The sequence below is a fragment of the Streptomyces poonensis genome (assembly GCF_014650915.1).
In the GTDB taxonomy this organism is placed as follows: domain Bacteria; phylum Actinomycetota; class Actinomycetes; order Streptomycetales; family Streptomycetaceae; genus Streptomyces; species Streptomyces poonensis.
In genome coordinates, this window is the sequence record NZ_BMVW01000018.1 from 24814 (window position 1) to 140156 (window position 115343).

At 71.6% G+C, this 115343-nt stretch carries 90 protein-coding genes and 3 pseudogenes (1 of these 93 running past the window's edge); 46 read left to right on the plus strand and 47 right to left on the minus strand.

The window, feature by feature from the left end:
- Together IE242_RS31565 and IE242_RS31570 are read right to left on the minus strand one after the other, a co-directional pair.
- A partial coding sequence (locus tag IE242_RS31565) for an acyl-CoA thioesterase (RefSeq protein ID WP_229859697.1) occupies positions 1–693 on the minus strand: 693 nt, incomplete at its 3' end.
- Positions 694–712: 19 nt separating this feature from the next.
- On the minus strand, positions 713–3226 hold the full coding sequence (locus IE242_RS31570; protein ID WP_189865462.1) for a DEAD/DEAH box helicase: 2514 nt from the start codon (positions 3224–3226) through the stop codon (positions 713–715).
- A 145-nt stretch (positions 3227–3371) separates the two neighbouring features.
- On the opposite strand from IE242_RS31570, the gene IE242_RS31575 reads away from it, so the two are divergent.
- Positions 3372–4166, plus strand: coding sequence for a metal-dependent hydrolase (locus IE242_RS31575; RefSeq protein WP_189865464.1), 795 nt, complete (start codon positions 3372–3374; stop codon positions 4164–4166).
- A gap of 47 nt (positions 4167–4213) precedes the next feature.
- On the opposite strand, the gene IE242_RS31580 is transcribed toward IE242_RS31575, so the two are convergent.
- The 4 genes from IE242_RS31580 to IE242_RS31595 all read right to left on the minus strand — a co-directional run bounded on the left by IE242_RS31580 (position 4214) and on the right by IE242_RS31595 (position 8775).
- Entirely contained in the window at positions 4214–4483 is a 270-nt protein-coding gene (locus IE242_RS31580; RefSeq protein ID WP_189865466.1) for a type B 50S ribosomal protein L31, read from the minus strand.
- Between the two features lie 28 nt (positions 4484–4511).
- The gene (locus IE242_RS31585) at positions 4512–4988 is read right to left on the minus strand and encodes a DUF5709 domain-containing protein (RefSeq protein WP_189865468.1); all 477 of its coding nucleotides are present in this window, start codon (positions 4986–4988) and stop codon (positions 4512–4514) included.
- 137 nt (positions 4989–5125) lie between these two features.
- Positions 5126–6907 (minus strand): ABC transporter ATP-binding protein, encoded by a 1782-nt coding sequence (locus tag IE242_RS31590; RefSeq protein ID WP_189865471.1) that lies wholly within the window; start codon positions 6905–6907, stop codon positions 5126–5128.
- On the minus strand, positions 6904–8775 hold the full coding sequence (locus tag IE242_RS31595; RefSeq protein WP_189865473.1) for an ABC transporter transmembrane domain-containing protein: 1872 nt from the start codon (positions 8773–8775) through the stop codon (positions 6904–6906). The genes IE242_RS31590 and IE242_RS31595 overlap by 4 nt, the downstream gene beginning before the upstream one ends.
- 375 nt (positions 8776–9150) lie before the next feature.
- On the opposite strand from IE242_RS31595, the gene IE242_RS31600 reads away from it, so the two are divergent.
- Positions 9151–9903: a hypothetical protein gene (locus tag IE242_RS31600; RefSeq protein ID WP_189865475.1), complete on the plus strand. Its 753-nt coding sequence runs from the start codon at positions 9151–9153 to the stop codon at positions 9901–9903.
- 93 nt (positions 9904–9996) lie between these two features.
- On the opposite strand, the gene IE242_RS31605 is transcribed toward IE242_RS31600, so the two are convergent.
- Positions 9997–10503 carry a MarR family winged helix-turn-helix transcriptional regulator gene (locus IE242_RS31605; RefSeq protein WP_189865477.1) on the minus strand — a complete coding sequence of 169 codons (507 nt, stop codon included), beginning with the start codon at positions 10501–10503 and terminating at the stop codon, positions 9997–9999.
- A gap of 160 nt (positions 10504–10663) precedes the next feature.
- Between IE242_RS31605 and IE242_RS31610 the strand changes: the two genes are divergently transcribed.
- Both IE242_RS31610 and mltG read left to right on the plus strand, forming a co-directional pair.
- Complete coding sequence (locus IE242_RS31610) at positions 10664–12466, plus strand: ABC transporter ATP-binding protein (RefSeq protein WP_189865479.1); 1803 nt, start codon at positions 10664–10666, stop codon at positions 12464–12466.
- A gap of 43 nt (positions 12467–12509) precedes the next feature.
- Positions 12510–13391: an endolytic transglycosylase MltG gene (mltG, locus tag IE242_RS31615; protein ID WP_189865481.1), complete on the plus strand. Its 882-nt coding sequence runs from the start codon at positions 12510–12512 to the stop codon at positions 13389–13391.
- 1 nt (position 13392) lies between these two features.
- Here the strand turns inward: mltG and IE242_RS31620 are convergent, their stop codons facing one another.
- Positions 13393–14490 carry an NAD(P)-binding domain-containing protein gene (locus IE242_RS31620; protein ID WP_229859699.1) on the minus strand — a complete coding sequence of 366 codons (1098 nt, stop codon included), beginning with the start codon at positions 14488–14490 and terminating at the stop codon, positions 13393–13395.
- 128 nt (positions 14491–14618) lie between these two features.
- Between IE242_RS31620 and IE242_RS31625 the strand changes: the two genes are divergently transcribed.
- The 3 genes from IE242_RS31625 to IE242_RS31635 all read left to right on the plus strand — a co-directional run bounded on the left by IE242_RS31625 (position 14619) and on the right by IE242_RS31635 (position 17596).
- Positions 14619–15041: a YjbQ family protein gene (locus IE242_RS31625; RefSeq protein WP_189865483.1), complete on the plus strand. Its 423-nt coding sequence runs from the start codon at positions 14619–14621 to the stop codon at positions 15039–15041.
- Between the two features lie 468 nt (positions 15042–15509).
- Positions 15510–16277, plus strand: coding sequence for a hypothetical protein (locus IE242_RS31630; protein ID WP_189865485.1), 768 nt, complete (start codon positions 15510–15512; stop codon positions 16275–16277).
- Positions 16274–17596, plus strand: a complete 1323-nt coding sequence (locus IE242_RS31635; protein WP_189865488.1) for a 7-cyano-7-deazaguanine synthase — start codon at positions 16274–16276, stop codon at positions 17594–17596. The genes IE242_RS31630 and IE242_RS31635 overlap by 4 nt, the downstream gene beginning before the upstream one ends.
- Before the next feature lie 129 nt (positions 17597–17725).
- On the opposite strand, the gene IE242_RS38180 is transcribed toward IE242_RS31635, so the two are convergent.
- Genes IE242_RS38180 through IE242_RS38710 form a run of 4 tightly spaced genes read right to left on the minus strand, consistent with a single transcriptional unit; the run spans position 17726 to position 23975 of the window.
- Positions 17726–20848 (minus strand): TIGR02680 family protein, encoded by a 3123-nt coding sequence (locus IE242_RS38180; protein WP_308436797.1) that lies wholly within the window; start codon positions 20846–20848, stop codon positions 17726–17728.
- Positions 20849–20887: 39 nt separating this feature from the next.
- The gene (locus IE242_RS38185; RefSeq protein ID WP_229859701.1) at positions 20888–22522 is read right to left on the minus strand and encodes a TIGR02680 family protein; all 1635 of its coding nucleotides are present in this window, start codon (positions 22520–22522) and stop codon (positions 20888–20890) included.
- On the minus strand, positions 22519–23844 hold the full coding sequence (locus IE242_RS31650) for a TIGR02678 family protein (protein ID WP_189865492.1): 1326 nt from the start codon (positions 23842–23844) through the stop codon (positions 22519–22521). The genes IE242_RS38185 and IE242_RS31650 overlap by 4 nt, the downstream gene beginning before the upstream one ends.
- Positions 23841–23975: a hypothetical protein gene (locus IE242_RS38710; protein WP_268249515.1), complete on the minus strand. Its 135-nt coding sequence runs from the start codon at positions 23973–23975 to the stop codon at positions 23841–23843. Before IE242_RS38710 ends, IE242_RS31650 begins: the two co-directional genes overlap by 4 nt.
- Before the next feature lie 25 nt (positions 23976–24000).
- Between IE242_RS38710 and IE242_RS31655 the strand changes: the two are divergent.
- Both IE242_RS31655 and IE242_RS31660 read left to right on the plus strand, forming a co-directional pair.
- Positions 24001–24591 (plus strand): annotated as a pseudogene (locus tag IE242_RS31655) (IS256 family transposase); the annotation flags it as partial.
- Positions 24592–24877: 286 nt separating this feature from the next.
- Positions 24878–26140: pseudogene (locus tag IE242_RS31660) on the plus strand (IS701 family transposase).
- Positions 26141–26684: 544 nt separating this feature from the next.
- Here IE242_RS31660 and IE242_RS31665 read toward each other — a convergent pair.
- The 11 genes and pseudogenes from IE242_RS31665 to IE242_RS31715 all read right to left on the minus strand — a co-directional run.
- Positions 26685–27127, minus strand: a pseudogene (locus tag IE242_RS31665) (transposase); the annotation flags it as partial.
- 120 nt (positions 27128–27247) lie between these two features.
- Positions 27248–27856, minus strand: a complete 609-nt coding sequence (locus IE242_RS31670) for a GNAT family N-acetyltransferase (RefSeq protein WP_189865495.1) — start codon at positions 27854–27856, stop codon at positions 27248–27250.
- A gap of 13 nt (positions 27857–27869) precedes the next feature.
- The gene (locus IE242_RS31675) at positions 27870–33554 is read right to left on the minus strand and encodes a WD40 repeat domain-containing protein (RefSeq protein WP_189865497.1); all 5685 of its coding nucleotides are present in this window, start codon (positions 33552–33554) and stop codon (positions 27870–27872) included.
- The gene (locus IE242_RS31680) at positions 33538–34944 is read right to left on the minus strand and encodes a lipase/acyltransferase domain-containing protein (RefSeq protein ID WP_189865499.1); all 1407 of its coding nucleotides are present in this window, start codon (positions 34942–34944) and stop codon (positions 33538–33540) included. Before IE242_RS31680 ends, IE242_RS31675 begins: the two co-directional genes overlap by 17 nt.
- Before the next feature lie 139 nt (positions 34945–35083).
- A protein-coding gene (locus IE242_RS31685) for an IS5 family transposase (RefSeq protein WP_373299632.1) occupies positions 35084–35901 on the minus strand; the annotation gives its coding sequence in 2 pieces (ribosomal slippage) (positions 35084–35569 and positions 35572–35901; 816 coding nt in all).
- 314 nt (positions 35902–36215) lie between these two features.
- A complete protein-coding gene (locus IE242_RS31690) occupies positions 36216–37187 on the minus strand; it encodes a cyclase family protein (RefSeq protein ID WP_229859703.1) in 972 nt (323 codons plus the stop codon).
- Positions 37188–37202: 15 nt separating this feature from the next.
- Positions 37203–37955: an IclR family transcriptional regulator gene (locus IE242_RS31695; protein ID WP_189865500.1), complete on the minus strand. Its 753-nt coding sequence runs from the start codon at positions 37953–37955 to the stop codon at positions 37203–37205.
- 108 nt (positions 37956–38063) lie between these two features.
- Positions 38064–38351, minus strand: coding sequence for a hypothetical protein (locus tag IE242_RS31700; RefSeq protein WP_030575499.1), 288 nt, complete (start codon positions 38349–38351; stop codon positions 38064–38066).
- A 16-nt stretch (positions 38352–38367) separates the two neighbouring features.
- Positions 38368–39705 carry a TRAP transporter large permease subunit gene (locus IE242_RS31705; RefSeq protein ID WP_189865502.1) on the minus strand — a complete coding sequence of 446 codons (1338 nt, stop codon included), beginning with the start codon at positions 39703–39705 and terminating at the stop codon, positions 38368–38370.
- Positions 39702–41093, minus strand: a complete 1392-nt coding sequence (locus IE242_RS31710; RefSeq protein WP_189865504.1) for an RraA family protein — start codon at positions 41091–41093, stop codon at positions 39702–39704. Before IE242_RS31710 ends, IE242_RS31705 begins: the two co-directional genes overlap by 4 nt.
- Positions 41094–42383: 1290 nt before the next feature.
- Positions 42384–45020 (minus strand): heavy metal translocating P-type ATPase, encoded by a 2637-nt coding sequence (locus IE242_RS31715; RefSeq protein WP_189865505.1) that lies wholly within the window; start codon positions 45018–45020, stop codon positions 42384–42386.
- 180 nt (positions 45021–45200) lie between these two features.
- Between IE242_RS31715 and IE242_RS31720 the strand changes: the two genes are divergently transcribed.
- The 12 genes from IE242_RS31720 to IE242_RS31775 all read left to right on the plus strand — a co-directional run bounded on the left by IE242_RS31720 (position 45201) and on the right by IE242_RS31775 (position 54870).
- Positions 45201–45536: an SHOCT domain-containing protein gene (locus IE242_RS31720; RefSeq protein WP_373299633.1), complete on the plus strand. Its 336-nt coding sequence runs from the start codon at positions 45201–45203 to the stop codon at positions 45534–45536.
- 41 nt (positions 45537–45577) lie between these two features.
- The gene (locus tag IE242_RS31725; protein WP_189865507.1) at positions 45578–45844 is read left to right on the plus strand and encodes a DUF2933 domain-containing protein; all 267 of its coding nucleotides are present in this window, start codon (positions 45578–45580) and stop codon (positions 45842–45844) included.
- Positions 45845–45867: 23 nt separating this feature from the next.
- Positions 45868–46173 carry a hypothetical protein gene (locus tag IE242_RS31730; RefSeq protein ID WP_189865509.1) on the plus strand — a complete coding sequence of 102 codons (306 nt, stop codon included), beginning with the start codon at positions 45868–45870 and terminating at the stop codon, positions 46171–46173.
- Entirely contained in the window at positions 46166–46834 is a 669-nt protein-coding gene (locus IE242_RS31735; protein WP_189865511.1) for a methyltransferase family protein, read from the plus strand. Before IE242_RS31730 ends, IE242_RS31735 begins: the two co-directional genes overlap by 8 nt.
- Positions 46835–46840: 6 nt before the next feature.
- A complete protein-coding gene (locus IE242_RS31740; protein ID WP_189865513.1) occupies positions 46841–47491 on the plus strand; it encodes an ATP-binding cassette domain-containing protein in 651 nt (216 codons plus the stop codon).
- Positions 47488–49029 (plus strand): ABC transporter permease, encoded by a 1542-nt coding sequence (locus IE242_RS31745; RefSeq protein ID WP_189865515.1) that lies wholly within the window; start codon positions 47488–47490, stop codon positions 49027–49029. The genes IE242_RS31740 and IE242_RS31745 overlap by 4 nt, the downstream gene beginning before the upstream one ends.
- Positions 49026–49379 (plus strand): hypothetical protein, encoded by a 354-nt coding sequence (locus IE242_RS31750; RefSeq protein ID WP_189865517.1) that lies wholly within the window; start codon positions 49026–49028, stop codon positions 49377–49379. The genes IE242_RS31745 and IE242_RS31750 overlap by 4 nt, the downstream gene beginning before the upstream one ends.
- Before the next feature lie 860 nt (positions 49380–50239).
- Positions 50240–50506, plus strand: coding sequence for a hypothetical protein (locus IE242_RS31755; RefSeq protein ID WP_229859704.1), 267 nt, complete (start codon positions 50240–50242; stop codon positions 50504–50506).
- A 50-nt stretch (positions 50507–50556) separates the two neighbouring features.
- Positions 50557–51678, plus strand: a complete 1122-nt coding sequence (locus IE242_RS31760) for an ABC transporter substrate-binding protein (protein WP_189865519.1) — start codon at positions 50557–50559, stop codon at positions 51676–51678.
- Between the two features lie 65 nt (positions 51679–51743).
- Entirely contained in the window at positions 51744–52526 is a 783-nt protein-coding gene (locus IE242_RS31765) for an ABC transporter ATP-binding protein (RefSeq protein WP_189865693.1), read from the plus strand.
- A gap of 44 nt (positions 52527–52570) precedes the next feature.
- Positions 52571–53365 (plus strand): ABC transporter permease, encoded by a 795-nt coding sequence (locus IE242_RS31770; protein ID WP_229859706.1) that lies wholly within the window; start codon positions 52571–52573, stop codon positions 53363–53365.
- A gap of 26 nt (positions 53366–53391) precedes the next feature.
- Positions 53392–54870, plus strand: a complete 1479-nt coding sequence (locus tag IE242_RS31775) for a dihydroorotase (RefSeq protein ID WP_189865523.1) — start codon at positions 53392–53394, stop codon at positions 54868–54870.
- A 205-nt stretch (positions 54871–55075) separates the two neighbouring features.
- Here IE242_RS31775 and IE242_RS31780 read toward each other — a convergent pair whose 3' ends face one another.
- Positions 55076–57034, minus strand: a complete 1959-nt coding sequence (locus tag IE242_RS31780) for a YncE family protein (RefSeq protein ID WP_189865525.1) — start codon at positions 57032–57034, stop codon at positions 55076–55078.
- Positions 57035–57500: 466 nt separating this feature from the next.
- Between IE242_RS31780 and IE242_RS31785 the strand changes: the two genes are divergently transcribed.
- Positions 57501–58709: an oxygenase MpaB family protein gene (locus IE242_RS31785; protein ID WP_189865527.1), complete on the plus strand. Its 1209-nt coding sequence runs from the start codon at positions 57501–57503 to the stop codon at positions 58707–58709.
- Between the two features lie 133 nt (positions 58710–58842).
- On the opposite strand, the gene IE242_RS31790 is transcribed toward IE242_RS31785, so the two are convergent.
- The gene (locus IE242_RS31790) at positions 58843–60006 is read right to left on the minus strand and encodes a TetR/AcrR family transcriptional regulator (RefSeq protein WP_189865529.1); all 1164 of its coding nucleotides are present in this window, start codon (positions 60004–60006) and stop codon (positions 58843–58845) included.
- Positions 60007–60325: 319 nt separating this feature from the next.
- Here IE242_RS31790 and IE242_RS31795 point away from each other — a divergent pair, with 319 nt between their 5' ends.
- The 4 genes from IE242_RS31795 to IE242_RS31810 are packed head-to-tail and all read left to right on the plus strand — an operon-like array spanning position 60326 to position 69588.
- Positions 60326–61267, plus strand: a complete 942-nt coding sequence (locus IE242_RS31795) for a lipase family protein (RefSeq protein WP_189865531.1) — start codon at positions 60326–60328, stop codon at positions 61265–61267.
- Positions 61264–63369, plus strand: a complete 2106-nt coding sequence (locus tag IE242_RS31800) for a vWA-MoxR associated conflict system protein (protein ID WP_189865532.1) — start codon at positions 61264–61266, stop codon at positions 63367–63369. Before IE242_RS31795 ends, IE242_RS31800 begins: the two co-directional genes overlap by 4 nt.
- Positions 63366–64343, plus strand: coding sequence for an AAA family ATPase (locus IE242_RS31805; RefSeq protein ID WP_189865534.1), 978 nt, complete (start codon positions 63366–63368; stop codon positions 64341–64343). Before IE242_RS31800 ends, IE242_RS31805 begins: the two co-directional genes overlap by 4 nt.
- Positions 64336–69588, plus strand: coding sequence for a WD40 repeat domain-containing protein (locus IE242_RS31810; RefSeq protein ID WP_189865536.1), 5253 nt, complete (start codon positions 64336–64338; stop codon positions 69586–69588). Before IE242_RS31805 ends, IE242_RS31810 begins: the two co-directional genes overlap by 8 nt.
- Before the next feature lie 78 nt (positions 69589–69666).
- On the opposite strand, the gene IE242_RS31815 is transcribed toward IE242_RS31810, so the two are convergent.
- From IE242_RS31815 to IE242_RS31835, 5 genes are all read right to left on the minus strand, one after another.
- A complete protein-coding gene (locus tag IE242_RS31815; RefSeq protein WP_189865538.1) occupies positions 69667–70575 on the minus strand; it encodes a geranyl diphosphate 2-C-methyltransferase in 909 nt (302 codons plus the stop codon).
- 107 nt (positions 70576–70682) lie between these two features.
- Positions 70683–71768 (minus strand): family 2 encapsulin nanocompartment cargo protein terpene cyclase, encoded by a 1086-nt coding sequence (locus IE242_RS31820; protein WP_373299639.1) that lies wholly within the window; start codon positions 71766–71768, stop codon positions 70683–70685.
- A gap of 293 nt (positions 71769–72061) precedes the next feature.
- Positions 72062–73513 (minus strand): family 2B encapsulin nanocompartment shell protein, encoded by a 1452-nt coding sequence (locus IE242_RS31825; protein WP_229859707.1) that lies wholly within the window; start codon positions 73511–73513, stop codon positions 72062–72064.
- Positions 73514–74189: 676 nt separating this feature from the next.
- Entirely contained in the window at positions 74190–74897 is a 708-nt protein-coding gene (locus IE242_RS31830; RefSeq protein ID WP_189865542.1) for an HAD family hydrolase, read from the minus strand.
- A 37-nt stretch (positions 74898–74934) separates the two neighbouring features.
- Entirely contained in the window at positions 74935–75411 is a 477-nt protein-coding gene (locus IE242_RS31835; protein WP_189865544.1) for an Lrp/AsnC family transcriptional regulator, read from the minus strand.
- 295 nt (positions 75412–75706) lie between these two features.
- Here IE242_RS31835 and IE242_RS31840 point away from each other — a divergent pair, with 295 nt between their 5' ends.
- Together IE242_RS31840 and IE242_RS31845 are read left to right on the plus strand one after the other, a co-directional pair.
- Positions 75707–77194, plus strand: a complete 1488-nt coding sequence (locus tag IE242_RS31840) for an FUSC family protein (RefSeq protein WP_189865697.1) — start codon at positions 75707–75709, stop codon at positions 77192–77194.
- 160 nt (positions 77195–77354) lie between these two features.
- A complete protein-coding gene (locus IE242_RS31845) occupies positions 77355–78452 on the plus strand; it encodes a lactonase family protein (RefSeq protein WP_189865546.1) in 1098 nt (365 codons plus the stop codon).
- Between the two features lie 119 nt (positions 78453–78571).
- Here IE242_RS31845 and IE242_RS31850 read toward each other — a convergent pair whose 3' ends face one another.
- The 5 genes from IE242_RS31850 to IE242_RS31870 all read right to left on the minus strand — a co-directional run bounded on the left by IE242_RS31850 (position 78572) and on the right by IE242_RS31870 (position 84192).
- Positions 78572–79495 (minus strand): sirohydrochlorin chelatase, encoded by a 924-nt coding sequence (locus IE242_RS31850; RefSeq protein ID WP_189865548.1) that lies wholly within the window; start codon positions 79493–79495, stop codon positions 78572–78574.
- Between the two features lie 234 nt (positions 79496–79729).
- Positions 79730–80683, minus strand: coding sequence for an N-acetylglucosamine kinase (locus tag IE242_RS31855; protein WP_189865699.1), 954 nt, complete (start codon positions 80681–80683; stop codon positions 79730–79732).
- A 350-nt stretch (positions 80684–81033) separates the two neighbouring features.
- Complete coding sequence (locus IE242_RS31860; RefSeq protein ID WP_189865550.1) at positions 81034–81711, minus strand: uracil-DNA glycosylase; 678 nt, start codon at positions 81709–81711, stop codon at positions 81034–81036.
- 310 nt (positions 81712–82021) lie between these two features.
- The gene (locus IE242_RS31865) at positions 82022–83107 is read right to left on the minus strand and encodes a WD40/YVTN/BNR-like repeat-containing protein (RefSeq protein ID WP_189865552.1); all 1086 of its coding nucleotides are present in this window, start codon (positions 83105–83107) and stop codon (positions 82022–82024) included.
- A 245-nt stretch (positions 83108–83352) separates the two neighbouring features.
- Positions 83353–84192: a pectate lyase gene (locus IE242_RS31870; RefSeq protein WP_189865554.1), complete on the minus strand. Its 840-nt coding sequence runs from the start codon at positions 84190–84192 to the stop codon at positions 83353–83355.
- 625 nt (positions 84193–84817) lie between these two features.
- On the opposite strand from IE242_RS31870, the gene IE242_RS31875 reads away from it, so the two are divergent.
- From IE242_RS31875 to IE242_RS31885, 3 genes are all read left to right on the plus strand, one after another.
- On the plus strand, positions 84818–86215 hold the full coding sequence (locus tag IE242_RS31875; protein ID WP_229859715.1) for an extracellular catalytic domain type 1 short-chain-length polyhydroxyalkanoate depolymerase: 1398 nt from the start codon (positions 84818–84820) through the stop codon (positions 86213–86215).
- Positions 86216–86356: 141 nt separating this feature from the next.
- Complete coding sequence (locus tag IE242_RS31880; RefSeq protein WP_373299641.1) at positions 86357–87715, plus strand: SGNH/GDSL hydrolase family protein; 1359 nt, start codon at positions 86357–86359, stop codon at positions 87713–87715.
- Positions 87716–87803: 88 nt separating this feature from the next.
- Positions 87804–90185: a SpoIIE family protein phosphatase gene (locus tag IE242_RS31885; RefSeq protein ID WP_189865558.1), complete on the plus strand. Its 2382-nt coding sequence runs from the start codon at positions 87804–87806 to the stop codon at positions 90183–90185.
- Positions 90186–90245: 60 nt separating this feature from the next.
- On the opposite strand, the gene IE242_RS31890 is transcribed toward IE242_RS31885, so the two are convergent.
- Complete coding sequence (locus tag IE242_RS31890) at positions 90246–91325, minus strand: NADH:flavin oxidoreductase/NADH oxidase (RefSeq protein WP_189865560.1); 1080 nt, start codon at positions 91323–91325, stop codon at positions 90246–90248.
- Positions 91326–91475: 150 nt separating this feature from the next.
- Between IE242_RS31890 and IE242_RS31895 the strand changes: the two genes are divergently transcribed.
- A complete protein-coding gene (locus IE242_RS31895) occupies positions 91476–91835 on the plus strand; it encodes an ArsR/SmtB family transcription factor (protein ID WP_189865562.1) in 360 nt (119 codons plus the stop codon).
- A gap of 191 nt (positions 91836–92026) precedes the next feature.
- On the opposite strand, the gene IE242_RS31900 is transcribed toward IE242_RS31895, so the two are convergent.
- Positions 92027–93385 (minus strand): FAD-dependent oxidoreductase, encoded by a 1359-nt coding sequence (locus IE242_RS31900; protein ID WP_189865565.1) that lies wholly within the window; start codon positions 93383–93385, stop codon positions 92027–92029.
- A 349-nt stretch (positions 93386–93734) separates the two neighbouring features.
- On the opposite strand from IE242_RS31900, the gene IE242_RS31905 reads away from it, so the two are divergent.
- On the plus strand, positions 93735–94277 hold the full coding sequence (locus IE242_RS31905) for a DUF6214 family protein (protein ID WP_189865567.1): 543 nt from the start codon (positions 93735–93737) through the stop codon (positions 94275–94277).
- 63 nt (positions 94278–94340) lie between these two features.
- Here the strand turns inward: IE242_RS31905 and IE242_RS31910 are convergent, their stop codons facing one another.
- Positions 94341–95015, minus strand: a complete 675-nt coding sequence (locus IE242_RS31910; RefSeq protein ID WP_229859716.1) for a DUF305 domain-containing protein — start codon at positions 95013–95015, stop codon at positions 94341–94343.
- Positions 95016–95209: 194 nt separating this feature from the next.
- On the opposite strand from IE242_RS31910, the gene IE242_RS31915 reads away from it, so the two are divergent.
- Positions 95210–96712 carry an LVIVD repeat-containing protein gene (locus IE242_RS31915; RefSeq protein ID WP_189865569.1) on the plus strand — a complete coding sequence of 501 codons (1503 nt, stop codon included), beginning with the start codon at positions 95210–95212 and terminating at the stop codon, positions 96710–96712.
- Positions 96713–96735: 23 nt separating this feature from the next.
- On the opposite strand, the gene IE242_RS31920 is transcribed toward IE242_RS31915, so the two are convergent.
- The 5 genes from IE242_RS31920 to IE242_RS31940 all read right to left on the minus strand — a co-directional run bounded on the left by IE242_RS31920 (position 96736) and on the right by IE242_RS31940 (position 100914).
- Positions 96736–97491, minus strand: coding sequence for a TetR/AcrR family transcriptional regulator (locus tag IE242_RS31920; protein ID WP_189865571.1), 756 nt, complete (start codon positions 97489–97491; stop codon positions 96736–96738).
- A 133-nt stretch (positions 97492–97624) separates the two neighbouring features.
- Positions 97625–98332 carry an HAD family hydrolase gene (locus IE242_RS31925; protein WP_189865573.1) on the minus strand — a complete coding sequence of 236 codons (708 nt, stop codon included), beginning with the start codon at positions 98330–98332 and terminating at the stop codon, positions 97625–97627.
- Positions 98333–98364: 32 nt separating this feature from the next.
- Entirely contained in the window at positions 98365–99048 is a 684-nt protein-coding gene (locus IE242_RS31930; RefSeq protein ID WP_189865575.1) for a phosphatase PAP2 family protein, read from the minus strand.
- Positions 99049–99244: 196 nt separating this feature from the next.
- On the minus strand, positions 99245–100180 hold the full coding sequence (locus tag IE242_RS31935; protein WP_189865577.1) for a M56 family metallopeptidase: 936 nt from the start codon (positions 100178–100180) through the stop codon (positions 99245–99247).
- A 149-nt stretch (positions 100181–100329) separates the two neighbouring features.
- Positions 100330–100914: a DUF5134 domain-containing protein gene (locus IE242_RS31940; RefSeq protein ID WP_189865579.1), complete on the minus strand. Its 585-nt coding sequence runs from the start codon at positions 100912–100914 to the stop codon at positions 100330–100332.
- A 189-nt stretch (positions 100915–101103) separates the two neighbouring features.
- Between IE242_RS31940 and IE242_RS31945 the strand changes: the two genes are divergently transcribed.
- Both IE242_RS31945 and IE242_RS31950 read left to right on the plus strand, forming a co-directional pair.
- Positions 101104–102741 carry an FUSC family protein gene (locus IE242_RS31945; protein ID WP_189865581.1) on the plus strand — a complete coding sequence of 546 codons (1638 nt, stop codon included), beginning with the start codon at positions 101104–101106 and terminating at the stop codon, positions 102739–102741.
- Entirely contained in the window at positions 102738–103409 is a 672-nt protein-coding gene (locus IE242_RS31950) for a MarR family winged helix-turn-helix transcriptional regulator (protein WP_189865583.1), read from the plus strand. The genes IE242_RS31945 and IE242_RS31950 overlap by 4 nt, the downstream gene beginning before the upstream one ends.
- Before the next feature lie 78 nt (positions 103410–103487).
- Here the strand turns inward: IE242_RS31950 and IE242_RS31955 are convergent, their stop codons facing one another.
- Entirely contained in the window at positions 103488–103880 is a 393-nt protein-coding gene (locus IE242_RS31955) for a VOC family protein (RefSeq protein WP_189865585.1), read from the minus strand.
- A 72-nt stretch (positions 103881–103952) separates the two neighbouring features.
- Between IE242_RS31955 and IE242_RS31960 the strand changes: the two genes are divergently transcribed.
- Positions 103953–104492, plus strand: a complete 540-nt coding sequence (locus tag IE242_RS31960; protein WP_189865587.1) for a GNAT family N-acetyltransferase — start codon at positions 103953–103955, stop codon at positions 104490–104492.
- Positions 104493–104540: 48 nt separating this feature from the next.
- On the opposite strand, the gene IE242_RS31965 is transcribed toward IE242_RS31960, so the two are convergent.
- Positions 104541–105224: a glycerophosphodiester phosphodiesterase gene (locus tag IE242_RS31965; protein WP_189865589.1), complete on the minus strand. Its 684-nt coding sequence runs from the start codon at positions 105222–105224 to the stop codon at positions 104541–104543.
- A 450-nt stretch (positions 105225–105674) separates the two neighbouring features.
- On the opposite strand from IE242_RS31965, the gene IE242_RS31970 reads away from it, so the two are divergent.
- The 4 genes from IE242_RS31970 to IE242_RS31985 all read left to right on the plus strand — a co-directional run bounded on the left by IE242_RS31970 (position 105675) and on the right by IE242_RS31985 (position 109640).
- Positions 105675–107072, plus strand: coding sequence for a DUF6421 family protein (locus IE242_RS31970; RefSeq protein WP_189865590.1), 1398 nt, complete (start codon positions 105675–105677; stop codon positions 107070–107072).
- Between the two features lie 44 nt (positions 107073–107116).
- Positions 107117–107881, plus strand: a complete 765-nt coding sequence (locus IE242_RS31975) for an SDR family NAD(P)-dependent oxidoreductase (RefSeq protein ID WP_229859722.1) — start codon at positions 107117–107119, stop codon at positions 107879–107881.
- On the plus strand, positions 107878–108948 hold the full coding sequence (locus IE242_RS31980; RefSeq protein ID WP_189865594.1) for a threonine aldolase family protein: 1071 nt from the start codon (positions 107878–107880) through the stop codon (positions 108946–108948). The genes IE242_RS31975 and IE242_RS31980 overlap by 4 nt, the downstream gene beginning before the upstream one ends.
- A gap of 98 nt (positions 108949–109046) precedes the next feature.
- Positions 109047–109640: a transglutaminase domain-containing protein gene (locus IE242_RS31985; protein ID WP_189865595.1), complete on the plus strand. Its 594-nt coding sequence runs from the start codon at positions 109047–109049 to the stop codon at positions 109638–109640.
- Positions 109641–109655: 15 nt separating this feature from the next.
- Here the strand turns inward: IE242_RS31985 and IE242_RS31990 are convergent, their stop codons facing one another.
- Positions 109656–110384 carry a lysophospholipid acyltransferase family protein gene (locus IE242_RS31990; RefSeq protein ID WP_189865597.1) on the minus strand — a complete coding sequence of 243 codons (729 nt, stop codon included), beginning with the start codon at positions 110382–110384 and terminating at the stop codon, positions 109656–109658.
- A 338-nt stretch (positions 110385–110722) separates the two neighbouring features.
- On the opposite strand from IE242_RS31990, the gene IE242_RS31995 reads away from it, so the two are divergent.
- The 4 genes from IE242_RS31995 to IE242_RS32010 all read left to right on the plus strand — a co-directional run bounded on the left by IE242_RS31995 (position 110723) and on the right by IE242_RS32010 (position 113975).
- Entirely contained in the window at positions 110723–111058 is a 336-nt protein-coding gene (locus tag IE242_RS31995; RefSeq protein WP_373299635.1) for a TlpA family protein disulfide reductase, read from the plus strand.
- A 334-nt stretch (positions 111059–111392) separates the two neighbouring features.
- On the plus strand, positions 111393–111929 hold the full coding sequence (locus IE242_RS32000) for a flavin reductase family protein (protein ID WP_189865599.1): 537 nt from the start codon (positions 111393–111395) through the stop codon (positions 111927–111929).
- 241 nt (positions 111930–112170) lie between these two features.
- Complete coding sequence (locus IE242_RS32005) at positions 112171–112956, plus strand: electron transfer flavoprotein subunit beta/FixA family protein (RefSeq protein WP_189865601.1); 786 nt, start codon at positions 112171–112173, stop codon at positions 112954–112956.
- Positions 112957–113012: 56 nt separating this feature from the next.
- A complete protein-coding gene (locus IE242_RS32010; RefSeq protein WP_189865603.1) occupies positions 113013–113975 on the plus strand; it encodes an electron transfer flavoprotein subunit alpha/FixB family protein in 963 nt (320 codons plus the stop codon).
- Between the two features lie 75 nt (positions 113976–114050).
- On the opposite strand, the gene IE242_RS32015 is transcribed toward IE242_RS32010, so the two are convergent.
- Positions 114051–114965 carry an endonuclease/exonuclease/phosphatase family protein gene (locus IE242_RS32015; protein ID WP_189865605.1) on the minus strand — a complete coding sequence of 305 codons (915 nt, stop codon included), beginning with the start codon at positions 114963–114965 and terminating at the stop codon, positions 114051–114053.
- Positions 114966–115195: 230 nt separating this feature from the next.
- Here IE242_RS32015 and IE242_RS32020 point away from each other — a divergent pair, with 230 nt between their 5' ends.
- Positions 115196–115343, plus strand: the beginning of a protein-coding gene (locus IE242_RS32020) for a DUF6986 family protein (RefSeq protein WP_189865607.1). It continues 1163 nt past the right edge of the window; only the first 148 of its 1311 coding nucleotides appear in the window; its start codon is at positions 115196–115198; the stop codon falls past the right edge of the window.

Genomic DNA, 115343 nt, shown 5'->3' on the forward strand with positions numbered 1-115343 from the left:
CGCCAGGTCGAAACCACGGGGACCCCACAGAGGCTCCACCGGGATGCGGACCGCGTCCAGCAGGGTCATGTCGCTCGCGTACGTCAGCGCGCAGGTGTGCACGAGCGGGTCGTCGCCCAGCGGTCCGACCGCGCGCATCCACACCGCGCTGCGCGGCTCGGCGTTCTCGATCTCCTCCGGGATCCAGCGCAGCCGGTCCACGTAACGGATGTCGAACGGCTGGCGCCGCGCCATGCGCTCCAGCTGCTCGGGGAGCGCGCCCAGATGCTCCTTGATCTCCTGCGCGACCGTCGGCAGCGACTCGGGGTCCGGCACCTCGCGGGCCGGCGGCAGCTGGTGCTCGAAACTGCCCAGTTCAGGCTTGTGGAAGGAGGCGGTCAGATTGAAGATCGTGCGGCCCTGCTGCACGGCGGTGACGCGCCGGGTGGTGAACGACCGCCCGTCCCGTACCCGCTCGACCTGGTACACGATCGGCACGCCGGGACGGCCCGGCCGCAGGAAGTACGCGTGCAGCGAGTGCACCGGCCGGTCGCCCTCCGTGGTGCGCCCGGCGGCGACCAGGGCCTGGCCCGCCACCTGGCCGCCGAAGACCCGTTGGAGGGACTCCTGCGGGCTGCGGCCGCGGAAGATGTTCACCTCGATCTGCTCCAGGTCGAGCAGGTCGACGAGTCTCTCGGCCGGATTGGTCGTCATGTGCGTGTCTCTCCCGTGCTCACAGCTGGCCGACGTCGGTGACCTTGACGACGGCGCGTCCCTCGGCGTCGGAGGCCGTGAGGTCGACCTCCGCGCTGATGCCCCAGTCATGATCGCCGTTCGGGTCGGCGAAGGTCTGGCGGACGCGCCACAGTCCGTTCTGCGGCTCCTCCTCGATCATCAGCAGCCGCGGGCCGCGGGCGTCCGGACCGGTGCCCAGTTCCTCGTACTCGTCCCAGTACCGGTCCATCGCCTCGCCCCACCGCTCGGCGTCCCAGCCGGACTCGGCGTCCATCTCGCCGAGCTCGTCGACCTGGTCCAGCGCCGCGAGCTCCACCCGGCGGAACATGGCGTTGCGGACGAGGACCCGGAAGGCGCGCGCGTTGGCGGTGACCGGCTTGACCTGGTCGGCCTTCTCCTGGGCCTCCTCGGCGGTCATCTCCTCCGGGTTGGCGAGCTGCTCCCATTCGTCCAGCAGGCTGGAGTCGACCTGGCGCACCATCTCGCCGAGCCAGGCGATCAGGTCCTCCAGGTCGTCCGACTTCAGGTCGTCGGGAACGGTGTGCTCCAGGGCCTTGTAGGCGCTGGCCAGGTAGCGCAGCACGATGCCCTCGGTGCGGGCGAGCTCGTAGAAGGAGACGAACTCGGTGAAGGACAGTGCCCGTTCGTACATGTCCCGGATGACGGACTTCGGCGACAGCGGGTGGTCGCCGACCCAGGGGTGGCTCTTGCGGTACGTGTTGTACGCGTGGAAGAGCAGCTCCTCCAGCGGCTTGGGGTAGCTGATGTCCTGGAGCCGCTCCATGCGCTCCTCGTACTCGACGCCGTCAGCCTTCATCGCGGCCACGGCCTCGCCGCGCGCCTTGTTCTGCTGGGCGGCGAGGATCTGCCGGGGATCGTCCAGCGTCGACTCCACCACGGACACCATGTCCAGGGCGTACGAGGGCGACTCCGGGTCCAGCAGCTCGAACGCGGCCAGGGCGAACGTCGACAGGGGCTGGTTCAGCGCGAAGTCCTGCTGGAGATCGACCGTCAGACGCACGATGCGGCCCTCGGCGTCCGGCTCGTCGAGCTTCTCCACGATGCCGCCGTCGAGGAGCGAACGGTAGATGGCGATCGCCCGGCGGATGTGCCGCAGCTGCTGCTTGCGCGGCTCGTGGTTGTCCTCCAGCAGCCGCCGCATGGCCTCGAAGGCGTTGCCGGGGCGGGCGATCACCGACAGCAGCATCGTGTGCGTCACCCGGAACCGGGAGGTCAGCGGCTCGGGCTCGGAGGCGATCAGCTTCTCGAAGGTGTTCTCCGTCCACCCGACGAAGCCCTCCGGCGCCTTCTTGCGGACCACCTTGCGGCGCTTCTTCGGGTCGTCGCCGGCCTTCGCAAGGGCCTTCTCGTTCTCGACGACGTGTTCCGGAGCCTGTGCCACCACGAAGCCGGCCGTGTCGAAGCCGGCGCGTCCGGCACGCCCCGCGATCTGGTGGAACTCACGGGCGCGGAGGGTGCGCACCCGGTTGCCGTCGTACTTCGTCAGCGCCGTGAACAGCACGGTGCGGATGGGCACGTTCACGCCGACGCCGAGGGTGTCCGTGCCGCAGATGACCTTCAGCAGGCCGGCCTGGGCCAGCTTCTCCACCAGCCGCCGGTACTTGGGCAGCATGCCGGCGTGGTGGACACCGATTCCGTGCCGTACGTAGCGCGACAGATTGCGGCCGAACTTGGTGGTGAAGCGGAAGTTGCCGATCAGCTCGGCGATCTTGTCCTTCTCCTCGCGCGTGCACATGTTGATGCTCATCAGCGCCTGTGCCCGCTCCACCGCCTGGGCCTGGGTGAAGTGCACGATGTAGACGGGAGCCTGCTTGGTCTCCAGCAGCTCGGTGAGCGTCTCCGTGAGCGGCGTGACCCGGTACTCGTAGGAGAGGGGGACGGGCCGGGTCGCCGAGCGGACGACGGCGGTGGGGCGGCCCGTGCGCCGGGTGAGGTCCTTCTCGAACATCGAGACGTCGCCGAGTGTCGCCGACATCAGCACGAACTGCGCCTGCGGCAGCTCCAGGATCGGGATCTGCCACGCCCAGCCGCGGTCCGCCTCCGCGTAGAAGTGGAACTCGTCCATCACGACCTGGCCGACGTCCGCGTCCTTGCCGTCCCGCAGCGCGATGGACGCCAGCACCTCGGCGGTGCAGCAGATGACGGGTGCGTCGGCGTTCACGGAGGCGTCGCCGGTGAGCATGCCGACGTTCTCGGTGCCGAACAGCTTGCACAGCTCGAAGAACTTCTCCGAGACGAGCGCCTTGATCGGCGCCGTGTAGAAGGTGACCTCGTCCCGGGCGAGCGCCGCGAAGTGCGCACCGGCGGCGATCATGCTCTTGCCGGAGCCGGTGGGCGTCGAGACGATCACGTTCGACCCGGAGACCACCTCGATCAGCGCCTCCTCCTGGTGCGGATAGAGCGTGAGGCCGCGATCCCCTGCCCACGCCTCGAAGGCTTCGTAGAGGGCGTCCGGGTCGGCGGTCTGCGGCAACTGATCGATGAGGGTCACGCCCCCATCTTGCCTGCCGTCCCACCCGATGCGGGAATCGGCTGCCGAGGTGAAGATCACGAACGTTACGCTGAGGCGGCGACGCAGTGTCACCGCGCACGGTCAACCGGACAGCGGCACAAGAGAAATGGGGCGGGAAGCGGCCATGATGGGACCAGCACACTCACTGTCCGGGGCCGCGGCCTGGCTCGGCGTCGGAGCGGCCGCCGCCGCGGCCGGTCACCCGATGCCCTGGCCGGTCCTCCTGGTCGGCGCGCTGATCTGCGCGGGTGCCGCGCTGGCCCCGGACCTGGACCACAAGGCGGCGACCATCTCGCGGTCTTTCGGGCCCGTGTCGCGCTGGCTGTGCGAGATCGTCGACAAGCTGTCGTACGCCGTCTACAAGGCGACCAAGAAGCCGGGCGACCCCAGACGCTCCGGCGGCCACCGCACCCTGACGCACACCTGGCTGTGGGCGGTGCTGATCGGCGCGGGCTGCTCCGTGACGGCGATCGCGGTGGACAGATGGGGGGTGCTCGCCATCCTCTTCGTACACATGGTGCTCGCCATCGAAGGGCTGCTGTGGCGGGCGGCCCGCGGCTCCAGCAGCGACGTCCTGGTGTGGCTGCTCGCCGCCACCAGCGCCTGGATCCTCGCGGACATCCTGGACCAGCCGGGCCAGGGCTCCGACTGGCTGTTCACGGCGCCCGGCCAGGAGTACCTGTGGCTGGGACTGCCGGTCGTCCTCGGCGCGCTGGTGCACGACCTGGGCGACGCGCTGACGGTCTCCGGCTGCCCGGTCCTGTGGCCGATACCCGTCGGCCGCAAGCGCTGGTACCCCGTCGGCCCGCCGAAGGCCATGCGGTTCCGCGCGGGCAGCTGGGTCGAGCTGAAGGTGCTGATGCCCGTGTTCATGGTGCTCGGCGGAGTGGGCGGGGCGGTGGCGCTCAACGTGATCTGAGGCGCGGGGCACGCCTTCGCCGACACCCCGGCATCCCCGGCGTGGCCTCAGCCCGTACCTCCGCCGTCGCCGCCCTGACCGCCGTAGCGTCGCTCGAACTGGGCGATCCGTCCTTCCATGTCCACAGTCCGTGCCTTGCCGGTGTAGAAGGGATGGCTCTCCGAGGAGATCTCGACGTCCACGACGGGGTACGTCTCACCGTCGTCCCACTCGATGGTCGCGTCGCTGGTGGCGGTCGAGCGAGTGAGGAAGGCGTATCCGGCGGCACGGTCGCGGAAGACGACCGGGTGGTAGTCGGGCTGCTTCTCCTGCTGCATGGGTGCTCCTTCGCTGGAGGGACGGGCGTCAGACGGGCGGGGGCAGGGCGTCCTCGTCGACGATGTGCACCGCGGCCTCCTCGGCCGAGGAGGCCGCGCCGTCGATGCCCACGTCGGTCGCGACCAGATCCTTCTCCGCGTCCTCGTGCGCGCCTTCGTCGGGGGCGACGAGACGGCCGGCGCGGACGGCTCCCACCTCGTTGTCCAGGGGTTCGCCGTCCGTGTCCGCACAGTCGCCGATGCCGTCTCCGTCGGATGGTGAGACGTCCGGGACCTCTTCGGCGAGCCGCTGGTCCAGGGTCTCGCCGTGCCGACGCTCCGCGGCCGTCACCCCGGTGTGCTCCACGGCCAGCGGCCGCTCCGGCGGGGAGTAGCCCCGCTCCAGCGGATTGTCCACCCCGTCGTCCTCCAGGGTGTCCTCGGCGTCCAGCAGTCCCGAGTCGTCCTGGATCTCGGACGCGTCGGGCTGGTAGACGTCGTCGCCCCATCCTGCGGCGCTGTTCACGGCCTGCCTCCCGTCGGTGGAGTGGAACCGGTGCACCCTCCAGCGTTCCACCGGATTTCGGGCTCATGCAACGGCAGTGCCCGGGGGCGGGCCGGTGGGCACGCCCCCGGTGGCTGTGTCCGGCAGGATCTCCCCGGTCAGCCGTGCCAGGACCGCCACAGCGCCGCGTACGCGCCGTCGGCGGCCACCAGCTCGTCATGGCTGCCCAGCTCGCTGATGCGGCCGTTCTCCACGACGGCGATGACGTCGGCGTCGTGGGCGGTGTGCAGCCGGTGGGCGATGGCGACGACGGTGCGACCGTCGAGGACCCGGGCGAGGGAGCGCTCCAGGTTGCGGGCCGCCCGCGGGTCGAGAAGCGAGGTCGCCTCGTCCAGGACCAGCGTGTGCGGGTCGGCCAGCACCAGCCGGGCCAGCGCGATCTGCTGGGCCTGCGCCGGCGTGAGCGCCAGCCCGCCCGAGCCGACCTCGGTGTCCAGCCCGTCGTCCAGCGCCCTGGCCCAGCCGTCCGCGTCGACCGCACCGAGGGCCGCCCACAGCTCGGCGTCGGCCGCGTCCGTGCTGGCCAGCAGAAGATTGTCCCGCAGGGAGCCCACGAAGACATGGTGCTCCTGGTTGACGAGGGCCACGTGGGAACGGACGTCCTCGGCGGGCATCCGGGACAGCTCGGCACCGCCCAGGGTGACCCGGCCGCTCCGGGGGCCGTAGATGCCCGCGAGCAGCCGGCCCAGCGTGGACTTGCCCGCACCGGACGGGCCGACGAGGGCGAGCCGGGTGCCGGGTGCGACACCCAGGGTCACCTCGCGCAGTACGTCGACGTCGGGCCGGTAGCCGAAGCGCACCTCGTCCGCGCGCACGTCACGCCCGTCGGGGGCCACGGCGGGGTCCCCCGCATGCGGTTCGATGTCCCGTACACCCACCAGCCGGGCCAGCGACACCTGGGCGACCTGCAGCTCGTCGTACCAGCGCAGGATCAGGCCCACCGGGTCGACCAGCATCTGCGCGATGAGGGCGGCCGTGGTCAGCTGGCCGACGCCGATCCACCCCTGCAGCACGAACACCCCGCCGACCATCAGGACCGAGCCCAGGACCGTCACGTGCGTGATGTTGATGACCGGGAACAGCACCGAGCGCAGCCACAGCGTGTACCGCTCCCACGCGGTCCACTCCTCGACCCGCCGGTCCGACAGCTCGATCCGGCGCTCGCCCAGCCGGTGCGCCTCGACGGTGCGGCCGGCGTCCACGGTCTCGGCGAGGACGGCGGCGACGGCCGCGTACCCGGCGGCCTCCGACCGGTAGGCGGCGGGCGCGCGCCGGAAGTACCAGCGGCAGCCCAGCACCAGCAGCGGCAGGGCCACCAGTACGGCCGGCGCGAGCGGCGGCGCGGTCACGGCGAGCCCGCCGAGCAGCAGCGCCACCCACACCACGCCGATCGCGAGCTGCGGCACGGCCTCGCGCATCGCGTTGGCGAGCCGGTCGATGTCCGTGGTGATCCGGGACAGCAGGTCCCCCGTCCCGGCCCGCTCCAGCACGCCCGGCGGCAGTCCCACCGACCGCACGAGGAAGTCCTCGCGCAGATCGGCCAGCATCCGCTCGCCGAGCACGGCCCCGCGCAGCCGCACCTGCCGTACGAACACGGCCTGCACGGCGAGGGCGGCGACGAACAGCCCGGCGGTGAGCTCCAGACGCAGGTCGCGGGCGCCGTCGGAGACGCGCTCGACGAGCCCGCCGAGCAGGTAGGGGCCGGCCATGGAGGCGATGACGGCGACGGTGTTGACGGTGATGAGCAGGACGAAGGCCCGTCTGTGCCGCCGTATCAGCTCGGCCACGTAGGCCCGTACGGTGCCGGGCGCGCCGACGGGCAGGGTGCTCGCCGTGGCCGGGGCGGCCGGGTCGTGGGCCGGTGGCGCCACGCCGATCATGCTGTCTCCTCGATCTCGTGCATCTTCTCGATGTCTGTGAGCCCGGCCAGCTCGATCGGCTTCTCCGGCTCTCCGAGCTCCGTGAGCGCACCGGGTACGGCGGCCCCGTCGCCGCGGGCGCCCCGCGCGGCGGTCTCCTCGTCGGTCTCGCGGGTGACGACCGCCCGGTACCGGGGTTCGGCGCGCACCAGCTCGCGGTGCAGACCGACCGCCGCGATCTCGCCCTCGTGGACCAGGACGACCCGTTCCGCCCGGTCCAGGAGCAGGGGCGAAGAGGTGAGGACGACCGTCGTACGGCCCGCCCGGAGCGAGCGGATCCCCTCGGCGATACGGGCCTCGGTGTGCGAGTCGACGGCGGACGTCGGCTCGTCCAGCACGAGCACCTCCGGATCCGTGAGCAGTGACCGGGCGAGCGCGAGACGCTGCCGCTGGCCGCCGGACAGGGAGCGGCCGCGTTCGGTGATCCGCGCGTCCATCGGATCGCCGGCGTCGAGCGAACCCTGGACGAGCGAGTCCAGGACGTCCCCGCACTGTGCGGCGGCCAGTGCGCTCTCGGCACTGACGGCACCCGAGGCGGGCACGTCGAGCAGCTCGCGCAGCGACCCCGAGAGCAGCACCGGGTCCTTGTCCTGCACCAGGACGGCCGTGCGGGCGCAGCCGATCGGCAGTTCGTCGAGCGGGACGCCGCCGAGCAGTACCGAGGTGCCCTCCTCGGCCGGGTGTCCGCCCAGCCGCTCCGCCAGCCGCCCCGCCTCGTCCGGATCGCCGCACACCACGGCGGTGAGACGGCCGGCGGGCGCGAGCAGCCCGGTCGCCGGGTCGTACAGATCCCCGGCGGGTACGACGGCCTCGCGTGTTCCTTCGGTGTCCGTGGCCCGCTCCAGCGACAGCACCCGGGCGGCCCGCCTGGCCGACGGCCGCGAGAAGGAGTACGCCATGGCTATCTCCTCGAAGTGCCGCAGCGGATAGGTCAGCAGCATCACGGAGCTGTACACGGTGACCAGTTCACCGACCGCGATGCGGCCTTCGCGGGCGAGCTGCACGCCGTACCAGACGACCGAGATCATGAGCAGTCCCGGCAGCAGGACCTGGATCGCCGCGATGAGCGCCCACATCCGGGCACTGCGCACGGCCGCGTGGCGCACCTCCTGCGAGGCCCGGCGGTAACGCCTCAGGAACAGCTCCTCACCGCCGATGCCGCGCAGGACGCGCAGCCCGGCGACGGTGTCGGCGGCGAGTTCGGTGGCCCGGCCCGCCTTCTCGCGCTGGACGTCGGCGCGCCGGGTCGCCCTGGGCAGCAGTGGCAGGACGGCGAGGGCCAGAGCCGGTACGCCGACGGCGACGACGGTCCCGAGGGTCGGCTGGTAGACGAGCAGGCCGACGCAGACCACCACGACGGTGAGCGCGGCCGCGGTGAACCGTGACACCGCCTCCACGAACCAGCCGATCTTCTCCACGTCACCGGTGGAGACCGCGACGACCTCGCCGGCGGCCACGCGCCGGGTCAGCGCCGAGCCCAACCGGGCGGTCTTGCGGGCCAGTAGCTGCTGGACGCGCGCGGCGGCGGTGATCCAGTTGGTGACCGCGGCACGGTGCAGGAAGGTGTCGCCCAGCGCGATCCCGGCGCCGCACACCGCCATCAGGCCACCCGCGAGGGCGAGTCCGGCTCCGGAGCGCTCGACGACGGCCTGCACGGCGAGGCCGACACAGAACGGCAGCCCGCACACGGCCACGAAGTGCAGCAGTCCCCAGGCGAGCGACCTCAGCTGCCCGCCGAGCTGGTTCCGGAAGAGCCACCACAGGAAGCGGGGCCCCGAGCGTGCGTCCGGCACACCCGGGTCGGGATACGGAAGGTCTTGGATCTGCATGACGTCCCAGTGACTCGTATCGAGGGGCGGAAAGTGGGTGGAAGGAGGGGCGGAGGAGGATGAAGGAGGGCGGAAGGACGGAGGAAGGACCATGAGGTGCGAGCCGGTACAGCCGCGGACCGGCTCCTGGGAGCCACCCGCGCCTGACCGGACCGTCGTCGGCCCCGGGGGCCGGGAGCAGCCCGACCCGCGAGGGCCGGGAGCAGCCCGACCCGCGGAAGTCGGCAGCAAACCGTGCAAGGTTCCGTCAGCGTGTCGCCGGAGGCAAACGGTTTTCCGTGATGAGGCAAAGATTCGGCCCGGATCGACCGTGCACGGGCCGGGGCGCCCGGGGCACGGGGCACCGCGCCGGTGTGTGGTGCGACGATGGAGCGCATGCGAATAGGCGGTGCGAGCGGTGCGATGCGCGCACGGGTCGCGGCAGTGGCCTGCGGCGTCCTGGTGATGTCCCTGGCCGGATGCGGCGGTTCGGACGGCGGAAGCGGAACGAAGGTTCAGACGGGCGCCGGCGGGACGGCCGGCCGGGCCAAGGCCGGCTCGGCCGGCACCGAGCGCATCCCCGGTGTCGGCGACCGCCTCCGTAAGCGCATCCCCGGCAACTCCCGCCAGGTCGTGGCCGTCTACGGCGAGGGCAGGGACGACGCGGACTCAACCATCGTCCTCTACACCAAGAAGGGCTCCTCCTGGAACCGGACCCGCAGCTGGCAGGGGCACAACGGCAAGAAGGGCTGGACGACGGACCACCGCGAGGGCGACAACCGCAGCCCCGTCGGTGTGTTCACACTCAGTGACGCGGGCGGCGTCCTGGCCGACCCCGGCTCGGAGCTCCCGTACACCCGATCCGCCTCCTTCCAGGCCCCCCGCTACTGGGCGAAGTCCCACTGGCACGACTTCGACTACGTCATCGCCATCGACTACAACCGTGTGAAGGGCACCTCGCCGAACGACCCGACCCGTCCGCAGGGCCAGTCCAAGGGCGGCAGCATCTGGCTGCACATGGACCACGGCAGCGGGACGTCCGCGTGCGTGAGCCTGTCCAAGTCCGGCATGGAGTACCTGCTGCGCACGCTCGACCCCGAGCTGCATCCAGTGATCGTGATGGGGGACAGGGCGGACCTGAAGGCATGAAGGGAAGGCCTGAAGGCATGAAGGCCGCAGGCCCGAAATGCCTGAAAGCCTGGAACTGTCACCGTCCATGAAGGCCTGACGGCCCGCTCCGCTTCAGCCGTCGCCGTGCGGTGCGCGATGCGTCGCATGATGGGCCGCGCTCACGTCCGCGCCCATCGCCTCCGGCGGTATCCCGTCGATCAGCGTGTCCAGCAATCCGCCCAGTACCGTGCGCTGCTCGTCCGTCAGCGGGGCGAGGATCTCCTCGGCCGCCGTCCGACGCGCCCGGCGCAGTTCCCGCAGGGCCGCGCGTCCTTCGTCCGTGACCTCGATACGGATGACGCGACGGTTGGTGGGATCGGGCACCCGGCGCACCCGCCCGCTCGCCTCCAGCCCGTCGACCAGGGTCGTCACGGCCCGGGGCACCACCTCCAGCCGCTCGGCGAGGTCGGCCATGCGGGGCGGCGAACCGTAGTGCGCGAGGGTGCGCAACAGTCGGGACTGCGCCGGCGTGATGCCCAGTCCGCACCGCTCCAGATGGCGTTTCTGAATACGGTGCACGCGCCGGGTCAGCCGCAGCAGCTGCTCCGCGAGCAGGCCGTCGGCGTCGGGAGAGGTCATGCGGGAACAATATCAGGACGCCGTTCATTGTGAGTATAGGTAACAATGAGCTATGCTCCAGCAGTCGTCCTGTTTGTATATACGCCTATGTGCCTACATGCGTTCTGACGTCCTGTCCGCGCGGGCAGGAGCTGTTGACCTCCGACTCCCGTAGGAGCCCATGCATCCCGACCGACCCCCCGCCTGGACACCGCCGCCCGCCGAGCCCGGCCGGCCCCGGCAGGTGCGCCGCATCCTGAGGCTGTTCCGCCCCTACCGCGGCCGTCTCGCCGTCGTCGGCCTGCTCGTCGGAGCCGCGTCGCTGGTCTCGGTCGCCACGCCCTTCCTGCTCAAGGAGATCCTCGACACCGCGATCCCGCAGGGCCGCACCGGCCTGCTGAGCCTGCTCGCGCTGGGCATGATCCTCGGCGCGGTCCTCAACAGTGTCTTCGGCGTGCTGCAGACACTGATCTCCACGACGGTCGGCCAGCGCGTCATGCACGACCTGCGCACCGCCGTGTACGCCCGGCTGCAGCGCATGTCGCTCGCCTTCTTCACCCGGACCCGCACCGGTGAGGTCCAGTCGCGCATCGCCAACGACATCGGCGGCATGCAGGCGACCGTCACCTCGACCGCCACCTCCCTGGTCTCCAACCTGACCAGCGTCGTCGCCACGATCGTCGCGATGATCGCCCTGGACTGGCGGCTGACGGTGGTCACGCTGCTCCTGCTGCCGCTGTTCGTGTGGATCAGCCGCCGCGTCGGCGACGAACGCAAGAAGATCACCACCGAGCGCCAGAAGCAGATGGCCGCCATGGCCGCCACCGTCACCGAGTCGCTCTCCGTCAGCGGCATCCTCCTCGGCCGCACGATGGGCCGCGCCGACTCGCTGACGAAGTCCTTCGCCGACGAGTCCGAAGGGCTGGTCGACCTCGAGGTGCGGTCCAACATGGCGGGCCGCTGGCGCATGGCCGTCATCACGGTCGTCATGGCCGCCATGCCCGCGGTCATCTACTGGACCGCGGGGGTGACGCTCCGGTTCGGCGGCCCCTCCGTCTCGATCGGCACCCTCGTCGCGTTCGTCTCGCTCCAGCAGGGCCTGTTCCGCCCCACCGTCAGCCTGCTGTCCACCGGCGTCCAGATACAGACCTCGCTCGCCCTCTTCCAGCGCATCTTCGAGTACCTCGACCTGCCCGTCGACATCACCGAGCCCGAGCGCCCGGTCCGGCTCGGCCAGGTCAAGGGCGAGGTCCGCTTCGAGAAGGTCGCCTTCCGGTACGACGGGAAGGGCGGCCCGGTGCTCGACGGCATCGACATCACCGTCCCCGCGGGCGGCAGCCTCGCCGTCGTCGGGCCCACCGGCGCGGGCAAGTCCACGCTCGGCTACCTGGTGCCGCGGCTGTACGACGTCACGGGCGGCCGCGTCACGCTCGACGGCGTGGACGTGCGCGACCTGGACTTCGACACGCTCGCGCGCGCGATCGGCGTCGTCTCCCAGGAGACGTACCTCTTCCACGCGACCGTCGCCGACAACCTGCGCTTCGCCAAGCCGGACGCCACCGACGAGGAGCTGCACGCGGCGGCGCGGGCGGCCCAGATCCACGACCACATCATGTCCCTGCCCGACGGCTACGACACGGTCGTCGGCGAGCGTGGCCACCGTTTCTCCGGCGGGGAGAAGCAGCGGCTCGCCATCGCCCGCACCATCCTGCGCGACCCGCCCGTGCTCATCCTCGACGAGGCCACCAGCGCCCTGGACACCCGTACCGAGCACGCCGTGCAGGAGGCCATCGACGCGCTCTCGGCCGACCGCACCACGATCACCATCGCCCATCGGCTGTCCACCATTCGGGGTGCCGACCAGATCGTGGTCCTCGACTCCGGCCGCGCGCTCGAACGAGGAACGCACGACGAGTTGTTGGCGCGGAACGGGCGCTATGCCTCGCTCGTACGGAGGGACGCCCGACTGGAGCCGACAAGATGAAGATATGCAGAGTTTGCTGTGGTTTGCGGGTTACCGTGCCCGCATGGAGATGAACACTCCGCCACGGAGCACGATTCGACTGACGCGCCGGGGCCGGGCCGCCCTCATCGCGGCCGGGGCCGTCGCGGCGGCCACCGCCGTGGCGGTGCCCCTGCTGATCATCGGCACCGACGGCGCGGCGGACAGGCGCCCGACCTCATTGGTCGTCCCGGAGGGCTGGCGGTCGGGCCAGGTCTACGAAGCCGTCGACAAGGCCCTCGCCCTGCCCCCGGGCACCACGAAGAAGTCGCTGGGCAAGGCACGTCTGAAACTGCCGGCCGACGCCGAGGGCAACCCCGAGGGCTATCTCTTCCCGGCGACGTATCCCCTCGACGAGGGGACGACCCCCGAATCCCTGCTGTCATCCATGGTCGACACCGCGAACCGGAGGTTCGGCGGCGGCCACGTCACGGCCGGGGCCCAGCGCAGCGCCCTGAACGTCTACCAGGCGGTGACCATCGCGAGCATCGTCCAGGCCGAGGCCGCGACCAGGGCCGACATGGGAAAGGTGGCCCGGGTCGTCCACAACCGCCTCGAGCGCGGTATGCCCCTGCAGATGGACTCCACTCTCAACTACGCGCTGAACCGCTTCACACTGGACACCCGCGAGAGCGACACACGGATTCAGAGCCCCTACAACTCCTACCAGCGCATGGGGCTGCCGCCCACACCGATCGCCAATCCCGGCGAGCAGGCGATGCGGGCCGCGCTCCAGCCGACGCCGGGCGACTGGCTGTACTTCGTCACGGTGAAGCAGGGCGACACCCGCTTCACGGCCGACTACGCGGAACATCAGCGGAACGTGGCCGAGTTCAACAAGCACCAGGAGAGCCGGCGGGACCGTGATCGGGAGCGCCGGCAGGAGAGCCCCGAGCCGGCGAAGTGAGTCACGCCGCGAGCGGTTCACCGGCCAGCAGGCACCTGATGTCCCGTACCGCCGCCCGGCCCGCCCGGTTGGCGCCGATCGTGCTGGCGGAGGGGCCGTATCCCACCAGATGCACCCGGGGATCCGCGACCGCGCGGGTGCCCTCGACGCGGATGCCGCCGCCCGGTTCGCGCAGCCGCAGGGGCGCCAGGTGGTCGACGGCCGCCCGGAAGCCGGTCGCCCACAGGATGACGTCGGCGTCGACGTGCCGTCGCGGGGCGTCCCACTCCACCCCGTCCGGCGTGATCCGGTCGAACATCGGCTGCCGGTCCAGCACGCCCTCCGCCAGCCCCCGGCGGATCGCGTCGTTCAGCGGCAGCCCCGTCACCGACACCACACTCCTCGGCGGCAGTCCCCGCCGTACCCGCTCCTCCACGAGCGCCACGGCCGCCCGCCCCGCCTCCGCGTCGAAGGGCCCCTCCCGGAAGACAGGCGGACGCCTGGTCACCCAGGTGGTCGCGGCGGCGTACGGGGCGATCTCCAGCAGATGCTGCGTACCGGACGCGCCTCCACCCACGACCACCACCCGCTGCCCCGCGAACTCCTCCGGCCCGGCGTACCCGGCCGTGTGCAGCTGCCGTCCGCGGAAGGTCTCCTGGCCCGGGTAGCGCGGCCAGAACGGGTGGTCCCAGGTGCCGGTCGCGTTGATCAGAGACCGCGTCGACCACGTCCCGGCGGACGTCTCCACCAGCAGCCGCCCCGCCTCACCCTCGCCCACCGCCCGTACATGGACCGGCCGCCGCACCCGCAGACCGAAGGCCCGCTCGTACCGGTCGAAGTACTCCGTGATCACCTCGGCGGACGGGCGTGCCGGGTCCGCGTCCGTCAGCTCCATGCCCGGGAGCGCGTGCATCCCGTGCACCTTGCCGTACGTCAGCGACGGCCAGCGGAACTGCCAGGCGCCGCCCGGCCCGGGCGCGTGGTCGAGCACCACGAAGTCACGCTCCGGCTCGAAGCCGGTGCGCCGCAGGTGATGGGCGGCCGACAGCCCGGCCTGGCCGGCGCCCACCACCACGACCTCGACGTCACGTGGCGCGGTACGTATCGCGGTGCTGTTCACGCTTGCACCAACCAGCGGGGGAGCGCGGATCTTCCCGGGGCTCCACGTGAGTACGAGTACCGGCACCGTACGCCGTCGCCGGGTGGTCGCTGCCGCCCGGAACCCTCGTGGTGAGCGAGGATGGGGCCATGTCCGATGCCTTCACCACTCGAGTCCTGAACGTCGCCTCCGGTTCTCAGGAGACGGTCGTCGATCTCACCCGCGACTGTGAGGCGTTCCTGCGGGAGGTGGCCGCCGGCCGGGACGGCCTCCTCAACGTCTTCGTCCCCCATGCGACCGCCGGCGTGGCCCTCATCGAGACCGGCGCCGGCAGCGACGACGACCTGCTGACCGCCCTCCACTCGCTGCTCCCCGCCGATGACCGCTGGCAGCACCGCCACGGCAGCCCCGGGCACGGCCGCGACCACGTCCTCCCGGCGATCGTCCCGCCCCACGCGACCCTGCCGGTCATCGGCGGCAGGCTGGAGCTCGGCACCTGGCAGTCGGTGTGCCTCGTGGATACCAATCAGGACAATGTCAACCGGCAGGTGAGGCTGAGCTTCCTCGGTTGATGCGTGTGATGGAACTGTAGCGTCGAAACCCGGCCGTACCGAATACCTCGCGGTCCGCGGGTAGGGGGAGTGGGCTGGCTCCCAGCGGGACTCAGTCAGCGGCTGCCGAGTCCGCCCCTTGCGCCGTGTTCGCGCAGGCCAACCGTGGCGAGCGGTCCGACCCTTTGCTGAGCCATGCGACGCCGGCCTGGTGATCCGTAGCAGGCACGAACCGAGAGCCGAACGGCGCAAGGACCAATTTCGCCAGCCTCTGAGTTGGCCTGCACCGGGACCTGCACGATCGTCGTGACCCAGTGCTACGTCTGCTCACAGTCCCAGGCGTGTGTGTCACAGAAGGTTATATTCCTGGCTGGCTGGCCGCCGGGCCCGTGCGCGCCGCCCTGGCCGAGTCCTGCCCTACCTGGGGAACGTCCGGTCTGATGCCATGGCTGAAAGACCGGGTTGCGACACAACCGGGATGGGGGCGCTGTGGGGACATCCACGCGATGGAAGGGACCGAACGGCGACCGGTGGAGCTCCGTCGCGAGGCGACTGGCGCGCTGGCGAGACGGCTCGCGGAACGCGGATCAGCGGCTGGAAGAAATCGCCGCGGACTATCTGCGTGCGTTGCACGAGACTCTCCGTGTCGATCGATCGGCCTTCGGGCTGTACGACACAGCTTGTGCGGCCGGTGAACGGCTCGCCGATGCCTTGGGCTCGCTGGCCGCCGAAGGCGCGGAGTCAGCAGACGCGCTCGTCGCACGTCTCGTCTCGGAGGTCGGTGGAGACGGTGGCACACTCGCCGACGCCGCGGTGCGTAGGGGGTTGGCCGCCGCGGTCCGCGATATCCGGAACATGCATCCCGAGCTGGACGACGCCATGGACGGGGGTGCCGCGGGTGGCGGCTTCGCCTGGGACATACTGTGCGATCTTTACCAGCTGTTCTTCGCCGACACGGTGGGGGAGTTCCTCCGGTCCGTTGTTGCTGAGCACGTCAAAGTGGCCGTGCCGGTGCTTATCGCGACTGATCCGGAAGACAGGATCGCCGACTGGGTCGCGGAGACCGTCGTAGGCCTGGTGCCGAATCCCTGCGAGGAGTCCGCCGAAGCGACGGATCTCGCGCAGGCCGCGGACACCGCGCAGGATCCGTTGGCCGCTCTGCCCAGGATCGCCGAGTCACTGGTACCGAAGGCGGTCGGCAAGGCACTCGGCCTGATCACCGATGAAGTCACCGGAGAGAGTGAGGTCGCGGCATGACCGGTCATGACTATTCCCTGTGGTGGCGCGGCCACCGCGGAGACCGGCCGCGCGGTGGCCGCTGGACGGAGATAGGCGAGGAAGCCTTCCAAGAGAAGGAGCGCCGTGTCATCGGCCGGCATCATCTGCCCGGTCCGGTTCCCGACTGGGCCGAGGACCTGTTCCGCGTCGCCAGAGCCGCGTTCATCGCCGACAAGTACGTACGCCGGACCGGCGTCCGGGACCGCTGGACCCGCCGTATCAGCCTCGACGTGCCCGTCACGGAACACGAGCGGTGGCAGAGCGCAACCGTCCGTACCCACCTCACCGCGCTACTCCAGACCCTCACCGGGGACCTCTGGACTGTGGACTTCCGCCCCCTCACCGGTTCTCAGGTCGAGGAAGCGATGCTTTTCCCCGACGACCCGCGGGCCTCGGAAGTCGCGCTGTTCTCCGGTGGACTGGACTCCCTCAGCTGGGCCGCCACACGCTCGCGCGCCGACGATCCCCGGCCGTTGCTGCTCGTGATGTTCCGCGAGATCGGCCTGCTGCGTCTCCAACAGCGGGTGTACAAGGCCGTCGAGCGACTGGACGGACCACGGCCGGTCATGCTGCTCCCGATGAGTCAGACCCCGGCGGGCGACGGCTCCGGTCTGCGGCTGGAGACCTCCTCCCGCACCCGCGGTCTGCTGTACTCGGCCGGTGCGATCCGCGCCGCAGCCGCGCACGGAGTGGACACCGTCCACATCCCTGAGAATGGCCAGCTCGCCATCAACCCGCCGCTGACGCCTGCACGTTCGGCCGCCTGCTCCACCCGTTCCGTGCACCCTTGGACGCTGAACCGTCTGAACGCCCTGATAGCCGCCGTGGGTGACGCCGGCAGCGCGGTACAGGTGGTCAACCCACTAGCGCAGCTGACCAAAGGCGAGGTGTGCAAGGCCGGCCGTGACGTGGGCCTTACCCCGTCCGACCTGGAATCCACCCTGAGCTGCGGCAAGCCGCCCGCCCGCCGCAGTGGCGGCCCTCCCATCGCGAACTGCGGAGTTTGCTTCCCGTGCCTGGTGCGCCGCTCCGGGCTACTTCACGCAAACGGCACCGACGACACCCGGTACGAGGCACTGCCATGGGCGGGCGACCTGCACCCCGACCGGGGCACCGACTGGCGCGCACTACAGCGGTGGCTGCTCGGCCGGTACACCCTTACGGACGTCCTCACCGACACCCCGCTGCCACCGGACTCGGACCCAGCCATGGTGTTCGATCTGATCGGACGCGGGCGGAAGGAACTGGCCCGGCTGCTTCGATTCTCGGATCCGGCAGGAGCCGCTGACGCGGCGTAGGCGACAATGATTTCGCACCAGTCCACCTTGGTGGTCATGGGCCGGTACCCGTGACTCCGTCGGTGACGGCTGCGGCGGGGCAGCCTGCTGGGGCCTTCCTGCGTGCGGTTGACATGCCTCGAGGCGTTCCTACGTCCGACCCGACAGGTCGTCCACCAGAAGGTCGAGGGTGACCTCCTCATGGAGCGCGACGCCGAGGGCGGTCATGGCAGGGGCGAGATGCTGGTCCCAGGCCGCGCTGACGGGCTGGCCATCGAGCGGCAGTTGTGGGATGCCCTCGCGCTGGCTGCGAGCAGCCAGGTGCTCGTAGTCCTCGGCGCCCATGCGCCATGGCAGGGCTCCGTAACGGAGGATGATCCGGTTCGCCAGAGCGATGCCCGGCCAGTCGAAGTCGCCGTGGTACGCGAAGCGGCAGCCGGTGGTGGCGAGAGCGTCGAGAAGTGTGAGTACCACGGTGGCGGCGCTGCCGGAGGTGCATACCAAGGGCCGGACGCAGGCAGCGTCCGCCGCAGCTTCCACTACGCGCGGGTTCTCGCAGATGTGGATCACTGTTCCGGCAGGCAGCCGCAGCTGCTGGTCGTGCAGGTCCCGCAGTGTGAGATGTGCTTCGGCATGGTGGATGGACCGCTCTCGCAGGGCCTGCTCCCGCCATCCCCCACCGACGGGCCGCAGTCCATAGGTCAGCACTGTGCTGGAGACCTCGTCCGGTGTGACGGACACCAGCCGCCACAGTGCGCGTCGGCTGGCCGCGTCGCCGGGGAACTCGGTGCCGTGGGCGAGGGCGATGCCGCGTTGGACGAGGCGTGCGAGCCAGGTGCCGTCGTCCAGGCCGTGTGCGGACCCGGTCGCCATGGCGGCGAGTTCTCCTCGGCCTCGGGTGCCACCCTGCTCCGGACCGAGCAGCACGGTGAGCACCTTGACTGCCTGTTGGAGCGTTCGTACCGCTGCTTCGGGTGGTACACCTCTTGGAACGCCAGTATGGCGCAGCAGGTCGTACCACTGTCGGGTCCAGTCCTGGCCGGCGAGCGGAGAGGCGTCCAGCGCCGAGCCGAGTGACGACCAGATGTGCTCGCGCCGTGCCGTGACGCCCGCACGGACGGCACGGCGGTCGGTGAGGGGAGGGCCGAGTTCCTCCAAAGCGTCCCTGAGACCGAGTCCGGCCGCCGAAGCACGCAGCCGGGCGTCGAGCGCATCGAGCCGCACGGTTACGGCAGCACCCGTGACAGGTTTGCCCAGCAGGAGAGAAAGGGCGTTGCGTTCCAGGGGGCTCACCGAGGTCAACCGGAGGGACCCGGTGGCCTGCACGCCGTTGCTCTCCAGGCGCTTGCGTACCGCCTCCCAGAGCCGGGCGAGCCCGGGACCGGCGAGCCACTCCCGTGTCGCCGCGGGCAACTTGCTCATACGGACACCAGACGCCGGTGCCGACCGTTCCACGTGTAGTGCAGGGTGGCCCCCCCCGCGCACATGGGGATCACGGAGGCACTCGTAGATGTGCAGGGACGGCACCTCCGGCCAGTTGCCCATGAGCCGTTCACTGGTGAGGACGAAGTCGAGATCGAGATCGACGAGGATGCGTCCCAGCCGTCCGTGGGTGGGCTCGTCGACCTTGGCGAAGGCGTCGTCGAGCAGGATCAGCCGTGGCGCGTGGGGTGCCGACTCGGCGAGGCTGGTGAAGTGGGCGGCGGCCGCGGCGAAGAGCACGAGGTAGGAGAGCACCCGCTGCTCGCCCTGGCTGAGCCCGGTGCGGCCGGTCAGTTTCCGCCTGCGTCCCGGGGCGGCGTCCTCGACCACGAAGGTGTGGAAGCGGAACCAGTCGCGGTAGTCAAGCGCGGTCCGCAGGTGGGCGGCGTATCCGGCTGAGGCGTCGGCCCGTCGGGCATCCTCGATCCGGCGTTGCAGCACCTCGCGGAGCTGCTCGGTCTGCTCACGCGTGCGCAGGCTCGACGGGCTGCGCAGCAGCTCCACGGCCGCCCGCACGTCCGCGTCCGCGTCCTCGTCCAGCTTCCACAGCAGCTCCACGCCGAGCCCGTGGGAGGTGCGCACGGTCCGCAGGGTGTCGTTGAGAGCCGCGACCAGGTTCGCCGCGGTGATGACCTGCGCCGAGAGATGGTCGCCCAGCTCGCCGGTCAGGAACCGCTGGAACACCTCACGTTCGCGTTCGGTGAGCCGCCCCCGGGCCTCTGCCGCCTGGACGGCGATCCGCTCGCCCACGGCCGCGACATCGTGGGAGCCGTGGTCGTCGATCAGGCGGCACACCTTGATGCCGTTGCGCTCCTCCAGCTGAGCGTCGTAGCCGCCGGCCAGCTGGTCGCGCAGGTCGGTGTGCCGGTTGAGCAGGGTGCTGTCCGACACCTCGCCCTTCGGTCGGCCGAGAGCCCGTTCCACGGCGTCGGCCAGCGCCCGCAGTGCCCGCAGACGGCTGCGGACGTCCGAGCCGGGGTCGTCCGCCACCTCCTCAGGCAACGAGGACCGGTCCAGCCCGGCACCGCGCACCACCTCCGGCCGGCCGAGTGCGCCGCGAAGGCTGCTGCCGGTCGCGATGACCGCCGTCTCCTGGCCGGCCAGATCTTCCCGCAGGCGTTTCTCCTCCTCTTCCGCGCGCACGCGCAGGTCGTGGAGGTCGTTCCGGGTCCGTTGTGCCGCCGGGACGGCCTGGGCGGCGTGCGCGATGCGTTGCCTGGCTTCCTGCTCGCGGGTGAGGATCTCTTCTTCGGTCGACCCGATGGCCTCCTCACGGGTGCGCAGATCCTGTTGCGCGGTACGCAGCCCGGTGAGGCGGAGCCGGTAGTTCTCCTCCGCTGCCAGGCGGTCCTTCCGGGCGCGTTCGTACCGTTCGGCATCGGCGTGATGGGCGCCGAGTCGCTCGCCCGTGCTGCCGATCGCCCTGCGAAGACGCCCGATGCCGGCGAGAAGGGCAGCTAGCGCGGTGCGTACGCGTTCCAGCTCGACGGGGTTACCGGGTAGGTCATGGGCGGTGGCGGTGGCGTCCGCCTCGGCGCGTGCGGCTACGGCGAGAGCGCGGGCCTCCTCGGCCGACCGGGCCGCACGGGTCGCCTTGGCGGTCAGGTCACGCAGTGTCCTCTCGTTGGACTCGACCCTGCTCCAGGCGTCGGCGAGACCTCGTGCCCGGGGGAAGTCCTGCTCCGCGAGCCTGAGGGCCCGGCGCCGGGCATCGGCCTCGGTGAGTTCCTGACGGGCGTCGGCCAACCGCTGTTCCGTCTGTGTGAACCGCTCCTCCAGCTCGGCGAGGATGCGCCGCCGGGTCTCGGCGCGTACGGCGGCTCCTACGTACTAGGCGTCGGCTTTGTGGTGTCGGCCGCTGAGGATGCCCAGACGCCAGCTTCCGTCGTGGTACACCGCGTCATGAGCAGCCGTTTCCGCGGCAGGTGCGAGGGCGATGGTCGTCAGCAGGCGTTCCACCTGCTCGGCCGTGACTCCGCACCCCGGTTGCGGCGCAGGGCGCAAGGCCGAGGCGAGGGTGGGCCCGTCCGGCAGCGCGTGGCCGGGACGTAGCTGCCAGGATCCCAGTCCGTCCTGCACCGTGGCCGTGTCCACGCGGACGACCGACCGCTGCTGCACGGTGTGCGTCTCCCCGTCCGGAGCGGTCAGCTGTGTCTCGACGGTCTGAGAGCGGACCGTGCGGGGCAGGGCGACTGCCTCGCCGAGATGGCCGGTGGGAAGCCCGGCCATCTCCGCCTGTGTCAGCAGTTCCCGGTGTTCGGTGCCCAGTTCGGCGAGTCGGCTGCCGAGGTGTTCGACACCGTCGGCCAGCCGCTCGGCCGCGCCCTCCTCCGCGCCATGTGCGTTGCTGAGGGCGGTGAAGGCGGCCCCGGCGGCGGTGTGCACTGCCTCCACCGTGCTGCGGTGTTCCGACAGTTCGTGCAGGCTGCGGTAGGCGTGGCTGTCATGCAGGGCGGCGAGGTCGGTCCGGGCGGCTTCTTCCTCCTCACGCAGGGTTTCCAGCCGGGCTTCCGACTCCTCCTCCTGCGTCCTCAGCTCGCTGGTCCGCTGTGCGGCGTCTCCGGCCGCCCGGCGTCGCTGCGCGAGAACCTCCAGCTCCCGGCTCACTGCCTGCGCCGAGGTGCGCAGAACTCCGGACAGGTAACCGCGGTAACTGGTGAGGAAGGTGCGCAGCGCCGTGTCGGTGCGCTCCAGGCGGCCGAGTTCGTCGCGTACGGCATCGAGGTCATGGAGGTTGCGCGCGACCTTCTCGACCACGTCCTCGTCGAGTCCCGGCAAGGTCTCGCTCAGCAGGGAGGCCAGGCCACCATGCTCGATGCGGTCCCCGACCGTGGGCCGCCGCAGCCGGTGGAGGAGCTGGGTGAGGTTGCGGTAGCGGGTCGCGTCGGTGATGCCGAACAGTTCCGGGGCCACCCGCGAGCGGTGCATGACCGCACGGTCGGTGATGTTGTCGGAGCCGACGATCTCCTTGAGCCGGTCGACCGGCAAGGGCTTCCCGCCTTCGACCAGATGCAGGTCCTCACCGACGCGCAGCGGGGTGACGAAGAACGTCGGCAGCGCCTTCTGCGTCGACCTCGAGGCGCGGATGGCGGCGCCGAGTGTGAGGTGGCGGTGGTCACCGCCGTCGGTCGTGCCCCGGAACTCCACCCACAGGTAGCCGAGACGGTTGGTCTGCTCGAACCCGTCCAGCATCAGCCAGGCGAGGGTGGTCCGGCCGGTGCCCGTCGCGTCCAGCGCCCGTGAGTCGCCGTCCAGCAGATACGGGAGCAGCATCTCCAGGGCCTTCGACTTGCCCGCGCCGTTCTTGCCGCGCAGCAGCAGCCGTCCGTCGCCGAAGGCGAACTCCTGCTCGTCGTACTGCCAGACGTTCTGGATGCCCGCGCGGTGCAGCCGGAAGCGGGTGCCGGCAGCCGTCGCGGGGCCGGAACGCGGCAGTGGGACGAGGGCACGCGCATCAGTGGTCACAGCGGCAGCTCCTCCTGGACGTCGACGGCCTTGCCGGCTGCGGTGGCCGGGCGCATGGTCACGTGGGTGGCGTAGCGTGCCGCCGCGGCCAGCAGCACCCAGCCGTCGCCGCCGGGACGTGCCCCGTGGACATCGGTCACGGTGCGCCCTTCCGGTGCCTCGTCGGCGTACCCCTCCGGCAGGCCGTCTCCTTCGGCGCGCAGCCGGCCGGCGCGGGCCATCAGCCGCATGCGGGTCAGCAGGTCCAGCACGGCCTCCCGCAGGGCGGGGATGTCCTCCAGATAACCTCGCTGCCAGTTGCTGCGCTGTCCATACTCGGCGACCAGCTCGGCCAGCAGCTCGTCGACCAGGCCGTCCGGGACAGCCACTCCGATGACGAGTGTTCCTCCGGTCGCCGGATGTCCGGGCTCCTGCGGCCGAAGCCGTTCCACGAGCTGTTCCACCAGCAGCAGCGCGGCCTGCGCGACCGTCCCGGTGCCCGGCAGGTGCAGATCCGTCAGCTCGTCCTCGGGGTCCACCAGCGCCACTCCCTCGGCGCGGATCTCCATCTCCAGGCCCAGAAGCTCGGAGAAGGCCTGCGCTTCCCGGCGCTGCCGGGTGCGCAACCAGTCGCGTTCGGCGTCGGTTAGTTCGTCGAGGTGGACGACGGGTGTCTCGACGAGCATCCGGCGCACATAGGTGCGCGGTCCGCCGAATCCGGGGTCCGCTGCCCGCCGGACCAGGTCGGCGCCGTCATGGGCCTGGGCGAGCGGGCCGGCGACGACGACGCGGGCCAGCTCGCGGTCCACTGTGATCAGGGCCTCCCCGCCCGCGTCCTGCGCGAGCGCGGCCACATGGCCCTCGGTCTCGATGAGGACGCCCCACTCGACCAACAGGCGCAGAGCCGCTACCAAGGTCCGTTTCCCGGCCGCCCTGCCCGTTTCCTCCAGCTCGATGCCCGCGTCGGCCGCGGCGGCCCTGATGTCGGCCACCAGCTGTGACAGCAGCAGTTGTTCGGGGGCGGTCACCAGCACGGACAGGGTCAGGGCGAGGCAGGCGTATGTGTGCGGGGTGAAGGGGGTGCCGGTGGAGCGCTCCAGCCGGTGTCCCGCGCCTGCCCCCAGCCCCGCCTTGAACAGCCGGGCGTAGGAGCTGTCGACCAGCAGGCGGTAGCCGAGCACCTGCTGGAACCGCTTGCCCAGCCAGTCGGCATGCCTGCGGATCAGCGGAAAGAGGTCGGAGTGCGGGCCGTCCGAGGTGACCAGCGGATGGGCGAGCAGCAGCCGGGCGGCGCTGCGGCGCTCGGCGGCAAGGGCAACGTCGTCTGCCGAGGGGAGGGTCATGACGCGCTCACCTCCGCATTGCCGTCGGCGGTGTCGGACGAGGTACGGCCGACGTTCAGTTCCAGGTCGTCCAGCAGCAGATCGCCGTCGGCCGAGTGCAGGACGCACCGCGCACCTGCGATGCGTCGCACGGCGAGCCGGATGCCCAGGAGCGAGTTCCTGCGCTCCCTGCGCGAACGGGGCCTGACCGGGGTCCGCCTGGTCATCGCCGACCACCACAGCGGCCTGGTCAAGGCCGTCCGCAAAATCATGCTCGGCGCCGGCTATCAACGCTGCCGCGTCCACTTCCTGCGCAACGTCTTCGCCGTGATCCCCAAGGACTCCGCGGAGATGGTGGCAGCGACCATCCGCACGATCTTCGCTCAGTCCACCGCCGAGGCCGTCCGCACCCAGCTGGACACCGTCGCCGACATGCTCGGACGGCAGTTCCCCAAGGTCAGGGCGATGCTCCTGGAAGCAAAGGAGGACCTGACCGCCTTCGCGGACTTCCCGGACCGGCACTGGAGAAAGATCCAGTCGACCAATCCCCTGGAGCGGATCAACCGGGAGATCAAACGCCGCGTCGACGTCGTCCAGATCTTCCCCAACCCCGCCGCCCTCGAACGGCTCACCACGGCCGTCCTCATCGAGATGCACGACGAATGGATCGCCTTCCCCCGCAGCTACCTGCCCAAAGGCGGCATGGACTCGATCTACCCCACGACCGAAGATCACCCCGACACCGCTACACCACCACAGGGGGCATGACCGGTTCTCGGGACCGTGGAGGTTCGGGACGGAGCACTCCGGCCGGGTCGGCATACCTGCCCTGCGGCCCTGCGGGAACTGTTCGCGCCGCTGCTCTCGCTCGCCGAACAGGACGTGGTGCCCCTCGATGAGTTGGACCAGGCCGGTCAGGCCGCTCTGGGCGTCCCGTTCGCGGTCGAACAGGACTGGCTGACGCGGGTGCTGACGGCCACTGACACTAGTAGGGCTTGGTCAGGTTCATTCGTGAGTGGCGTGTCTGTCTGCTGGCAGGTGTCGTTGGGGTGGTGTGACACCTGAGGAGATGGGTGGGGTCCGGGAGGACCTGGAGGCGTTCGCGGCGGAGTTGTTCGATGGGTTCTTCCGTGCGGATCAGCGGCGATGGGGGCAGGCGTATGTGCGGGGGCTGCTGGACGGCAGACGTAAGTCGGTGGAGCCGATGGCGGCTCGTCTCGGTGCGGACGGCAACCGCCAGGCACTGGCGCATTTCATCACCTCCAGCCCGTGGGACGCGGCCCATGTGCGGGCCCGGCTGGCCTGGAGGATGCACGAGGCGATCGGCCCGGAGGCGTTGATCGTCGACGACACCGGCTTCCTCAAGGACGGGGACGCCTCGGCGTGTGTGGCCCGGCAGTACACCGGCACCGCGGGCAAGGTCACCAACTGCCAGGTGGGGGTGTCGCTGCACCTGGCCACCGACCGTGCCTCGGCCGCGATCGACTGGCGGCTGTTCGTGCCGGCCGGCTGGGATCCGGCCTCGCCCGGAGCCGATCCGGTCAAGGTCGCCCGCCGCACCCGCTGCGGTGTCCCCGGCCAGGTGGGCCATGTGGAGAAGTGGCAGCTGGCCCTGGACATGATCGACGAGGCCCGGTCGTGGGGTATCGACGTCCCCCTGGTCGTCGCGGACGCCGGCTACGGCGATGCCGCCGCCTTCCGCCACGGGCTGGAGGAACGTGGTCTGCCCTACGCGGTGGGCATCTCCTCCCGTCACACCGCCCATCCGGCCGAGGCCCGGCCCGTTCAGCCCGCCTACGCGGGCACCGGCCGGCCACCGACAACGCGGTATCCCGATGCGCCGCAGACCGTGAAGGACCTGGTGATCGCGGCTGGCCGGACGGCGGTCAAGCCGGTGTCCTGGCGGGAGGGATCCCGGCCGGGCAAGGGCCGAAGTGGCTTCAAGCGTATGTACTCCCGGTTCGTCGCCCTCCGGGTCCGCCCCGCCGGACGCGGCGTCCGCCGGGCCGCCGGCGGTCCGGAGCTGCCCGAACGCTGGCTGCTGGCCGAGTGGCCGGCCGGCGAGAGCGAGCCGGTGCAGTTCTGGCTGTCCAGCCTGCCCTCCGGGATGCCCCGGGCGACGTTGGTGCGGCTGGCCAAGCTCCGCTGGCGCATCGAGCACGACTACCGGGAGATGAAACAGGGCCTGGGACTGGCCCACTTCGAGGGCCGCACCTGAACCGGCTGGCATCACCACGTCACCCTCGTATCCGCCGCCCACGCCTTCTGCACCCTGCAACGACTGACACGAGACCCAAAAGACGCGACGCAGGACTGAGTCTCTACCAGGTCGTCCGCGAACTGCAGACACTCCTCGTCACCTGGACCGGCGCCTGCCCCACCTGTCACCGCGACATACCCACACCCATACGAACCTGACCAAGCCCTACTAGGGGCAGACATACGCCTCAGGACTGGGAGGCAGCCGACCGTACCCGCAGGGGCCGCCTTCCGCATCCTCGGCCGGGCGATCGCCTTGCACGGTCGGGAAGGGCAGGGGTACCAGGAGACGTTGCGCTCGACCGTCGCCTTCGGAGAGGACATGACCACCGATCCGGTCCTGGCCGCCAATCCGGAGACGACGGGCTGGCGGGGACTGCTGCTGCGTCACTACTCCGTGGGCGCCTGGCGCAGATTGTGGGCCGCTCTCGTGTCCAGCATCGGCTCCAAGGAGGGGGAGGCCGATCGGACGGATCAAGCTCGTCGCCCGCAACGCCTTCGGCTTCCGCAACGCAGAGGACCAACGCCTACGCACACGCTGCGTCACCACCCGCCGAGCCCGCGGACACCTCCGCACCGCTCAACTTTGAAGACCCGTTTTCGTCCGCCCACAGCGTGGTCACGGTGACCACCGCGTTGTCTGTCTTGCCGTAGCGGCCCAGCCACTGCCGGCCCACGTGGGCGGTCGCCGTCCCCTCCTTGGGATCGCCGGAATCGTCGATGACCAGCACCTGTCCCGCATGCGGGACAGTGCGCGAGTCATCCAGCAGCCGCTGAAGACGGCGGACGTTGATCTGCTCGTGCTCCCACGGGGACTCGGAGAGGAAGACTTGCAGCCGCTGCACCGCCGGGTGCTGGGACCCGGCCATCGGCTCCGCCCCGGCCAGACAGGTCAGCGTCTTGTTCCGCTCCCGCGGCGCCAGCAGCCCCGTCAGGTACTGGCGGAAACCCGCCGCTGAGCCAGCGAGTCGAGCAGATCATCAAAGCCGGCGGCGTAGTCCTCGAGCGGCCCCGGCGCCGGTGGACACGGACGACGAGCGGTCATGACAGCCACCCCTGCTCGTCCTTCTACTGCGACGACTGCCCGACAGCAACAAACCACCGCTAGTAAAAGGTCTCGGTGAACGCGAAAGTCCCGGCGCGAGCGGTGGCCCGGTCGGGCCACTCACGTCAGCTCGCTCAAAGGCTCACCAGTGACTGCGGCACTTTTGAACACCTTGCGGTACAGCCTTTCCCGCACGGAGAAGCCCGCCTCCCAGAGGTCGGCATCAAGTTGTTCGTGACCGGTGTACATCCACCCCGACCGTTCGTAGAAAGCGCATGCGGGAAGGTTGTCGCTGAACACCCACAGGATCGCCGTGTGCAGGCCCGCCGTGGCCAACCATGTCTCTCCCTCGGCGAGCAGCAGTCGTCCGACGCCGGTGCCGATGTTCTGCGGGTCGACGAACAGATAGGTGACCTCGCCCACGCTGGCACCGTCGATGACGATGCCACCAGGGAAGGTGCACGTGCCGACGGGTGGGTTGTGCCTGGTTTCGATGAACCCGACGACGTGCTCGTCGTGGCACGCCACCGCGACGTGATGGTGGGCGGGCAGCGCATCGAGGTGGTCGGTCCAGCGTGGGATCTGCACGCCGGGCACATACTTGGCCAGCTGGGAAGGCGGCAGCACGTCCTGGTAGGCGTGGCGGCATGAAGCCGCGAAGACGTCCGCGATGTTCCTGGCGTCGGCGCGTGTCGCGTCGCGAACTTCGACGCCCTGCGGTGATGACACTGCGATGCCTCCGTCATCGTTGTGTTGGCGGCAGCGGTCGCGGTGTTGGACGCTGCGGAAAGATCGACGCGCTGAGGTCGAGGACGAGGACGCCTGTGCGAAGTCCGACGGTCACGGTGGCTCCATGTGCCGTGCGCTCGGTGGCGCGGGTGTCGGGCCGTTGCTGGCGCAAGGCGTGGACGGGCACGCCGACGGGAATCGTGTGCACGGCGGCACCGGTCATGCAGTCCCAGAGGCGAACGGTTCCGTCAAAACTGCCGGATACCAGGAGGGTGCGTCCGTCGGTGGCGGTGGTGCACGTGAGGGCGCGGACCTGGTCGGTGTGCCCGGTCAGGGGTGCGGTGACCGGTCGGCCGGTGCAGACGTCCCACAACCGGACGGTACCATCGGCGCTGGCCGAGGCCACACGGGCTCCATCGGACACGCGGCGGCGCGGTAGGGCCGTCAGGGACCAGACCGGGCCGTCGTGACCGACTAGGGGACTGCGGTATTCAGTGCCGGCGGGCACGCTCCACACGCGGAGGGTGCCGTCATCGCCCGCCGAAATCAGCAGCTGCTCGTTTCGGGTGTTTGTGACGCACAGGTCGCGTACCGGCCCGGAATGCCCGCGCAGACGACGCAGGCCGATCCCCGGCGGGGCGTCGGCGGCGTGGGGGAGCGACAGCAGTACCAGGGCGCCGCTGCGGCCGGCGGCGGCCACGAGGGGCGACCCGTCGAGGGGGCACAAGGCGAGAACGGCACCGTCGTCCACCCGGACCGGTGGCCACCGTCGGCGGTCGCTGCCCGGATCGATCCAGTGCACGAGTCCCGTGGCGTCACCGGCCAGCAGCATCGGTGTGTCGTCGGTCGTGTGCACGGTGGCCGCAGTGGTGCGCCGTGGGGCGGGGGCGGGAACGGCTGTGAGGTCGGCCGTGGCCCCGTCCCATGCGTGCAGACTGCCGTCACCGGCCAGGATGAGACAGCCGGCGGCCGTGCCCTCGGAAGCGATGACGGCACGGATCGTGTCGGGAGATTCGGTCAGAGGCTCGCCGACGGCCCGGCCGGTGTTGGGGTCCCAGATGCGTACCGTCCTGTCGTCACCGGCAGAGGCGATCAGCGGATACCGGCCCGGAACACCGTCCGGCCGCAGGTCCGGCAACGGGCAGGCGGTGGAGACACAGCCGGTGTGCCCGGTCAGGGAAGCGTGCACCTCCCGTCCGGTGACCGGTGACCAGATGCGTACGGTTCGGTCGTAGCCGGTGGTGACCAGCAGGGTCGGTGCCGTCGGGTCGTTGGCGGGCAGTGGGCACACACCCAGGATGCTGGCGGTGTGGCCGACCAGAGGCTCGCCGCGCTGCTGCCCGGCGACCGGATCCCAGACCCGCAGGGTTCCGTCGAAGGCCACCGTAGCCAGCAGGACACGCTCCGCCGGGCCGCCGCCGGGCGAGTATGAACAGATGTCCTGGATGTCGCTGGTGTGACCGACGAGGGGCGCGCCGGCGGGTGCCCCGGTCGCCGGGTCCCAGACCCGGACCGTCAGGTCATTGCCGAAGGTGGCCACGAAGGTTCGGCCAGCAGGCCGTCCGTCCGCGGTGTAGCCGGGCAGGGCGCAGACTTCGATCACCCCCTCGGTGTGGTCGGTGCGTATCCGCCCGCTGCAGCGTCCGGAGACGGGATCCCATAGGTCCACTGTTTCGTCCAGTCCGCCGATCGCGATGACCAGGCCCGGGCGCCGCTGCGATGCCTGGTGGTTCATCAGCACGCAGCCCGTCCGAGCCATGCCGTGCGACCGGCCCAGGGGGCCACCCACCCGTTCCCCCGTGTCGGGATCCCAGAGGTACAGCCTCCGGTCTCGGTCGGCACCGGCCAGAAGGGTGCCTTCGGCAGGGGTGCGGCCGGGCACTGTGAACAGGGTCTGGGTGATTCTGACGTTCTCGAGGGGATGGTCGACGGCCCGGCAGACGACGGGGTCCCACACACGCATGGTTCCGTCGAACCCGGCGGTCACCAGAAGCGAGGGCTGCTGTAGATCGCTTGTGGGCAGTACTGCGACTTTGCGGACCGAGCTCGTCTGTTGGATCATGGGTCGGCCGCTCGGCTGCCGGGTGGCCGCCGAGGGCGCAAGCTGCTGGGAGTCGCTTGCGGGCGGTGGTTCGGCCTTGCGGGCCCCGCTCGCCCGGTAGTTCAAGAGCCGGCCGCTCGGCTGCCCGGCCGTGGGGTCCCAGACCCGCACCGTGCCATCGCTGCCCGTGGTGGCGAGCAACGCGGGTCCGTCGGGCTCCTGGCTGGGGAGGACGCAGATGCCCCAGGCCGGTCCGGCGTCGCTGGCCAGCGGATAGCCGACTTGTTCCCGGGTGGCCGGGTCCCAGACGACGACCGTGCCGTCGTAGCCGGTGGTTGCCAGCAGGGTGCGCCGTTCGTTGCTCTGTGGGGGCATCGCGCACACCGTCAGAAGAATGCCCGGGTAGCCGGTGATGGGCTCGCCGATCTCCTTGCGGGTGAGCGGATTCCAGAAGCGCACTGACCCGTCGCTGCCGGCACTGGCGAGCAGGAAGCGGCCCTCGTTCACGGGGTCGGGCAGTGCGCACACGCAAAACACCCGGTTGGTATGCCCGGTCAGTGGCTCGCCGAGCTGCTCCCCGGTGCGCAGGTCCCAGATGCGCACGGTCCGATCGTCACCGCAAGAGGCGAGCAGCGTCTGTCCGGTGGTTGTACCTGGCACGAGACAGACCGCCCAAACCCAGCCGTGGTGACCGGCCAAGGGACGTCCGATCTGCTTTGCGGCGAAGGGGTCCCAGACCCGTACGGTGCCGTCCGTGCATGCCGTGGCGAGCCGGACGGATCGGCCGGGCAGGTCCCCGGGGAACGCGCAGATGCCGAATATGCGACCGACGTGGCCGGTCAGGGGCTCGCCTGCCTGCTGGCCGGTGTGCACGTCCCACAACCGGACGGTGCCGTCGCCACCGGAGGAGGCCAGCATCACGCGGCCGTCGGGGCGCCGGAAGGGAACCAGGTCCTCAACCGTGTCGGTGTGGCCGGTCAAGGGTGAGCCGATGGGGGTGGCGGTGGCAGGATCCCACAGCCGGATGGTGTGGTCGTCACTGGCGGAGGCGATGACGGTGCCCCGCCCGGGAAGGTTGAGGCTGCGGACGCTGTTCAGCGAGGCCGTGTGGCCGCTGAGCCGTACATGCGGGGTGATCGACCGGGCGTGCGCGGCGTAGACGCCCCAGCTGCGGGTGGGTTCGTCGATCACTTGGCGGGCGCTGTGCATGGCGGTCGCCATCTGACGCAGGCCCGCCCGGTCGGCGGGCGGTGCGACTACGAGGGCATCCCGGGCGCTGATGATCCCGGCGATGGCAGGCGGCATGCTCCGGCGTCCGAACAGAGTCCGCAGGGAGTCGGCGGTGACCGCGTCCGGGTCCAGACCGTCGAGGACGGCTGGCCGCCCGGCGAGTGCGTCCCATAGGCCCGCATCGGCGATGTGGCCGCTGAGGTGGCGCGCCAGGTAGGTCGGCAGGCCTGGGGAATCGGTGGCGAGGGCTTCATCCGTGGCCGTGTCGAGCAAGGCGGTGGCCACCCGGAGCCGGTCCTGCCGCGACCTCTCGCGTCGGCTGTCACGGGTGGTGAAGTACTCCGCGAACGTGCGGTGGGCCAGCCGGTAGACCGTGCCCGTCTCGGACCGCCCGGCGGGTTCGGCGCTCCTGGCACTGGGCGCGTCCGCGGTGGGGGAGTCTACGATGATGTAGGCGGCGGCACGGACGAGGAGCTTCTCGATCGCTGACCCCCAGGCCGCTCGAGCATCGGTCCCGTCCTCAAGCCAGTCGTAACCGGTCTCCAGGACGGACGCCATGGTTGCCCAGATGCCGTCTGCCTCGGGCACCCCGCGCCCCCGGGCCAGGGCCAGCGCCCGCAGCAGGGCGGGGAACCGGTCGTTCTCCTCGGTGAGGCGGGTGAGCGCCCGTTCGAACAGGTCTTGGTGGTCACCGGCGAGTAGCCTGGTCAGGGAGGCGGCCCGGTGCCGCGTCAGCATCCGGGCGTTCTCGACGAGCTCGTAAACGGCCAGTCGCGCGTAAAGGAACTCACGATTCTGTCCGGCCACGAAGCAGGAGACCCGCTCGATGTCCGCCTCGGTGACTTCCCTCATGTGGTGCACGGACTCGCCGTGCTGGCCGAATGCCTTGGCCGCCAGCAGCCGCCGCCGGACGTAGGCACGGATCGCGTCGGGGTCACGCGTGACCCGCACCAGCGTGCTACCGGCCCCGGTCGTTCCATCAGCTGCGACGGCCTTCGGCGGGGGGAAGGCCAGAGCCTCGAGGAGGTCGGTGTCCGGGGGCGGGAGGTCGACGACTTCGCGGGTCGAGACACGGGTACCGACCACGACCCGGACCCCGAGTATTGAAGCGATCCGCGCCAGCAGCGACCGCGCGGTATCCAACGGGTCGGTGGATTCGTCGAGCGCGTCGGCCAGGACGGTGAAGGGCGTGTTGGCGGCGAGCGCGGCCGGGCCGGTCACCCGGGTGAGCGAATCGGCGAGCCAGTCCAAGTCGGTGGCCATGCCTACCGAGGCGTCGTGCTGGGACGGCGGCGCTTCCAGGCCGGCCGCGTCCGCAATCCTCGCGATGATCTGTGGCACGGTCAGCCCTGACAGGTGAATCACGGCATGGAAGACTTGATCGGGCGGTGTGTCCTTCGGGGCCAGTGGAGTGGCGAGCCCGCGCCGTACCAGGGCGACGCGCAGGTCGGGCATCGACTGGATCATGACGTTGCCGAGGAGAGCGGACTTGCCCGATCCGGCTCGCCCGCACACCACCAGCATTCCGCTCGTGGTGGTGCGCAACCAGGTTGCAATCTCGAACAGTTCGGTGGTACGGCCCTCGAAGAACCAGGACAGCTCGCCGTACTCGGCGCCGTGGGCCTTGGCCCAGAAGTGCCGGCGTTCGTCGGGAGCCAGAAGGTCGAGGACGTCTTCGAGGTAGAGGATGGTGTCGTAGGAAGCACTCATCCAGGACGCGGCCGGCGGCTGGACATGCACCAGTTGGGCGCCGCCCAGCTGGTGCCTGGCGATTTTGCAGTCCAGTGAGTCCTCCAGTTGGTCCGCGAGGCTTCTGAGGGATATGCGCTGATTGGCGGCGTAGGTGGTGCCCAGCACTCGGCTGAGAGTGTCGGTGAACCGGCCCAGCGTCGTTGCGCCTTCACCCGATACACCGACCAGCAGGACATTGCGCACCCCACCGCCCTGGTCCAACTGGGCGTTCAGCAGCTCGACGAACTTCTTCGAGTCGCACGTGTCCACCACGATGAGCACCCAGCTTTCGCAGCCTGGCCGAGCCTGACGCCGGCGTATGGCGTCGGCCAGCTGCTCGGGGCTCAGGCCAGACTCACCGACGCGGAATGGGCTCTCCGTGTGTGCCAGCGCGGCGCGATGACCGTCGGACCAGCCGTGCCCGACCCAGTAGAGAACCGAGCCGTCGATCGACCGAGCGCCGGAGCCCACCCACTGGTCCAGCCGGTGTTGGACGGCGCTGGCGTTGCGTTCCAGCGCCGGTGCGGCCCACGGGATGTGTCGGCCGCCGAACGGGGCCAACAGCTCGACGACCCTGCCCACCTGGCTGTCCACCGGGAGGTCGGGCAGCGCCGGGTCGTCGAAGTGCCCGATTGACATCGAAAACACCTCGATGGCCGGAGTCGCGGTGACGGTCTGCTCATCGTGCTCGTTCATGCCGCGTCGTCCCGCAGACTTCGCTGGTGCTGTCAGGGGGTTGGTGGACCGAGCGCTGGGGCAGGTCGGCGCTGAGGAGCATGTGGGTCACCGGTGACATACCGCCGCTGTTCGCCTGCACCTGGTACAGGCCCGGGGGCAGGGGCCGACCTGTCGCCACGATCGCCCCGTCCCGCCACTGGACGGAGGGAGCGTCCACTTGGAGCCCGGAGGACAGGTCGATAACCGCACAGCGGACGTCGGTGGGCAGTTCCACGCCTGTGACGCCGACCTGGAACGGGCATCCGGCTTGCACCACATCCGGTACGTCCAGTCCGATTCTGGTCTCGCCCAGCCAGGGGCCGATATGCTGGTCGGTCACCGCGTCCTGAGCCACAAGCACCGCCTCGGCAGCCGCCGCGACCGCGCCGTGTGACTGGGCGACGGGAATGGCCGGTCCAGGTGGGAGCTGAGCGGACTCGCGGGGGACCGTGCCGTCCCCGCCGACATCGACGCAGGTCATGCCGTCCAGGAAAGGGCGATAGGTGAACTGATGCGTTGCCAGCGAACCTCGATCAAGGGTCACTGACTGTACGGTCGGCTGGTGCATGCCGACGACCTGCACATGTCCCATGAGGGGACGGGACGGCCCGTATTGGCGCATGGCCAGCGAGTCGGCCGCCAGTTCCGGGTCCCCTCCCAGGTCCGCGACGTCTGAAGGGGTCAGTCGGCGGGCCGTGGTTCCGTCGGTCACGCACCGGTAGGTCGGCAGAAGGTCGTAGATGCCGGGGAGCGTGACTGCGAGCCGGTGAAGTCGTCCGCGGGGCAATGCTACGCCCCGGCCCGAGCCGAGCATCAGGACGGCCTTGGGCGCGCCGAAGAACGGAGTGCCCAGTGTCACCGTCGTCCGTACTTGTCCGGCCAAGTCCGCGTTCAGACACGCCTGCCACGCGAGGAGACCGCCCATCGAGTGCGCGACCAGAGTCAAGCGTGCGGGCGTATCGGTCTTCTCGCTGGCATGCCGGCGGGCGCGGCCCTCGGCGTAGGCCGGGTGAGCATGCCAGCTCTCAAGGTGCCGGTGGGCAAACTTGGCGAGCAGGCCCGCGTTGTGGACAATGGGCAGCCGCCAGTCGTACGCGAACTCCGCCATCGCTGCCGGGTGCCACACGACGGCACGTAGGGCTTTGCGTAGCCGATCGTACGGCGACAGACCGGCGAGAACTGGTGCGAACGCGGGAAAGCGAATCAGGCGTGTCGCGCGTACCCGCCCGTAGCGCCCAGACCGTTCCTCGGGGGTGAGCCGCAGCGCAGCCAACGATGTGCCGGAGGTCCACGCCGAGACGTACCAGCGCGGGTCCGACAGACCCCACAGGATGTGGCCGGTCGTAGCGTCGACCAGCTCGCTGCCCATGATTCCGGGGATCAAGATAACCGCGTCACTGGTCTGTGGTTGGCTCGTTGCCATCATCCCTCGCGCCCCGCTCCAAGGATGTGGTGTCATCTGCACTGCTCAGACTAGGAAACCGTACATGAATATGCGCTAAAAGGCCCTAACGGAAGCGTTGGATATGCCGATAGGTGATCAGGCAGACGGCGAGGCCGAGGAAGGCCTCGTGGATGTCGTCGCGTCGTTCCCAGCGGATGCGCAGGCGGCGGAAGCCATGCAGCCAGGAGATGGTCCGTTCGACAACCCAGCGGAAGATGCCCAGGCTCGAACCGTGTGGCTGGCCTCGCTCGGCGATGGCGGGCCGGATACCGCGCTTCCGCAGCAGGCGCCGGTACTTGTCGTGATCGTAGCCGCGGTCCGCGAACAGCATGGCGGGCCGTCGCCGGGGGCGTCCGACGACGCCGGCCACCGTGGGAATCTTGTCGAGCAGGGGCAGGAGCTGGGTGACGTCGTTGCGGTTGCCGCCGGTCAGCGACACCGCGAGCGGGATGCCCTGCCCGTCGACGACGATGTGGTGCTTGCTGCCCGGCCGTGCGCGGTCGACCGGGCTGGGCTCGCTTTTGGGCCCCGCCGGGCCGCCCGCACGTGCGAGGAGACGATCACCGCCCGCGACCAGTCCAGCTTCTGCTTCGACCGCAGCTTCTTCAGCAGCATCGCGTGCAGTTGGTCCCAGACGCCGGCCTCGTTCCACGCGGCCAGGCGCCGCCAGCAGGTCATGCCCGAGCCGAAGCCCAGCTCCTGCGGCAGGTACTCCCACTGGATGCCGGTATGCAGCACGAACAGGATCCCGCACAATGCCTGCCGGTCCGGGACCCGTAACCGCCCCTCGACCTGCTTCGGCGCCGGCTCGGGCAGTAACGGCTCGATCAGCGACCACAGTTCATCCGACACGATCCACGGACGCGACTGACGCTTCCCCACAGCCAGACCAGCGAGCAGACAGGCCGCCAGTCACATGATCAGCCGCTTTTGTTAGAGCCAGTTAACGGAGTTTGGCGGACACCAACAAGGACAATGCCAACCGTCAGGTGCGGCTGAGCTTCCTCGGCTGATGCGCGTTGATGCGCGTGACGGAACTGCAGCGGCGAACCCCAGCCGTACCGACTACCTCCTGGCCCGCTCGCAGGGGGAGAGGGTGGCTCCCAGCAGGACTGGGCCCGCGGCTGCTGAGTCCGCCCCTCGCGGGCCTCTGGCCTGATCCGCCTGCTCCTCCCGGCGCACCGACCCCTGGAGACTCAGCGCAGCGCGACCGCGTTGGCGGGGGAGCCGACCCCTCCCGTCAGGTTGAGGGGCTTGACGGTGACCAGGCTCGTCCAGCGGCCGTCGGCGCGGCAGGCCGCCGCGAGGGCCGTGAGGTTCCACAGCTCACCCAGCGGCAGGCCCAGCTTGGCGATCAGCTCCTGGTGCATCATGCCGTCGTCCTCCGGAGCGGAGTCGCGGAAATCGCTGTCGGGCAGGACCGGGAGCACCTCCACGGCGAAGGTGTCGGTGGCCATCAGGGCGATGCGGTGGTCCCAGCACCAGGCGGCGAACGCGCGGCTCTGCGCGAAGCCGGTGGCGCGCCGCGCGGCCCGGGTCGCGGCGCGTTCCCCGGGGTCGGCGGTCAGGTACCACTCCGCCCAGCCGGTGTGCACCATCACCAGGTCGCCCGGCTCGACCCGGCAGCCCTGTGCGTCGAGCGCCTCGTCCAGCAGCTCGGTGGTGAGCGCGGGGCCGTCGGCGTGCGCGAGGGGGGTGCCGCGGTCGCGCAGCAGGCCGTCGACGTCGATCAGCAGGCCCCGCCCGGCCAGGGGTGTCTCGGCCCACAGCTGGACGCCGAGGCGCGGGCCGCGCGGGGTGATCTCGTGGTCCGGTACCCCGTTGTAGAAGCCGTGTCCGGAGGCGCGGCGGTGGCGCAGGCCGTCGATCTGGGTGGTGGCCTGGAGGTGGAAGCCGTCCAGGACGTCGTCGCGGGCCTGCTCGTGCTTGGCGGTGATGCTGTGCCGGGGAATGCCACGGGCCTTGGACATGGGCGGGTCGAAGGCGTCGAGCGCGTAGTCCAGGTTGACCGCGTGGCCCTCGACGATGCTCTCGGCGGCGCGCAGCACGCCCTCGGGGCCCGCGAAGTTGGCCATGCCCCGCTCGGGCAGGTCGGTGAAGAGGTACCAGCTCGAACCGGCGGCCGCGTCGGTGCGTTCGGTGAGCTGCTGATAGGTGGGCAGTGACACGAGGTGGCTTTCCGTTCAGGGACAGCGGGCGGCGACGGCGTCGGCCGCCCGGCGTACTTCGCCGATGAGGCGGGGATGGTCGGACTCGGTGACCTCGCCACTCGGACCCGTGACACCGAGGGCGCCGAGGAGGTGCTCGGCGCGGTGCACGGGCGCGCTGACGGCGGTGACGTCGAGCACCCGCTCACTCAGGGAGAGGGCGTACCCGTCCTCCTTGATCCGCCGCAGGTCCGTCACGAGGCCTTCGGCGGTGACCTGCTCACCGGAGATCCGGGTGAAGGGCGTGCTCCGCTCGACCAGCGTGGTCAGCTCGGCCTCGGGCAGCCAGGCGGCCAGGGCCTTGCCGGCCCCGAGGTGCAGGGGGAGCTTCTCGCCGATCGGGAGCTGGTAGCGCAGCGGGTTGCGGCCCTGGACGCGGGCGGTCAGGACGCGGGCGAGGCCGACCCGGACGTAGAGGCTCGCGGTCAGGCCGGTGGTGGCGGCCAGTTCCTGGAGCACGGGCAGCGCGACCTGGCTGAGGCGGTTGTTGACGAGGAAGGCGTGCGCCGTGGCCAGGGCGGCGGGGCCGGCGACGTAGCCGATGTCCTCCTTCGCCGCCCAGCCGCGCTCCAGGAGGACGTTGAGGATGCGCTGGGTCGTGGCCACGTGGAGGTCGGCGCGGCGCGCGACCTCGCTCAGGCGCAGCGGCTGACGGCTCTCCTCCAGCACACCGAGCACGTCGAAGGCCCGGTCGAGGGAACGCATGGCGGAGGCGGGCGCACTGGTCATGGACGGGCTCCTGAAGGGGCTGCTCGGCACACGGGGTCGCGATAAGACTTATCAGTATGCGAGCGAGCGGGACGTGGATCACACGAGATCCGTCCAGGAGCCCCGGGCTCATTTCGCGGCGGTGGCCGCGGCGGCCCGGTCGTCGGTCCGGTCGTCACTCCGGTCGTCCGGTGTCTCCTTCGCCCCCTTCGACCGGTAGGACAGCACGAAGGAGAGGATGCCGCAGACGCTCGCGGCGATGCAGGTGGGCGGCTGGGCGGTGCTCGCCACCCGCTCCAGCCAGGTCGCGCTGCCGGCGGCGACGGCGACAGCCTGGCCGGCGACGATGACGACGCCCCCGGCGAGGAAGACCACGACGCTGAGACGGAACAGCGGTTCCAGCAGACGGTGAACCATGGTGCGGCCTTTCGGTTCAGACGGGCAGGACGCCGGTGGCCACCGCGGCGCCGATCAGCAGGATGGGGACGCAGTAGTAGGTGACCAGCGGGACGAAGGTGCGGGCCGGGTCGATGCCGGCGATGCCGCTGGCGACGTAGATGGGCGCTCCGGACGGTGGTGAGGCGCCCTCGGTCGAGGCGAAGATGAGCACCGCGACACAGGCGGTGGCCGGCGGCACACCGGCGCCGACCAGCGAGGACACCGCGACCGGACCGATGGCGGCCATGGTCGCGCTGGCGGTGAGCGGGATGGCCACGCCGACCACCAGCACGCCGACGATCAGCGCCATGACCCACAGCGGTGCGTCCACCCCGGCCAGCAGCTCGGTGAGCTGCTCGGGGAGTCCCAGTTCCCCGAGGACGTTGGAGGCGGAGAAGGCGGCCACGATCGTCACCCCGATGACACCGAACTGCGGGGCGGCGCCGCCGAGGACGTCCCACCACTCGCGGCCCGAGCGGGGCAGGTGGCGGTGGCCGAGGATCAGCACCGTGGCGATCAGCAGGACGGGTATCCAGGTGATCAGGCTGATGGCGTCCGACATGGTGACGCCGACCCAGTCGTCCAGCGCGCCGCCCGAGGGGCCCCGGGTCAGCAGCAGCGGCACGATGATCGCGGCGAACAGGAACAGACTCGTCCAGCCGACGCCCAGGCTGGTGCGCAGGGGCAGCAGGTCGGCCCGGTCCATCGGCTCGATCTTGTACCGGCGCACCATGACGAAGGCGGCCACCAGCCGGTACCCCAGACACCACAGTCCGCCGAGGAACAGCGGCAGCACGATGTCGTCGGTGGTGGCCATGGAGGCCACCCCGGCGGTGCCCATCAGGATGAACATGGTGGAACTGAAGGGGAAGGTCACGCCCATGCCGGCGCCGCCCGCGGCGACGGTGGCCGCCAGTTCGCCGCTCACCCTGGACCGCTTCATCCAGGGGATCGTCACCGACCCGACCGCCGCGGTCACCGCCGCTCCGACGTGCGCGATGGCACCGAAGACACCGGCGGCGACGGTGGAGGTGTACACCGGTCCGCCGCGCAGCCGGCCCAGCAGGGAGTTGAGGATGCCCAGCAGGTGGTCCAGGACCGGGGTGCGGGCGAGCAGGTAGCTCATGAAGACGAAGGCCAGCGCGGCGAAGGTGACCTCCTCCTGCATGGCCTCGGCGAAGCCGTCCCACATGACGTGCGCGATGTCACCGCCGGCGAACAGGCCGGTGACGACGAAACCGATGATCAGCGCCTCGCCGATGTTCCGTTTGAGGACGGCGTTCCAGACGATGATGGCCGCGATGTAGCAGCCCAGCGCCCATACGGCGATCACGATGTTCCTCCTGGCGTGGCGGCGGCCGCGGCGCGGATGCTCGCACGTCGGCGTGCTTCCTCGGCCTCGACCTCGCGGGCGGCGGCCAGGACGGCGGACGCGTCCTCGGCGGGGACGACCGTGACACCGTCGCCGTCACCGACGACGAGGTCACCGGGACGGCACACCACGCCGCCCACGGCGATCGGCACCCCGATCCGTCCCGGTCCGAACTTGTACGGACCCGCGGGGGTGACCGCACGCGCCCACACCGGGAAGCCCATCTCCGCGAGCACCTCGACGTCACGGGCGGCACCGTCCAGCACGATACCCACCACGCCCCGCGCCCTTGCCCGCTCGGCGATCAGCTCCCCGACCAGCGCACGAGAGGTGTCTCCCTCACCGTTGACCACCATGATGTCACCCGGCTCGGCCACCCTGACGGCCTCCTGCAACGCCTTGTTGTCGCCCGCGCGGGTCCACACGGTCAGCGCCCGGCCCACGGCCCGCGCGCCGGACCACACGGCGTTGATGCCCGAGTCCAGCAGCCCGAGCCGCTCGGTGGCGTCGCCGATGTTCGCCGTCGGCAGCCCCTCGTACGCCGCGATCAGCTCGGGCGTCACCCGCGTGGTGTCCTTCAGGCCCTCGGGGCGCGCCGCCAGGGCGTGCAGGTCACCGACGGCTCGCGCCAGTGCCGTGTCGAGGCCCAGGTCACGGACGAGTTCCGCGGCGGCCGACATCTCCCGCGCGCGCCGCTCGCCGTGCTTGTGCGTGCCTGAGTAGAGCCGCTCCAGCGTCTGCTCACCGTCGGCGAGTTCCCCGGCGATCTGCTCGCGCACCCACTGCTCGTCACCGGCGGCGCGGCCCGCGTCCACCGCCTCCACGATGACGGCGCCCAGGCCCTTCATGAACAGGCTGCGCAGCAGCTTGCGTGAGGACGCCGCTCCCGGCTCGCCGCCGAGGTCCTCGACCGGGGCGCCGAGTGCGCCGAAGTAGTCGGCGACGACCGAGGCGCCCGGGCCGCTGGCCACCAGCGCGGTGCGGTGCCGGTACTTCGGCACCGACCCGATGACCGAGACATCGGCGAACACGGCTGTCGAGGCGGCGCCCACGGCCTCGGCGATCTGCTGCTTCAGCCGGGGAGCGCCGGCGTTCATGTCGGCGTACACCGTGCTCGCGCCGAGGTGCTCCGCCGCCTCCCGGGCGACGGGCAGGGCCGCCTTGGCTCCGGTGAGACCGAGCACCAGGTCGCAGCCGCGCACGGCCTCGGCGACGGTGGCGGCCCGCTCGATCCGCGGCGGGGTGGGGACGTCCGCCGGATCGAAGCCGCTCACCTCCCAGCCGTGCTCGGCGAACCCTGCCGCATACAGGGTGCCGGCCTCGCCGAGTCCCAAGATTCCGACCCTCATACCCACGCCTTTCTCATACAGTGAGAAGTATTCTCACGAGGTGCGTGAGGATGTTGCTTGTGCGTTAAGCGGGAGTCAAGGGTCTGTTGAATGATCGATCAAAATGGCCGTGCCGGAACTTCCGCGCCATGACGTTCGCGCGGTGGTTCGGTGGAGCGCGGGTGCGGAGGAAGCGGACTTACAGGACGAGCTGGCCGGTGGCCCCGCCGTTGGCGGGGATCCGGCCGTTGACGAACCCGGCCGCGGAGGGTGGGTGCGAGCAGGAAGGCGACCGCGGCCGCCACGTCCTCGGGCGTGGCCGGGTAGCTCTCCGGCTTCTTGGCGGGGGTCTCGTCGTCGTACCTCGCCCGCCGGGTTCCGGTTGGCATCGACCCCGGCGCCACCCCGTTGCAGCACACCCCGCGGGCGCCGTACGTTCACCGCGAGACGGCGGGTGAGCATCGCCCCGGCCGCCGCGGTGGTGGCGTACACGATCTGCCGTCCCGGCAGCGGGCGCAGGCCGAGCATGGAGACGACGCCGACGAACGAGCGGGTGCAGCGCTCCAGCAGGCCGCCGGAGCGGGGCCGGCTACGCCCCTGGGGCAGGAACCCACGATAGTGAGCTGGTCTCCCTCACCCGCGACGAGCGCCTGGCCGCCGAGGGGCCTTGAGGCCTTCTGTGAAGCGGTCGGTGAGCTGCGCAGCCTCGGCTGCCTCTCTTCGGACGCCACCACGGCCCCGGTGTGGGGGAGCGTCTGGTCAGCGTCTGGTCATGAGCCTCGCCCCGACTGGAGAAGCCCGTCTGATCCCGCAGCGTCACGGCCTCGGCCTGTTCGCGGACGCGAGCTGACCATCCCCGTCGGGCCGGCAGGACTTCTGTTCTCATGGTTCGCGCTGCGGGAACGGCAGCGGTCGGGCGCCGTGCGGCCTCGTAACGCCTTCCGGCCTGAGGCCGGCTACCCCTCCTCGAGGTTGCCTCTACGGACTCGGACTTTGGCGGACACGAACATCGACAACGTCAACCGTCAGGTGCGGCTGAGCTTCCTCGGCTGACGTACGTGACGGAACTGCAGCGTCGAACTCCGGCCGTACCGAATGCCTCTCCGGCCCGTGCGTGATCAGCCCGTAGGCGTCGTGATCCTGGGCGCGACGGGTGGTGGAATCGTGAGAGCGGGTCGGGCGCCTGATCTTGTACTTCACTGTCGGGATGGTGGCATGCGAATCCACCTCTGTGTCCCGTCCCGTGTTCCGAATGAGGTCCGGTCGCTGATCTCGCCGCGGCGCACCCGGTCAGGCAGTGCAGCGTCGCCTTCACCGCCATCGACCAGGACGCCCTCGTGTGTCCGGCCTGGTGCGCCGGATGGCCGTGGTGGCCGGGTCGACCTGCATGCCGCACACCGGGTCGGTTGCCGGCGGTGCGGACGGTTCGGTGACACTTTCCACCGTCGGCCGTACGCCCGTGTCCTCGGAGTCCGGCAGCGGTGCAGGGTGCCAGCGGCGGAGCCGGGAGGCGTTGGTGACGACGGACAGGGAGGACAGGGCCATGGCCGCGGCGGCGATGACCGGGCTGAGCCGGATGCCCCACAGGGGGTGGAGGGCGCCGGCGGCGACCGGGATGCCGACGGCGTTGTAGACCAGGGCGAAGAACAGGTTCTGCCTGATGTTGCGCATGGTCGCCCGCGACAGCCGGATCGCGGTGACGACGCCGGACAGCGAACCGGAGATGAGCGTGATGTCGGCGGCCTCGATGGCGACATCGGTGCCGGTGCCGATCGCGAGACCCACGTCGGCCCGGGCCAGCGCCGGGGCGTCGTTGATGCCGTCGCCGACCATGCCGACGGTCCGGCCCTCGCCCTGAAGACGGCGGACCTCGTCGGCCTTGTGTTCCGGCAGCACCTCGGCCAGCACCCGCCGTACGCCGACCTGGCCGGCGATCGCGGCGGCGGTGCGGGCGCTGTCGCCGGTGAGGATGACGGTCTCGATGTCAAGGCCGTGCAGGTCGGCGATGGCCTGGACGGAGTCCTCCTTGACGGTGTCGGCCACGGCCAGCACGCCGGCCGGTCGCCCGTCCACCGCGGCCAGCACGGGCGTCTTGCCCTGGGTGGCGAACTCCTCGGCCGACGAGGCGAGTTGCCCGGTGCCGATGCCGGCGTCCGAGAGCAGACGGGCGGTGCCCACGAGGACGGACCGGTCGTTCACGGTGGCCCGAACGCCCTTGCCGGTGACGGAGCCGAAGGCCGATGCGGCGGGCACGTCCAGGCCGCGTTCGCGGGCGCCCGCAAGGATCGCGGTGGCCAGCGGGTGCTCGCTGTCCGCCTCGGCGGCGGCGACCAGCGCCAGCAGGCCGTCCACCGTCAAGCCGTCGGCGGGCCGGACGTCGGTGAGGACCGGCTTGCCCGCGGTGACGGTGCCGGTCTTGTCGAGGACGACGGTGTCCAGCTGGTGCGCGGTCTCCAGGGCCTCGGCGGAGCGGATCAGGATGCCCGCCCGAGCGCCCTTGCCGGTGCCGACCATCACCGACAGCGGGGTGGCCAGGCCCAGAGCGCAGGGGCAGGCGATGATCAGAACGGCCACGGCCGAGACGAGCGCGAGGGTCAGCGCGGGAGAGGGGCCGACGGTGTACCAGAGGGCGAAGGCGGCGACGGCGATCGCGATCACGGCGGGCACGAAGTAGGCGGAGATCGCGTCGGCGAGCCGCTGTATCGGCGCCTTGGACGCCTGGGCCTGCTGCACCAGCCGGATGATCTGGGCCAGCATCGTGTCGGCGCCGACCTTGGCCGCCCGCACCCGCAGGGAACCGGTGGTGTTGACGGTGGCGCCGATGACCGTGTCCCCGGCCCGCTTGGTGACGGGCATCGGTTCCCCGGTGACCATCGACTCGTCCACCGCCGACGTCCCGGAGAGGACCTCGGCGTCGACGGGGATCTTCTCGCCGGGCCGGACGACGATCTCATCGCCCACGACGACCTCGTCCACGGGGATCTCGGCTTCCGAGCCGGCCCGTACGACACGGGCGGTACGGGCCTTCAGTCCCAGCAGCGCCCGGATGGCCTCGCCGGTTCCGGCCTTGGCCCGTGCCTCCAGCAGCCGCCCGAGCAGAATGAGGGTGAGGATGACGCCGACCGCCTCGAAGTAGACCTCGCGGACGTCCGCCGGCAGCAGCGACGGGGCCAGCGTGACCAGCAGGCTGTAGCCGTAGGCGGCCGAGGTGCCCAGCGTGATCAGGGAGTTCATGTCGGCGCCCCGGTGGCGCAGGGTGAGCCAGCCGGTGCGGTGGATCGGCCACCCGGTGTAGAACATCACCGGCGTGATCAGGGCCAGCTGCACCCAGTGGTTCAGCATCCAGCCCGGCACCCGGTCGGCACCGAAGAGCTCGTGGGCCATCACGGCGAACAGCACAGGCAGCGTCAGCGCCGTGCCGACCGCGACCCGCCGCCCGAGGTCCACGATCTCCGCACGCCGTTCGGCGGCCTCGGCCGCTTCGGCGTCGGCGGCGGACGTACGGTCCTCCGGTGCCGTGACAGCCGTGTCAACGGCAGGGAGCCCCTTGTCGCCGCTCGGGCCGCCGCCCTCGCCCGGGTCGACGACGAGCGTGCCGTGGATCATGTTCATCCCGCAGGCGAACCCGTACGACCCCGCCCGCTCGGGCCGCAGGCGCACGGTCGTGCGCCGGTACGCGGGCAATCCGGCGCTGACCCGCAGATCGGGGAAGACGACCCGGTTGGTGCACTCACCGGACTCCTGCCGGTCGAAGACCAGCTCCACCGGCACTCCCTGCCGCACCCGGATCACGTTCGGGCTGTAGCCGCCCCGCACGCTCACCTCGATCCGCTGCACTCCCCCCTCCAGCCGTGCGGCGCGAGCGCGGCGTGGACCGAAGAAGAACCAGCCCAGCGTGGCGACGAGTACGACGGCCAGGGTCACGACGACGATGTCGGCGGTATCCATGACAGGCCTTCTCTCTGTCCGGCTGCTTCCAGACTGCACCCGGATACCCCTAGGGGGTAAGGGACCTATGGCCCCGGTGCGTTGGCCTCATCGACCCAAGACGGGCCGCTGGGCACGGTCGACCGTGAAGGTGAGCTCGTCGGGGAGGCGCAGGCGCCGGGCCCTGTCTCCCGTCGGTCCGTGAAGAAGCGGGTGACCGCGATGTTCTGGTACGACCACGATCTCAGCGGATGGGGCTGGTTCGCCATGTCGGCCGGCATGGTCCTCTTCTGGGCGCTGATCGTCGCCATCGGTGTCCTGCTCGTCCGCGCCCTGACCCGAGCGGCCGGCCCCGATACGGCGACCGGCACCCGGAAGGCCGACCCCGAGAAGCCGCTCGCCATGTGGGCACCGTCCACGCCCTCGAGGCCATGGGGAAGCTCTGCCCGCGGCGAGATCGACGAGTGCGGACACGACCGCCGTCCGACCGTCCTGCACGGACGCGCCGACGACCGCGTCCGGCTCACCAGGTGCTGACCGCACAACCACCCGACGGGCACGCTTCGAGGAGGCTCGCGATGCACAACACCGACCAGCACAACTACGGCCTGTACGCGGTTGCGGTGGCGATCGCCGTGGTCGGTGCCCTGGCACTGGGTCTACCGGTGGCCACACTGCTCTTCCTGGCCATCGCGCTGGCCTGCCCGCTGATGATGATCTTCATGATGCGCGGCATGCACGGCGGTGGTGGTGGCATGCACGGCGGCGGCCACGACACCACCCACGAGTCCCGGCCCGGGGACGACCCGCCGGCCAAGCGCGACCAGCCGCGCCCGCGGAGCTGACCGACCGGCCCGGGGAGGCCACCATGTCGGCGGTGATCGCCGTTCTGCTCGGGGTGGTCGTTCTGGCCGGTGTCGTCCACGACACCGCCCGTCTGATCACCCCGTTCGAGTCCCGCTGCCCACCCCTGGCCCGCCTGCGCGGCCGCCGCGCCGCACTGGAGGCCACCGAGCGGTGGACCACCGGACTGCTACTCCACGGCCGCATCACGCCGGCCGACTACCGGAGCCGGATGAGCCGCCTCGCCCACGGCGAGCGTCACCCGGGCCCGACCCGGCACCCCCGGCACCCCCGGCACCCGAGCACACCCCGAGGAGACCGTCATGGCTGACGCCGCCTACGGCCTGTGGCCCCTGGTCGTCCTGAACACCCTGCTGTTCATCGCCTTCGCCGCGAGCTTCTTCCACCCGAAGAGCAAGCGGGACTGGCGGGCGATGGGCGCTTACAGCGCGTTCCTGGTCGCCCTGTTCACCGAGATGTACGGCATCCCGCTGACCGTCTACCTGCTCGGCAGCTGGCTCGGCTCCCGCTTCCCGCTGCTTCAGGACACCCACGCCGGCGGCCACCTGTGGAACGACCTGACCGGCTGGAGCGGCGATCCGCACCTGAGCCCCTTCCACCTGGTCAGCTATGTCGCCATCGGCAGCGGATTCTGGCTCATCGCCACGGCCTGGAAGACCCTGCACGCCGCCGCCCGGCGCGACGAACTGGCCACCACCGGCGCGTACGCCTGGGTACGTCACCCGCAGTACGACGGCTTCCTGCTCATCATGACCGGGTTCCTGCTCCAGTGGCCGACCATCCCGACGCTGCTCATGTTCCCCGTTCTGCTCCACGTCTACGGACGCCTGGCCCGCAGCGAGGAACGCGAGGTCGCGAAGCGCTTCGGCGAGCAGTGGACGGCGTACGCCGCCGACACGCCCGCGTTCTGGCCCCGCCGCCCGCGCCACCCTGCCGACCGGCGCACTCCCCGTGCCCCGGCACGGAGGTGAGCCGTCATGACGGCCGGCCGGGAAGGCCTACTGCTCCGGGCCACCGGCATCGAGAAGAGCTACCGGCGCGGCACCTGGCCGTCCCGCCATCGGCTGCCCGTCCTGCGCGGCGTCGATCTGTCCCTCGCGGCGGGCGAGGTGGTCGGTCTGGTCGGGGAGAACGGAGCGGGCAAGAGCACCCTGATGAAGATCCTCGTCGGTGCACTGGCCCCCGACGCCGGCTCCGTCACGTGTGCCGGACGGCTCGGCCACTGCCCGCAGGAGCCCGTCGTCTACGAACGTCTCACCTGTGACGAGCACTTCGAACTCTTCGGCCGCGCCTACGGACTGGCCGACCAGGCCGAGCGTCACGCCCGCCGGAGGCTGTACGAGGAGCTCGGGTTCGAGCGGTACGCGGCGGTGCGTACCGACCGCCTCTCCGGTGGCACCCTCGCCAAGCTCAACCTGGGCCTGGCACTGCTGGCCGACCCCGAAGTGCTGCTGCTGGACGAACCGTACGCGGGCTTCGACTTCGACACCTACCTGAGGTTCTGGGCGCAGGTCGCCGAGCGGCGCGAGCAGGGCCGCGCGGTGCTGGTGATCAGTCACTTCGTGACCGACGAGGAGCGGTTCGACCGGATCGTCGAACTGCGCGACGGGCGGGCGGTACGGCGATGACGTCCACGACCGTGCTGCTGGTACGCCGCTTCCTGACCGAGGCCGCCCGCACCCCGGTCAATGTCCTCACCCTCGTCCTGGTACCCGTGGTGTTCGTCGTCGTGGCCGCGGAACCGCTCGCGGACGCGGCCGAGTTGCTGGGCGGCCCGGGCGGGCCCGCGGTGCAGACCGCCACAGCGGGCTGGGCGGCCGGGTTCATCGCCGCGATCGGCATGTACTTCCAGATCCGCGAGGCCCGGGCCGCCGACCGTCGTCTGGTGCGGGCCGGACTGGCCCCCGCCCGGCTGGTGACCGCCCGCACGGCCACCGGGCTCGCCCTCGTCCTGGTCGCCTCCGCGGCGGCACTGACGGCGCTGGCCGCCCGTACCGGCTGGGGCGACGAGCCGGAGCGGGTGCTGTCCGGCACGCTGATGTACGCAGTGATCTACCTCGCCATCGGCACCCTGGTCGGCGCGCTCGTCGCACGCCCGGTCAACGGCACGGTGCTGATCCTGTTCGTGTGGATCCTGGACGTCTTCCTCGGCCCCGTCCTCGGTGCCGCCGACCGTCCGGCCACCCGGATCCTGCCCACCCACTTCGTCACCCTCTGGATGGTCGACCTGCCGTCCGGGCACGGCGGCCGGATCGGCGACCTGGGCCGGGCCCTGCTGTGGGCCGCCGCGGCGCTCGCGACGGCCTGGGCGACCGTCACCGCGACCAGCCGCACCGCCCGACGGCGCGGGAAGAGCGGGCAACTGGCCACGGGGATACGGATGGGCCTGCGGGAAGTGGCCCGCAACCGGGTGCTGTGGGTCCTGCTGATCGCCGTACCCGTCGTCTTCGTCCTGCTGGCCGTGGCCACCACCCCCGACGAACCGACGACGATCAGCGTGCGCGAGAACGGCCGGACCATGATGAAGGAATTCTGGCTGCCCGACGTCCACGGCGGCACCATGGCCCCCATCGCGATCGCCTCGCTCGCCACCCTGGCAGGGCTCTTCACCCTGCTCGACGCGCGCACCGGAGACCGCCGCCTGGCCCTCGCCGGTTTCCGTCCGCTGCCGCTGCTCACCTCCCGGCTGATCGTCATAGCCCTGGGCGCGCTCGTCGCCACGACCGCGTCGCTGGCCGTCACCGCCACCGTCTTCGACGCACGCCAGTGGGGCTGGTACGTGGCCGCGAGCGCCCTGATCGCTCTCACCTACGCCCTCGTCGGCGTCCTGGTCGGTCCCCTCTTCGGCCGGGTCGGCGGCGTCCTGATCGCCTTCCTGTTGCCCTTCGTCGACCTCGGCATCGAACAGAGCCCCATGCTCCGCCCCGCCCCGCCCGGCTGGGCCCACGCCCTGCCCGGCTACGGCCCCGGCCGCGTGCTGACCGACGCGGCGCTGACCCCCGGCTTCGACGAGACGGGCAGTCTGCTGATCGCCCTGGCCTGGCTCGCGGGGCTCGTCCTGGCCGTCACGCTGCTGTTCCGCTCCACCGTTCGCCCGGCCGGTGCCGCCCGCCGCGCCATGGGCACCCTGGTGCCGCCGGCAGGCGGACGAGGGACGCGGACGTGACAAGGACGGCCGGAACGACGAGGGGCCTCCTGGCGACGCGCCTGCTGCTGCTCGGCCTGCTCCTGATCGGCCTCGGCGTCGTCCACACGCTCGCCCATGCCGACGCCCATGACGGCGTCGCCGGACACACCACCACCCACCACCTCGGCCCGGCCGATGCGGCGGACCTCGAGTCGGTCGCCGGAGCCGGCGATACCCCGCACCCCACGAACGCCGTTGCCGCGTCGGACCCGGACTCCCTGCCCCAGGGCCGACTGCTGGGCCTCCGTACCCACCGGGCCGTGGCAGGGGCCTCCGGCTCGCTCCGAAGCCGGGTCCACCACCGTCACACACGCGGCACCGCCCGCTGACGGGCCGGTCGGCCACCACGCTCCGACGGCGCCTCACGCGCCGGGAGTTCTGCGGATCTGGCGAGGGGACCCGCGCCGAGGGCGCCACTGTGCCTCGGCGCGGCCCGCCGTTCGGGCTCACCGCCGATGTGGGCTGCCCGACCGCTCCCCTTGTCTGTGCTCGTCCCTCCCGGGTCGCCGGCCGGAGACCTGCTCGCCGTAGCGCGCAGGCGCGTCCCGCCACGGGCCGACCCGTGCCGACTGTCGTTCGGCATCGGCATGCTCAGCGGCGGACTCCAGCACTTCGAGGACTGCCCACGAAGGCGACCACTGCCGTCACCGCCACCAGGATTCCGGCCGGGCCCAGGATGCCGCGCCGGCCCGCCGGTCGGCCCTCGGTGAGCGGAGCGGTCGCCGACGCACGTCGTGGTGCGCCGAGGCGGCCAGGCTCGCCTCGGGCATGGTGGTGGTGCGCCCGTGCTCGTCGGGAACGACCGTCGGCGGACAGAGGCTGCATGGGACCGACCGCGACGCTCACCAGCGGAGTATGTGGGCTGAGCTCGCACGGGGCCTGGGGGCCGAGGTCGCCGCTCCGCTCGTCCGCTCCCCTCGAAGACGCTCAGTAGCGCCGTTCCCCGGTTCGTCTCGGCCGGTCACACTCTCCGCTGCGGCAGCCCGACGAGCCCGCCATCTTGCCCGGTACACGTCAACGATGGGAAACTTCGGGATCGATGCCTGCCCGCGAGCCTGTCGGCGCATCGGGCACCCCCGCACTCAGCCGGCTGGTCGCGACAGCGAGGGAGTGGCGTGTTACGCGCAGCGAGGTTCAGGCACGTTCTCGTGGACGCGATGGCGGTCGCCCCCGCCGTCGTTCCCTCCGCATGCGGCGGGATCCGCCCGCCTGGTTCAAGTCCGCGGTCGGTACGCCCGTGACCGTCGTGCAACAAACGACCCACGAGGAGAACGTCGCCGAACCGACCACCCCCTCCGACAGCGGCATCGACGTGACGTTCGTCCCGGGCCGGTACGCGCAGGCACTCGCGGCGCAAGGGCTGCTCGAACCGATTCACCACGACCCGGGAGCGTGCGACGGACTGGGGATCGAGGCGGACCTCATCGAGCAGAACGGCCGCGATCCGTACGCGTAGTCGTGAGTGAGTCCCTACCCCATTCCACCGGATCAACAGAGGTGCCGAACATGAAACGCTTCCCGAGGTTATGCGTCGGAGCCGCGACCCTTGCCGCTCTCGCGGCGCTCACCGCCTGCGGAGGCGGTGGTTCCTCCTCGTCGCCCGACGGCGCCTCACGCGCCGAGGACACGCTCGACGTCGCCATACCCTCGGCCGTGTTCGCCCCCAAGGAAGAGGTGGCCACATACGCGGTGGGCGACGCCGAAGGCTATTTCGCCGCGGAGAAGCTCAAGGTGGACGTGCTCAACACCGACGGCTCGGTCGCCGCGGTCCAGGCTGTCGCCTCGGGCAGCGCCGATATCGCGGCGGCCGACGTGGGTGCCATTCTCGCGGCGCGGGAGAAGGGCGTCCCGGTGAAGGCCGTCGGCGGCCTGGTGCGGAACTGGCCATGGCGTATGGCGGTCCGGCCGGACAGCGAGATCAGTGAGCCCGCCGACCTCAAGGGCAAGAGGATCGGTGTCATCAGTCTCGCCTCCGGCTCGGCCATCTACGCCCGTGCGTACGCGGCCGACGCCGGCCTGGACGCGGCCGAGGACGTCGAGCTGCTGCCGGTCGGTGTCGGCGCGCAGGCCCTGTCCGCCCTGGAGGACGGCGAAGTCGATGTGCTGGCGCTGTACACGCAGGCGTACACCATGATCGAGAACACCGGCACCGAGTTCCGCTACCTGCCCAACTCCGACGCCTTCGAGGGCATCCGCTCCCTGACCTTCGCGGTGACCGAGGAAACCCTGAAGGACAGGAAGGACGTACTGACGGGCTACCTGCGCGCCTCGTACAAGGCGCTGCTGTTCTCCGCCGTCAACCCCGAGGCCGCCATGCGCGACGGCTACCGGGCCTTCCCCCAGCTGCTGACCGGCAAGAAGGCCGACGACCGTATCGGGGACGACACCAAGACCCTCCAGGCCTGGATCGACACCGCCGTCCCGCCGACCGGTGAACCCACGGACTACAAGGACTGGGGCACGATCAGCGACGGGGAGTGGAACAAGACGGTCGACTACACCAAGAAGTCCGGCCAGATCACCGAGGACGTCAGTGTTCCGGATCTGTGGGACGACAGCCTGCTCGACGGCGCGAACGACTTCGACTCCGCGGCCGTGATCGAGCGGGCGAAGGCTGCCAGGCCGTGAGCGCCGTGAGGGCCGTGAGAACCGTGGGCCGCCGGCGCCGCGGGACCGTTGTTCCCGCACCGGACGTGGACGAGGACCGCTGGATCGAGGTCGACGGACTGCACAAGGTCTACCGGTCACGCAGGTCCGAGCCGACCCACGCGCTCTCGGACATCGAACTCTTCGTCCGGCGCGGTGAGTTCGTCTCGGTCGTCGGCCCTTCGGGGTGCGGCAAGACCACGCTGCTGAAGATCCTCGCCGGGATCGTCCCGAGGAGCGAGGGGACGGTCCGGGTCGCGGGCCGCGAGGTGACGGGGCCGCTGCCCGAGGTGGGCATGGTCTTCCAGGCGGCCACCCTCCTGCCGTGGCGCACGATCGTGCAGAACGTGATGGTGCCCGTGGAAGTGCAGAAGCTCGACACCCGTGTGTACCGGGAACGGGCCGAGCGGCTGCTCGGGCTGGTCGGTCTCGACGGGTTCGCGGGCAAGTACCCCCATGAGCTGAGCGGCGGGATGCAGCAGCGCGCCGGAATCTGCCGGGCCCTGGTGCACGACCCGGCCGTGCTGTTGATGGACGAACCCTTCGGCGCGCTCGACGCCCTGACCCGCGAGCACATGAACGTCGAACTGCTGCGGATCTGGCGGGAGAGCGGACAGACCGTCGTGTTCGTCACCCACTCCATCCCCGAGGCGGTCCTCCTCTCCGACCGGGTGGTGGTCCTCAGCCCGCGTCCCGGCCGGGTCGCCGAGATCGTCGACATCGATCTGCCCCGCCCGCGAGCGCTGAGCGTGATGACCTCGCACCGGGCCGGAGCCCATGTCGAGCGGATCCGTGCGCACTTCGACGCCCACGCCGGGACCGACTCATGAAGCGGCCCGAGCGGTCGAGGCGTGTCCGTGTGCACCTGACCCCTATGAACCTGCCCCGTGTCGACCTGAAGGAGCGCCCCGAGCTGCTGCTCGTGCCCGCTGCCTTCGTGGTCGTCATGCTGGGGTGGGAATTCGCGATCCCCGCCCTCGGGGTCGACGACTACGTACTGCCGCGTCCCTCCCAGATCGTCGACGCCCTGCGGACGCAGCTGTCCGACCCGTTGTTCTGGGGCCACTTCAGGGTCACGGTCCTGGAGTCGCTGTACGGGTTCCTCCTCGGCGTGGGGGCGGCGCTGGTGCTGGGCACGGTGATCGCACAGGTGCGGCTGGTCGAGCGCGCCTTCATGCCGTACATCGTCGCCTTCCAGACGGTGCCCAAGGTGGCTCTCGCACCGCTGTTCGTGGTGTGGTTCGGCTTCGGTATGACGAGCAAGGTCGTCATGGCGGCGGTGATCTCGTTCTTCCCGATGCTGGTCAACGTGATCGAGGGGTTGCGCTCGGCCGATGCCGACCGGGTCCAGATGCTCACGGTGTTCGGCGCGAGCCGGTTCCAGGTCTTCAGGATGGTGCGGCTGCCGAGCGCGCTCCCCTTCGTGTTCGCCGGTCTCGACATCGGCATCGTCTTCTCGATCCTCGGCGCTGTCGTCGGCGAGTTCATCGGGGCGAAGGAGGGTCTCGGGTACCTCCTGCTGCAGACCAACTACAACTTCGACATCGCCGGGATGTTCGCCGTGCTCGTGGTGCTCTCGGTACTGGGGCTGATCGCCCACTTCATCATCCGTCTCGTCCACAAGCGCCTCGTCTTCTGGTCCGAGGAGAACCGGGTGCTCGGCGCTTGAGGAGATCAGGACTCAAGGAGGCCGTCGTGGCCGATCCGACCGAGTACGACCTTGTGGTGAAGGACGCCCGCGTCGTCACCCACGACCATGACGACGCAAGGCCCGCGGACATCGCCGTCAGCGGCGGGCGGATCGCCGCCGTGGCCCCCGGCATCGCCGCGTCGGGCGCGCGCCGGGTGGTCGACGCCGCCGGCAGGCTGGCGTTCCCCGGCGTCGTGGACGCCCACCAGCACTGGGGGATCTACCACCCGCTCGCCGAGGACGCGGCGACCGAGAGCCGTGCCTGTGCACAGGGCGGGGTCACCACCGCCCTGACCTACATGCGGACCGGCCGCTACTACCTCAACAAGGGCGGCCCGTACGCCGAGTTCTTCCCCGAGGTGCTGGACGCCGCCGCCGGCCGTGCCCACATCGACTACGGTTTCCACCTCGCGCCGATATCGCGCGGTCACATCGACGAGATCCCCGACCTGATCGAGCGGTTCGGCGTCACCTCGTTCAAGGTCTTCATGTTCTACGGCGGTCATGGCCTGCACGGCAGATCCGACGACCAGAACGCGTTCCTGCTGCTCCCCGAGGACGAGCGGTACGACTACGCGCACTTCGAGTTCGTCATGCGCGGGGTGCAGGCCGCCCGCGAGCGGTACCCCGACCTCGCCGACCGCATCTCGCTGTCCCTGCACTGCGAGACCGCCGAGATCATGACCGCGTACACCAGGCTGGTGGAGGAGGCGGGCGAGCTGACCGGGCTCGCCGCCTACAGCGCCTCCCGGCCGCAGCACTCCGAGGGGCTCGCGGTCGCCATCGCCTCCTACCTCGCGCACGAGACCGGGCTGCCGACCGTCAACCTGCTGCATCTGTCGTCCCGCAAGGCGGTGGACGCGGCCGTACGAATGGGCCGGGCGTTCCCGCACATCGACTTCCGCCGGGAGGTCACCGTCGGGCACCTGCTCGCCGACATCACCACGGCCCACGGCCTCGGCGGCAAGGTGAACCCGCCGCTGCGGCCCCGCGACGACGTCGAGGCGCTGTGGGAGTACGTGCTCGACGGCACCGTCGACTGGGTCGTCAGCGACCACGCGTGCTGCCGCGAGGAGCTGAAGTTCGGCACGCCCGAGGACGACGTCTTCGTCGCCAGGTCCGGCTTCGGCGGAGCCGAGTACCTCCTCCCCGGCCTCATCACCGAGGGGACGAAGCGAGGCCTGCCGCTGGGCCGAATCGCCGCGCTGACCTCCTGGAACCCGGCCCGGCGCTATGGGCTGGGCACCAAGGGCGCCCTCGCACCGGGCTTCGACGCCGACTTCGCCCTGGTCGACCCGGGCCGTACCTGGACCGTGCGCGCCGCGGAGTCGGAGTCGTCGCAGGAGTACACCCCGTTCGAGGGCTTCGAGCTGACCGCGCAGGTGACCGACACCTTTCTGAGAGGGCATCACATCCTGCGGGCGGGCAAGGTCGCCGGCGAACCGTTGGGTGACTACCTGCACCGCCCGACCCTACGAGCCTGATCAGCGACGTCATGTCAGAGTCTCCGTGTCCTCGCCGCCGCTTGTCGCCGTACGTGCATGGCTCTGGACGACACACGGCGCAAGATCGATCCCCCGTCCTTCGGCGGCAGGTCCGTCGGGGCTCGCGGCTCGCGGCGCCGTCTCCGTGAAACGGTCGGCGGCGGTGCCGCCCGGAGTGACCGGGCGGCACCGCCTCAGGCAGGGGTCACTTGGAGAAGTAGAGGTACTTCCAGGCGCCGTAGGTGGTGGAGTTGACGTTGTCGCCGGAGCTGCCGTTGACGTACGCGGACCGCATGCGCAGGCGCAGACCGGTCACGCCGGGTGCTTCGAGGGTGACGGCCGACTTCCCGTTCGTACCGAGCGGGAAGTACCGCGACACGTCGGAGTGCCACTTGCCGCCCGCGTAGACCTGCAGGTCGAAGCGGTGCTTGCGGCCCTTGTAGTAGGTCATGCTGGTGGTGAGCAGCGGGTCGGTGTTCTTGTGGAACCAGTAGTACGACGTCGAGCCGATCCTGGCCGTCTTGTAGTGCCTGGAGACGGCGGTGGAGATCTTCACCCGGGCGTACGCCGTGGACGTGACGGTCCTGGGCTTGTAGCGGGCGTCGCCCTTGAAGACCGCGGAGACGACCGTGTCCCGGGTCATGTCCACGGTCGCCGAGATGTTGCCGTTTGAGTTGACCTTCGCGGCCTTGAGGAGCTTCTTGGGCTTGTCGCCGCCGTAGGGGTCGGCCCAGATCTCGACCGTGCGGTTCTTGTACGTCGTCCCGAGGTGCGCGGTGAAGGAAACGTCGGCGCCGTAGTCGTAGGTGTTGCCGTTCCTGTTCAGGGTGAGCGCGGTGGCCGCTCGGGAGACCTCGGTCCTGTCGGTGGCGTTCACCGGGGTGTGGCCGCTGTCGCCGGCCCAGGCGGCCTTGTAGGTGACCGTCCCGCCGGCCGGCGGGGTGTCGGTGAAGGAGTAGGTGCCGTCCGGCTTCAGGGTGACGGCGGGCAGTGCCTTGCCGCCGGGGCTCTCCAGGTCGGTGCGGGTGATCTGGAGCCTGGTGCCGGAGGGCAGGGGGACCGTGGCGGACGCCCGGCCGGTGACGGTGAGCTTCTTGGCGCGGGCGGCGGTCGCGGGCGCGTCGACCGTCAGGGTCGTCACGCTCTTCGCCGGGTCGGTGAGCGTCTTGAGGACGTAGCCGCGCGGGCCCGAGACCAGAGCGAAGATCCGGGAGGAGTCCGGGGCCCAGGCGAGGGCGTGCGCGTCGGCGGTGTAGGTGCGGATCGGCGTGCTCGCGCCGGGACGGTGAACCGCCACCGTGTTGTCGCCGATCGGGCCGAGCTGGGCGACCAGGCCGTTCGGGGCGATGTCCGCGCCCCGTCCCGCCGGGTAGGCGCCGGCGGGGGAGAACGTACCGTTCGCGTAGGTGTGCCGGTCCGTGCCGTCGACCAGGACCTGCGCGGCGCCGGGCACGAGGTCGATGTCGCTGACGTAGTTCAGCGCGTATCCGCCGTCGTGCCAGGCGGTCAGCCGCGGGGTGGCGCCGGAGACGTCGACGACGGCCATCAGGTCCTTGGTCATGTCGAAGAAGTCGGTGCCGCCGATGGCCAGCATCCCGGGCGCGGACGGGTCACTGTCGATGTACGGGCCGCCCCCGACGCCGGGATTCTCGTGCGGGAGCTGCCGAAGTGCCACCGGGTCGGTCCCGGCGGCCGGGTCCGCCGCCGGGTCGACGGAACCCAGGTCGCCATGACCGTCGGTGGGGTCCTCGTAGGTGAACCACACCTTGCCACCGGTGGCCTCCAGGTAGAGCGGGCCGATCTTGGTGGCCACGGGGTATCGGGCCTTGACGTCCAAGGTGGCCGCGTCCAGGGCGACGATCTCGTGGCTGCCTCGCGCCGTCGCGTAGAGGGTGGCGCCGTCCTCGGACAGCGCCAGGTCGAAGATGCCGTCGATGCCGCTCACGGAGTCGACGCGCTCGCCGGTGTAGTCGGTGGCCACGATGGAGTCGGTCGTGTCGTCACCGATGAAGACCCGCCCGAGGGCACCGCTCACGACGATGCCCGCGGGCGAGCCGATGGTGACGGTCGCGGCCGACGCGGGCCCGGCCGCCATGGTGCTCAGGACCACCGAACCGGAGAGGACCGCGAGCGCCGTCGCGGTCGAGATGCTGCGCGTACGCACAGTGCTGTTACCCCCACAAGGAAACCCGGTGCGGCACCGGGGAGTTGAGAGCGCCGCGCGGCATCCGGACGTGACCACGACGGGGATCATGGTGACGCACGGGGCGCGGCTGCCAGGTGCAGCGTATGGCATGTCAGTGACACGTGTGGAAGCGATATAGCCCGTACGCGCGCACGCGCTGCCCTGCGGGGCAGCGGCCGCGGTCGTCGGGGCCTGGCGGCGGCACTGAGCGCGGAACGCTCCGATGGGGTCAGGCGCCGGAAGGCAGCGCGGCCTTCTCCCGACGCGCCGGAGCGGTGTCGGCGACGGCCCCACGGTCACCTCCATTGCCGACGGTGACGCACCTCGCTATGTTAATCAAAAATCACATCGCTGAGTGAGATCTGAAACGTGGTGGTCACGCAATCGCATAGTCAGGGGCGGCGCATAGCGCGGTCCGATCCCCATCAGGGAAGCAGGTAAGTCAATGGAAAATCTCAACAGGCGAAGAGTTCTGTCCCTCGGTGTCGCGCTCGGTCTCGTGGGCGTGGCGGACACCGCCAAGGCGTGGGCGTGGCCGGCGGCGGACTCGGTGGCCGGAACCGGCACGGGCACCGATCCGGAGTACATCTGGGACGACGCGGCGGATCCTCTCCTGGCCTCGCTGCTCGACAACGGCCAGGTTCCGTCGGTCAACACCGCGATGAAGGGGTGGGTGAACAACGGTGACCCGCTGCCCAGCGGCCTGCCGGCCGACCTCGTCGCCCATCTGCGGCAGGTCAACAGGCTGCCCTCCTGGGCCGACCCCGCCAAGCTGCGCCGCGCCGCCGACTTCAACCGGCGCAGGGACACCTACCTGTTCATGCTGTACGGCCTCGGCAGCGGAATCATGAGCACCGTGATCCCGCGTGAGGCCAGAAGTGTCTACTGGTCCGCGGGCGGCGCGGACATGCAGGACCGCGCGGCCAAGACGTTCACGTTCGGCTACGACCTGTCCCAGCTCAGAGCCTTCGAGCCGACGGGGCAGTTCGTCGTCACCGCCAACAAGACGCGGCTGGTGCACGCCGCGGTGCGGCACCTGCTGCCGCAATCGCCGCGCTGGCGGGACGGCGCCGACCAGACCATCCCGATCAGCGCCGCCGACATCCTGGTCACCTTCCACAGCCTCGGCACCTATGTGCGCAGGAGGCTGCTCGACTGGAGGGTCCCGTTCCCGGCCGCGGACCAGGAGGCCTTTCTGCATTCGTGGCAGGTCGCTCTTCACCTGCTCGGTGTGCCGGACGAGTACATCCCCCAGACCTGGGCGGCCGCGGACGCGCAGTCGGCGCAGGTGCTCACCCCGATCCTCGCCCCGACCCCCGAGGGCATCGATCTCGCCGAGGTACTGCTCGGTCTGACCGCACAGATCGATCTCGGTGTCACCCGCGGGTTCCTGAACGAGTTCGTGCGCTACGTCCTCAGCGACGAGGTCGGCGACTGGCTGGGACTGCGCCGCGACTACGCGGCAGCGGCCCTGGTCCGCACCGCCTGGCCGGCCTACATCCTGTTCCGCGAGGGGCTGTCGCCCATCATGCCCGGCACCTTCTACATGGTCGACCAGTTCGTACGCGCCCTGGCCATGCTGTTCCTCAACAAGGGTTCCTCCACGACCACCACGCCCATCACGATCCCCACCGGCAACAGGCCGGCCGCCTGAGCAGCCGGTCCGCTGCCACCGGTGCCCGCCCCGCGGCAGGTGCGCCGAGGGGCGGGCGATCCGGGTGACTCCCGGGCGAGGCGCTGCCACGGCGCGGCGCCTCGTCGCGTGCCTGGTCCGTCCCGATGTCCGTTCAGAGGCCCAGGGCGCCCACGACCAGAGCGGTCACGGCGTCACGGTTCTCATGGCTGTCCCGCCACCGCAGTCTGCGTCCGGCCTCGACCACCACGCCGAACCCCGCGTGCACCAGCACCCGGGCCTGGCGCGGGTCCAGCTCCGGACGGGCCAGCCGCAGCTGCTGCTCCCAGACGGCGATGTGTTCGCGCTGCGCGAGGACCAAGGGCTGCCGCAGGTCGGCCGGCAAACCGGCGAACTCGGCCTCGGCGACGGTGTTGAGCGCGGTGTACTCGAAGCTGTAGGCCACGTACGTCGCCGCCAGCGCGACGACGGCGTCGTACGGGCCGGCCACCTCGTGAAGACCCTGGTCCACCCCCTGCGCCAGCAGCCCCGCCGCCTGAAGGCACGCCGCCGCCAGGATGTCGACCTTGCCGGGGTAGTGACGGTAGAGCGCGGACGGGGCCAGTCCCACCGCCTCCGCGATCTGTCCGTTCGTGACGTTGGCGAACCCGTCCCGAGCGAACAGCGGGACGGCGGCCGCGAGGATCTGCGCGCGTCGCGTGCGCGGCACCGGCTGGGCGGGCAGCGCGACGGGGCGTGCGCCCCTCCGGGCCGCCGTGGGATCGGTCGCGGCCACGCCCAGCGCGGACGCCGACAGCAGGTCCTCGGCCCGGCGTTGGGCGATGGAGGTGTGGTGCATCGTGATGGACCCGATCGCACCGAGTGCCGCCGAGGCCCGCAGACGCTCGTCAGGCAGGGCGTACGCGCGCTGCACCGCCTCGTCGACCCGCCCGACGACGTGCCCGAACTTCGCCCGGAGAGTCCGGCGGTCCTCGCGGTTGAGGTACCGGGCCTCCCATCGGTACACGCCGCCCGACGCGCGATGCGCGACGGTGACCCGGGTGACGGCGGTGAGCACGTCCGTCAGGGGCGCCCCGGGCGGCACCTCGTCGAGTGCGGCGACTAGCCGGTCCGCCATGACGTCGGCGCATGCGGCGAACAGCGCGTACTTGTTCGGGAAGTGCCGGTACAGGGCCGCCGCGGTGATGCCCACGCCAGCGGCGATCTCCCCCATGGACGCCGTGTGGTACCCGCGCTCGCTGAAGACCCGGCCGGCCGCCTCGACGATGAGCTGCTTGCGGTTGCGGGGCCGGGTGGCAGCGGCCGGATCGGCGGTCACGGCCGAACGGGCGGATACGGAGACGGGGCCATACGAATCAGTCAATCACACGTCGCTCCGAGGTCTCGGGCTCCTTCGGCGCGGACTGCACGGGACGCGCATCCCGGATCAGTTCCCCTGTGATGCATGCGCCCCGGGGCAACCGGCACAACCCGGATCGCACGGTCCGCTCGTCCTTCCTCGGCTAGCTCCGTGGCAGCCGCAACCGCAGGTCGCTGCGTGAAAGTGTCGTCAGGAGTCTGCGGACACAGCACAATGATCCTCTGCCTGACATCCGGATTAGGGGAGCGTTGCGGTGCGTACGGGGAAGCCTCAACTCTTGTTCGTCCACGGTATAGGCGGCCTGCGGGACGAAGACGCGGACCGCCGTGCCTGGCTGGAGGCACTGGCAGCGGGGGCGCGGGAGGCCCAGCTGGCCGATGAGATCTCCGCGCTGACGCAGGGCTGGCTCGCGGATGTCACGTTCGCCGACTACAGCGGTCTGTTCGGCCGCCGGGGAGCGCAGGGCGGCCCGGCAGGGGAACTCGACGAAGAGGAAGTACCGTTCCTGGCGGAGCTGCTGGACGCGATGCTGGAGGAACTCGCCGAGCAGTTCCCGGCCGAGACCGGCCCACAGGACGCACGGGTCATCCGTGACGCCCGTTTCCAGCTCGACGCGGCCGTCGAAGGCCGCCAGGCTCAGGGCCCCGGCGAGACCGGCCGCCGGTTGGTCGGCGTCACGACGACCATGCTGCGTCTGCCGGGACTGCGGCAGGCGGCGCAGTGGATGAACGGCCGGGCCGTCCTGCTCCAGCTCGCCCAGGTCGGCCGCTATCTGGAGCGCCGGGGGAAGAAGGCGTCCCTGGGCGCCGCCGTGCGTGCCCGGGTGCTCGACGGCCTGGATCCCGAGCGGCCTCTCGTGGTCGTCTCGCACAGTCTGGGCACGGTCGTCGCCTACGAGGCGCTGCACGAGTACGAGGGAGAGGTGTCCCTCTGGGTCACCCTGGGTTCGCCGCTGGCCCTCGGGGCGGTGGTGCTGGACCGACTCGTGCCGAGCCCGGCACGCTGCCCCGAGAACGTCGCTTCCTGGCTCAACTACTGGGACCGGGACGACATCGTCGTGGGCCGGCCGCGGCTGGCCGACTGGATCCGCCCCAGCGACAGCGGGGTCAAGGCGGTGACGGCCCGTGTCGACTCCCGCGGGCTGTGGACGCACACCGCCACGAAGTACCTGGAGCACGGCTCCGTGGCCCGCCCGGTGATCGAGGCTCTCCGGCCGTGATCGACGGAACGATCCCGCCTCGTCATGTGCTCGTCGTGGGCGCGCAGTGCGAAGACGCCCGGCTGGAAGGGCTGGAGGACGCCGCCCGCGCTCTCCATACCGCCCTGGTGGACCCCGGGCTGGGCGGCTGTGTGGACCGTGGCGAGGAATCCCTGCTGATCGGTACGGGACTGGGCAGAGAGCGAGTGCACGCGGCCGTGGTGCGGGCCGCCCGGGCCGCACAGCGCGACCGGGGGTCCCTGGTGCTGGCCCTCATCGGCCACGGCGAGGGCACCGAGGGCACTCCGTTGCACTTCGTGGTCTCCGGCCGGACGAACGGCCCGGAGCTCGACAACATGAACGTGCCCGACCTGCTCGGCTCGGTCGCGAACCACCCCGGCGTCACCGGTCTGCTCACCATCGTCGACACCTGCCTGGCCGGCGGCGCGGTGCCGGACGCCTCGCGGATCACCATGGGCCGGCAGGAGGGCGGCGTACGGTTCGGTCTTCTCTTCGCGGCCGCCGCGAAGGAGGAGGCCTACCGGATGCGGCTGAGCAAGGGACTCGTCCGCCTGATGGAAGAGGGCCTGCCCGGCGCCGGGGACCTCCTGACGGTCGATGAGAGGCTGCTGGAGAAGCTCCGCGAAGAGATCGAGGGCCAGCAGCTGGGAGGGCACGTCTTCAACGGCGCGCCGGCCTTCGGTGACTCCCTCTGGCTCGCCCGCAACCGCGCCGCCGCCCTGGGCCACTCCCTCGGAGCCATAGCGGGCAAGGCGGTGCAGGACGCCGTCCGCCGGATCGACACGAACCTGCGGCTGACCACCGAGGAGGAGATCACCGCCTGGCTGCGGGAGCACCCTCCGGCACCAGGTGACCGTTCCTGGTTCGCCGTCCGACGACTGCAGGAAGTACAGGCCGAGTTGGCGGCAGGCCGTAAGACGCTGAGGGTCGTGAACAAGGTGTTCGGACCGGAGCTGACCGAGGAGAGCCTGCAGCTGGCCGGCCTGCTGGCGGGGCTGCCGCTCACCTGGGTGCGCCACGAACCACCGCGGGCCCTGCGGGACCTGGTCGAATACGCCGCGCACCACGGGGATTCCATGGAGGGCGCCCATCGCGCCCTGGCCCGCCTCGTCGCGGCCCTCGCCCATGTGACGGGACACGGGGACCGCCTGCCCGGGGACGTCATCGGGTGGGCCCAGGACCTCGGACTCACTGCCACGGTCAACAGCCGCCTGCGAGAGCTGACCGGCCAACCCCACGGCGAACGGGCCCCCCGGCTGGTCCTGGTGCTCGTCGACGACGGGGGCGAGAGCATCGTCCGCGTGGACGCCTGGCTGCTCTACGGCCGTGCCGTACTCGCCCACCAGGGCTTCCCCTGCCCCGCGAGGCCCGACGGTACGACGAAGGCCCTGGCCGAAGCCCTGGCCTGGGCCGGCCCGTGGGCGAACGTCGCGGGCGGACGGCTCAGCCACATCGATGTGGCCGCGCCGACCCTCACGCTGCTGGACCGCCCTCCGGAGGACCAGATCGTCCGCAAACAGAGGCTGGGCGCCAACTACACCGTCACCACACGCTGGTCCGGCCTGCTGACGCCCCCGCCCGACTTCGCGATCGACGACATGCTCCAGGTGGGCGAACAGCTGCTGGCCTCCATGGAGGAACAACGACGGGCCTGCCAGAGCGACGACGAGCCCCCCGGTCCCGCCTGGCTTCTCGAGCAGGACCTGGAGACCGTCGAGCAGTTGCAGGAACTGCTGGTCGACCACGGCTGCGGACAGAGGGTGTGGGCCGTGACCTCCCTGCCCCGGACCGACTGGGACTTCATGGCGCAGGAACTCCTCGAGCACACACCCGCCCTGGTCTGGCCGAGACAGAAGGACATCGGCGACGCCCAGGCCCTCCAGGCGTCCGTCCGGAAGCACTGGCAGGCCTTGCCGCAGCAGATAGCCCACGCCTACCGGAAGCAGCTGAGCAGAACAGTCCAGGACCCCGACGGCGACCTCGGCCCCCTGGCCGCCGTGAGGACGGCCTGGCACGACCACGACTGGCAGGCCTTCTGCCAGAGACGGGCCCGAGCGGTCGTGAGAGCACCGCACGAGACGACGTCCAAGGAGCGAGCATGAGCTGGACCCCGTACTACAAGGGCACGGGAGTCCCCCCGGAGAACCCTGCCGAACTGCCGGCGCCGCCCCCGTGGCGCACCCCCGCACAGCGGCAGGAAACGGACCGGCGCACGGATCCCGCCACCACCTACCGCCCGGTCCCCGGCCTCGTGGACGCGGTCAACGCCGCCCTGCACCTGCGCCGCCCCCTGCTGCTGACGGGCAGGGCGGGCTCCGGGAAGTCCAGCGTCATCCGGCAGATCGCCGCGGAGCTCGGTCTGGGCGAGGTGCTCCACTGGCACATCACCTCACGCAGCACGCTCGCCGACGCGCTCTACCGCTATGACGCGCTCGGCCGTATCCACGCCCACAACCTGCGCATGCTCGACGGCACAACCCGGCCCGCCGGGAACGACCATGAGGACGAGATCGGCGAGTTCGTCCAGCTCGGTCCCCTGGGAACCGCGCTGCTCCCGGGCGGCCGTCCCCGGGCCCTGCTGATCGACGAGATCGACAAGAGCGACCTCGACCTGCCCAGCGACCTCCTCGACGTCCTGGAGCGCGGCGGCTTCGAGATCCCCGAACTGGCCCGGCATCCCGAGCCGGAGATCACGGTCCGTACCGCCGACAAGGACCGCACGCACACCGTCGAGCGCGGCCGCATCCAGTGCGACGAGTTCCCGGTCATCGTGCTGACCAGCAACGGTGAACGCGACTTCCCCGCCCCCTTCCTGCGGCGCTGCGTCCGTTTCGACATGCCCCCGCTCTCCCAGGAGGCCCTCACCGAGATCGTCGCCGCCCACCTGGACGAGCTGGACGCCGCCACCACCGACAGCCTGGTGAAGACCTTCCTCGACAGACTGAACGCCGGAGAGTCCGTCGCCGTCGACCAGCTCCTCAGCGCCGTCTACCTGCTGCGCGGCGACCGGATCCCGGACGCGGGCCAGCGCCGGAGCATGGAGGAGCTGCTGCTGCGAGGGCTCGGACGTGGCTGAGAGCGCCGCCGCCCGGCTGGCGCGGCTCGCTCTGGCGGGCGAGGGCGAGGGCGAGGGCGACGGCGACATCGACGTCAAGGACCTTCTCGACGCCCTGCTCCTCGCCTCCGCGCTGGCGCACCGCGACGGGCCGCCCGGCAGCCACTCCTCCGACGCCCCGGACGACACCCCACAGCCCCAGGACGGAGACGCGGCCGGCACGTCGTCTCCCGCGAAGGGCCTTCCGGTACCGGCAGACGACGAGACGGACGACGCCTCACAGCCCGCGGCCTCGGTGTGGCTGGAGGACCAGGAAGGCGCCCTGAGGGTTCCGGGGAAGCGGCTGAGCGTCGGCCGTGCCGCCGCCCTTCCCCGGGCCCTCGACATCGGCCGTGCGCTGCGCCCGCTGCGCCGCCCCTGGCTCTCCGGCGTCCGCGGTCGCCTCGACGTCGACGCCACCGTCGAGTACTACACCCGTACCGGCATGCTCGTCCCGCGGCTCGCGCCCGCGCCGGAGCCCTGGCTGGAGGCGATCGTCGTCCTCGACCGCGGCACCGCCATGGCGGTGTGGGACGAGACGGTCCGCGCCTTCACCGGGACGCTGCGCGCGCTGGCCGCCTTCCGTCATGTACGCGTCTGGCATCTCGAGCATCCGCCCGGCGGCACGCCCGTGCTGTACGACCATCACGGCCGGGCGCTCCCCATGGACCCGGACGCCGCCCGCCACACCCAGCCGGCCCGGCGCCTCCTGCTCGTCGTCTCCGACTGCGCGGCTCCGGCATGGCGGCAGGACGCCCTGTGGCGGACCCTCCACGTCTGGGGCCGCACCGCACCCGTCGCCCTGGTCAACCCGCTGCCCAAACGGCTCTGGCAGCGTTCCGGCCTCGACCTTCCCCGGACCACGGCCACCGCCGGGATCCCTGCCTCCCCCGGCCGCCTCCTCTCCTACCGTCCTCCCCGGCTGCTGCGGATGACGGCGGAGACGAAGCCCTGGCAGGCACTGCCGGTCCTGCAGTTCGACCCCGGCCAGGTTCTCGCCTGGACCCGCACCCTGATGCGCACGGACCCGTCCGGCTGCGAGGCCGTCCTCGTCCCCGCCACCGGCCGGCCCCCGCTGCGTCCCGGCCGTGCCGCACCCGCCGGCCGGCCCGGCGCGGCATCGCCCGAGGACCAAGTGGCCGCTCACGCCGAGGCGTTCACCGACGACCGCCGGTCGCCCGCTGTGCGGCTCGCCCTCGCGGCCTCCCCGCTCGGCTCCTTCACCCTGTCCGTCCTCGGCGTGCTCCGTGAGCGTCTCGTCCCCGAGGCCGACCTCGCCGACATCGCCGAATTCCTCACCGCGGGGCTGCTCACCGTCACCCGCCAGGATGCGGCCGATCCCCTCTACCGGTTTCACCCCGCGGCGGCGGCGCACCTGACCGGTCTGCTCACCCGCGACCAGCTCTGGGACACCCATTTCGCCCTCACCGACCACCTCGACTCCCATCCGCAGGCCCCGCACGGCATCGTCACCGTTCTGCACGCGCCGGAGGGCGAGGAGCACCTGCCGGCCGGACTCCGGCCGATCGCTCATGCGGCCGCGGCCACCGCGAGGCTGCTGGGGGTCGAGCCGACCGAACCGCTTCCCGGCGGCGTGCGTCCGGCCGGTCCGGCGTCCCCCTCACCTCCGCACACCGACGTGGCCGAGGACGACGCCCCGGCTCCGGAGCCACCGGAACTGGTGCTCACCGGCCACCGGGGTGCGGTCCGGGACCTGTCCTTCGCTCCCGACGGCGCGCGTATCGCCACCGCGGGCGACGACGGAACGGTGCGGATCTGGGACCTGGCCACCGGCGCCCGACTCGTCGAACTCGCCGGCCAGGACGGCCGGATCCGGTGCGTGGCCCACTCGCCCGACGGCTCCCGCATCGCCACTGTGGGTACTCGCGGCGTCGCGCGGGTCCGGGACCTCACGACGCTCCGGGACACAAGCGTCCTGATGGGTGAGGTGTCGTCCATGGCCTGGTCGCCCCGCGGCGATCACCTCGCCGTCGGCACAGCCGACGGCACAACGCATCTCGTCGCGGGTGAGGAACTCCGCTACCTCGAGCCCGGTCACAGCGAGCGTGTCACCGCGGTGGCCTTCTCACCGGACGGTGCCCATTTCGCCACCGCCTTCATGGGCACCACCGTGCACATCTGGGAGGTGTCCAGCGGTTCCCTCGTCGTCGTGCTGGGACACGAGGGATCCGTCACCAGCGTGGCCTACTCGCCCGACGGCACCCGCGTCGCCACCGGGAGCAGTGACAGCACCGCCCGTATCTGGGACGCCGCGACCGGCAGGTGCGTCGCCGTACTGACCGGCCACTCGGGCTCCGTCAGGGGGGTGGCGTTCTCGCCGGACGGCACCCACATCGCGACCGCCGGTCAGGACGGCACCGTACGGGTCCGGGATGTCGTCTCGGGCGCCGAACTGGTCGGCATCCCCCACGAGTCCCCGGTCACCGCGGTGGCGTACGCACCGGACGGAACGCTTCTCGCCACCGCGGGCGAGGACGGCATCGCGCAGCTGTGGCGCATGCGGCCGCCCCCGCACCGCGACCCGAGCCAGAACCTCGACCCCGAGGAGGGGACCGCCTCCCCGCCCGAGGGCGGCGGCCGGGAGACATCGGACATCGCGAGCAGACTCGCCCGTGCGAACGACCTCACCGGTCCGGAACTGCGGGCCGTGGTGGAGGAGGGCATCGGCTGGGCACGCACGCGCGTGCGCGAGGCCGGGTGCACCGCTGTCCTGAAACCGCTTCTCGAGTGCACCGGGCTCACGACCGCGGAACGCGAGGTGTCCGTCGCGCTGGCCGGTGAATGGCTGGAACACCATGTGTTCGCCGGATACGCGAGCTACTTGATCCGCCCGTTGCTGGAGCGCCCGGACCTCACCGAGGGCCAGCTGCGCAAAGCGGTCGTCCTCACCGGTGAATGGCTGAGGGCCCACGGCCGGGAATACGCGGCCGACTTCGTCATCCGCGCGCTGCTGGAGCGCCGGGACCTCACCGAGGGCGAGCTGCGCGGAGCGGTCGTCTTCGCCGGTGACTGGCTGAAGGAGCACGGCCGGAGACATGCGGCCGACTTCCTGGTCCGCGCGCTGCTCTCGCGTGACGACCTCACAGCCGCGGAGAACCGCACGGCGGTGGACTTCGCCGCCGTCTGGCTGCGCAGGCGGCAGCGGGCCCCCGAGAGCAGTTTCGTCCTCGCCAGCCTCCTGAGCAGAGCGGATCTCGCCTCGGCCCTGGTCCGGGAGACCGTCTCGACCGCCCTCGAATGGCTCGGCACCCACGGACAGACCCCAGCAGCCTGCTTCGTCCTCCGGGCCCTCCTCGACCGCACCGACCTGACGTCCGACGACGCCGTACGAGCGGCCTCGTCCGCCCTCGGCTGGCTGGAGGTCCACCCGTCGGGCCGGAACGCCAGCTTCGTGCTGACTCCCCTGCTGGCCCGTGCGGAGCTGCGCGGAGAACAGGCGGACCACGCCTTGTCGGCGGCCATGAACTGGCTGGAAGGGGCCGGAGGGACCAACGAGGCGAACTTCGTCCTGCGTCAGCTGCTCAGGCGCCGGGACCTCACCGACGGCCTGACCCGGGAAGCCGTCGCCAGATCCCTCACCTGGCTGCGCCTGCACGGTCACACCGTGCAGGCGGGTTTTGTGATCGGCCCCCTGCTCCTCCGCCAGGATCTCACCCCGGACGAGGCCGAGCAGGCGACGGCGCTCGCCCTCCACTGGGCGCGACGGCACCGGGGCGCGCCGGAAGCCGAGTTCCCCCTCCGCTCCCTGCTGCAGCGCAGTGATCTCAGCGAGGCCGCCGCGGAGACCCTGACCTCCCTCGCCGCCGACTGGCTGGACGCCCACCGCGACAGCCCTAGGGCGAGTCATGTCCTCACCGCCCTGCTCGGCCGCACCGACCTCGACGACGAGCAGAGCGGCCGGATCCGGGAGGCCGCCACCGACTGGCTGCGCACCAACGGCGATCTGTCCGAGGCCGCCCGCGTCCTCAACGCGCGACTCGGCCGGTCAGGAGGGACTGACGAACAGGCGCGCGAGCCGGTCGCCGACGCCCTGTCCTATGTGCGCCGGCACATCGGCGAGACGGCGAACCTTCAGCTCCTGGAAACGCTGATGAAGAGCGGGAAACTCGCCGCGGAGGACACCCGGGACATCGTGTCGATCACCCTCGACTGGGTGGACGCACACGTCGGCGAGCGGGAGGTCGCTCATCATCTCCGCCTGCTGCTCGCCGCCGGGGACGTCACAGACCAGGCCCTCGACCGGACTGTCGCCCTCACCGCTCGCTGGCTCGAGCACAACGTCACCTCGCCCGGAGCCTGGTCCGTCCTCGACGGACTGCTCGCGCGCGAGGAGGTCACCGGGGACCGGCTGCGCGCGGCGGTGGCCTTCGCCGGGTTGTGGATGAGGGATCACGCGTCGACGATGGAAGCCCAGTTCATCCTCAGCAGGCTGCTGCTCCGGGCCGACCTCACTCCCGGCGAGCAGCGCGACGCCGTCGCCGCCTCCTTCGCATGGCTGCGGCTGCACGGCACGACCTGGGGGGCGCAGTTCATTCTCCCCCCGCTCAGTGCGCACCCGTCCCTCACCCCGGACCAGGTGGACCAGGCCTTCGAGTGCTCCCGGGACTGGTTGCTCCGCCACCCGGCCCAGCACAGCACCCAGGACGTCATGGAAGCCGTCCTCCTCCGGTCCGGCCTGACCGCTGCCCAGGTGCGGACGGTGGCGTCCGCCGTCCTGCGATGGAGCACCGACCACGCGGACGAGACCAACTCCCGGCGCATGCTGAAGACCCTGCTGTCCCGGGCCGACCTCCCCGAGGACATCCTCACCGAGGCCGTCGGCCTCGCGTACGACGGCCTCAGCGCCGATCCGACGGCCCTGGACGCCGGCTACCTCCTGGACGCCCTGCTCCGCGTGCAGGACCTGCCGGCGGACCAGCTCACCCCCACCCTCACCTGGGCCTTCCAGTGGCTGCACGAGCACATGCCGGCCTGGCGGTCACGCATGGTCCTGCGAGCGCTCCTCGGCCGGAACTCCCTGACACCGGAGCAGGCACGGCTCGTCATGCGCAGCGCGGTGGTCTGGCTGCGGGAGCACGCGGCGGCCTCTGCCTCCGGCGGCTCGAGGAGGGCTGCGCGGGAGATGCTCGAGTTGCTCCTCGCCCGGGAGGACATCACCGAGGACATCGCGCGACAGGCCGGGGAATTCGCGTATCTGCGCCGCTGAGAAACGCACCGAGGAAGGGGACGGGGAGCGGCGTGCGGGGCCCGGCCCGCCCAGCGGACCGGGCCCCGGGCCGGCCTGTCAGACGCGGTCGGCCACGATCAGCAGGTACTGGAAGCTGCCGTTCGCGTACGCGGTCAGGAACGCGTCCTCGATGCCCGTGACCAGGTGGTCGGCCTCCTTGCGCAGCTCCCAGTACGGGACGGTGGCCGACGTCAGGTCCTGTACGTGGACGGGCACGAGCCGGTTGCGGGCCAGGGCGCGGAAGTACTCCGACCGCGGGTGGATGTCACAGATGTAGTGGGCGTTGATGAGGGACACCTCGCGGGACGCCCGCCCGTACGTGTCGTCGTAGCAGCCGGTGATGGTGACGTAGCGCCCGCCGCGGCGCAGCAGCCGGGCGTGCTCCGCGAACAGCAGGTCCAGCTCCACGTACATCGTGGACTCGTTGTTCCAGGACGCGGCGTAGGCGCCGGAGGCGAACCCGGTGTCGAGCATGTCGCGGTGGTGGTAGCGCACCTTGTCGGCGATGTCCCGCCGCCTGGCCTGCTCGTTGGCGAAGTCGGCCTGCTTGCCGGAGATCGTGACCCCGTCGGCCTCGCAGCCGTACCGCAGATGGGCGACCACGCTGCCGCCGCCGCGCCCGCACCCGGCGTCGAAGACCCGGTCGGCGGGGGAGAGGGGGCCGAGGTGGGAGGCGAGCAGCTCGGCCTGGGCCTGCTCCAGACGGTGCAGCTCGGCGGTGATCCGCTCCCGGCGCCGGACGAGGCCGGTCTCGTCCAGCACGGACCAGTCGACGTTCCCGACGCCGTAGTGGTGGTGGTAGAGGTCGTCGATCCTTCCGAGCTCGAGGTTGACCGGGTTCTCCTCGGCGTTCCAGTAGGCCGCGACGCGGTTCTGGTACGTGGACTGGGGCGGCACCGGTGCCGTCGTGGCGCTCTTGACGTTCTTACTGTTCGTGGCGCTGGGCGTGCTGGCGTTGCTTGTCATGCTTGCCGTTCCTGCGGTGCTCGTGGTGCTCACGGTGCCGATGTCGGTCGTGGTCAACGGTGACTCTCCTCGTGGTACGGGTGTGGGGGACGGAGACAGGCGGGAACTCACCAGTAGTTCGGCAGGTGGTAGCGGTGGGTGTTGGTGGCGTGCCACTCGTGGTTGCCGGAGACCCAGGCGGCGAGACCGGCGGCATAGCGCCCCACCAGCGGTGACCCGGCGGACAGGACCGCGGACTCCGCCTCGAACGCCGCCATGATCCGGTTGTGGATCTCGACGGCCTCCAGATACGCGGCCTTCAGCCCGCACCGCTCGTTGGCGGCGATGACCCGCGGCAGGTTGAGATGGGCAGGGTCGGCCAGTTCCTTGGTGAAGGAGTACAGGTCGTTGACGATCGTGGTGGCGTTGCAGGCCAGGGCGGTGATCCGCTGGGTCTCCGGGCGGGCGTACAGGGGCTCCGGCAGCTCGTAACCGTCCACGGCGTCGACGATCGACAGACAGGGGCGGAAGTTGTTGAACTGCCGCATCACCAGGTACTCCCACACGCGCGGCACGTACCGGACCTCGGCCCAGGCAGCCTCCGCGAGGTAGCCCAGATGCAGCCGCGCGATGTCGTGCACGAACCGGCCGGTCTGGCTGGGCGTCGCGAAGGCGGCGTAGTCCTTCAGCGCCCAGTGGTAGGAGCGCAGCGGGCCGTCGGCCCGCACACCGCGCCGCCACTCCTCCTCCAGCTCGGGAACGCCGTGGTACGGGTCGATCGCCGACTGGGCCATCACCAGCCGGCCCCCGAGCCCGCGCGGCGATCCGCCCCTGCCCTCCTCCGCCTCGCAATAGCAGCTGTCGACGACGTTCTCGGCCAGCAACAGCTTGCCGGCCGTCGTGAGGCGGTCCAGGTCGGCCGCGCCCGGATGCTGGAGCGCGACGGCCCGGCCGAACTGGAACCCGGTGAAGTCGCCCGTCCACGCCTCGGGGAACAGTTCCAGCTCCCTCGCCCAGGCATCCAGCCTGCGGTCCACCTCGGCGGCCTTCTCCGGATCGGCGGGCACGGCGGGCCGGTACAGCAGTCCGGGAATCGCCCCGCTCCGCCGGGCGGGCGTGATACGCGGTGGCCGCGGCGGCCCGGGCAACCGCCAGGCCCGCGGCGCGCCCGGCTCCGGCGGCGTGCCGGAGACCGGAGTCGCATCCGATGTCAGTGCCGTGCCGGAGACCGGAGTCGCATCCGATGTCAGTGCCGTGCCGGAGACCGGGGATGTGCCGGAGCCCAGTGGCGCGCCCGAGTCCGGTGGGGGGCCGGTCTCCGGCGACGTACCGGGCTCCGGCGCCCTGCCGGATCCGGGCGATGGGGCCGGATCACACGGTGCGTCGCACGGCTCATGCGGTGTATGGGGCTCGTGCGGCGGTGTACCGGGGCCCTGCTGTGCGCTCCACCCGAGTGACGTGTGGGACCCCTGCGGGACACCGGACGCGCCGGCTGCCGACGGAACGCTCATTCCGGCATCCACCCGACCTGGACGTTCTCCAGGACACCCGCGGCGTCGGGCACCAGGATGGCCATCGAGTAGTAGGCGGTCACGAGGTAGCTCATGATCGCGGCCTTGTCGATGCCCATGAACCGTACGTTGAGACCGGGTTCGTACTCCTCGGGGATGCCGGTCTGGTGGAGGCCGACGACTCCCTGGTCCTTCTCACCGGTGCGGAGCGCGATGATGCTGCTCGTGTGCTGCGGACTGATCGGGATCTTGCCGCAGGGGAACACCGGGACGCCGCGCCACGCGGGTACCTCGTGTCCGTCGACGTTCACGGTGCCGGGCACCAGTCCGCGCCGGTTGCACTGCCGGAAGAAGGCCGCGATGACCTTCGGATGGGCCAGGAACAGCCGGGTCTTGCGGCGCATCGTCAGCAGTTCGTCGAGGTCGTCCGGCGTGGGCGGGCCGGAGAAGGTGCTGATGCGCTGCCCGTGGTCGATGTTGTGCAGCAGCCCGAACTCCCGGTTGTTGACCAGCTCCCACTCCTGGCGTTCGCGGATCTCCTCGACGGTCAGGCGGAGTTGCTGCTCCGTCTGGTTCATCGGGTCGTTGAAGAGGTCGGTGACCCGGGTGTGGACGCGCAGGACCGTCTGCGTCAGGGAGAGCTCGTACTCGCGTGGTGCCAGGTCGTAGTCGACGAAGCCGCCGGAGATGACGGGCTCGCCCACGTGCCCGGCCTGCACGGGGACATCGGCCTCGCCCTTGCGGTTCATGGGTTTGCTCTGCCGTTCCGCGAAGGCGTCCAGATGGGCGGCGAGGGACGGGGCGCGCTCCACGAAGTCCTCGAGGACGTCCCAGGGAAGGGCCATCACCGTTCCCGGGGTCTCCGCCCGTACCGAGCCGAGCCAGAGCGGATCGGCGCGGCCGACGGCCTCGTCCCCCAGCCCTTCGCCGTCCGTGACGACCCCGGTGACCTCCTCCTCGCCGTACTTGCCGGTCGCGAAGCGGGTGAACCGGCCGTGGACGATCAGATACGCCTCGGTGACGGGCTGCCCGGCCTCGAAGAGGACCTGGCCGGCCCGGACGGTGCGGAGCCGGAACCGCGAGGCCAGCTCGTTCAGCACGTCCATGTCGGAGTAGCCGCGCAGGGCCGGCAGTTCGGTGAGCGTCCGGGGGATGACCTTGATGTGGTCGGCGCCGTTCTGCTCGAACTGCACCCGGCCCCGGCCGATGCGGAGCTGGAGACGGCGGTTCACCCGGTAGGTGCCGCCCTTGACGTCCACCCAGGGCAGCGTCTTGAGCAGCCACCGCGAGGTGATGGCCTGCATCTGCGGTTCGGACTTGGTGGTCGTGGCGAGCCGGCGTGCTGCCTCGGTGCCGAGGCTGGTGAACTGCTGTGCGTCGGCATCGGGTCCGGTGGGCCCGGTGGTGCTGTCGGGGGTGTTCTCCGGCGAGCTGTCCGGGACGGTCACTGTCCCTCCCTTGCGAGAGCGGGCGAAGGCGGAAACGGGCGAAAGGGGCGGGCGGCCCAGGAGGGGCCGGTGGGGGGCGGGTGGGGACGTCACGTCACAAGGCGCCATATCTGTCCCGTGGGCGTGTCGCGTCATGGGTGTGGGTGACCGGGACCGCGGGTGTGGACATGGGCGTGGGCGAACCGACGGTGACGGGTGTCCGCGAACGGCTTCCGGAGAGACGGGCGACGGGCGCCATGACGGCGAGCTGGTGACGGGATCCTGTGGCGGTGCGTGCGACCGGGCCGGACGCGGCGCAGGACAAGCCAAACAGTCCGGGTGACGGCCGGGAACAGCGTGAAAGGGGCGCCTTCACGACCCCGGGGGTACGGATCGGCCGCATGGGGTGAGCAGCCCGGAGCCGTACGCTCCCGCGCCGGTCATCCGTTTCCTGGCCACCGGCGCGGGAGGCGCACGCAGCCGCTCGCCCGGCCTCCGGTCACCGGCGCGTGAGGCGCACAACACGCCTGCCGCGGCGGCGGCCGGCAGGGCGTTCGCGCGGTCGCGGCGGTGGAGGGCTTCCTACGGTCGCGGCGGTGGAGGGCTTTCACGGTCGCGGCGGCAGGGTGTGGTCCATGGCTGTGGCGGCAGCGGCAGGGCGTTCCCGGTCCCGCTGTCGCGCGTGTGGTTGCGCGGTTCAGGTGAAGCGGCGAGCCGAGCGTACGAGCCAGTCGAAGGCGCCGCGCGCCGTGAACGCGCTCTGGCCGCCGCGCACCAGCAGCCCCGCGGCGGCCGCGGTGGCGAACGCCGGGGCGTCGGCCTGCGCGGCGAGATACGGGACCGCGACGCAGCGCATACCGGCGGCATGGGCGGCGGCCACGCCCGGGGCCGCGTCCTCCACGACCACGCAGTCGGCGGGAGCGGCGCCCAGCCGCCGCGCGGCCTCCAGGAACACGTCGGGCGCCGGCTTGCCGCGCGGGACCTCGTCGGCGGAGACGACCGTCTTCAGACGGTCGGCGAGCCCTGTGCCGGCGAGGATCGCCTCGATCGCTTCCCGTGAGGAACCCGAGGCCACGGCCATCGGCACCCCCTCCTTCGCCAGCAGGTGCACGAACGCCCGCATCTCGGGGTACACGCGCGTGGAGGCCCGCGCCAGCTCCAGATAGCGGCGGTTCTTGTCGGCGAGCAGCTCCTCGGCCGGGGCCTCCAGGCCGTACCGCTCCTGCCAGAGGGCGATCGTCTCCTGTGTGCTGATGCCGATGTACCGCTCGTGGTCCGCCCAGGTGAAGTCCGTGACGCCCTGCTCGGCGAGGGTCTGCCGGCCCGCCTCGAAGTAGTTGGGCTCGCTGTCCACGAGCGTGCCGTCGAGATCGAACACGACCGAGATGCTGCCGAGGATGCCCATGGGACCAGAATGCCAAGCGCGGTCCGGCCCCCGGCGGTCACCCCCCGGCGGCCCGGCCCACCGCCTCCACCAGCGGCAGCAGCCGGTGCGGTACGCGTTCGCGCAGCGCCACCTCGGTACGGGTGCGGACCACGCCGGGCAGGCTGATCAGTGACTGGATCACGTCCTCCAGATGGGCGTTGTCGCGCGCCACCACCCGGGTCAGCAGATCGCCGCCGCCCGTGATCGAGAACGCCTCGACGATCTCCGGGACGGCGGCCAGCGCCTCGCCCACGTCGTCGAGATGGCCCTGGGTGACCTCGATGTGCACGAAGGCGAGGACCGGGTGGCCCAGTGCGGCGGGGGACAGTGAGGGTCCCGTGCCGGTGATCACGCCCTCCCGTTCCAGCCGGTCCAGACGGGCCTGCAGCGTGCCGCGCGCGACGCCGAGGATCCGGGCGTACTCGCGCGCGCTGGTGCGCGGCTGCTCCAGGAGCAGCCGCAGGATGCGGGTGTCGAGCTCGTCCACGGCCATGGTCCGTTGGCCTTCCTGCCGTCGCGGATGATCGTCGGTGACTGTACCAATGGACCAGTGGAACAGCAGCCTGTTGAGCCACTGCCGTACGGATGCTTTCCTAATCACTATCAATGGCGCCGCGCAGCGCAGGACGGCAATGAAGCCGGATCCGTGCCCGCGGCGCCATTCCCATGTCATGAGGTTCATGCCATGAGGCCCATGTCATGAGGTCCTTCCGTCCCCATGTCATGCGGCCTGTCGTGGCCCAGGGCCGCCGGAAGAGGGAAGGGGCGTGCTGCCGACGGTGAAGAGGATGTTCATGGCTCCGGATCCGGGCCTGCTGCGGCTGAGGGTGTCGCTGCGCGCGGTGCTCGGCATCGGTCTCGCGGTGGCCGCGTCGGAACTGGCCGGGCTGTCGCTGACCGCCTCCGTCACGGCCGGTCTCGCGGCCCTGCTCGCGCTGTTCACGGTCGCCGACGCGACCGTGCGCGGCCAGGCGGTCACCACGGCGCTGCTGCCGGTCGCCGGCTTCCCGGTGCTGGCGCTCGCGACCGCCCTGCACGGGACGCCCGCGCTGCGGGACGCCTGCTGGCTCGCCGTCGTCTTCTGCGGCGTCTACGCCCGCCGCTGGGGGCCGCGCGGCAACGCGCTCGGCATCTTCGCGTTCATGACCTTCTTCGTCACCCAGTTCCTGCACGCGGTGCCCGGCCAGCTGCCGGAGCTGTACGGCGCCATAGCGCTGGCCCTGGCCGCGGCCTCCGGCGTGCGCTTCGGCGCCTGGTGCATCGAACGGCGCACCCCGCCGGCCGCCGTGCTCCCTCCGCTCGACGGTCGCGGGGCGGCCCGGCCCACCACGCGGCAGGCCTTCCAGGCCACGGTCGCCTGCGCCTTCGCGATGACCGCCGGGCAGGTCCTCTCCCACGAGCGCTGGTACTGGGCGGTCGGCACCGCCTGGTGGATCTTCGTCAACACGGCGTCGCGGGGCGAGACACTCGTACGCGGCTTCCGGCGCGTCGTGGGGACGGTCACCGGGATCGCCGCCGGACTGCTCGTCGCCGTACCCCTGGACGGTGCCCCGGCGCCCACCGCCGTGCTCGTCGCCGTCTGTGTGTTCGGCATCTTCTACACGGCTCCGCTCTCCTACAGCTGGATGATGTTCTTCGTCACGGTCATGGCCGGTCTGCTGTACGGGCTGCTCGGCGTGCTGCACCCGGGGCTGCTGGCCCTGCGGTTCACGGAGACCGCCGCCGGGGCGGCCGGAGCGGCGCTCGCCGTGGCGCTCGTCCTGCCCGTCACCACCCACGCCGTCACCGACCGCTGGGTGCGGCGGGCCCTGCACGCGGTGCACGGGTGCACCGCTGTGGCGGCCCGGCGCCTGGCCGGGGACGCCGCCGCCGACCCGGCGCCGCGCGCGGCGGAGCTGGAGGCGCTGCTGGGGCGCGTACGGCTGTCGGTCGCCCCTCTCGTGCATCCGCTCAACCCGCTGCGGGAGCGCAAGCGGCGGGCCCGCCAGGTGCTCGCCCTGCTGGACGACTGCGCCCGGGAGACGCGCGGGCTCGTGGCTGTCGCCGCCGATCCGGACGCCTCGCACGACGCCCGCCTCACGGCCGCGTGCCTGCGTGTGGAGACGGCGGTCGAGGCGCTGGTCGGAGCCGTGCCGGAGCGCGCCGTACCGGCACACGCGGGCGCGCCGGGGCACCACCCGGGTGCGGAGCAGGCCCTCGCGCACCTGCACGCCCTGGAGCGAGCCCTGACCGCCCTCGCCGCACCCCTGCGCCAGTCACCGCTGGCTGGAGCCTGACTCACGCGACACGCTGATGTGACAGTCCGACGTGACCGGGTGAGCGACACGCCCCGGTGGCGGAGACCCGGCGAACCGGTTCTCTTGGTCTAGACCTGCTGCTACCGTCTGCCCCGAGCGGTCAGCGCAGCGCCCGGCCGGCGGTGGCGGTGCGACGCCGATGGGCCCGCGACAGCGGAAGGGGACGGCGGTGGCGGAGGAAGACGCCCACGGGCGGGCAGGACGGGCGTACATCGGGTCGTTCACGACGGCGGGCGGTCCCGGCATCGTCGTGGCGGCGGTGGACGGGGAGAGCGGCACGCTCACCCCGCTGGGCGGCGTGGACGGCGTGGACGGCGTTCCGAACCCGTCGTACCTCGCCCTGTCGCCCGGTGGCGACCTGCTCTACGCCGTCAGCGAGACGGCCGAGGGCGCCGTGGCCGCCTACCGCCTGACCGGCGACAGCCTCGAACCGGCAGGGCCGCCGGTGCCCGTGCCCGTACCCGGCAGCGGGCCCACGCACCTCGGTCTGTTCGCCGGCCACGTCCTGACCGCCGACTACGGCTCCGGCAGCATCACCGCCGTGCCGCTGCGCACCGACGGCACCCTCGCGGAAACGGCCTCCGGAGTGCTCCGGCACACCGGTTCCGGCCCGCACCCGGAACGGCAGCGGGGGCCGCACGCCCACCAGGTGCAGGCCGACCCCGGTGGCCACTGGGCCGTCGGCGTCGACCTCGGCACGGACTCCGTGCTCGTGTGCGCGCTGGACGCCGGACGGCCCGTCCTGCACGGCGAGACCGCGCTCCGGCCCGGCTCGGGACCACGCCACCTGGCCTTCCACCCGGACGGCCGGCACGCCTACGTGGTGCACGAGCTCGAGCCCATCGTCACCGTGTGCCGGTGGGACACGGTGACGGGCCTGCCGATCCCTCTCGGCGAGGTTGCGCTGCTGCCGGACACCCCGGACGGCGACGCGTACCCGTCGGGGATCGCCGTCTCGCCCGATGGCCGCTTCGTATGGACGGCGACCCGCGGCCAGGACGTGCTGTCCGTGCTCGCGGTGGACGGGGACGGCGAGACTCTGCGGCCGGTGGAGACGGTGCCCTGCGGCGGCCACTGGCCGCGCGCGCTCACCGTCTCCGGCTGCGGACGGTTCCTGTACGTCGCCAACGAGCGCTCCGGGGACGTCACATGGTTCGCGGTCGACCCGGACACGGGCGTACCCCGGCGGAGCGGATCCGTCGCGGTGCCCGCCGCGTCCTGCGTGGTGCTCGGCTGACGCACGCGCCCCGGTCGTAGCACCGGCGCACAGCGTGAGGGCCCGCTCCCGTCTCGGGGCGGGCCCTCACGGCCAACCGGCGCGTACGAACGCGGGGGCGCCGTTCGGCTCGGTTCCGCTCAGCGGACCGGCATGCCCTGCGGCTGCTGCGGGGCGATGCCCAGCGCCGTCATGTACTTGGAGAGCACCAGCTTACCGACCGCCGGGTACGCGCCGAGCGCCTCCGCGGTGGCGCAGTCCACCTCCTTGGCGGCCGCGTCCAGCAGTCCGGCGTCGATCTCCGGGCCGATCAGGTACGGGGCGAGCGCGAGCTGCTGGGAGCCGGAGGAACGCAGCTGCTCCGCGACGGACGCGATCGAACCGTCCTCGTCGAGCGCCGCGGCCATCACCGGCACGGCGAGCCGCGCCGCGAGCAGCATGCCCGTGATGCCCGCCGCCTGCACGGCCTCGTCGCCGCCCACGGACGCCAGGATGATGCCGTCCGCCGCGGTCGCCACGGTGAACAGCCGGGCACGGTCGGCACGTGCCAGTCCCGCCTCGGACAGGCGCACGTGCAGCGCCTCCGCGAGCAGCGGGTGCGGGCCGAGGACATCGGTCAGCTCGGCGGCGACACGGCTCTCCATCACGGCCTGGCGGACCTGGCGCAGCAGCGAGCCGTCCGGGCCGGCCAGCAGCGGCACGACCACGCCCACGGGGCCGTCCGGTTCCTTCACGTCCATGCCGGCGGCGCGGGCCTGCTCGTAGCGGGCCGTGCGCTCCTCGCCGACACGCGCGAGCACGGACTGCAAGGTCGGGAACTCGTCACCGTTCCCGTCGAGGTACCCGATCCGCGCGTCCAGGCCGGGCAGCTCGGAGCGCGCGATGCTCACGACCTCCTCGGCGAGGCTGCGTGTGGCGGCGCTGGGCGTGCCCGGCACCGCGAGAACGAGCGCGGGCGCGCCTTCGGGAGCCACCAGGGGTTCCGGACGGCGGTGCCGCCCGGGCTGGCGGGGTCGCGGCATTCGTACAGGCAGGCCGGATGCGGGCCCAGTGGGGGAGCTCATGGCGCCGCATGCTACTGGCTTTGTGGGTTCCCCTGTTCGGGGAGGGTGCAGGTGAGCGGTATCCGTCCGCATTTGTCTGATGAGTTACTTGCCGATCAGCGGAGATAGCGTGCGTTCCGGCTCTGCGGGGAGCGGCTTCGCCGATCGCCCGCGGCGGTCCGCGGATACGGGAGGACGCGCGTTCGGCACGGAGAAGTGCCTGTCCGGTACGAGGTGTTGGTCCGCTTTGCGGGGTCAGTTTCCGGCCACCTCGTGGAGCATCCGCGCGTCGCGTGGCAGCGCGAGGGCCCCGGTGGCCAGTTCGGTGGCGATGCGTACGGCACCGTGCAGCGGATCGCCCTCGGCGGGTACGCGCCGCGCGTGCGGGAGCCGCTCCTTCAGCTCCAGTTCCAGCGGCGCGAGGAGGGGCTCGCCCATGTGGAACACGCCTCCCGTGAGGGCGATCAGAGGCTCGCCGTCGGCCGGGCAGACCGCCGCGGCGGAGTCGGCCATGTGCCGGGCCGCCGCGCGCAGGATGTCCGCCGCCACCGGGTCGTGCCCGGCGCAGGCGGCGACCTGCGGGGCGAAGGAGGCGAGCACGGCGGGGCGGTCCGTGCGCGGGTAGAGGCGCGCCGGCAGCTCGCTCACCGGACCGAACATCTCCTCGGCGCGCACCAGCAGAAGGGCCGAGCCCTCGGGGCGTCCGTCGTGGGCGCGCAGTGCCGCCTCCAGGCCCGCCCGGCCGATCCACGCACCGCCGCCGCAGTCGCCCAGCAGATGACCCCAGCCGTCCGCCCTGCGCCAGCGCTCCAGGTCGGTGCCGATCGCGATCAGTCCGGTGCCGGCGGCGACCACCGCACCGGCGTGTGGGCCGAGGGCGCCGGTGTACGCGGTGACCGCATCGGCGACCAGGGCGATCCTGGGCGCGCCGAACTCACGCGTCAGGGCGGGGGGCAGTTCGGCGCGCATCCGGTCACCGAGGGTGGCGAAACCGGTGGCGCCGACGACGACCGCGCGCGGGGGGCCGGCCCCGGCGGCGCCGATCAACTGCCGCGCCATGGGTAGCAGTTGCTCCAGCAGATGCCCGGCGTCGACACCGCGTGCCCCGATCCGCACGGGCTCGCCGGACACCAAGGGATCAGCAAGAACCTCACCGCCCGCCGCCAGTACGACACGCAGCCCGGAGCCCCCGGAGTCGACGGCCAGCACGAGCGGCGAGCCCGGACCATCGGAGCCGGAGCCGGAGCCGGAGCCGGAGCCGGAGCGGGGTTTGTTGTTGGAGCTGGAGCTGGAGCTGGAGTCGGTGCGGGTGCGGGTGCGGGTGCGGGTGCGGGTGCCGATGTCGGAGCCGGTGACGGCGGGCGGTTCCGGACCATCGGAGTCGGCAGCCGGAGCGGTCGGGGGAACCGGAGCGTGCGGCGACGGTGCGGGCCGCGGCGGTTGCCCGGCCCGGCGGCGGCTCGTTCCCGGCGCGCCGTCAGAGGGTGACGGCGCGCCGGACACCAGCACCGGCGTCGGCTTCGGTGCCGGCCTCGGCCTCGGCTCCGGCCCCGTGCCGGTCATGGCAGGCGCCAGTCCACCGGCTGGGCTCCCTGCCGCAGGAGCAGGTCGTTGGCCCGGCTGAACGGCCGGGAGCCGAAGAAACCGCGGTCCGCGGACATGGGAGAGGGATGGGCGGATTCGATCGACGGGTAGTCGCCGAGCAGGGGACGGAGGTTACGGGCGTCACGGCCCCAGAGGATGGACACCAGTGGACGGCCGCGCGCCACCAATGCCCTGATCGCCTGCTCCGTGACCTCCTCCCAGCCCTTGCCGCGGTGCGCCGCCGGCCGCCGCGGAGCCGTGGTGAGCGCCCTGTTGAGCAACAGCACACCCTGCTGGGTCCACGGCGTCAGGTCCCCGTTGGACGGCTGGGGCAGCTCCAGATCGGCCTGCAGCTCCCGGTAGATGTTGATGAGGCTGCCCGGCAGCGGCCGCACGTCCGGTGCGACCGAGAACGAGAGCCCCACCGCGTGTCCCGGTGTCGGGTACGGATCCTGTCCGACGATCAGGACGCGGACGTCGTCGAAGGGCTGCTGGAAGGCCCGCAGGACGTTCGGCCCGGCCGGGAGATAGGTGCGTCCCGCGGCGAGCTCCGCGCGCAGGAAGTCACCCATCTCGGCGATCCGTCCGGTCACGGGTTCCAGAGCCTTCGCCCAGCCCGCCTCGACGATTTCATGCAACGGTCGTGGTGCCACGGCGTCACCCTACTGCCGTCCGCGCGGACGCGATCAACCAGTGGCCGCGGCACGACCGGGAATGACCGGTCCGTTGACGAACGGACCGCCTCCCGGGCGGACTTGGCTCGCCCATGCACGCGTCCGGCACACACGCGCACGGACGACGGCGCGGACGGGCGAAAGGCGACGTGCGCGGGCGGGCGCAGAATGACGTGCGCGGACGGGCGGAGGGCGACGTGCGCGGACGGGCGGAGGATGACGTGCACGCACGTGCGACAGGCACGGACGTGCGCAGGCGGACGACTGCGCGGACCGGCTCCATCCGGTGTCAGTCCACGACCGCCGCGCGCACGCACAGCACGTCCGGCAGATGAGAGGCGAGCTGCTGCCAGCTGTCGCCGTCGTCGGCCGACGCGTAGAGCTCGCCGTTGCGGTTGCCGAAGTACACGCCCGCCGGGTCCGCGCCGTCCGTGCACATCGCGTCGCGCAGCACCGTGCCGTAGTGGTCCCCGTCCGGCAGCCCGGCCGCGAGCGGTTCCCAGGTCTTGCCCGCGTCCGCCGTGCGGAAGACGCGACATCGCCGGCCGGCCGGTACCCGGTCCGCGTCGGCGTTGATCGGGAAGACGTACGCGGTGTCCCCGCGGTGCGGATGGGCGGTCACGGCGAAACCGAACGTCGACGGCAGGCCCTCGCCGATGTCCGTCCAGTGCGCGCCCGCGTCGTCGCTGCGGTACACGCCCCAGTGGTTCTGCAGATACAGCCGGTCGGGGACGACCGCGTCGCGTGCGATCTTGTGCACGCACTGGCCGAACTCCGGGTTCGGATCGGGCAGGAACACCGCGGAGACACCGGAGTTGGAGGGGAACCAGCTCGCGCCCCCGTCCTCGGTGCGGAACACCCCGGCCGTGGAGACGGCGACGGTGACGGTCCGCGGGTCGCGCTCGTCGGTGAGGACGGTGTGCAGCCCTTCGCCGCCGCCACCGGGCACCCACCTGCCGCGCGTGGGGTGCTCCCAGAGCGGCCGTACCAGCGTGAAGCTCTCGCCCCGGTCCTCGGAGCGATACAGGGCGGCCGGCTCCGTGCCCGCGTAGACCACGTCCGGTTCGGCCGCCGACGGATGCAGCTGCCAGACCCGCTCCAGCGAGGCCCCGGTGTCCTTGGGGAACTTGACGGGTGCCTGGGCGGGCTCGGTCCAGGTACGTCCCAGGTCGTCGGAGTGGAACACCGACGGGCCCCAGTGCGCGCTGTCGCCCCCGACGAGGAGCCGGGGTGTGCCGTGACGGGTGTCGATGGCGATCGAGTACACGGCCTGCGCGTTGAAGTACGGGCTCTCGTCCCACTCCCAGGCGCCGCCGCGCCGCCGCCCGACGAACAGACCCTTGCGTGTGCCTACGGTGAGCAGGATGCCGGCCATGCCGACCACCTCCGGGACGTCGCTGTCTCAGTCACGGGCCAGTCTGCACCCCGGCACTGACAGTCCCCCTCGGAGAACCCGTCGGCGCAGGTCAGCGGGCGCGGTCGACCAGGACGCCGTCCGGGACGGTGGAGTCACGCGCCGGGGCGGCCGTACGGAGGGACCACGCGGGGTCCTTCGTACGGCCGCCCGGGGCCGGGTGGAGCAGGTCGCGGCCGCCACCCCGCGACCGGGTGCCGTCGGGGTCAGTCGTAAGTGACGTCGGACGTCGAGTACTTGCAGTACGTCCCGTCAGGTCCGCTGCCGATCTCCTTCGGCTCGTCCCCGCTGCTGTTGCCCGTGAAGCGGGTGCAAATCTTGATCTTCTTGCTGCTGTCGCCGTGGACGCGCACCTTGGTCAGGGTCGCGGTGTCGCCGTAGTTCTGGTTGATGCCGACGACCGAGGTGCCGGGAGCCGTCACGTCCACGTCGTTGATGACGATCGTGCGCTTGTACTGCGTGGAGCAGTTGCCGCAGGAGCGGACCAGCTTGCCGAAGTTCGAGACCTGGAAGCCGGTGACGGTCAGCTTGCCGGCGCCGTTGAACTGGAACACCTTGTCCGAGGCAGACTTCGCCCCACCGCCGCTGACCGTGTACGTCGCCGACGACGACTTGCCCTTGAAGGTGGCCGCGTCCTCGCCGACGTCCTCCCACCACACGTTCTGCAGCGTGCAGCTGCCCGAGCAGTGGATGCCGTCGGCCGCCGGGGAGCCGAGGATCACGTTCTTCAGCACGGCCCCGTCGGCCAGCTGGAACAGCGGGTCCTGGCCCTCGTCCTGGCCGTCACCACCGAGGTCGCCGCTGCCGTAGAAGCGCTGGAGTTTGCCGTCGTACGTGCCGGAGACGGCCTTCGTCGCCGTCAGCGGCACGCTGCCCGTGGCGGTCGGCCAGGCCGCGGCCGCGCTCGCGGTGCCCGTCAGGCCGCTCGCGAGGAGGGTCGAGCCGGTCAGTCCGAGAGCGGCCAGGGTGCCGACGAGGGCGCGCCGCCGGGCGGGCCGGGCGCGGTGACGGCGTTGTCCGAGATGCTGACGTACTGGCGATGTCATGTCCCGATTCCTCTTTCAGTGGGGAACAGTGGGGGGAACAGGGGGTCCTGCGGGAGAACCCCGTGAGAGATCCCGTGAGAGATTCCGTGGGGGACGCGCAGGGGTGCCAGAGCTTCCCGGCGCCCGCACCCGCGCCCGAGGTCACCGAGGCGACGACCGGCGAGGCGGGCTCGGCCGGGTGGCCGGCCTCTCCGGTCTTTGCGCTCGTGCACGGGAGGGGCGTGTACGCATGTGGGGTGCGTCCCTTCGGGAGAACCTGGCAGGTCACCTACATGACCGCTGTTCATCATGCTGATCTCCGCGTGCAGGGCGGAGAGCTGTGCGGCGCGGTGCTTCAAAGCCCGGGGAGTGCACTTCCCCAGGTGGTGCGCATGGCTGCGGCTGCCGTTCCGTAGCGGAGGCGGTGCTACCGGGTCACCCCGCTGAACGGAAGGTAAGGGGAAAGCGCTTACTGGTCAACGGTTCGCACAGAACTCACCGACCGGGCGCGGATGTCGGACAGCGAATCTTTTCGATGCGTGGGAGCGGTTCCAGGAGAGCCATGTCCATGCCACGATGCCTCCGCGGTTGCCCCGCGCGTCATGCCGTACGAGCCGTCGAGCCGTGCACGGGAAGGGACGAGGACGTGTCCACCACTGTCGGCAACACCCCGAGGAGGCCGCTCCGTTCGGCGCTCCTCGCGCTCCTCGCAGGACTGGTGCCGTTGCTCGCGGCGACCTTCCTGGCCGTACCGCACGCCTCCGCCGCCGTACCCCCGGCGAACGCTGCCGCGTCCGGGGGGCCGGCTGCCGTGTCCGGAGCGAACGCTGCCGCGTCCGGGGCGTCCGCCGCGGTGCCCACCGGAACCCTCACCGAGGTGACCGACTTCGGCGCGAACCCCAGCAATCTCCGGATGTACCTGTACGTGCCGGAGAGCGTCACCCCGAACCCGGCGGTCCTGGTGGCCGTGCACTATTGCACCGGCTCGGGCCCGGTGTTCTACTCCAACACGGAGTTCGCCTCGCTGGCCGACCGTCACGGGTTCGTCGTGATCTACCCGTCCGTCACCCGCAGCAGCAAGTGCTTCGACGTCTCCTCGCCCCAGGCGCTGCGCCGCGGCGGCGGCAGCGACCCGGTCGGCATCAAGTCCATGGTCGACTGGGTGACGCGCACCTACGACGCCGACACCGGCCGCGTCTTCGCCACCGGTGCCTCGTCCGGCGCCATGATGACCAACGTCCTGCTCGGCGACTACCCGGATGTGTTCGCGGCGGGCGCCGCCTTCTCGGGCGTGCCGTTCGGCTGCTTCGCCACCACCGACGGCTCCGAGTGGAACAGCGCCTGCGCCAACGGCACCGTGAACCGCACCCCGAAGGAGTGGGGCGATCTGGTCCGGGGTGCCTACCCCGGCTACACCGGGCCCCGGCCGCGTATGCAGCTGTGGCACGGCACCGCAGACGACACGCTGCGCTACCCCAACTTCGGGGAGGCAATCGAGCAGTGGACCGATGTGCACGGCCTCGGCCAGACGCCCGCCCGTACCGACTCGCCCGCGTCCGGCTGGACCCGCACCCGCTACGGCGCAACCGGTGACCAGGCCCCCGTCGAGGCCATCAGCCTCCAGGGAGTCGGCCACAACCTGCCCACCACCGGCATGGCGGCCCGCGCGATCACCTTCTTCGGCCTGGACGACGCGGGATCCGGTCCCGGCCCCGAACCGCAGCCGGGCGGCTGCCGGGTGTCCGTCACCACCCAGGCGTGGAACACCGGTCTGATCGCCTCGGTGACCGTCACCAACACCGGCTCCACGCCCGTCGACGGCTGGAAGCTGGGCTTCACGCTCCCGGCCGGGCAGAGCATCACCAACGGGTGGGGCGCCTCCTACGCCCCGGCCACCGGAACGGTCACCGCCACCAACGCCTCGTACAACGGCACGATCGCGGCCGGCGCGAGCGTCTCCATCGGCTATCAGGCGAGCCACACCGGCAACAGCGCCGAGCCCGCCGCCTTCACGCTGAACGGCGCCGCCTGCACTGTCATCTGACGGACGGTTCGGACCGTCATCTGACGGTCCGGACCGTCACTTCGCGACTTCCGCGACTCCGGACACCCCGCCGAAACCCGCCGCCCCAGGAAGGCCCCGCCGCCCGTGAAGCCGTCGTCGACAGGCCCCTCGCCCGAGCCCGTGCAGCAGCCGAGCAGAACGCCGCTCGGCAACCTGATCGCCGTATGGGTTCTGGCCCTGGCCCTCCTCGCCGTCCCGTCCGCGGTCGGCGCCACGGCCGGCGGCGGCGAGACCGCCGTCACCGACCGGGGGCCGGGCCGGGCACAGCCGCACTGGGTGAACACCTGGACCGCGATGCCGCAGCTCACCGAGCCCGGCAACATGCCGCCCGCGCCCTTCACCGGGGACGACGCCGTGCTCGTCGACACGACCCTCCGGCAGACCCTGCGCGTCACCACCGGCGGCGAGCGCATGCGGCTGCGCTTCTCCAACGCCTTCGGCACCACCGCGCTGCCCCTGACGGCGGTGACCGTCGCCCTGCCCCGCGACGGGCGGGCCGGAGTGAGCGCGATCGAGCCCGGCACCCTGCGCGAGGTGACGTTCGGCGGGCGCGCGTCCACCACCGTGCCGGCCGGCGCGCAGGTCGTCTCGGACCCCGTGGACTTCCGCCTCCGGCCGGGCTCCACCCTCACGGTGACCGCCTATCTCGCCGAGGGGCAGCAGTCCCTCGCGCTCACCTCGCACCCGGGTTCCCGCACCACCTCGTACCTCCGGCACGGCGACGGTACGGCCGACGCGGACCTGCCCGGGGCCACGGCCACGGACCACTGGTACCTGCTCAGCGACGTCGAGGTCGTCTCCGGTGCCTCCACGGCCGCGGTCGCCGTCGTCGGCGACTCCCTGACCGACGGCCGGGGCTCCACGACCAACGGCAACAACCGCTGGCCCGACCAGTTCTTCGACCGGCTGCGGGAGCACCCCGCCACCGCCGACGTCGCCGTCCTCAACCAGGCCGCGGGCGGCAACCGCGTCCTCGCCGACGGCCTCGGCCCCAATGTCCTCGCCCGCCTCGACCGCGACGTCCTCGCCCGCAGCGGTGTCGCCTGGCTGATCGTCTTCGAGGGGATCAACGACATCGGCACCGCCGAGGCCACCGGCACGGCCCAGCGCCGCGTCACCGAGGACCTGATCGCCGCGTACGAGCAGATCGTCGTCCGCGCGCACGCGCAGGGCATCCGGGTGTACGGCGCGACGCTGCTGCCCTTCGGCGGCAACACCATGTACGACGACCCGGACGGGCTGCGCGAGTCCTCGCGCCGGGCCGTCAACGAGTGGATCCGCACCAGCGGCCGGTTCGACGCCGTGATCGACCTGGACCGCGCGGTCCGCGACCCGGACGATCCGCGCCGGCTGCGCGCCGGACTCCACGACGGGGACTGGCTCCACCTCAATCCCGAGGGCTACCGGATCCTCGCCGCCGCCGTCCCCACCCGGCTCTTCCGCACTCCGGCCCGCCCGCAGGACCTCGCCACCGGCTGACGCCGACGGGGGGCGAGCGGGGCCGGACCGGTGGCGCGCGGCCGGCCCCGGCTTGTTGCCCCTGCTCCCCGGGGTCATTCTTGGACATATGGTGACGGCTCCGCGTGGCCCCGAGCGGACGGACCCGGCCGGCGACGCCCTGGCCGTGGTCGACGCAGACGGCACCCTGACGGGCTGGAGCGAGGGAGCCCGCCTGCTGACCGGTCACACGGCCGCCGAGGTCACCGGCCGGCCGGCGGCCGAGCTGGTGGACGGGGACCCGGCCGGGGCCTGGCGGACCCTCTGCGCGGGCGGGGAGGCGACGGTGCCCCTCCGCCACCGCGACGGACGGCGGATGGACATCACGCTGCGGGCGTGCCCCGTACGGGGGGAGCAGCCGGGCTACGTCGTCACCACGGCCGCGAAGAATCCGGCGGAGCCGGAGGGCGTCCTCATGGGGGCGGCCTTCCAGCAGGCATCCATGCCGATGTACGTCTTCGACACCGAACAGCGGTATCTGCGCCTGAACGACGCGGCGTGCCGGGTCATGGAACGGTCGGAGGCGGAGGTCAGGCACCGGTACTACCCGGACACCGTGGACGACGCCGGCTTCCTGCGGCATCTGCGCATGGTGGTGGAGAGCGGGCGGCCGGTCCGCTACGAGAGCCGGACCACCGCGCCGTCCGGACGGAGCGCGCACGCCTGGATCATCGAGATGTGGCCGGTGCGCGACTCCTCGGGCGAACTGATCGGCACGGCGCTCGCCGCGCTGGACAGCAGCGAGCAGTATCTGGCCCGGCAGCGGCTGGCCATCCTGAACGAGTCCGCCGACGCGCTCGGCACCCGGCTGGACGTGTCCCACACCGCCGAGGAGCTGGCCACGCTGGTGGTGCCCCGGCTCGCGGACTGCGCGACCGTCGACCTCCTCGACTCGGTGCTCCAGGGTGAGGAACCCCCCATGGGTGCCGTGGGCGGTGACGCGAAGCTCTGCCGGGTCGCGCACCGGTCGTCGCTGGGCGCGCCCGGAGCGGAGTCCGGGACCGGCGTGGGCGCGGCGGAGAGCCACCCGCCCACCTCGCCGCCGATGCGCGCGCTGGCCTCCGGCGGGGTCGTGCTCGCCCGGACCGGGACCCCCGACGTCGACGAGTGGCTCGCGCGGCGGGCGCTGCACCACCCCGGGCTGCGCGCGTGGCTGGGCCACGAACTCTCCCTGATGGCCGTACCCCTGGTGGCACGGGGCACGACGCTGGGCGTGGCGTTGTTCGCCCGGGCCCTGACGCCCGGACGGACCGTCCCCTTCGGGCCCGACGACGTCTCCCTCGCCCACGAGCTGACCAGCCGGGCCGCCGTGTGTGTGGACAACGCCCGCCGCTACACCCGGGAGCGGACCACCGCGCTGGCCCTGCAGCGCAGTCTGCTGCCGCAGGACATCTCGGGTCAGGTGGCCGTCGAGTTCGCCTCCCGGTATCTGCCCGCGCTGTCGCAGGCGGGGGTGGGCGGCGACTGGTTCGATGTGATCCCGCTGTCCGGAACCCGGGTGGCGCTGGTCGTCGGCGATGTCGTGGGCCACGGCATCCACGCCTCGGTGACCATGGGCCGGCTCCGTACGGCCGTGTGGACGCTGGCCGATGTCGATCTGCCGCCGGACGAGCTGCTCACCCACCTGGACGACCTGGTCGGACATCTCGCGACCGACGAGAGCGGCAGCGCCGCGGAGATCGCGGCGACCTGTCTGTACGCCGTCTACGATCCGGTGGCCCGGCGCTGCACGATCGCCTCCGCCGGACATCCCCCGCCCGTGGTCCGGCTGCCCGACGGCAGTGTGCGGACTGTCGAGATGTCCGCCGGCCCGATGCTCGGCGTGGGCGGGCTGCCGTTCGAGGCCACCGAGATCCAGCTGCCGGAGGGCTCCCTGCTGGTCCTCTACACCGACGGGCTGATCGAGGGCCGTGAGCTCGACGTGGACTCGGGCCTGCGGGCCCTGTGCGCCGCCCTCGCCGCCCCGGCCGAGAGCCTCGACGCCCTGTGCGACACCGTGCTGCGCTCCTGCCTGCCGGACCGGCCCAGCGACGACGTGGCACTGCTGGTCGCCCGCACCGAGGCCCTCCACGAGGAACGGGTGGCCGTCTGGGACATGCCCGCCGACCCGGCGATGGTCGCCACCGCCCGCCAGCACACCATCGAACAGCTCGCCCGCTGGGGGCTGGAGGAGGTCTCCTTCGTCACCGAGCTCGTGGTGAGCGAGCTGGTCACCAACGCCATCCGCTACGGCGGTGCCCCCATCCAGCTGCGGCTCATCCGCGACAACTCGCTGATCTGCGAGGTGTCCGACGCCAGCAGCACCACGCCGCATCTGCGCCGGGCCCGCACCTACGACGAGGGCGGCCGGGGCCTCCTCCTGGTCGCCCAGCTCACCGACCGCTGGGGCACCCGCCCGAACCGCAACGGCAAGACCATCTGGGCGGAGCAGTCGCTGCCGCCGGAGGGCTGAGCGGGGCGGCCCTCGGGAGGGCCGCCACCAGGGCCCTCCCGGGGGCCGCCCCCTCGGGCGTCAGACGGACCGGTGGTACTGGTCAGGAACGAACGGCTCGGCACCCAGCTCGCGGGCCGCGTGCCGCGCCCACGACGGGTTGCGCAGCAGCTCGCGGCCCAGCAGCACCGCGTCAGCCTCCCCGTTGGCGAGGATCTTCTCGGCCTGCTCGACGTCCGTGATGAGGCCCACGGCGGCGACGGGCAGCGTGGTCTCGGCCTTCACCCGTGCGGCGAAGGGGACCTGGTAGCCGGGGCCGGTGACGATGCGCACACCGGAGGCGTTGCCGCCGGTCGACACATCGAGCAGGTCCACGCCGTGCTCCTGCAGCTCGGCGGCGAAGCGCACCGTGTCGTCGGTCGTCCAGCCGCCCTCCTCCAGCCAGTCGGTGGCGGAGATGCGGAAGAACAGCGGCTTGTCCTCGGGCCACACCGCACGCACGGCGTCCACGACCTCGAGGGCGAAGCGGACGCGGTTCTCGTACGAGCCGCCGTACTCGTCGTCCCGCTGGTTGGAGTGCGGGGAGAGGAACTCGTTGATCAGGTAGCCGTGGGCGCCATGGATCTCGGCGACCTCGAAGCCGGCGGCCAGGGCGCGGCGGGCCGCGTCCGCGAACAGGGCGACGGTCTCGCGGATCTGCTCGACGGTGAGCTCGGCGGGCACCGGGTGGCCCTCCTGGAACGGCACGGCGCTCGGCGCGAGCGGCTGCCAGCCGTACGCCTCGGGGCCGACCGGCTCGCCGCCCTTCCAGGTGCGCTCGGTGGAGGCCTTGCGGCCGGCGTGCGCCAGCTGGATGCCGGGGACGGTGTTCTGTGTCTTCAGGAAGTCCGTGATCCGGCGGAACGCCTCGACCTGGGTGTCGTTCCAGATGCCGAGGTCGTAGGGCGAGATCCGGCCCTCGGGGCTGACGGCGGTGGCCTCGACGATGATCAGGCCGGTGCCGCCGGTGGCGCGCGCCGCGTAGTGGGCGAAGTGCCAGTCGTTCGGGGCGCCCGTCAGAGGACCCTCCGGAGCGGCCGAGTACTGGCACATCGGGGGCATCCACACCCGGTTCGGGATGGTCAGCTCACGCAGGGTGTAGGGCTCGAACAGCGCGCTCACGGAGAACTCCATTCGTGGCGAGGGGGGCTACGACGACTCGTACGATAAGCATCGTAGTACGGCGTGTGTCAAACTACGATGACTCTCGTACAATGAGGCAACCCCTGAGCCCTCGATACCGCCGAGCCGCTGAGCCGAAGTGGAGCCGCCGTGACGATCCCCGCCCCCGCCGGTGCCGGCGGCCGTGAACTGCCGCATCCTCCGCGTGAGGAGATCCGTCTGGAGGGCGTGCTGCAGGCCCTGTCCGACCCGATGCGGCTCCGCATCGTGCGGGAGCTCGCCGCCGGCGGTGACGAGCTCTCCTGCTCGCAGTTCGACCTGCCGGTCACCAAGTCCACGACGACGCACCACTTCCGGGTACTGCGGGAGAGCGGGGTGATCCGGCAGGTCTACCGGGGCACGGCCAAGATGAACGGTCTGCGCGCGGACGACCTGGACGCCCTGTTCCCCGGACTGCTCGACGCCGTCCTCGACGCGGCCGCCCGGCAGGCCGACCGGCTGGGCGGCTGACCGGGCTCACGCGGTACCGGGCGCCCGGCTGCCCGGCCGACGGCCGCGCACCCTTGGCGCCGCCGTGCGGGGTGACGTCCGTTCTCGTACGCCCGTACGAGGACGCCGTGCGCTCCCGCCGGCCCGTCCGCGGCCGGCGCCGACGCGTCGTACCGGAGCCGCGCCCGCGCACACGCCCGCGTGCGCTCCCGTCAGACCGTGCCGCCCCGCGCCGCCGCCAGCAGGGACCCCCAGTCGGACAGCTTGACCACGCTCCGCCCGAGCGATGCCCCGAGCTCCGCCTCGGCCTGCTCGATCGCCTGCCAGCCGGACCACTCCACGGGCACATGGCCCTCCGCCCGCAGCACCGCGAGCGGATCGCCCGGCAGCTCGCGCCGTACGAGGGCGGGCGCGTCCTCCAGCAGCGAGGTCACCGTCTCCTTGGCGCACGGCCGGTTGGTGCCGATCACTCCGGTCGGGCCCCGTTTGATCCACCCGGCCACGTACTCGCCCGGCGCGACCACGCCCTCGCGCAGCACCCGCCCGGCGAGATGCGGCACCGTGCCGTGCTCGGCGTCGAACGGCAGCCCCTCCAGCGGCACCCCGCGATAGCCCACCGACCGCAGCACCAGCTGGGCCTCGATCTCCTCGTACCGCCCGGTGCCGGTCAGCCCGCCCCGGCCGTCCGGCTCCGTCCGCTCGAAGCGCACCGCGCCCACGCGGTCGCCGTCGGCGGCGTCGGGCAGGAGTGCGACGGGCCGCAGGTGGAAGCGCAGCCGCAGCCGGTGCCGGACGGTGTCGCCGGGAGCCGCGTCCGCCGCCCAGCCGCGCAGCACCTCGACGTTGCGGCGCTGGGGGCCGGGCAGGGCCGAGGGGTCGGCGTACCCGGGGTCGAGCTCCAGCTCCGCCCGGTCCACGGTGACCTTCGTGTCCGGGAGGGTGCCCAGCTCCCGCAGCTCCTTGGTGGTGAAACGGGCCTGTGACGGACCGCGCCGCCCCACCATGTGGACCTCGGTGACCTCGCTGGCGGCGAGCGCGCTGAGCGCCGCCTGCGGCATGTCGGTGGGGCTCAGCTCGGTGACGCCGCGCGCCAGCATCCGGGTCACGTCCACCGCGACGTTGCCGACGCCGATGACGACGGCCGTGCGCACCCCGGGCAGGAAGCCGTCCGTGACGGCGTCCGGGTGGGCGCTGTACCAGGACACGAACTCGGTCGCCGACCAGCTGCCGCGCAGCTCCTCGCCGGGGATGCCGAGCCGGCGGTCCGTGGCGGCGCCCACGCAGTAGACCACCGCGTGGTAGAGCTCGCCCAGCCGGGTGACGGGCAGCCCCGCCGGGCCGATCTGGACGCCGCCCAGGAAGCGCACCCGGTCGTGTTCCAGCACGGTCCGCAGGGTGTTCTGCAGGGACTTGATCTTCTCGTGGTCGGGCGCGACGCCGTAGCGCACCAGGCCGTACGGGCACGGCAGCCGGTCGAGGACGTCGACGCGCACCCCGGCATCCTGCTGGACGAGACTCTGGGCCGAGTACACCCCGCTCGGTCCCGAGCCGACGACGGCGACACGCAGCACTGCGGAGCTCCTTACCCGAGGCCTTACCCGAGGAGATCGCTGATGCCTTCAGCATCGCACCGCGCCGGGCGACGGGGGAGAGGGCGCGATGCCGGTAGGCCGTACGGCGCGGGAAACGGAACGCGATGACGCGCGGGGGGCGGAACGCCGTACGGCACGGGGCCGGGCGGGGTCGTGGCAGGCCGTGCGGCGGGTACGGCGCGGGCCGCTGCGCTGACGGGGTGCGGTGGACGGTCCCGGCGTGCGTGCCTCTTCCGCCCAGGTGTGATCATTCACTTACGTTCCGTATGTGACGGAAGCATCCTTTCTTAATCTTTCTGATCGAAATTGGCCGGATAGTGATGTCTCCGTGTGGCCCGCGTGGCAGCTGCGGGACCGGGCGGGTGTCACGGTGTGGTTCCGCGCCCGGCTGGCCTTCACCGACGGCGCCCGCGTCGACGCGCTCGCCGTGGCGGCCGGGGATCATGTCTCCATCGAGGAGGTGCGCTCCGAGCCGCCCCTGGACCTCGACGACCTGGCCGTGCTCGCGGACTGGCTGGAGGGTCCGCTGTTCGAGGCGTGTGTCGGCGCGCGGTCCGGACGGTCCGGGGCCTCTGGTCCGTGCGGACCCCCGGGGGCGTCCGGACACCCGGAACCGTCCGGATCGTCCGGAGCGCTCGGGCCGTCCGGCGAGTCCCGGCAGAAGGCGTCGCGGCACATCCGGCCCGCCTGGCCGCGCGGCACCGAGGGTCGCCGGCTGGTCGCCGAGGAGTACCGTGCGGCGCAGGAGCGGGGCACCGATCCGGTGCTCGCCGTGATGTGCGCGACGGGCCACAGCCGACGCAGAGCGCTCAGGCTGATCGCCGGGGCACGCGATGCCGGCCTGCTGCCGCCCCGCCACGTACGGCGCTAGACGAGTCCCGGTCCCCGCCCCGCCGCTGTCCCTGCCCTTGTTCCACCCCGGCCTCGGGCATCCTCACAGCATGTCGCGCATCCGGCCGATCTCGGACGTCTGCTGGGCGATGACGTCGTCGGCCATCTCCTCGATCTGGAGGTTGTTGCCCTCCGCCTTCACCTCCGTGGCCATGGTGATCGCCCCGTCGTGATGCGTGATCATCAGCTTCAGGAAGAGTTCGTCGAACGCCTTGCCCCTGGCCGCGCGCAGCTTCTTCAGCTGGGCCTCGGTCGCCATGCCGGGCATCGCCTCGTGCTGATGGCCGTCGGCTCCCGAACCGTCCGCCCTCTCCTCACCGTTGGATTTCAGCCACCCGTCCATGGCGGCGATCTCCGGCCCCTGTGCGGCGGAGATCCGCTCGGCGAGCCGCTGCACTTTGTCCGAATCCGCGCGCTGAGGAACGAGTTTCGTCATCTCCAGTGCCTGGGCATGGTGCTCGATCATCATCCGCGCGTAGGAGAAGTCCGCGGAGTTGGGAGAGTCGTCCTCGGCGCGCCGCTGCTCCGCGTCGGCGGCGGAGAGGGTCTCGGCCGCCTCGCCGGGCTCGCCGGGCGCGATCACCGAGGGGCCGGTCGCGCTGGCCGAGTCCGTGCCCCCGCCGGAGTCGGATCCGGAATCGCAGCCCGCGAGCACGAGCACGGCGGCCGCCAGCGACACCGCGATCAGCGGCGCCCGGGGTGTACGGCGAACGAGCACAGTGACCTCCAGATGGGCACAGAACTGACGGACACCTCGTGAGTGTCGGTGACCGGTCTAGCACGGTTCCCTGCGTGAGTGATCAAAACAATTCATTACGAGTACGTTTCCGTCTGTTGATCTGTGCATGCAAAGGACGATACTGCGGGGGTCCGTGAACCGTTCAACTGTGAACGGCGACAAGGGAGGACGCAGTGACCCTGTTGAACAACCCGCGAACACGGCGGAGACGCCTGGGCGTTGCCGCCACGGCGGCCGGGCTCCTGGCCGCGCTGCTCACGGCGGCCCCGGCGGTGGCGACCCCCGACCCCGGGGACGCTCCCGTCCAGGAGAAGAGCGTCTCGAAGAGCGACGTCGCCGAGGCGAGGGCGGCGATCGAGGCCGGGGAGATACCCGCACAGGACGAGGTCGTCCACTCCTCGAACATCACGCACCTCACCAACATCCCCAAGGACGCGCTGGCCGGCACCAACTCCGACCTGGCCTTCCAGGGCAAGTACGCCTTCGCCGGCAACTACGACGGCTTCCGTATCTTCGACATCAGCAACCCGAAGGCGCCCAAGACGGTCTCCCAGGTCCTCTGCCCGGGTTCGCAGAACGACATCTCGGTCTCCGGCGACCTGCTGTTCCTCTCCACCGACTCCTCGCGCAGCGACGACTCCTGCAACAGCACCACGCAGCCCGCGACCGAGAAGTCCTCGTGGGAGGGCATGAAGGTCTTCGACATCAGCGACAAGCGCAACCCGAAGTACGTCGCCGCCGTCGAGACCGCCTGCGGCTCGCACACGCACTCGATCGTGCCCGAGCGCAAGAACGTCTACATCTACGTCTCCTCGTACTCGCCGAGCGCGTCCTTCCCCGACTGCCAGCCGCCGCACGACGGCATCTCGGTCATCAAGGTGCCGCGCAAGGCCCCCGAGAAGGCGGCCGTGGTGGGCTTCCCGGTCCTCTTCCCCGGTGAGGGCGTCGACGGCGGCGGCAACCCGGGCGCGCCGACCAACCCGGGCGTGTCCAAGACGACCGGCTGCCACGACATCACCGTGCTGCCCTCCAAGGACCTCGCGGCGGGCGCCTGCATGGGTGACGGCATCCTGTTCTCCATCAAGGACCCGGAGCGCCCGAAGGTCATCGACCGGGTCCAGGACAACGTGAACTTCGCGTTCTGGCACTCGGCGACCTTCAACCAGAAGGCGAACAAGGTCGTCTTCACCGACGAGCTGGGCGGCGGCTCCGCGGCCACCTGCAACGCGGCCATCGGCCCCGACCGCGGCGCCAACGGCATCTACGACATCGTCGGCAAGGGCGACAAGCAGAAGCTGGTGTTCCGCAGCTACTACAAGATCCCCCGCCACCAGGCCGACACCGAGAACTGCGTCGCCCACAACGGCTCGCTGATCCCGGTCAAGGGCAAGGACATCATGGTCCAGGCCTGGTACCAGGGCGGTGTCTCGGTCTGGGAGTTCACCGACTCGGACAAGCCCAAGGAGATCGCGTACTTCGAGCGCGGCCCGCTGTCCACCGGCGCCCTCACGCTCGGCGGCTCCTGGTCGGCGTACTACTACAACGGCTACATCTACTCGAACGACATCGCGAAGGGCCTGGACGTCCTGAAGATCAGCGACCGGCGCACGGACCCGGGCAGCCGCATCCGCCTGGACGAGCTGAACGTCCAGACGCAGCCGGACTACTTCGACTGACCGGATTACTTCGACTGACCGGACTATTTCGGCTGACCGGTCCGGTCGGACTGACCCGTCCGGCCCGTCCGGCCCGTCCGGCCCGTCCGGCCCGTCCGGCCCGTCCGGTCCGTTCCTTCCGGCCGGCACAGCTCCGTCGAGAAGAACCGTGACAGATCCCTGTCGCACGCCCCGCCGGGTCCCTCGGGACCCGGCGGGGCGCCCGCGTCCCAGTCGAGCCCGTAGCGCCGGAACAGCTCGGTCCGCAGCACGGTGACGGGCAGCGGCACGTTCGGCAGCACCATCGCGTACACCGAGCCCATCAGCAGGGAGCGCAGCAGCGCGTAGTCGGCGGTGGTCTCCGCGGAGCCGTGCCGCGCGACCGTGTCCCGCAGCAGTTCGGCGAGCCGTTGCTGCTCGGGGCACTGCACGAAGCCGTCCGGGTCGAGCAGCCCCGCCATGTGCTGGCGCATCAGCACGGGCCGGTCCCGGGCGAGCCCGAGGATCGCGTCGATCGCCCGGGCCATCCGTTCCCGGCCGTCCTCGGTGCGCGGTTCGCGCTCCAGGGCCTCCTCCAGCGTCCGGTGCATCAGCCGGTGCACGGCCGACTGCACCAACTGCCGCTTGCCCGGGAAGTAGTACGACACCAGCCCCCGAGCCGACCCGGCCCGGTCCGCGATGTCCCCGAGCGTCGTCGCCTCGTACCCGCGCTCGCCGACCAGTTCCACCGCAGCCTGAAGCAGCCGTTCCCGGGAGCGCCGCCGCAATTCTTCATTGACCGAGGCGCTGCGCGGGGACATCCTGTAACTCCTGCGTTGACTGGCTGCCAGCCAACTATACTCAGCGCGACCGGGAGAACACCCTGCGAGGGGACTCCCGGGTTGCCCTTCGCCCCGGGCCACGCGGGGGATGGTCCGGGGCGGACGGGCTGCCTCACCCGCGCTGTCGGTCTGCCAGATCCAGAACCGGCCGCAGCCCGTCCGGCCGTCGCGCGGCCGGCAGATGGTCCACGAAGTGCACCGCGCAGCCCAGCGCGGCCGCGCCCCCGTCCGCCCGGCGGTCGTCCCCCACCATCAGGGTGTCCCGCGGATCGGCGCCCAGGGCCTCGCAGGCGGTGGCGAACAGCCGCGGATCGGGCTTCTGGACACCGTGCTCGTACGAGAGCACGTACGCGTCGACATACGCGTCGAGGCCGTGATGGCGGAAAACGGGCCGCAGATCCCAGCCGATGTTGCTGACCACCCCGACGGCCACCCCGCGCCCGTGCAGGGTGGCGAGAACCTCCGCCGCGTCCGGGTAGGGCTCCCAGGCGGCCGGGGCCATGTGACGGTCGTACAGGGCGTCGTGGAGGTCCGGGGAGGGCAGCTCCACCCGGCGCGAGAGGGCGGTGTACGCGCTCCGGTGCAGTTCCGCGCTCACGTCACGGGTCCGCCACACCTCCTGGAGATCCTCCGGGACCAGTGCGGGAGCGGCCCCGCCGGGCAGCGCCCCCGCCGTCTCCAGGGCTTCGGCCGTACGCAGCAGCTCCCGCTCCGGCAGGACGAGACCGCGCTCGCCCAGCACCGTCCGCAGACAGGTCCCGGTGGATTCGATCCGGAAGAGCGTTCCGGAGAAGTCGAAGAGCACGCTTCCGTTCGCCACGAGATGATCCTTCGGCGGACGCGTCGCACCCGTCAAGTGCCCCGCGCGTCCCGCCACTTCCCGTACGAGACCACCGTCAGCACCACCACGAGGGAGCCCAGCAGCCAGCCGCCCAGGACGTCCGACGGCCAGTGCACACCGAGCCAGACGCGGGTCAGGCCGACACCCAGCACGGAGACCACCGCCACGGTGAGGGCCGTCAGCCACAGGGCGCGCCCGGCGCCGTACAGACGCAGCAGCCACAGCAGCAGGCCGCACACCACCGTGGCGGTCATGGCGTGCCCCGACGGGAAGGCCGCGTAGTGCGCGGAGTCGACCGGGTCGGGCCACTCGGGGCGCTCCCGGCCGATCGCGGCCTTCAGGCCCTGCTGCACCAGCGTGCCCAGCGCGACCGCGACCACCAGCCAGGCGGCGAGCCACCGTTCCGCGTGTCTCCACAGCACCCACACGACGGCGACCGCGGCGAGGACGCGCATCGTGACGGGGTCCCACACCCAGTCCGTGAGGATGCGGAAGGTCTGCGTGACGCCGGGTTCGCCGACCGCCCAGCGGTGCGTGGTGCGGGCGATGTCCCCGTCCAGCGACATCAGCGGCTGCCAGGAGGCGGCCACCAGCAGCAGAAGCAGGACGGTGGGCACCGCGAGGGCGACGGCGGCGCGCACGGCCGCGCGCGGGCCCGCGGGACGGGGTGGTGAGTCGAGGTGTGGGGGGCGCATGGAGGTGATCCTGTCCGACCCGCGGGGGCCGGGGTCAACTCCTCAGCGTGAGAATGACGTCACGCCGTGCGCCGGAACTCGAAGGGACGCCCGTCAGTTGTAGATGAATGGCCCGTTGCGAACGGATGCCCCTGCCGTGAACGACGTGAACGTACGGCCGTCGGCGTGCTCCGTTCTCCCGCGCGGTGCGGCCGGCCTACCCGAGCGCCCGCAGCCCCGGTACGAACGTCACCAGCACCGGGATCACCGGAACGAGGGCCGCGGCCGCCGTCAGCCGCAGCCGCCGGACCGCCGGGAGCCGGTCCGGCGGGGTCAGCAGGCGGTGGACGCGCTGCGGGACATGGGCCTGCGGCGTCGGGCAGGGGCCGAACACCCCACGGTCCTCGTTGAGTTCGACCAGCGCGAGGGCGGTGGTGAGGCGGCCGAAGCGGCGGGAGGCCATGTCGTCGGCGGCGAGCTCCACCAGACGGTGCATCTCGTCACGGAACGCGGCGAACACGGGCACCTGCGGGAAGCCGTCCGCGAGCGCCGCCGAGCAGTGCAGCAGCCAGTCGTGCCGGGCCCGCGCGTGACCCTGCTCATGCGCGAGCAGGGCGTCCAGCTGCCGGCCCTTCAGACGCCGCAACGCGGCCGTGGTGACGACGAGCTGCGGCTGCGCGCCGGGCAGCCACCAGGCGTCCGGGCGCTCGCCCTCCAGCACGACCAGAGGGTCGGCACCCGGCTCCTCCCCGGGCAGCAGCGGGGCGCGTACGAGGAGTTCGGCCCGCCGCAGACGACGGCGCCGCCGCGCGCGGACCACCTCCCGGACCAGCATCGCCCCGGTCCACACGCCGCCGCTCGCCAGGACCACGGCGGTCGTCGCGGCCCACGGGCGGCCCGTGCTCAGCGCGTACGCCTCCACGACCCCGTGCGGCGCGGGCGCGAACACCTGGCCGCGGACGGCGGCCCAGGCGGCGGCCGCGCTCAGCGTCATCGACAGCGCGCAGCACAGCAGCACGGCCACCACCACGCACTGCCACACCCACAGGGCGACCACGGGCTCGCGGTCCGGCCAGTCGGCCCGGGCGAGCAGCCGCGGAGCGACGACGGCGGCCAGGGCGCCGAGCAGCATCAGTGCCGCGGGGACCATCATGAGGGAAGCCTATGAGGGCCGTGGGCCGCGGCGACATGGGGCCGGACGGCAAAGTGACGCAGACCACGGTTTCGTACAGCGCCGACAGGGCGCCGACCCGAGGGCGTGCCCGGTCCGGGGCCGCCGGCGCACCGTGGCTCCGGCTCCGCTCACAGCGCCAACAGCATGGCGAGCATCGCGATGCCCATCGACAGCCGGCACGCGCGCGCGACCTCCGGCCGGTCGCCCCAGCCGACCGTCCCGGTGCCGCTCGCCGCCGCCCGTGCGCCGCCGGTGTCCCCGGCCCGGGCCGCCATGGGGACCAGCCGGGCGCCGGACCACAGGACGTATCCCGCGAAATAGAGCAGCAGCGCGCCGGTCACCAGGGGCTCGCCGGAGCCGCCGTGCCCGGCGTGGGCGGGGGCGGCGGGAGCGGCGGCCATCACCGCGGCCATGTAGACCATGGCCAGCGCGCCCACCGAGTGATGCAGATGGCCCGAGCACGTCCGGGCCGCCCACAGAGCGCGCAGCGCGGCCGCCCCGAACGCGGCCGCGCACACCAGCCAGGCCCAGCGCGGGGGCGCCAGGACGGCGGCGGGCACGGCCATCGCGGCCATGGCGAAGCCCATCAGCGCCTCCCCGCCCGCGGCCCGGCGCTGCTCCTCGACGGAGCTGCGCATCCGCAGCAGGCAGTAGGCCCCGGTCGCCGCGCACAGCGCGACCAGCGGCCACCCGGACGAAGCCGCTCCGTGCATCGCGCACCTCCCCACTCGGCGGTCTCCCGGGACTCGCCGGCCCGGACGGTCCCGGCTGTTTCGGGCGAGCCGGTCCGGACAACTCGGTCAGGGGATGCCCCGGCAGAGCGAAGAGCACGCGGGCGCGGAGAGGCCGTACGGGAGCTCAGGGAATCATTTACTTGTAAAACACCTGCTAATATTGACGGAATGAGCAGTAGCAGTATCGGAACCTCGCCCGTGCGCCGCCTCCGGCTGTCCGGGGTGCTGCGCCTCGGCCGCCCCTCCGCCATCTGGTTCAAGCCCGCCCTCAGCGTCGTCGCCGCGGTCGCCCCGCCGAACCTGACCCTCGTCGCGCTCGGCCGCCTCGACCTCGCGATGTACACGATGGCCGGGTCTCTCTGCGCGCTCTACGCCCACAACCGCCCCTACGCCGCTCGCGCGCGCGTCCTCGCGCTGGTGATCCTGGGGATGCTGGCCGGCCTCGGCACAGCGCTCGTCACGGCCTCGCTCACCTCGAACGGGGTCGTGCTCGTCACCGTCGGCGCCCTGCTCGCCGCCGCGCAGAAGGCACTGTGCGACGCGACCCGCATCGGGCCGCCCGGCAACGTGATCTTCGCCTTCGTCGCCTCGGCCGCCCTGTTCGTGCCGCAGACCCTCGGCCAGGTGCCGGGACATCTCGCGCTCGCCGCCGCCGCGGGTGCCTGGGCCTGGATCGTGGGCATGGCCCCCGCCCTGCTGCGCCCCCACGGACCGGAGCGCCGGGCGACCGCGGACGCCCTGTACGCGGCGGCCGCCCACGCGGAGAGCGGAGACCCGGCGGCCCGCGCCCGTGCCGCGGCGGCCGTCCACACCGCCTGGCAGGTCCTGCTCGCCAGCGGCGCCCGCCCGGCCACCCGGCGCGCCCTGGAACGGCTCGTGGTGCGCGCCGAGGTCGCCCTCGCCGCACCCGCCGACGCCGACCCGGAGGGGCTGCGGGCCCAGGCCCGCGACCTGCGCGGCTCGCACGCGGTCCCGCGCGCGGGCGACCTGGGCGAGGCGGCCGACGACGTGGTGGGCGCGGAGATCGAGCGGGCGACGCCCGCCCCGCGGTGGTGGCGCGGACTCGGCCCGCTCGCCCCCGTCGCCGCGCGCACGGCCCTCGGCTGCGCCCTCGCCGGATACGCCTCCCTCGCGATCGGCGTCGGCCGCCCCTACTGGGCGCTGGTCACCGCCGCCTCGCTCTACCAGGTCAACATGACCCTGACCTGGAACCGGACCGTGCAGCGCGTCGTCGGCAACCTCGCCGGCGTCCTGGTCTTCGCCGCCGTCGCCCCGCTCGCCCACCTCTCCCCGCTCGCCATCGTCCTGTGCTGCCTGGCCTTCAACTTCGGCGCCGAGGCCCTGATCAGCCGCAACTACTGGCTCGGCTCGGTCTGTGTGACCCCGATGGCGCTGCTCATCACGGAGTTCGCGCACCTCCAGAGCGCCGGTGAACTGATCACCGACCGGATCCTGGACACCCTGGTCGGCGCGATCGTCGGCTTCGTCGCGGCGCTCGCCGTCACCAACCGGCGCTCGGGCAGCCGCCTCGAGGAGGCCGTCGCCGCCGTGGAGCGCGCCCGGGAACACGCGGCACGGACGCTCGCCGACCCCGCCGCCGGCCCTGCCCGGCTGCTGGCGGCCCGCCGCGAGCTCGCCGCCGCACTGGTCGACCTGCGGGCCACCGCCGACGCCGCGGCCGGCGAGTGGTGGCAGCGCGCCCTGCCCGAGGAGCGGGTGATGAGCGCCGAGCAGGCCGGGCATCGTACGCTCGCGGCGACGGTACGACAGCGGACACAGCACACTGCGGAGGGCACAGGGGCATGACGGCGGGCAGCGGGGGAGCGGGCGCGGCGGACGGCGCGGTCGGAGGGGCGGCCGCCGGGACGGTCGCCGGAGCGGGCGGGCCCGACGGCGCGGACGGCGGGCGGACGGTCACCGGTGCGGGCGGGCCGGACGGCGCCCCCGCCGGTCCGCCCGCACCGGTGACCGGCGGCGACACGGTGGCCAAGGTGGTGCGCCAGTGGCGTGCCGTCCACCCGGAGCTGGACACCGGCCCCATGGAGATCATCGGCCGGGTGAACCGCTGCGCCGCCCTGCTCCAGCAGGCCGAGGACGCCCCGCTGCGGCGCGCCGGGCTCACCCGCCCCGAGTTCGACGTCCTCGGCACCCTGCGCCGTACCGGACACGAGCTGACCCCGAGCGAGATCGCCCGCGAGACGTTCTCCTCGGGGGCCGCCGTCACCAAGCGCCTCAAGCAGCTGACCGAGCGCGGTCTGGTCGAGCGGCGCGGCGACGACCGCGACCGGCGCGTGGCCCACGTCCGGCTGACGGACGCCGGACGCGACCTCGTCGACACCATCATCCCGGAGCAGCTCGGGTACGAGTCGGCCGTCCTGTCCGGGCTGGACGGCGACGGACAGCGCGCGCTCGCCACGCTGCTGGGCGAGCTGCTGATCCAGCTGGAGGGCAGGCTGGGCTCCTCGCGCCTGTGAAGAATCGTTCCGGACGGGGCTGCCCCGGAGGGACTGTGCCCGGGACCGTTCCGGGGCCGCTCCGGGGAAGGGCGTGACCTAGATCCCCGGCCGGTACCGCAGCGGATGGTCGGCCGGCACCTCCACGAGCACGATCTCCGTGCCGTCCGGGTCGGCGATCCACATCTCGATCAGCCCCCACGGCTCCTTGACCGGAGGCCGGCGCACCTCCACCCCGGCGGCCGACAGCTCCTCGTGCGCCGCCGCGACGTCCGGCACCTGGAGCCAGAGCTTGAGCGCGGGGGAGGGCGGGGTGTCCGCGCGGCCCGCGACCTCCAGGAAGCCGCCGCCCAGGAAGTAGACCGTGCCGCGCTCGGGGCCCGTGCCGAACTCCCGGTAGACGGACAGCCCCAGCTGCTCGCCGTAGAACGCCCGGGAACGCTCGGGGTCGGTGGGACGCAGAAGCGTGCGACTGCTCAGTACGTGGACCATGGGGCGGAGCCTAGTGGGCCGGGGATTAGGCTCGGCGGTGCCCGAGCCGCGCGCCAGATCAGGAGCAGCCCCATGGACACCGCCGCCACCGGATTGACGTTCCGCGACGCCACCGACGCCGACGTGGACGCCTTGGTCGCGCTCATCCAGTCGGCCTACCGCGGTGAGTCCAGCCGGGCCGGGTGGACCACCGAGGCGGACATCCTCGAGGGGCAGCGCACCGACCCCGAGGGCGTGCTGGAGGTCATCAAGGCGCCGGACAGCCGGCTGCTCACCGTCGAGCGCGAGGGCACCGTCGTCGCCTGCTGCCAGCTGGAGCACCGCGGCGACCACGCCTACTTCGGCATGTTCGCGGTCAGCCCCGCGCTCCAGGGCGCCGGACTCGGCAGGGCCGTCCTGGCTCGGGCCGAGCGGACCGCGCGCGAGACCTGGGGCGCCAAGGAGATGCACATGACCGTGATCTCCGTACGCGAGGACCTCATCGCCTGGTACGAGCGGCGCGGCTACCGCCGTACGGGACGGACGAGCCCGTTCCCGTACGGCGACGAGCGGTTCGGCATTCCGCAGCGGGCCGACCTGCGGTTCGAGCTGCTGGTCAAGGAGCTGGTCTGACCCGTCCCGGCCGCGGGACCGCAGTGCGGGCGGCCGTGCGGCCGGCCGTCACGCGGTGAAGCGGCCGGTGCGCTTGATCTCCGGATAGTCGGTCGTCGCGCCGTCGAGCTCCAGGGCGCGCACCAGCCGCAGCTGGTCCTGGGTGTTCACCACCCAGCCGATGATCCTCAGGTCGGCCTTGCGCGCCCGCTCGACGACCTCCAGCGTCAGCCGCCGGATGTTCAGCACCAGCGTGCCCGCGCCGACCGCCGTGGCACGCTCCACGACGTCGGTGCCGTAGCGGCTGGCCACCAGCGCGGTGCGCACCCCCGGAACGAGCCGGGAGATCTCCGCCAGCGCCTCGTCGTGGAAGGACAGCACCTCCACCCGGGCGACGAGATCGCGCCGGTGCATGACCTCGGCGAGCGCCCGGGCCGCCGCCGCGTTCTTGATCTCCGCCTGCAGCGGGGCGCTCACCGCGTCCACGACCTCCTCGAAGACCGGGATGCGCTCACCGCGGCCCGCGTCGAGGGCGCGCAGCTCGGCGAGTGTCTTCTCGGCGATCGGCCCGCTGCCGTCCGTCGTGCGGTCCACGTCGGCGTCGTGCATGACGACGAGCGCGCCGTCCTTGCTGAGGTGCAGGTCGAGTTCGATGACGTCGAGGCCCGCGGCCTGCGCGGCGACGAAGGAGCGGAGGGTGTTCTCGGGTTCGACGCCCATCACTCCGCGGTGACCGATGGTGAGAAAGTTCAAGGTGGACCTGCTTCCGTCTGCGGCGGCTCGGTGGCGCGTGGGCGGAGGGGACGGCTCCACGCGGCAAGGCCGCAGCGTAGTCCTCCACTGGCGATGCAGCCGATGACGCGGGGGTGTGTACGAGCCGTACGGCACCGGGAGCGGAAGGTCCCTCCGGCGGCCGGCGGAGATCGGCTCACCCCTGGGTGGGCGCGTCCCGCAGGCGTTTGACCGTCCGGTTCCGGCCGCCTCGCCCAGTACGGCGGCCGCGGTTCCCGGCCGACCTCGACGGACCCGGGACGGGACCGATGGAAGAAGTGGCGGGAGGCTTCTGATCGATGCGGGATATCGCAGGAAAATCTACGGCGATCGCAAGGTTGAGCAGGACAACTTCCCGCCACTGCTCTTGCGGGAACAATCTCGGCCTACATACGGTGTCCTCACGAGAGGTTCTCCCGTGGAGGATGGGTCATGACGGAAATTCTTGCGCGAGTGGGTTCGGAGGAGCAGGTTCCTCCCGTGGTCAGGGTGGTGGATCACCCGGCTTGGCCCGTGCTCAAGGATGCCGTGGAGCGGATCCGGCCATGGCAGTCCGGGGACGGCTCCATCGACTTCGGCGCCGACGGCGCGCCGGACCCCGAGGACGCCGGGTCGGCCGTACGGAGTGTCGTCCGGGCGGTCGAGGAGCTGTCGCCGCTGCTGCCCCACGACGCCGCGTACCACCGGGCGCTGGTGAAGGACCTGCACCGCTGGGCCGACGAGGGTTTCCAGGTGCCGGACTTCCTCGACTCCCTGCTGGCGTTCCAGCCCGCCGCCGACCGCCGGGACGGCCTCCAGCACCTCGTCGTCTTCCCGATGTACACGCAGAACGGCAACCCGGACCGCAACCTCGAGGCGGTCGTCCTGCGCATGGTCTGGCCGGACTGGCTCGCCGAACTGGAGCGCACCCGCTACGACAACCCCCTGTTCTGCGGGATCACCTTCGAGGACTTCACCGCCGGCTACGACACCAACTCGGCCGTCCTCTTCCCCGAGACCATCGCCGTGCGCGAGGCCCCCGAGCGCTTCACCTGGGGCGGCATCTTCTGCGACCGTGAGGCGGCCCGCTTCCGCCGCGTGACCGAGGCCGCCGTGGACCTCCTCGGCCTGGAACTGCCCGACGACATCCGCGAGATGGTCGCCGACCAGGAGCGCTGCCAGCAGGCGTTCGTGCTGTGGGACATGGTCCACGACCGCACCCACAGCCATGGCGACCTGCCCTTCGACCCCTTCATGATCAAGCAGCGGCAGCCGTTCTGGATGTACGGCCTGGAGGAACTGCGCTGCGACCTCACCGCGTTCAAGGAGGCCGTCAAGCTGGCGGACGACGGGGTCCCGCAGGGCCGCGACGTCCAGTACGCGGTGCTGTTCGACCGGATGTTCCGCTTCCCGGTCACCGGCGAGCGCGTCCGCAACTACGACGGTCTCGGCGGCCAGCTCCTCTTCGCCTACCTGCACAAACACGACGTCGTCCGCTGGACCGACAACAGGCTCTCCATCGACTGGCAGCGCGCCCCGCAGATCACCAACCAGCTCTGCGCCGAGATCGAGAAGCTCTACCGCGACGGCATCGACCGGCCGAAACTCGTCCACTGGTTCGCCGGGTACGAGCTGGTCTCCACCTACCTCGCCCCCCACCCGGGCTCCAAGTGGGCCAAGGGCCCCGACGCCCTCGACCTGTCACTGCCGCCCCGTAAGCTCGTCGACGACGTGCTTCCGGACGAGTTCCCGCTGAGCATGTTCTACGAGGCGCTCGCCAAGAAGCTCAAGCGTGTGATCGCGGAGACCAAGGGCATCACCGCGCAGGCCGCCGAGCGGGCCGCCGCGTGAGCGCCACCGGCGCCATGACCGCTCGGACTGCTCAGGAGGCCAGGATGGGAAACAGGGACGGAAACGGGAACGGCGCGCTGAGCGGTGCGGTGATCGCGGTGGCCGGTGCGGGCGGTCCCGCGGGCCGCGCGGCGCTGCTGCGGCTCGCCGCGGCGGGGGCGACCGTCATCGGCTCGGACAACGACCCCGAGCGGCTGGCCGAGGCCGTGGACGCGGCCCGTTCCGCGCACGGCGGCGCCACGGTCGTCGGCGACACCGTCGATCTGCTGGACCTGAAGTCGGCCCGCGACTGGGCCGGCCGGATCGAGACGGACTTCGGGCGGGTGGACGGCCTCGTCCACCTGGTCGGGGGCTGGCGCGGCAGCGCGACCTTCGCGGAGACCGACCTCGCCGACTGGGACCTGCTGGAGAAGCTGCTCGTCCGTACCGTGCAGCACACCTCGCTCGCCTTCCACGACGCCCTGCTGCGCAGCGACCGCGGCCGCTATCTGCTGATCAGCGCGGCGGGCGCGAGCAGGCCGACGGCGGGCAACGCGGCGTACTCGGCGGCGAAGGCCGCCGCCGAGGCGTGGACGCTCGCCCTGGCGGACGCCTTCCGCAAGGCCGGGGGCGAGCAGGGACCGAGGGCGGCGGCTGCGATCCTGGTCGTGAAGGCGTTGGTGCACGACGCGATGCGCGCCGAGCGCCCCAACGCGAAGTTCGCGGGCTTCACGGACGTCGACGACCTCGCCGAGGCCGTCGCCGGTGTCTGGGAGCGGCCCGCCGCCGAAGTGAACGGGAACCGTCTGTGGCTGACCGAGAAGCCGTGAACCCCCCGAAGACCGACGCGCGACGCCGGCACGACCCCGGCGTCCGCGGCTTCGCCAGCGACAACTACGCGGGAGCCCACCCCGAGGTGCTCGCCGCCCTGTCCCTGGCCAACGGCGGGCACGAGGTGGCGTACGGCGGCGACGCCTACACGGAGCACCTCCAGCGGATCATCCGCAGCCACTTCGGCGCCACGGCCGAGGCGTACCCCGTCTTCAACGGCACCGGCGCCAACGTCCTCGCGCTCCAGGCGGTCACCGACCGCTGGGGCGCGGTGATCTGCGCCGAGAGCGCGCACATCAACGTCGACGAGGGCGGCGCGCCCGAGCGCATGGGCGGCCTGAAACTGCTCACGGTGCCCACGCCCGACGGCAAGCTCACCCCCGAGCTGATCGACCGTCAGGCCTGGGGCTTCGAGGACGAGCACCGCGCGATGCCGCAGGTCGTCTCGCTCACCCAGAGCACCGAACTGGGCACCCTCTACGCCCCGGACGAGATACGGGCGATCTGCGAGCACGCCCACGCGCACGGCATGAGGGTGCACGTGGACGGTTCCCGGATCGCCAACGCGGCCGCCTCCCTGGACGTCCCGATGCGGACGTTCACCAACGCGGTGGGCGTCGACATCCTCTCCCTCGGGGGGACGAAGAACGGCGCGCTGTTCGGCGAGGCCGTCGTGGTGATCAACCAGGACGCGGTGCGCCGCATGACGCACCTGCGCAAGCTGTCCATGCAGCTCGCATCCAAGATGCGTTTCGTGTCGGTGCAGTTGGAGGCGCTGTTCGCCAAGGACCTGTGGCTGCGCAACGCCCGCCACGCCAACGAGATGGCCCAGCGCCTGGCCGAGGGCGTGCGCGCCGTGGACGGCGTGGACATCCTGTACCCGGTCCAGGCCAACGCGGTGTTCGCCCGGCTGCCGCACGACGTGGCGGAGCGGCTGCAGAAGCGGTACCGCTTCTACTTCTGGGACGAGGCCGCCGGCCATGTCCGCTGGGTGTGCTCCTTCGACACGGCCGAGGACGACGTGGACGGCTTCGTGGCGGCGCTGAAGGAGGAGATGGCGCGGTAGCGCCGGGGACCGGAGGGTCGCGGCCCGCTCTGCATAGTTATACGGTCATCTGAAAAGTCATTGACTGACGGGTGATCGTATTCCTATGCTCTGCGGGCATGGAGCTGACCCAGGAAACGCCCGACCTCTCCGCCTATCTAGCCGCTGACGAGGTCATCGACCACCATCACCCGCAGGTGCGGCGGACGGCCGCATATCTCGCCGAGGAGGTGGATGACTCGTATGGCTATGCGCGAGCGGCCTATGAGTTCGTGCGTGACGCCATCCCGCACTCGGCGGACTCCGGCGATCTTCGCGTCACCTGGCGCGCCTCCGACGTGCTGGAGCAGGGCACCGGCATCTGTTATGCCAAGGCCCACGCCCTGGCCGCCCTGCTGAGGGCCGAGGACATCCCGACCGCGCTGTGCTACCAGCGGCTGGCGCACGACGACGGCGACGGGTACGCGGTGCACGGCCTGGTCGCCGTACGGTTCAACGGCGCCTGGCACCGGCAGGACCCCCGCGGCAACAAGCCGGGTGTGGACGCGCGGTTCTCCCTCGAAGGCGAGAGACTCGCCTTCACCCCCGACCCCGGCTCGGACGAGAGGGACTACCCCGTCCTGTATGCCACTCCGCACCCGGCCGTACTCGACGTCCTCCGGGCCGCTCCCGACCGGCCGTACCTCTGGAAGACGCTGCCCGCCGCCCTCTGAGGTCGGCCACCACGGTCAGCGCGCCTCGGCCGCCCGCACCTCTTCCGGCGTGGGAGCCGTGCCGCCCAGATGTGCCGGGACCCACCAGGTGTCGTGCGGGCCCTTGGGGCGCACGGGGTAGGCACGCTGCGCGGCCTCCAGCAGCTCCTGGACGCGGTCGCGCAACTGGCGTGTGATCGCGCCCGCGTACTTGTCCTTGGACGCCTCGATCGCCTCACCGACCCGTATGGTGACGGGGATGTGGCTGCGCTTGAAGTTGCGCGGGTGGCCCTTGGTCCACAGTCGCTGCGTCCCCCACACCGCCATCGGGACCAGCGGAACACCGGCCTCCTGGGCCAGCCGGGCGGCGCCCGACTTGAAGCTCTTCAGGGTGAACGAGGGCGAGATCGTGGCCTCGGGGAAGATGCCCACGATCTCACCGGACCGCAGCGAGTCCAGGGCGTGCGCGTACGCGGCCTCGCCCTGGGAGCGGTCCACGGGGATGTGCTTCATACCGCGCATCAGCGGACCGGCGACCTTGTGCCGGAACACCGACTCCTTCGCCATGAAGCGCACCAGCCGCTTCTGGGGCAGCGCGGCGAGGCCGTTGAAGATGAAGTCCAGGTAGCTGATGTGATTGCTCACCAGCACCGCGCCGCCCGAACGCGGGATGTTCTCCGACCCCTTGCAGTCGATCTTCAGGTCCCACGCCCTGAACATTGTGCGGGCGAGACCGATGACGGGACGGTAGACAAACTCGGCCATGGACGAGGTGGACCCTTCTCTCTGCCTGGAAGGGGACTCCCGGCGGAAAAGTTACGGAGCCGTAGGTTTACGGCATAGCGCAGATGGTGCCCCATGGAACGGACGGACAACCAGCCCCAGTGCCCCACAATGGCGAGATCCTCGTCACGTCGCCCTCCGATCACCTCGGGGTTTTAAGCGGGCTTTACTATTCGCGTACGGTTGTCCGCCGGACGAGACCGGACATTCCGCAGCCCCCTCGGCGGCCTGCGGGAATCTCTGCGCGCGTGGCAACGCTGGAGCGAGTGGAGCGCAGGGTCGCAGTGTGCCGCCTCGGCGGCGGAACGGGAGGGATCAGGGTGGGCGGGCGCGACGGGAACGACAGGCTCGGCGCGGCGGAACTGGGGGAGGACCTCGGTGAACGGGCCACGCTCGTCCAGTTCTCCAGCGCGTTCTGCGCCCCTTGCCGGGCGACCCGGCGGGTGCTGGCGGATGTCGCCGGGATGGTGTCCGGCGTCGCCCATGTGGAGATCGACGCCGAGGACAACCTCGGCCTGGTCCGCGCACTCGGCATCGAGAAGACCCCGACCGTGCTCGTCCTCGACGCGGACGGACGCGTCGTGCGGCGCGCCGCGGGCCTGCCGCGCAAGGTGGACGTGATCGCGGCCCTCGGCGAGGCGGTCCGGCTCCCGTGACGGACCCCGGGACGACTTCCGGGGTGCCGTTCGTGATGCCTCCCAGGGCGCCCTCCGCGACGACCCGCGTGCGCCGAGCGGTCCGCTCCGTATCGCATCCGGTCGGCCCCGTACGGCACCCGGTCCCGTATGAGAAACGGCCGGTGACGCATCTCCCACTTGCCGGGACGCACTTGACTGTATGCCTCACCTATCGTCAGCCTGACCGTATGCCCCGGGACCCCCTTCTCTTCGCGCGCGTCCATGTGGATCTCGGCCGCACGACGAGCGCGCGCTGTCCGGGCTGTTGAACAGCCCCGGCCACGTACGTCCCCTCCCGCAGAAGGGCAGCCCGATGACGGCCAGCACCGGCCTCACCGCCTCCAGCACCCCGACCACTCCCACCGCCCCTCGTCCCGCCTCCGGTGATCTGCTGCGGTCCGTCTTCCGGCGGCACGCGGCCGGGGTCGCCGTGATCACCGCGCGCGGCCCGGCCGGCCCCGTCGGCTTCACCGCGACGTCGCTGGCCTCCGTCTCCGCCGAGCCCCCGCTGGTCTCCTTCGGTGTCAGCACCGGCGGCTCCAGCTGGCCGACGGTCTCCCGGACCGGTTACGTGGGCGTGCACCTCCTCGGCGAGCACCAGCGGGAGCTGGCCGCCACCTTCGCCCGCAGCGGGGCCGACCGCTTCGCGGAGCCCACCCGGTGGCACACCGGCCCGGAGGGTGTCCCGGTCCTGGACGACGTGCTCGCCTGGCTGGTCTGCCGGGTGGTGGCGCGGGTTCCGGCGGCGGACCACCGGATCGTTCTCGCCGAGGTGGTCGACGGGGATCCGTCGGGTGCGGGGCGCCCGCTGCTGTACCACCAGGGCGGCTACAACGGACTGCGTGACTGACCCGCGCGCGGGGGTGGATCCGGCTGCCCGGCCCGACTGCCTGACTGATTACGCAGCGTTGTCAAGGTCACAGTGCAAAGCGCTTGCTTAGCGGGCAGGCAATGGATGTACTGGCGAGTAATATTTCCTCCCGGAGCGCGGGCCGCCCCGAAGGGGACCGGCCGCCACAGGCGCCTATGCTGCCTGCAGGAAGGCAGCCCGGAAGGCAGCCCGGAAATGACGATGCAGTAGGAGAGCCGGCGTGAGCTTGAGGATCGTTGTCACTGTGAAGTACGTGCCCGACGCCACTGGCGACCGGCACTTCGCCGATGACCTGACCGTCGACCGTGACGACGTGGACGGTCTGCTCTCGGAGCTCGACGAGTACGCGGTCGAGCAGGCCCTGCAGATCGCCGAGGAGGCCGACGACGCGGAGATCACCGTGCTGACCGTCGGCCCGGAGGACGCCAAGGACGCGCTCCGCAAGGCGCTGTCCATGGGTGCCGACAAGGCCGTCCACGTCGAGGACGACGACCTGCACGGCACCGACGCCATCGGCACCTCCCTGGTGCTGGCCAAGGCGATCGAGAAGGCCGGTTACGACCTGGTGATCTCCGGTATGGCGTCCACCGACGGCGTGATGGGTGTCGTGCCCGCGCTGCTCGCCGAGCGCCTGGGCGTGCCGCAGGTCACCCTGCTGTCCGAGGTCTCGGTCGAGGACGGTGTGGTCAAGGGCCGCCGCGACGGCGACGCCGCCTCCGAGCAGCTCGAGGCGCAGCTCCCGGCCGTGGTCTCCGTGACCGACCAGTCGGGCGAGGCCCGCTACCCGTCCTTCAAGGGCATCATGGCGGCCAAGAAGAAGCCGGTGGAGTCCTGGGACCTGTCGGACCTCGACCTCGAGGCCGAGGAGGTCGGTCTGGAGGGCGCCTACACGGTCGTCGACACAGCGACCGAGCGCCCGGCGCGCACCGCCGGCACGATCGTCAAGGACGAGGGCGAGGGCGGCAAGCAGCTCGCTGAGTTCCTCGCGGGCCAGAAGTTCATCTGAAGGCCCGAGTCAGCTGACCGCCCCGCACCCTTCGCAAGCAGGAGAGAAGAAGTCCCATGGCTGAAGTCCTCGTCTACGTCGACCACGTGGACGGTGCCGTCCGCAAGCCCACCCTGGAGCTGCTGACCCTGGCCCGCCGCATCGGCGAGCCGGTCGCCGTCGCCCTCGGCAACGGCGCCGCCGACACCGCCGCCACGCTCGCCGAGCACGGCGCGGTGAAGGTCCTCACGCACGACGCCGCCGAGTACGCCGACTACCTGGTCGTACCGAAGGTGGACGCCCTGCAGGCCGCCCACGAGGCCGTGTCCCCGGCCGCCGTGCTGGTGCCGTCCTCCGCCGAGGGCAAGGAGATCGCGGCCCGCCTGGCGCTGCGCCTCGGCTCCGGCATCATCACCGACGCCGTCGACCTGGAGGCCGGCGACGAGGGCCCGGTGGCCACGCAGTCGGTGTTCGCCGCCTCGTACACCACCAAGTCCCGTGTCTCCAAGGGCACCCCGGTCATCACGGTCAAGCCGAACTCGGCCGCCGTGGAGGCCGCGCCGGCCGCCGGTGCGGTCGAGGCGCTGTCCGTGACCTTCTCCGAGCAGGCCACCGGCACCAAGGTCACCGGCCGTACGCCGCGTGAGTCGACGGGCCGCCCGGAGCTGACCGAGGCCGCGATCGTGGTCTCCGGCGGCCGCGGTGTCAACGGCGCCGAGAACTTCGCGATCATCGAGGCCCTCGCAGACTCCCTCGGCGCGGCCGTCGGCGCCTCGCGTGCCGCGGTGGACGCGGGCTGGTACCCGCACACCAACCAGGTCGGCCAGACCGGCAAGTCGGTCTCCCCGCAGCTGTACATCGCCTCCGGCATCTCGGGCGCGATCCAGCACCGCGCCGGTATGCAGACCTCGAAGACGATCGTGGCGGTCAACAAGGACGCCGAGGCCCCGATCTTCGAGCTGGTCGACTACGGCGTGGTCGGCGACCTCTTCGACGTCGTCCCGCAGCTGACCGAGGAGATCAAGGCCCGCAAGGGCTGAGTCCCGCCCCGGACCGCACACCGAGGCCCCCGCGACCGGCGCACACGCCGTACGGTCGCGGGGGCCTCGGCCGTGTCAGCCCAGGGTGACCGACGCCTGCACCGGCAGGTGGTCGCTCGGGAACTGCCCGTCGCGGGAGAAGGTGTTGATCGCCGCCCGGTGCACCGTGACGCCCGGCGTGACCAGGATCCAGTCGATGCGGTCGCCGTCGGGCGTCAGCGGCCGGTAGCCGTGGAACGTGGCGTACAGGGCGCCGCGCTCGGCGGCCTCGTCCCAGGTGTCGGTGAGACCGGCGCCGAGCATCGTGTCGTACACCGGGTTCTTGTGGGAGGCGACGTTGAAGTCACCGGTGACCACCAGCGGCAGCGACGGGTCGAGCCGGGCAACCCTTTCGGCGATCAGCGCGGCGGCACGCGCGCGTGCGTTCTGGCTGGCGTTGTCGAGGTGGGTGTTCAGGAAGTAGAACTCCCGGCCGCCGTCGCGCAGATCGCGGAAGCGGACCCAGGTGACCATGCGGATCGAACCGCCGCCCCAGGTGTTGGAGCCGATGGCGTCCGGGGTGTCGGAGAGCCAGAAGTGGTCGTACTCCAGCGGGGCCAGCCGGCGGGTGTCGTAGAGGACCGCCATGAACTCGTCGCGGCTGCCGCCCGCGCGTCCGGTGCCGATCCAGTCGTGGTGCGGGCCGAGGTCGGACTCGATGTCGCGCACCTGCTGGTAGAGGCCCTCCTGGGTGCCGATGACGTGCGGGCGTTCACGGCGCAGCAGCTCCCGCATCACCGGTCTGCGGACGGCCCAGCTGTTGGGCTCGGCGGTGCCCGCGTAGCGCAGGTTGAACGACATGACCTCCAGCCGGCGGCTGCCGTGGAGCTCCCGCGTGGCGGCCGAGGCGGGGGAGGCGGACAGTGCGGGGCCGGCCAGCGGCAGGGCGGCCGCGGTGGCCAGCGCGGTCTTCAGGCCCAGGCGGCGGGTGACGCGGCTGTGGTTCGGCACAAAGGCTCCTTCGGGTCTTCGCTGCGGGCTTCCGGGCGAGTCGTGCCTGCTTCGCCGTGCGCGGTTCCTTCGTCATGCGTACTTCGGGGAAACGCTGCCAGGTGGACGTGAACATGCCGAGAGGGCGAAGTGGACCATGGGCAAGACGGTGTTGACCGGTGGGAAGGGCGACCGATAACTTCGTTCTGCGGATTGTTGATTCCGTAAAGCGGAAAATAGGAGGGCGTGGGATGGGGCAGGGCCACCGTCAGGAGAAGGTGACGACGAGTCTCGCGGGTGCCGTCAGCGAGGAGATCAGCGCATCCCTCGCCCCGGTCGACGCGGAGCTGGGCCGCCGCTACCCCGGGGACCCCGGCACCCGCCAGCCCGTCCACACCG

Coding starts and splice junctions, on each gene's coding strand:
- IE242_RS31575 (WP_189865464.1), top strand. CDS start 3,372: ATGATGGGACCAGCACACTCACTGTCCGGGGCCGCGGCCTGGCTCGGC.
- IE242_RS31580 (WP_189865466.1), bottom strand. CDS start 4,483: ATGCAGCAGGAGAAGCAGCCCGACTACCACCCGGTCGTCTTCCGCGAC.
- IE242_RS31590 (WP_189865471.1), bottom strand. CDS start 6,907: ATGATCGGCGTGGCGCCACCGGCCCACGACCCGGCCGCCCCGGCCACG.
- IE242_RS31595 (WP_189865473.1), bottom strand. CDS start 8,775: ATGCAGATCCAAGACCTTCCGTATCCCGACCCGGGTGTGCCGGACGCA.
- IE242_RS31600 (WP_189865475.1), top strand. CDS start 9,151: ATGCGAATAGGCGGTGCGAGCGGTGCGATGCGCGCACGGGTCGCGGCA.
- IE242_RS31605 (WP_189865477.1), bottom strand. CDS start 10,503: ATGACCTCTCCCGACGCCGACGGCCTGCTCGCGGAGCAGCTGCTGCGG.
- IE242_RS31610 (WP_189865479.1), top strand. CDS start 10,664: ATGCATCCCGACCGACCCCCCGCCTGGACACCGCCGCCCGCCGAGCCC.
- mltG (WP_189865481.1), top strand. CDS start 12,510: ATGGAGATGAACACTCCGCCACGGAGCACGATTCGACTGACGCGCCGG.
- IE242_RS31625 (WP_189865483.1), top strand. CDS start 14,619: ATGTCCGATGCCTTCACCACTCGAGTCCTGAACGTCGCCTCCGGTTCT.
- IE242_RS31635 (WP_189865488.1), top strand. CDS start 16,274: ATGACCGGTCATGACTATTCCCTGTGGTGGCGCGGCCACCGCGGAGAC.
- IE242_RS31650 (WP_189865492.1), bottom strand. CDS start 23,844: ATGACCCTCCCCTCGGCAGACGACGTTGCCCTTGCCGCCGAGCGCCGC.
- IE242_RS31675 (WP_189865497.1), bottom strand. CDS start 33,554: ATGAACGAGCACGATGAGCAGACCGTCACCGCGACTCCGGCCATCGAG.
- IE242_RS31680 (WP_189865499.1), bottom strand. CDS start 34,944: ATGGGCAGCGAGCTGGTCGACGCTACGACCGGCCACATCCTGTGGGGT.
- IE242_RS31695 (WP_189865500.1), bottom strand. CDS start 37,955: ATGACCAGTGCGCCCGCCTCCGCCATGCGTTCCCTCGACCGGGCCTTC.
- IE242_RS31700 (WP_030575499.1), bottom strand. CDS start 38,351: ATGGTTCACCGTCTGCTGGAACCGCTGTTCCGTCTCAGCGTCGTGGTC.
- IE242_RS31710 (WP_189865504.1), bottom strand. CDS start 41,093: ATGAGGGTCGGAATCTTGGGACTCGGCGAGGCCGGCACCCTGTATGCG.
- IE242_RS31715 (WP_189865505.1), bottom strand. CDS start 45,020: ATGGATACCGCCGACATCGTCGTCGTGACCCTGGCCGTCGTACTCGTC.
- IE242_RS31725 (WP_189865507.1), top strand. CDS start 45,578: ATGCACAACACCGACCAGCACAACTACGGCCTGTACGCGGTTGCGGTG.
- IE242_RS31730 (WP_189865509.1), top strand. CDS start 45,868: ATGTCGGCGGTGATCGCCGTTCTGCTCGGGGTGGTCGTTCTGGCCGGT.
- IE242_RS31735 (WP_189865511.1), top strand. CDS start 46,166: ATGGCTGACGCCGCCTACGGCCTGTGGCCCCTGGTCGTCCTGAACACC.
- IE242_RS31740 (WP_189865513.1), top strand. CDS start 46,841: ATGACGGCCGGCCGGGAAGGCCTACTGCTCCGGGCCACCGGCATCGAG.
- IE242_RS31745 (WP_189865515.1), top strand. CDS start 47,488: ATGACGTCCACGACCGTGCTGCTGGTACGCCGCTTCCTGACCGAGGCC.
- IE242_RS31755 (WP_229859704.1), top strand. CDS start 50,240: ATGCGGCGGGATCCGCCCGCCTGGTTCAAGTCCGCGGTCGGTACGCCC.
- IE242_RS31760 (WP_189865519.1), top strand. CDS start 50,557: ATGAAACGCTTCCCGAGGTTATGCGTCGGAGCCGCGACCCTTGCCGCT.
- IE242_RS31770 (WP_229859706.1), top strand. CDS start 52,571: ATGAACCTGCCCCGTGTCGACCTGAAGGAGCGCCCCGAGCTGCTGCTC.
- IE242_RS31785 (WP_189865527.1), top strand. CDS start 57,501: ATGGAAAATCTCAACAGGCGAAGAGTTCTGTCCCTCGGTGTCGCGCTC.
- IE242_RS31805 (WP_189865534.1), top strand. CDS start 63,366: ATGAGCTGGACCCCGTACTACAAGGGCACGGGAGTCCCCCCGGAGAAC.
- IE242_RS31815 (WP_189865538.1), bottom strand. CDS start 70,575: ATGACAAGCAACGCCAGCACGCCCAGCGCCACGAACAGTAAGAACGTC.
- IE242_RS31830 (WP_189865542.1), bottom strand. CDS start 74,897: ATGGGCATCCTCGGCAGCATCTCGGTCGTGTTCGATCTCGACGGCACG.
- IE242_RS31835 (WP_189865544.1), bottom strand. CDS start 75,411: ATGGCCGTGGACGAGCTCGACACCCGCATCCTGCGGCTGCTCCTGGAG.
- IE242_RS31840 (WP_189865697.1), top strand. CDS start 75,707: ATGTTCATGGCTCCGGATCCGGGCCTGCTGCGGCTGAGGGTGTCGCTG.
- IE242_RS31845 (WP_189865546.1), top strand. CDS start 77,355: ATGGGCCCGCGACAGCGGAAGGGGACGGCGGTGGCGGAGGAAGACGCC.
- IE242_RS31850 (WP_189865548.1), bottom strand. CDS start 79,495: ATGAGCTCCCCCACTGGGCCCGCATCCGGCCTGCCTGTACGAATGCCG.
- IE242_RS31865 (WP_189865552.1), bottom strand. CDS start 83,107: ATGGCCGGCATCCTGCTCACCGTAGGCACACGCAAGGGTCTGTTCGTC.
- IE242_RS31870 (WP_189865554.1), bottom strand. CDS start 84,192: ATGACATCGCCAGTACGTCAGCATCTCGGACAACGCCGTCACCGCGCC.
- IE242_RS31885 (WP_189865558.1), top strand. CDS start 87,804: ATGGTGACGGCTCCGCGTGGCCCCGAGCGGACGGACCCGGCCGGCGAC.
- IE242_RS31920 (WP_189865571.1), bottom strand. CDS start 97,491: ATGTCCCCGCGCAGCGCCTCGGTCAATGAAGAATTGCGGCGGCGCTCC.
- IE242_RS31930 (WP_189865575.1), bottom strand. CDS start 99,048: ATGCGCCCCCCACACCTCGACTCACCACCCCGTCCCGCGGGCCCGCGC.
- IE242_RS31935 (WP_189865577.1), bottom strand. CDS start 100,180: ATGATGGTCCCCGCGGCACTGATGCTGCTCGGCGCCCTGGCCGCCGTC.
- IE242_RS31940 (WP_189865579.1), bottom strand. CDS start 100,914: ATGCACGGAGCGGCTTCGTCCGGGTGGCCGCTGGTCGCGCTGTGCGCG.
- IE242_RS31945 (WP_189865581.1), top strand. CDS start 101,104: ATGAGCAGTAGCAGTATCGGAACCTCGCCCGTGCGCCGCCTCCGGCTG.
- IE242_RS31950 (WP_189865583.1), top strand. CDS start 102,738: ATGACGGCGGGCAGCGGGGGAGCGGGCGCGGCGGACGGCGCGGTCGGA.
- IE242_RS31955 (WP_189865585.1), bottom strand. CDS start 103,880: ATGGTCCACGTACTGAGCAGTCGCACGCTTCTGCGTCCCACCGACCCC.
- IE242_RS31960 (WP_189865587.1), top strand. CDS start 103,953: ATGGACACCGCCGCCACCGGATTGACGTTCCGCGACGCCACCGACGCC.
- IE242_RS31970 (WP_189865590.1), top strand. CDS start 105,675: ATGACGGAAATTCTTGCGCGAGTGGGTTCGGAGGAGCAGGTTCCTCCC.
- IE242_RS31975 (WP_229859722.1), top strand. CDS start 107,117: ATGGGAAACAGGGACGGAAACGGGAACGGCGCGCTGAGCGGTGCGGTG.
- IE242_RS31985 (WP_189865595.1), top strand. CDS start 109,047: ATGGAGCTGACCCAGGAAACGCCCGACCTCTCCGCCTATCTAGCCGCT.
- IE242_RS31990 (WP_189865597.1), bottom strand. CDS start 110,384: ATGGCCGAGTTTGTCTACCGTCCCGTCATCGGTCTCGCCCGCACAATG.
- IE242_RS32000 (WP_189865599.1), top strand. CDS start 111,393: ATGACGGCCAGCACCGGCCTCACCGCCTCCAGCACCCCGACCACTCCC.
- IE242_RS32010 (WP_189865603.1), top strand. CDS start 113,013: ATGGCTGAAGTCCTCGTCTACGTCGACCACGTGGACGGTGCCGTCCGC.